The 113150-nt window shown below is 75.0% G+C and carries 106 protein-coding genes and 2 tRNA genes (1 of these 108 cut by a window edge); 50 read left to right on the top strand and 58 right to left on the bottom strand.

Features of this window, described 5'->3' with window-relative positions:
- Positions 1–53: 53 nt before the first annotated feature.
- Positions 54–126: transfer RNA gene (locus ASF47_RS07590), tRNA-Glu, on the bottom strand.
- Between the two features lie 122 nt (positions 127–248).
- Here ASF47_RS07590 and ASF47_RS07585 point away from each other — a divergent pair.
- From ASF47_RS07585 to ASF47_RS07565, 5 genes are all read left to right on the top strand, one after another.
- Positions 249–322 (top strand) — tRNA-Phe (locus ASF47_RS07585).
- A gap of 135 nt (positions 323–457) precedes the next feature.
- Positions 458–919 (top strand): RDD family protein, encoded by a 462-nt coding sequence (locus ASF47_RS07580; RefSeq protein WP_056863381.1) that lies wholly within the window; start codon positions 458–460, stop codon positions 917–919.
- A 61-nt stretch (positions 920–980) separates the two neighbouring features.
- The gene (locus ASF47_RS07575; protein ID WP_056863380.1) at positions 981–1928 is read left to right on the top strand and encodes a hypothetical protein; all 948 of its coding nucleotides are present in this window, start codon (positions 981–983) and stop codon (positions 1926–1928) included.
- A 92-nt stretch (positions 1929–2020) separates the two neighbouring features.
- Positions 2021–2224 carry a DUF2945 domain-containing protein gene (locus tag ASF47_RS07570; RefSeq protein ID WP_056863379.1) on the top strand — a complete coding sequence of 68 codons (204 nt, stop codon included), beginning with the start codon at positions 2021–2023 and terminating at the stop codon, positions 2222–2224.
- 53 nt (positions 2225–2277) lie between these two features.
- Complete coding sequence (locus tag ASF47_RS07565; RefSeq protein WP_056863378.1) at positions 2278–2595, top strand: hypothetical protein; 318 nt, start codon at positions 2278–2280, stop codon at positions 2593–2595.
- A gap of 27 nt (positions 2596–2622) precedes the next feature.
- On the opposite strand, the gene ASF47_RS07560 is transcribed toward ASF47_RS07565, so the two are convergent.
- Positions 2623–3276, bottom strand: a complete 654-nt coding sequence (locus ASF47_RS07560) for a TetR family transcriptional regulator (RefSeq protein WP_056863377.1) — start codon at positions 3274–3276, stop codon at positions 2623–2625.
- 125 nt (positions 3277–3401) lie between these two features.
- On the opposite strand from ASF47_RS07560, the gene ASF47_RS07555 reads away from it, so the two are divergent.
- A complete protein-coding gene (locus ASF47_RS07555) occupies positions 3402–4157 on the top strand; it encodes an SDR family NAD(P)-dependent oxidoreductase (RefSeq protein ID WP_056863376.1) in 756 nt (251 codons plus the stop codon).
- A 65-nt stretch (positions 4158–4222) separates the two neighbouring features.
- Here ASF47_RS07555 and ASF47_RS07550 read toward each other — a convergent pair whose 3' ends face one another.
- Complete coding sequence (locus ASF47_RS07550; protein ID WP_056863375.1) at positions 4223–4933, bottom strand: TetR/AcrR family transcriptional regulator; 711 nt, start codon at positions 4931–4933, stop codon at positions 4223–4225.
- A gap of 140 nt (positions 4934–5073) precedes the next feature.
- Here ASF47_RS07550 and ASF47_RS07545 point away from each other — a divergent pair, with 140 nt between their 5' ends.
- Positions 5074–5988, top strand: a complete 915-nt coding sequence (locus ASF47_RS07545) for an AurF N-oxygenase family protein (RefSeq protein WP_056863374.1) — start codon at positions 5074–5076, stop codon at positions 5986–5988.
- 3 nt (positions 5989–5991) lie between these two features.
- Positions 5992–7800 (top strand): 4Fe-4S binding protein, encoded by a 1809-nt coding sequence (locus tag ASF47_RS07540; protein WP_056863373.1) that lies wholly within the window; start codon positions 5992–5994, stop codon positions 7798–7800.
- 437 nt (positions 7801–8237) lie between these two features.
- Here ASF47_RS07540 and ASF47_RS21020 read toward each other — a convergent pair whose 3' ends face one another.
- The 3 genes from ASF47_RS21020 to ASF47_RS07530 are packed head-to-tail and all read right to left on the bottom strand — an operon-like array spanning position 8238 to position 10185.
- Positions 8238–8924, bottom strand: coding sequence for a sortase (locus tag ASF47_RS21020; protein ID WP_156697793.1), 687 nt, complete (start codon positions 8922–8924; stop codon positions 8238–8240).
- Positions 8921–9079 (bottom strand): hypothetical protein, encoded by a 159-nt coding sequence (locus ASF47_RS21015; protein WP_156697792.1) that lies wholly within the window; start codon positions 9077–9079, stop codon positions 8921–8923. Before ASF47_RS21015 ends, ASF47_RS21020 begins: the two co-directional genes overlap by 4 nt.
- Positions 9076–10185 (bottom strand): glycosyltransferase, encoded by a 1110-nt coding sequence (locus ASF47_RS07530; protein WP_056863372.1) that lies wholly within the window; start codon positions 10183–10185, stop codon positions 9076–9078. The genes ASF47_RS21015 and ASF47_RS07530 overlap by 4 nt, the downstream gene beginning before the upstream one ends.
- A 417-nt stretch (positions 10186–10602) precedes the next feature.
- Here ASF47_RS07530 and ASF47_RS07525 point away from each other — a divergent pair, with 417 nt between their 5' ends.
- The 5 genes from ASF47_RS07525 (at position 10603) to ASF47_RS07505 (ending at position 17195) form a co-directional block, all read left to right on the top strand.
- Positions 10603–11742 carry a glycoside hydrolase family 26 protein gene (locus ASF47_RS07525; protein WP_156697791.1) on the top strand — a complete coding sequence of 380 codons (1140 nt, stop codon included), beginning with the start codon at positions 10603–10605 and terminating at the stop codon, positions 11740–11742.
- Between the two features lie 124 nt (positions 11743–11866).
- A complete protein-coding gene (locus tag ASF47_RS07520; RefSeq protein WP_082500155.1) occupies positions 11867–14005 on the top strand; it encodes a carbon starvation CstA family protein in 2139 nt (712 codons plus the stop codon).
- Positions 14002–14223 carry a YbdD/YjiX family protein gene (locus tag ASF47_RS07515; protein WP_056863369.1) on the top strand — a complete coding sequence of 74 codons (222 nt, stop codon included), beginning with the start codon at positions 14002–14004 and terminating at the stop codon, positions 14221–14223. The genes ASF47_RS07520 and ASF47_RS07515 overlap by 4 nt, the downstream gene beginning before the upstream one ends.
- Before the next feature lie 159 nt (positions 14224–14382).
- Positions 14383–15516 (top strand): hypothetical protein, encoded by a 1134-nt coding sequence (locus ASF47_RS07510; protein ID WP_056863368.1) that lies wholly within the window; start codon positions 14383–14385, stop codon positions 15514–15516.
- A complete protein-coding gene (locus ASF47_RS07505; RefSeq protein WP_056863367.1) occupies positions 15513–17195 on the top strand; it encodes an ABC transporter transmembrane domain-containing protein in 1683 nt (560 codons plus the stop codon). Before ASF47_RS07510 ends, ASF47_RS07505 begins: the two co-directional genes overlap by 4 nt.
- Before the next feature lie 125 nt (positions 17196–17320).
- On the opposite strand, the gene ASF47_RS07500 is transcribed toward ASF47_RS07505, so the two are convergent.
- The 3 genes from ASF47_RS07500 to ASF47_RS07490 form a co-directional block, all read right to left on the bottom strand.
- A complete protein-coding gene (locus tag ASF47_RS07500) occupies positions 17321–17707 on the bottom strand; it encodes a hypothetical protein (RefSeq protein ID WP_056863366.1) in 387 nt (128 codons plus the stop codon).
- 10 nt (positions 17708–17717) lie between these two features.
- On the bottom strand, positions 17718–18488 hold the full coding sequence (locus ASF47_RS07495; protein ID WP_200918984.1) for a GTPase domain-containing protein: 771 nt from the start codon (positions 18486–18488) through the stop codon (positions 17718–17720).
- Positions 18489–18646: 158 nt separating this feature from the next.
- Positions 18647–19456 carry an SDR family oxidoreductase gene (locus ASF47_RS07490; protein ID WP_056863364.1) on the bottom strand — a complete coding sequence of 270 codons (810 nt, stop codon included), beginning with the start codon at positions 19454–19456 and terminating at the stop codon, positions 18647–18649.
- Between the two features lie 168 nt (positions 19457–19624).
- On the opposite strand from ASF47_RS07490, the gene ASF47_RS07485 reads away from it, so the two are divergent.
- Together ASF47_RS07485 and ASF47_RS21010 are read left to right on the top strand one after the other, a co-directional pair.
- Positions 19625–20707, top strand: a complete 1083-nt coding sequence (locus ASF47_RS07485; protein ID WP_056863363.1) for a hypothetical protein — start codon at positions 19625–19627, stop codon at positions 20705–20707.
- Positions 20708–20776: 69 nt separating this feature from the next.
- Positions 20777–23599, top strand: coding sequence for an SCO7613 C-terminal domain-containing membrane protein (locus tag ASF47_RS21010; RefSeq protein WP_056863362.1), 2823 nt, complete (start codon positions 20777–20779; stop codon positions 23597–23599).
- Positions 23600–23638: 39 nt separating this feature from the next.
- On the opposite strand, the gene ASF47_RS21450 is transcribed toward ASF47_RS21010, so the two are convergent.
- Entirely contained in the window at positions 23639–24445 is an 807-nt protein-coding gene (locus tag ASF47_RS21450; RefSeq protein ID WP_056863361.1) for an alpha/beta fold hydrolase, read from the bottom strand.
- A 132-nt stretch (positions 24446–24577) separates the two neighbouring features.
- Between ASF47_RS21450 and ASF47_RS07470 the strand changes: the two genes are divergently transcribed.
- Positions 24578–27460 (top strand): sensor histidine kinase, encoded by a 2883-nt coding sequence (locus ASF47_RS07470; protein ID WP_056863360.1) that lies wholly within the window; start codon positions 24578–24580, stop codon positions 27458–27460.
- Here ASF47_RS07470 and ASF47_RS07465 read toward each other — a convergent pair.
- Together ASF47_RS07465 and ASF47_RS07460 are read right to left on the bottom strand one after the other, a co-directional pair.
- Complete coding sequence (locus ASF47_RS07465; protein ID WP_056863359.1) at positions 27409–27789, bottom strand: response regulator transcription factor; 381 nt, start codon at positions 27787–27789, stop codon at positions 27409–27411. The genes ASF47_RS07470 and ASF47_RS07465 overlap by 52 nt on opposite strands.
- Positions 27780–28850: a winged helix family transcriptional regulator gene (locus ASF47_RS07460; RefSeq protein ID WP_082500098.1), complete on the bottom strand. Its 1071-nt coding sequence runs from the start codon at positions 28848–28850 to the stop codon at positions 27780–27782. The genes ASF47_RS07465 and ASF47_RS07460 overlap by 10 nt, the downstream gene beginning before the upstream one ends.
- Positions 28851–28997: 147 nt before the next feature.
- Here ASF47_RS07460 and ASF47_RS07455 point away from each other — a divergent pair, with 147 nt between their 5' ends.
- The 5 genes from ASF47_RS07455 (at position 28998) to ASF47_RS07435 (ending at position 34448) form a co-directional block, all read left to right on the top strand.
- On the top strand, positions 28998–30221 hold the full coding sequence (locus ASF47_RS07455; RefSeq protein WP_056863357.1) for a TerC family protein: 1224 nt from the start codon (positions 28998–29000) through the stop codon (positions 30219–30221).
- Positions 30222–30331: 110 nt separating this feature from the next.
- On the top strand, positions 30332–31306 hold the full coding sequence (locus tag ASF47_RS07450; RefSeq protein ID WP_056863356.1) for a lipid kinase: 975 nt from the start codon (positions 30332–30334) through the stop codon (positions 31304–31306).
- A gap of 65 nt (positions 31307–31371) precedes the next feature.
- Positions 31372–31719, top strand: coding sequence for a hypothetical protein (locus tag ASF47_RS07445; protein ID WP_056863355.1), 348 nt, complete (start codon positions 31372–31374; stop codon positions 31717–31719).
- 4 nt (positions 31720–31723) lie between these two features.
- Entirely contained in the window at positions 31724–33160 is a 1437-nt protein-coding gene (locus ASF47_RS07440; RefSeq protein WP_235558672.1) for a hypothetical protein, read from the top strand.
- A 118-nt stretch (positions 33161–33278) separates the two neighbouring features.
- On the top strand, positions 33279–34448 hold the full coding sequence (locus tag ASF47_RS07435; protein WP_082500097.1) for a Glu/Leu/Phe/Val family dehydrogenase: 1170 nt from the start codon (positions 33279–33281) through the stop codon (positions 34446–34448).
- Between the two features lie 79 nt (positions 34449–34527).
- Here the strand turns inward: ASF47_RS07435 and ASF47_RS07430 are convergent, their stop codons facing one another.
- From ASF47_RS07430 to purF, 3 genes are all read right to left on the bottom strand, one after another.
- Positions 34528–34716 (bottom strand): DUF3073 domain-containing protein, encoded by a 189-nt coding sequence (locus ASF47_RS07430; RefSeq protein ID WP_056863354.1) that lies wholly within the window; start codon positions 34714–34716, stop codon positions 34528–34530.
- Positions 34717–34972: 256 nt separating this feature from the next.
- Positions 34973–36052, bottom strand: coding sequence for a phosphoribosylformylglycinamidine cyclo-ligase (gene purM, locus ASF47_RS07425; protein ID WP_056863353.1), 1080 nt, complete (start codon positions 36050–36052; stop codon positions 34973–34975).
- Positions 36053–36073: 21 nt separating this feature from the next.
- The gene (gene purF, locus ASF47_RS07420) at positions 36074–37618 is read right to left on the bottom strand and encodes an amidophosphoribosyltransferase (protein ID WP_056863352.1); all 1545 of its coding nucleotides are present in this window, start codon (positions 37616–37618) and stop codon (positions 36074–36076) included.
- A gap of 267 nt (positions 37619–37885) precedes the next feature.
- On the opposite strand from purF, the gene ASF47_RS07415 reads away from it, so the two are divergent.
- The gene (locus tag ASF47_RS07415; RefSeq protein WP_056863351.1) at positions 37886–39736 is read left to right on the top strand and encodes a sensor histidine kinase; all 1851 of its coding nucleotides are present in this window, start codon (positions 37886–37888) and stop codon (positions 39734–39736) included.
- An 18-nt stretch (positions 39737–39754) separates the two neighbouring features.
- Here ASF47_RS07415 and ASF47_RS07410 read toward each other — a convergent pair whose 3' ends face one another.
- From ASF47_RS07410 to ASF47_RS07390, 5 genes are all read right to left on the bottom strand, one after another.
- Positions 39755–40225 (bottom strand): (2Fe-2S)-binding protein, encoded by a 471-nt coding sequence (locus ASF47_RS07410; protein ID WP_056863350.1) that lies wholly within the window; start codon positions 40223–40225, stop codon positions 39755–39757.
- Positions 40226–40238: 13 nt separating this feature from the next.
- The gene (locus tag ASF47_RS07405; protein ID WP_156697789.1) at positions 40239–42605 is read right to left on the bottom strand and encodes a molybdopterin cofactor-binding domain-containing protein; all 2367 of its coding nucleotides are present in this window, start codon (positions 42603–42605) and stop codon (positions 40239–40241) included.
- Positions 42606–42765: 160 nt separating this feature from the next.
- Positions 42766–43932 carry a PucR family transcriptional regulator gene (locus tag ASF47_RS07400; protein WP_056863349.1) on the bottom strand — a complete coding sequence of 389 codons (1167 nt, stop codon included), beginning with the start codon at positions 43930–43932 and terminating at the stop codon, positions 42766–42768.
- 171 nt (positions 43933–44103) lie between these two features.
- On the bottom strand, positions 44104–45468 hold the full coding sequence (locus ASF47_RS07395; RefSeq protein WP_056863348.1) for a dipeptidase: 1365 nt from the start codon (positions 45466–45468) through the stop codon (positions 44104–44106).
- 82 nt (positions 45469–45550) lie between these two features.
- Positions 45551–45925, bottom strand: coding sequence for a sterol carrier family protein (locus ASF47_RS07390; RefSeq protein ID WP_056863347.1), 375 nt, complete (start codon positions 45923–45925; stop codon positions 45551–45553).
- Between the two features lie 177 nt (positions 45926–46102).
- Here ASF47_RS07390 and ASF47_RS07385 point away from each other — a divergent pair, with 177 nt between their 5' ends.
- Both ASF47_RS07385 and ASF47_RS07380 read left to right on the top strand, forming a co-directional pair.
- Positions 46103–46951 (top strand): SCO6745 family protein, encoded by an 849-nt coding sequence (locus ASF47_RS07385; protein WP_056863346.1) that lies wholly within the window; start codon positions 46103–46105, stop codon positions 46949–46951.
- A gap of 80 nt (positions 46952–47031) precedes the next feature.
- A complete protein-coding gene (locus ASF47_RS07380; RefSeq protein WP_056863345.1) occupies positions 47032–47910 on the top strand; it encodes a DNA-formamidopyrimidine glycosylase family protein in 879 nt (292 codons plus the stop codon).
- 29 nt (positions 47911–47939) lie between these two features.
- On the opposite strand, the gene ASF47_RS07375 is transcribed toward ASF47_RS07380, so the two are convergent.
- The gene (locus ASF47_RS07375; protein WP_056863344.1) at positions 47940–49463 is read right to left on the bottom strand and encodes an MFS transporter; all 1524 of its coding nucleotides are present in this window, start codon (positions 49461–49463) and stop codon (positions 47940–47942) included.
- A gap of 53 nt (positions 49464–49516) precedes the next feature.
- On the opposite strand from ASF47_RS07375, the gene ASF47_RS07370 reads away from it, so the two are divergent.
- Positions 49517–50113, top strand: coding sequence for a TetR/AcrR family transcriptional regulator (locus tag ASF47_RS07370; RefSeq protein WP_056863343.1), 597 nt, complete (start codon positions 49517–49519; stop codon positions 50111–50113).
- Between the two features lie 57 nt (positions 50114–50170).
- On the opposite strand, the gene ASF47_RS07365 is transcribed toward ASF47_RS07370, so the two are convergent.
- From ASF47_RS07365 to purL, 4 genes are all read right to left on the bottom strand, one after another.
- Entirely contained in the window at positions 50171–51082 is a 912-nt protein-coding gene (locus ASF47_RS07365; RefSeq protein WP_235558671.1) for an alpha/beta hydrolase family protein, read from the bottom strand.
- Positions 51083–51129: 47 nt separating this feature from the next.
- The gene (gene arfB / locus ASF47_RS07360) at positions 51130–51552 is read right to left on the bottom strand and encodes an alternative ribosome rescue aminoacyl-tRNA hydrolase ArfB (RefSeq protein ID WP_056863342.1); all 423 of its coding nucleotides are present in this window, start codon (positions 51550–51552) and stop codon (positions 51130–51132) included.
- Between the two features lie 30 nt (positions 51553–51582).
- Positions 51583–52161, bottom strand: coding sequence for a dihydrofolate reductase family protein (locus ASF47_RS07355; protein WP_056863341.1), 579 nt, complete (start codon positions 52159–52161; stop codon positions 51583–51585).
- 139 nt (positions 52162–52300) lie between these two features.
- Positions 52301–54610, bottom strand: coding sequence for a phosphoribosylformylglycinamidine synthase subunit PurL (purL, locus tag ASF47_RS07350; protein ID WP_156697788.1), 2310 nt, complete (start codon positions 54608–54610; stop codon positions 52301–52303).
- A 228-nt stretch (positions 54611–54838) separates the two neighbouring features.
- Here purL and ASF47_RS07345 point away from each other — a divergent pair, with 228 nt between their 5' ends.
- Positions 54839–56392 (top strand): glycoside hydrolase domain-containing protein, encoded by a 1554-nt coding sequence (locus tag ASF47_RS07345; protein WP_056863339.1) that lies wholly within the window; start codon positions 54839–54841, stop codon positions 56390–56392.
- 207 nt (positions 56393–56599) lie between these two features.
- On the opposite strand, the gene ASF47_RS07340 is transcribed toward ASF47_RS07345, so the two are convergent.
- Genes ASF47_RS07340 through ASF47_RS07325 form a run of 4 tightly spaced genes read right to left on the bottom strand, consistent with a single transcriptional unit; the run spans position 56600 to position 58250 of the window.
- Entirely contained in the window at positions 56600–57043 is a 444-nt protein-coding gene (locus ASF47_RS07340) for a DUF3817 domain-containing protein (RefSeq protein ID WP_056863338.1), read from the bottom strand.
- Positions 57040–57717 (bottom strand): phosphoribosylformylglycinamidine synthase subunit PurQ, encoded by a 678-nt coding sequence (gene purQ / locus ASF47_RS07335; protein WP_056863337.1) that lies wholly within the window; start codon positions 57715–57717, stop codon positions 57040–57042. Before purQ ends, ASF47_RS07340 begins: the two co-directional genes overlap by 4 nt.
- Positions 57714–57968, bottom strand: coding sequence for a phosphoribosylformylglycinamidine synthase subunit PurS (purS, locus tag ASF47_RS07330; protein ID WP_056863336.1), 255 nt, complete (start codon positions 57966–57968; stop codon positions 57714–57716). Before purS ends, purQ begins: the two co-directional genes overlap by 4 nt.
- Before the next feature lie 9 nt (positions 57969–57977).
- Positions 57978–58250, bottom strand: a complete 273-nt coding sequence (locus ASF47_RS07325) for a hypothetical protein (protein WP_056863335.1) — start codon at positions 58248–58250, stop codon at positions 57978–57980.
- 134 nt (positions 58251–58384) lie between these two features.
- Here ASF47_RS07325 and ASF47_RS07320 point away from each other — a divergent pair, with 134 nt between their 5' ends.
- Complete coding sequence (locus ASF47_RS07320; RefSeq protein ID WP_200918983.1) at positions 58385–58900, top strand: general stress protein; 516 nt, start codon at positions 58385–58387, stop codon at positions 58898–58900.
- A gap of 32 nt (positions 58901–58932) precedes the next feature.
- On the opposite strand, the gene ASF47_RS21560 is transcribed toward ASF47_RS07320, so the two are convergent.
- The 7 genes from ASF47_RS21560 to ASF47_RS07290 all read right to left on the bottom strand — a co-directional run bounded on the left by ASF47_RS21560 (position 58933) and on the right by ASF47_RS07290 (position 65317).
- The gene (locus tag ASF47_RS21560) at positions 58933–59085 is read right to left on the bottom strand and encodes a hypothetical protein (RefSeq protein ID WP_165699030.1); all 153 of its coding nucleotides are present in this window, start codon (positions 59083–59085) and stop codon (positions 58933–58935) included.
- A 38-nt stretch (positions 59086–59123) separates the two neighbouring features.
- Complete coding sequence (locus ASF47_RS07315) at positions 59124–60680, bottom strand: long-chain-fatty-acid--CoA ligase (protein ID WP_056863334.1); 1557 nt, start codon at positions 60678–60680, stop codon at positions 59124–59126.
- Between the two features lie 47 nt (positions 60681–60727).
- Complete coding sequence (locus ASF47_RS07310) at positions 60728–61153, bottom strand: SRPBCC family protein (RefSeq protein WP_056863333.1); 426 nt, start codon at positions 61151–61153, stop codon at positions 60728–60730.
- A gap of 1 nt (position 61154) precedes the next feature.
- Positions 61155–62057, bottom strand: coding sequence for a phosphoribosylaminoimidazolesuccinocarboxamide synthase (locus tag ASF47_RS07305; protein ID WP_056863332.1), 903 nt, complete (start codon positions 62055–62057; stop codon positions 61155–61157).
- A gap of 42 nt (positions 62058–62099) precedes the next feature.
- On the bottom strand, positions 62100–62624 hold the full coding sequence (locus ASF47_RS07300; protein WP_056863331.1) for a hypothetical protein: 525 nt from the start codon (positions 62622–62624) through the stop codon (positions 62100–62102).
- Between the two features lie 58 nt (positions 62625–62682).
- Complete coding sequence (gene malQ, locus ASF47_RS07295; protein WP_056863330.1) at positions 62683–64614, bottom strand: 4-alpha-glucanotransferase; 1932 nt, start codon at positions 64612–64614, stop codon at positions 62683–62685.
- A 106-nt stretch (positions 64615–64720) separates the two neighbouring features.
- The gene (locus ASF47_RS07290) at positions 64721–65317 is read right to left on the bottom strand and encodes an antibiotic biosynthesis monooxygenase (RefSeq protein ID WP_056863329.1); all 597 of its coding nucleotides are present in this window, start codon (positions 65315–65317) and stop codon (positions 64721–64723) included.
- Positions 65318–65437: 120 nt separating this feature from the next.
- Here ASF47_RS07290 and ASF47_RS07285 point away from each other — a divergent pair, with 120 nt between their 5' ends.
- Positions 65438–66913 (top strand): MFS transporter, encoded by a 1476-nt coding sequence (locus ASF47_RS07285; RefSeq protein ID WP_235557526.1) that lies wholly within the window; start codon positions 65438–65440, stop codon positions 66911–66913.
- 72 nt (positions 66914–66985) lie between these two features.
- Here ASF47_RS07285 and purB read toward each other — a convergent pair whose 3' ends face one another.
- The 3 genes from purB to purD all read right to left on the bottom strand — a co-directional run bounded on the left by purB (position 66986) and on the right by purD (position 70871).
- A complete protein-coding gene (gene purB / locus ASF47_RS07280; RefSeq protein ID WP_156697787.1) occupies positions 66986–68413 on the bottom strand; it encodes an adenylosuccinate lyase in 1428 nt (475 codons plus the stop codon).
- A 61-nt stretch (positions 68414–68474) separates the two neighbouring features.
- Positions 68475–69137, bottom strand: a complete 663-nt coding sequence (locus tag ASF47_RS07275; RefSeq protein WP_156697786.1) for a hypothetical protein — start codon at positions 69135–69137, stop codon at positions 68475–68477.
- Between the two features lie 480 nt (positions 69138–69617).
- Positions 69618–70871: a phosphoribosylamine--glycine ligase gene (purD, locus tag ASF47_RS07270; protein ID WP_056863571.1), complete on the bottom strand. Its 1254-nt coding sequence runs from the start codon at positions 70869–70871 to the stop codon at positions 69618–69620.
- A 229-nt stretch (positions 70872–71100) separates the two neighbouring features.
- On the opposite strand from purD, the gene ASF47_RS07265 reads away from it, so the two are divergent.
- The gene (locus ASF47_RS07265; RefSeq protein WP_056863326.1) at positions 71101–73380 is read left to right on the top strand and encodes a serine/threonine-protein kinase; all 2280 of its coding nucleotides are present in this window, start codon (positions 71101–71103) and stop codon (positions 73378–73380) included.
- Positions 73377–75482, top strand: coding sequence for a serine/threonine-protein kinase (locus ASF47_RS07260; protein ID WP_056863325.1), 2106 nt, complete (start codon positions 73377–73379; stop codon positions 75480–75482). Before ASF47_RS07265 ends, ASF47_RS07260 begins: the two co-directional genes overlap by 4 nt.
- A gap of 52 nt (positions 75483–75534) precedes the next feature.
- Here the strand turns inward: ASF47_RS07260 and ASF47_RS07255 are convergent, their stop codons facing one another.
- Complete coding sequence (locus tag ASF47_RS07255) at positions 75535–76845, bottom strand: adenylosuccinate synthase (RefSeq protein ID WP_251535168.1); 1311 nt, start codon at positions 76843–76845, stop codon at positions 75535–75537.
- A gap of 155 nt (positions 76846–77000) precedes the next feature.
- On the opposite strand from ASF47_RS07255, the gene ASF47_RS07250 reads away from it, so the two are divergent.
- Entirely contained in the window at positions 77001–77918 is a 918-nt protein-coding gene (locus ASF47_RS07250) for a diacylglycerol/lipid kinase family protein (protein WP_056863324.1), read from the top strand.
- Between the two features lie 7 nt (positions 77919–77925).
- Here the strand turns inward: ASF47_RS07250 and ASF47_RS07245 are convergent, their stop codons facing one another.
- Positions 77926–78921, bottom strand: coding sequence for a helix-turn-helix transcriptional regulator (locus tag ASF47_RS07245; RefSeq protein ID WP_056863323.1), 996 nt, complete (start codon positions 78919–78921; stop codon positions 77926–77928).
- Between the two features lie 187 nt (positions 78922–79108).
- Here ASF47_RS07245 and lysS point away from each other — a divergent pair, with 187 nt between their 5' ends.
- The gene (gene lysS / locus ASF47_RS07240) at positions 79109–80866 is read left to right on the top strand and encodes a lysine--tRNA ligase (protein WP_056863322.1); all 1758 of its coding nucleotides are present in this window, start codon (positions 79109–79111) and stop codon (positions 80864–80866) included.
- Between the two features lie 22 nt (positions 80867–80888).
- Here lysS and ASF47_RS07235 read toward each other — a convergent pair whose 3' ends face one another.
- Positions 80889–81317 (bottom strand): DUF3151 domain-containing protein, encoded by a 429-nt coding sequence (locus ASF47_RS07235; protein ID WP_082500095.1) that lies wholly within the window; start codon positions 81315–81317, stop codon positions 80889–80891.
- 90 nt (positions 81318–81407) lie between these two features.
- Here ASF47_RS07235 and ASF47_RS07230 point away from each other — a divergent pair, with 90 nt between their 5' ends.
- The 4 genes from ASF47_RS07230 to ASF47_RS07215 all read left to right on the top strand — a co-directional run bounded on the left by ASF47_RS07230 (position 81408) and on the right by ASF47_RS07215 (position 83302).
- Positions 81408–81743: a hypothetical protein gene (locus ASF47_RS07230; protein WP_056863320.1), complete on the top strand. Its 336-nt coding sequence runs from the start codon at positions 81408–81410 to the stop codon at positions 81741–81743.
- Positions 81744–81915: 172 nt separating this feature from the next.
- Complete coding sequence (locus ASF47_RS07225) at positions 81916–82485, top strand: hypothetical protein (protein WP_056863319.1); 570 nt, start codon at positions 81916–81918, stop codon at positions 82483–82485.
- A gap of 54 nt (positions 82486–82539) precedes the next feature.
- Entirely contained in the window at positions 82540–82887 is a 348-nt protein-coding gene (locus ASF47_RS07220; protein ID WP_056863318.1) for a hypothetical protein, read from the top strand.
- 1 nt (position 82888) lies between these two features.
- Positions 82889–83302, top strand: coding sequence for a hypothetical protein (locus ASF47_RS07215; protein ID WP_056863317.1), 414 nt, complete (start codon positions 82889–82891; stop codon positions 83300–83302).
- Positions 83303–83420: 118 nt separating this feature from the next.
- On the opposite strand, the gene fbaA is transcribed toward ASF47_RS07215, so the two are convergent.
- Positions 83421–84452 (bottom strand): class II fructose-bisphosphate aldolase, encoded by a 1032-nt coding sequence (gene fbaA, locus ASF47_RS07210; protein ID WP_056863316.1) that lies wholly within the window; start codon positions 84450–84452, stop codon positions 83421–83423.
- A 77-nt stretch (positions 84453–84529) separates the two neighbouring features.
- Here fbaA and ASF47_RS07205 point away from each other — a divergent pair, with 77 nt between their 5' ends.
- Positions 84530–85045: a DUF2867 domain-containing protein gene (locus ASF47_RS07205; RefSeq protein ID WP_056863315.1), complete on the top strand. Its 516-nt coding sequence runs from the start codon at positions 84530–84532 to the stop codon at positions 85043–85045.
- Between the two features lie 38 nt (positions 85046–85083).
- Entirely contained in the window at positions 85084–85377 is a 294-nt protein-coding gene (locus tag ASF47_RS07200) for a hypothetical protein (protein WP_200918982.1), read from the top strand.
- On the opposite strand, the gene ASF47_RS07195 is transcribed toward ASF47_RS07200, so the two are convergent.
- On the bottom strand, positions 85374–86030 hold the full coding sequence (locus ASF47_RS07195) for a TrmH family RNA methyltransferase (RefSeq protein ID WP_056863568.1): 657 nt from the start codon (positions 86028–86030) through the stop codon (positions 85374–85376). The two genes, ASF47_RS07200 and ASF47_RS07195, sit on opposite strands and share 4 nt — an antisense overlap.
- Positions 86031–86200: 170 nt before the next feature.
- Here ASF47_RS07195 and ASF47_RS07190 point away from each other — a divergent pair, with 170 nt between their 5' ends.
- Complete coding sequence (locus tag ASF47_RS07190; protein ID WP_228943132.1) at positions 86201–86965, top strand: DedA family protein; 765 nt, start codon at positions 86201–86203, stop codon at positions 86963–86965.
- Here ASF47_RS07190 and ASF47_RS07185 read toward each other — a convergent pair.
- Together ASF47_RS07185 and pyrE are read right to left on the bottom strand one after the other, a co-directional pair.
- Entirely contained in the window at positions 86952–87623 is a 672-nt protein-coding gene (locus tag ASF47_RS07185) for a DedA family protein (RefSeq protein ID WP_082500094.1), read from the bottom strand. The two genes, ASF47_RS07190 and ASF47_RS07185, sit on opposite strands and share 14 nt — an antisense overlap.
- 71 nt (positions 87624–87694) lie before the next feature.
- Entirely contained in the window at positions 87695–88240 is a 546-nt protein-coding gene (gene pyrE / locus ASF47_RS07180; protein WP_235557524.1) for an orotate phosphoribosyltransferase, read from the bottom strand.
- A gap of 44 nt (positions 88241–88284) precedes the next feature.
- Between pyrE and ASF47_RS07175 the strand changes: the two genes are divergently transcribed.
- Positions 88285–89454 carry a pyridoxal phosphate-dependent aminotransferase gene (locus ASF47_RS07175; RefSeq protein WP_056863313.1) on the top strand — a complete coding sequence of 390 codons (1170 nt, stop codon included), beginning with the start codon at positions 88285–88287 and terminating at the stop codon, positions 89452–89454.
- 36 nt (positions 89455–89490) lie between these two features.
- On the opposite strand, the gene ASF47_RS07170 is transcribed toward ASF47_RS07175, so the two are convergent.
- The 3 genes from ASF47_RS07170 to clpB all read right to left on the bottom strand — a co-directional run bounded on the left by ASF47_RS07170 (position 89491) and on the right by clpB (position 94236).
- Positions 89491–90240, bottom strand: coding sequence for a hypothetical protein (locus tag ASF47_RS07170; protein WP_056863312.1), 750 nt, complete (start codon positions 90238–90240; stop codon positions 89491–89493).
- Positions 90241–90313: 73 nt separating this feature from the next.
- On the bottom strand, positions 90314–91546 hold the full coding sequence (locus ASF47_RS07165; RefSeq protein ID WP_056863311.1) for a hypothetical protein: 1233 nt from the start codon (positions 91544–91546) through the stop codon (positions 90314–90316).
- 77 nt (positions 91547–91623) lie between these two features.
- On the bottom strand, positions 91624–94236 hold the full coding sequence (gene clpB / locus ASF47_RS07160; RefSeq protein ID WP_056863310.1) for an ATP-dependent chaperone ClpB: 2613 nt from the start codon (positions 94234–94236) through the stop codon (positions 91624–91626).
- Positions 94237–94514: 278 nt separating this feature from the next.
- On the opposite strand from clpB, the gene ASF47_RS07155 reads away from it, so the two are divergent.
- The 3 genes from ASF47_RS07155 to ASF47_RS07145 are packed head-to-tail and all read left to right on the top strand — an operon-like array spanning position 94515 to position 97200.
- The gene (locus ASF47_RS07155) at positions 94515–95366 is read left to right on the top strand and encodes a hypothetical protein (RefSeq protein ID WP_056863309.1); all 852 of its coding nucleotides are present in this window, start codon (positions 94515–94517) and stop codon (positions 95364–95366) included.
- Entirely contained in the window at positions 95366–96031 is a 666-nt protein-coding gene (locus tag ASF47_RS07150) for a hypothetical protein (protein ID WP_056863308.1), read from the top strand. The genes ASF47_RS07155 and ASF47_RS07150 overlap by 1 nt, the downstream gene beginning before the upstream one ends.
- Complete coding sequence (locus tag ASF47_RS07145) at positions 96028–97200, top strand: ATP-binding response regulator (protein WP_056863307.1); 1173 nt, start codon at positions 96028–96030, stop codon at positions 97198–97200. The genes ASF47_RS07150 and ASF47_RS07145 overlap by 4 nt, the downstream gene beginning before the upstream one ends.
- On the opposite strand, the gene ASF47_RS21665 is transcribed toward ASF47_RS07145, so the two are convergent.
- The 7 genes from ASF47_RS21665 to ASF47_RS07110 all read right to left on the bottom strand — a co-directional run bounded on the left by ASF47_RS21665 (position 97184) and on the right by ASF47_RS07110 (position 104462).
- Entirely contained in the window at positions 97184–98215 is a 1032-nt protein-coding gene (locus ASF47_RS21665) for an Abi-alpha family protein (protein ID WP_235557523.1), read from the bottom strand. The two genes, ASF47_RS07145 and ASF47_RS21665, sit on opposite strands and share 17 nt — an antisense overlap.
- Before the next feature lie 4 nt (positions 98216–98219).
- Positions 98220–99530: a hypothetical protein gene (locus ASF47_RS07135; RefSeq protein ID WP_056863306.1), complete on the bottom strand. Its 1311-nt coding sequence runs from the start codon at positions 99528–99530 to the stop codon at positions 98220–98222.
- Between the two features lie 110 nt (positions 99531–99640).
- Entirely contained in the window at positions 99641–100087 is a 447-nt protein-coding gene (locus tag ASF47_RS07130) for a heat shock protein transcriptional repressor HspR (protein WP_056863305.1), read from the bottom strand.
- A gap of 4 nt (positions 100088–100091) precedes the next feature.
- Positions 100092–101285, bottom strand: coding sequence for a molecular chaperone DnaJ (gene dnaJ / locus ASF47_RS07125; RefSeq protein WP_056863304.1), 1194 nt, complete (start codon positions 101283–101285; stop codon positions 100092–100094).
- Positions 101286–101358: 73 nt separating this feature from the next.
- Positions 101359–102018 carry a nucleotide exchange factor GrpE gene (grpE, locus tag ASF47_RS07120; RefSeq protein WP_056863303.1) on the bottom strand — a complete coding sequence of 220 codons (660 nt, stop codon included), beginning with the start codon at positions 102016–102018 and terminating at the stop codon, positions 101359–101361.
- The gene (gene dnaK, locus ASF47_RS07115; RefSeq protein WP_056863302.1) at positions 102015–103877 is read right to left on the bottom strand and encodes a molecular chaperone DnaK; all 1863 of its coding nucleotides are present in this window, start codon (positions 103875–103877) and stop codon (positions 102015–102017) included. The genes grpE and dnaK overlap by 4 nt, the downstream gene beginning before the upstream one ends.
- Before the next feature lie 147 nt (positions 103878–104024).
- The gene (locus ASF47_RS07110; RefSeq protein WP_200918980.1) at positions 104025–104462 is read right to left on the bottom strand and encodes an NUDIX hydrolase; all 438 of its coding nucleotides are present in this window, start codon (positions 104460–104462) and stop codon (positions 104025–104027) included.
- 97 nt (positions 104463–104559) lie between these two features.
- Between ASF47_RS07110 and ASF47_RS07105 the strand changes: the two genes are divergently transcribed.
- Positions 104560–105405, top strand: coding sequence for an aldo/keto reductase (locus ASF47_RS07105; protein WP_056863300.1), 846 nt, complete (start codon positions 104560–104562; stop codon positions 105403–105405).
- A gap of 93 nt (positions 105406–105498) precedes the next feature.
- Here the strand turns inward: ASF47_RS07105 and ASF47_RS07100 are convergent, their stop codons facing one another.
- Positions 105499–106119: a hypothetical protein gene (locus ASF47_RS07100; protein ID WP_056863299.1), complete on the bottom strand. Its 621-nt coding sequence runs from the start codon at positions 106117–106119 to the stop codon at positions 105499–105501.
- Between the two features lie 4 nt (positions 106120–106123).
- Complete coding sequence (locus ASF47_RS07095) at positions 106124–107182, bottom strand: MBL fold metallo-hydrolase (RefSeq protein ID WP_056863298.1); 1059 nt, start codon at positions 107180–107182, stop codon at positions 106124–106126.
- 192 nt (positions 107183–107374) lie between these two features.
- Between ASF47_RS07095 and ASF47_RS07090 the strand changes: the two genes are divergently transcribed.
- The 6 genes from ASF47_RS07090 to icmF form a co-directional block, all read left to right on the top strand.
- A complete protein-coding gene (locus ASF47_RS07090; RefSeq protein WP_156697785.1) occupies positions 107375–108193 on the top strand; it encodes a putative protein N(5)-glutamine methyltransferase in 819 nt (272 codons plus the stop codon).
- Between the two features lie 213 nt (positions 108194–108406).
- Positions 108407–110617 (top strand): phage holin family protein, encoded by a 2211-nt coding sequence (locus ASF47_RS07085; RefSeq protein ID WP_056863297.1) that lies wholly within the window; start codon positions 108407–108409, stop codon positions 110615–110617.
- Complete coding sequence (locus tag ASF47_RS07080) at positions 110614–111453, top strand: MBL fold metallo-hydrolase (protein ID WP_235558670.1); 840 nt, start codon at positions 110614–110616, stop codon at positions 111451–111453. Before ASF47_RS07085 ends, ASF47_RS07080 begins: the two co-directional genes overlap by 4 nt.
- Before the next feature lie 10 nt (positions 111454–111463).
- Complete coding sequence (locus ASF47_RS07075) at positions 111464–112126, top strand: DedA family protein (RefSeq protein WP_056863296.1); 663 nt, start codon at positions 111464–111466, stop codon at positions 112124–112126.
- A 5-nt stretch (positions 112127–112131) separates the two neighbouring features.
- Complete coding sequence (locus ASF47_RS07070; RefSeq protein ID WP_235557520.1) at positions 112132–112626, top strand: MarR family winged helix-turn-helix transcriptional regulator; 495 nt, start codon at positions 112132–112134, stop codon at positions 112624–112626.
- Between the two features lie 164 nt (positions 112627–112790).
- On the top strand, positions 112791–113150 hold the start of the coding sequence (gene icmF, locus ASF47_RS07065; RefSeq protein WP_056863295.1) for a fused isobutyryl-CoA mutase/GTPase IcmF. It continues 2883 nt past the right edge of the window; the window shows 360 of its 3243 coding nt (coding positions 1–360); the start codon lies at positions 112791–112793; the stop codon falls past the right edge of the window.

Here is a 113150-nt window from a genome sequence, read left to right as displayed (position 1 = left end):
TCGCGGGAGCACCGAATCGGAGTGGATCGGGCCCCGCCGGAGCGGGACCGCAGCACCCCCAACGGGATTCGAACCCGTGCTACCGCCGTGAAAGGGCGACGTCCTAGGCCGCTAGACGATGGGGGCCAGGCGCGGAGCAGTCTAGGGGAACCCGCACGCGCCCGGCCCATCGGCGCCCGGCGCCCGTCCGGTGTCGGGCAGGGTCGATTCGTGGGGCCGCCCCCTCCCGTGTAACCTTCGTGTCGCTCGGGCAGGTAGCTCAGTTGGTACGAGCGTCCGCCTGAAAAGTGGAAGGTCGGCGGTTCGACCCCGCCCCTGCCCACGAGCACCGCAGGGCTCAGACCTGCGAGAAGGCCCCCGTCGGTATCCGACGGGGGCCTTCGCCGTTCCCCGCCCCTCACGGGCGTCCTCCCCGAACGCCTGCGGCCGTGGCGCCGCTCGCGATAGAACCACCCCCATGAGCCTCCCCCACGCCCAGACCTCCCTGCCCCCGACCGCTCGCACCGATGCGAGCGCGGGCCAGCGCGTCGGCGCCCTCCTGCTCGACACCCTGCTCGTCATGGCGCCGCTCTTCGTGGTCGCGGGGATCCTCTTCGGCGACAGCCAGGCCGGCGACGGCGGCGCGAGCGTCTCGCTGACCGGAGTGCCGTTCCTGCTCACGCTGCTCGTGGCGGCCGGGTACTTCCTCGTCCTCGAGCTGACGACGGGACAGACCCTCGGCAAGAAGATCGTCGGCATCCGCGTCGTCTCCGACAAGGGCGGCGACGTGACGGCCGTGCAGGCGCTCGTGCGCACCGCGCTCCGCGTGGTCGACGGTTTCGCCTTCTACCTCGTCGCCTTCGTGGCCGTGCTGGCCAGCCCGAGGAACCAGCGCCTCGGCGACATGGCCGCCTCCACCCGGGTCGTCCGCGCGAGGTGACGAGCGCCCGCCGGCACGCGGTGCGGGTCGGACCATCCGGGCACCGGGCAGACTCGCAGGCGTGACCCGCGCCCCGTGGAAGTGGCTGGCCGACCGGATCGAGTCCCTCGACCCGGAGACCGACAGCGACGAGATCATGCGACTGGTCGCCGAGCACCAGCTCAACGACCCGATCGTCAACCTCACGCTCCTGGTCACCACCGCGCAGACCGCCCTGCCCCCGACGGCGTCGGCCACGCTGGTGGGCACGGGCAAGATGCTGCACCGCGGGGAGGAGCGCTTCCACGACGGCAGCGGCTACCTGATGACGTGGTTCACCCAGGGCGCCCGCAGCGAGGCGACGCGAGCCTCGGTGGAGCGGCTCAACCGCTACCACCTGGGGTTGGCCCGACGCTTCCCCGGCGCCTTCGGCGACAACGACGAGTACGTCTACACCCTCTGCGCCGTCGGTGACTTCCTGCCACGCATGCGCGAGACCCTCGGCCTGCCGCCACAGAGCCCGACGCTCGACGTCGCCTGGCACCACTTCCTGCGCGACCTGGCCGAGCTCTTCCGCGGCGAGCACGGTGACGTGACCGGCTTCCCCGACGACATGGCCGGGGTGCGGGCCTTCGCGGCGCGCTTCGAGGCGCGCGACTGGCCCTCGACCCCCGAGGGCCACGAGCTGGCCGAGGGCATGGTGCGTCAGTACGCCGAGCGATTCTTCCCGCCGCCGATGCGGTGGTTCGCCCGCACCCAGGCGCTGCTGCTGATGCCGCCGCGCGTGCGCGAGGTGCACCGCACCGGTGAGCCCGGTCGGGTCGCGGGCGCCGTGGTGCGCCTGACCATGCGGTGGGTGATCCGGGCCCAGGAGTCGTGGTGGCCCGACCGGCGGCGCCGCTACTCCGAGACCCGCGCCGGGCGCCGCGGCCAGGCCCGCGCCCGTCGTCGTACGGCTCGGATGCAGCGGCGCTACGACCGCCGGGTCGCCCGCGGCGAGATCGCGCCGCCGCGACCCGAGCACGCCTAGGCCGTCGGGGCCAGGAGCCCCCGGGCGGACCATGACGCGAGCCCACCCCGGCGGGTGCGGTGGCCGTGCGAGCGCCTTCCTATCGTCGACCCATGGCGATCAGCAAGGGTGACGCGGTCACCTGGAACACCCCCCAGGGAAAGACGAAGGGCACGGCGAAGGAGAAGAGGACCTCGCCCTTCCAGCACGACAAGCAGACGTTCGACGCCAGCGACGACGAGCCCTACTGGATCGTGGAGTCGGAGAAGTCTGGCTCCACGGCGGCCCACAAGGAGTCGTCGCTGTCGAAGGCCTGACGGCAGGCCTCGACCGCGTCGTCGCGGTCCCCCACGCACAGGAGGAGCAGACCATGGCAGAGGGCAGGCACCAGCCGCCGAAGGGTGTGCAGGAGAACGGCGAGCGCGCGGTGCGCTGGATCGAGGAGGGCAAGGCCGGGCGCAACTTCACCGACGTGGGCGACCACCGCGCCCACCAGCTGGCCGCCGGTGAGAAGCTCACCGACGAGCAGGTCAAGAAGATGCAGGCCTACTTCAAGCGCCACAGCGTCGACAAGGACGCCGACGGCTTCACGCACGGCACCGACGGCTTCCCCTCCCCCGGTCGCGTGGCCTGGGACGCCTGGGGCGGCGACGAGGGCGAGCGCTGGGTGGGCGGCATCGAGCTCTAGCCCGGCCCGGTGCTGGGGCTGCCCGACTCAGTCCTCAGCCACCGCCTCCGGACCATCCACGTCCGGCGCGCTGACCGTCAACGGCCACCACGGCGGCAGCAGCCGCCGGTACACCTCGAGGAAGCGGCGTACGTCGAGCGACGGCTCGCGCAGCCACCCCTCGATCGCGCCGACCGTGCCGTCGGCGATGAAACGGGTGGCGACGTCAGCCACCACCGGGTCGGCGACCCCGGGCACACTCACGTCGACCCCGGCGCCCACCAGCCGCTGGAGCAGCCGGCTCGACTCCTGGAAGTGGGCGCTGAGCAGGCCGTGCAGGCTGGCGGCGCCGCTGTCGGGCCCGAGTCCGCGGCGGTAGAGCGCCGCGTGGCGGGCGACGTGCTCGAGCACCCCCTCGGTCACCTCCCCCACGACCCGGGCGACCACGTCGGTCGCGACGGGCGCCGGGCCGGCGTCGGCCAGGTCGTCGCGCAGCCGGGCGCGCAGCAGGTCGAGCTCGGCCAGCAGCGCCGCCTGCAGCAGGTCGACCGGTGAGGAGGCGTGCTCGTAGAAGGTCGAGCGGTGCACCCCGGCCTCCGCGGCCACCGCGGTCGCGGTGAGGTCGCCGACGGGCCGGTCGGCGGCGAGCGCGAGCACCGCGGCGTGGAGCCGGGCCCGGCTGCGCTGCTGGCGGGGGTCCACGGGGTCCTCCTGGGGCGGCGGCGGGAACGATTTCCGACGATCGTAGGTTAGCCAGGTAACCGACATATGTCGGATAGATCCGGCGCCGCCAGGAGCGACGCCCCGCACCCTGGAGGGACCCACCCATGGCCACCTACGACGTCTCCGACCGCTCCGCCATCGTCACCGGAGCCGGCTCCGGCATCGGCCGCGCCGTCGCCACGCTGCTCGCCGCCAACGGCGCCGCCGTCGTCGTCTCCGACCTCGACGCCACCGCCGCCGACGCGGTCACCGCCGAGATCACCGCCGCCGGCGGGCGCGCCACCGCCCTCGTGGGCGACGTGTCCGACCCCGAGGTCGTCGACCGACTCGTCGCCGCCGCGGAGGAGCTCGCCCCGCTGCGCATCGCGGTCAACAACGCCGGCATCGGCGGCCCCGCCGTGCCCGTCGGCGACTACCCGCTCGACGCCTGGCGCAGGGTCATCGAGGTCGACCTCAACGCCGTCTTCTACGCCCTGCGCGCCCAGGTGCCCGCGATGGCGGCCCACGGCGGCGGGGCGATCGTCACCATGGCCTCGGTGCTCGGCTCGGTCGGCATCGCCCACTCCTCGGCCTACGTCACCGCCAAGCACGCGCTGGTCGGGCTGACCAAGACCGCCGCCCTGGAGTACGGCGCGCAGGGCGTGCGCGTGAGCGCCGTCGGCCCCGGCTTCATCTCCACCCCGCTGCTCGAGGCCAACCTCGACGCCGCGACCCAGCAGGCGCTCGCTGACAAGCACGCGACCGGTCGCCTCGGCACCTCCGAGGAGGTCGCCGCCCTCGTCGCCTTCCTGGTCTCCGACGCCGCGACCTTCGTCACCGGCAGCTTCCACCTCGTGGACGGCGGCTACGCCGCCCAGTGACGGCCGCCTGACCAGCGCCTGACGAGCGCCTGAGGACAGGGGCCGCCCGGCAGGAGGGGCGGGCCTCAGGCCCCACCGAGCGAGACGAGCGGCTCGGTGGGGTCCACCTCGAGGCCCATGTCGCGCAGCACACCGTCGAGCACCGCCCAGATCCACCGGGCCAGCAGGTCGACCATGTCCTCCAGCGACACCCCGAGGGGGTCGTCGACCCAGCGACCGGCCGCGGCGTCGACGAAGCCGACCAGACCGAAGGACAGCGGCTGGGTGAGCCCGGGGTCGAGCCCGAGCAGCTCGACGTACTCGTCGAGCAGGCGGATCAGCAGGTCGGAGATGAGGCGCTTGACGTCGTTGACGACGTTCTCGCCGTCGGCGGTCGTGACGGAGTGGCGCACGAGGTAGCGGTAGAGCTCGTGATGGTCGGTCAGCCACCGCAGGTGGGTGGTCACGGCGGTGCGGATGATGCGGTCGGGGCTGTGCGAGGCGTCCCAGGCCGGGGCGAGGCCCTCGAGGATCATCTGCTCGGCGCGGGCCGCGATCGAGCGGTTGAGGTCCTGGGCGCCGGCGAAGTGACGGTAGAGACGCGTGCGCGCGACTCCCGCCCGCGCGGCGATCTGCTCGGTGGACACGTCGGCGCCGTGCTCCTCGATGGCAGCCAGCGCGGCCTCCACGAACTCCTCGCGGCGCCGCTCCTGCTGGCCGGTCCACCGGGTCGCGCGACCGTCGACCTGGTCCGCCCGCCCTTCCGCGTCGGCGGGCTCGTCGGCGGGGTCGGACACCGTCCCGAGGTTACCGGGCTCACACCCGAAGGGGGCTGGGCACGTGGGGGTACACGCTGTACCTTCTATCTAACCGTGACACCGCGTATCACTTAACCCACCCGCTGCGGCGTCACCCCACCCTTCTACGGAGGCCCGGCATGGACACGACCCTCGGCGCGACCCTGGACCCGGCTCGGCGCACCACCCACGACGCCTCGCAGCGTCTGCTCGACTCCTCGGCGGCGCTGTCCTACGACCCGATGACCGAGGTCGACTGGGACGCCCCCCTCGACCCGTCGCACTACGGGCTGAACCCCGAGTGGAGCACCCTCTACGGCACCCGCCTGTGGTCGGAGATGACCGAGCAGCAGCGCGTCACGCTGACCCGCCACGAGGTCGCGTCGATCATGAGCACCGGCATCTGGTTCGAGATGATCCTCCAGCAGATGGTGCTGCGCGACCAGTACTGCGCCGACTACTCCCGGCCCGACTTCCAGTTCGCCCTGACCGAGATCGCCGACGAGTGCCGGCACTCGATCATGTTCGCCCGGGCCTGCCAGAAGATGGGCATCTCGGCCTACTTCCCCACCCAGAGCAGCATCCAGCTCGGCCGCGGCTTCAAGTCGCTGGCCACCGCCGAGGTCGCCTACGGCGGCATCCTCGTCGCCGAGGAGGTGCTCGACGTGATGCAGCGCGACTGGATGCGCGGCGAGCAGGTGCTCCCGATCGTGCGCACCACCAGCAAGATCCACGTGGTCGAGGAGTCGCGCCACATGAAGTTCGCCCGCCAGGAGATGCGCGAGCGCATCGAGGGCGCCGGCCCCCGCCGCCGCCAGACCTCCGCGCTGGTCATCGCGGTGGCCGCCCACGTGATCGTCTCCAACATGGTCAACGAGAAGGTCTACGCCGCCGCCGGGCTCGACCCCGTGCGCGCCCTGGCCGAGGCGAAGGGCAACGAGCACCACAAGACGCTGATGCGCTCCAGCTGCGCCCACCTCATGGAGTTCCTCGACGAGCTCGGTCTGCTGACCCGCCCGGCGCTGGCCTTCTACAAGCGCGTGAGCATGGTCTGACCCATGGCCTTCGCGATCACGCAGTCGTGCTGCAGCGACGCCTCGTGCGTCTCGGTCTGCCCGGTCAACTGCATCCACCCGACGCCGGACGAGCCCGACTTCGGCACCACCGAGATGCTCTACGTCGACCCGCGCAGCTGCATCGACTGCGGGGCGTGCGCCGACGCCTGCCCCGTCGACGCGATCTTCCCGGTCGAGTCGCTCACCGGGCCGCTCGCGGCGTACGCCGAGATCAACCGGGCCCACTTCACCGGCCCGGGCACCGCTCCGGCCGGGCCCGGGGCGGAGCCCGACGAGGAGCGCGGCGAGGAGCCGGCCGCGGCGCGGGTCGCCTCGGCCGCGGAGCGGCCCGACCCGGGCTGGTCCGAGCCCCACTTCCCGGCGAGCCTGACCGCCCGCGCCGCCGGGCTGCGGGTGGCCGTGGTCGGCACCGGGCCGGCCGCCAGCTACACCGCCATGGCGCTGCTGACCACCAGCGCCGAGGTCACCATGCTCGACCGGCTCCCGACGCCCGGCGGCCTGATCCGCTACGGCGTGGCGCCCGACCACCAGAGCACCAAGGCCATCGCCGACCGGTTCGCGACCGTGCTGCGCAACCCCCGGCTCGACCTCGTGCTCAACGTGGAGGTCGGCACCCACCTCTCCCACGCCGACCTGATGGCCCACCACGACGCGGTCGTCTACGCCGTCGGCGCGACCTCCGACCGCACCCTCGGCGTGCCGGGCGAGGACCTGCCCGGCAGCCTCGCCGCCCGCACCTTCGTCGGCTGGTACAACGCCCAGCCCGAGGTGCCCGCCGACGTCGTCGACCTCGGACCCGCCAGCCGCGGCCGCGCCGTGGTGGTCGGCAACGGCAACGTCGCCCTCGACATGGCCCGCGTGCTGCTCGGCGACGCCCGCCGCGGCGGCGACCTCGCCCGCACCGACATCGCCGACCACGCGCTCGCCGCCCTGCGCGGGAGCCACGTCACCGAGGTCGTGCTGGTGGCCCGTCGCGGCCCCGCGGAGGCGGCGTACTCCCTCTCGGAGCTGCGGCCCCTGCTGCTGCGCGAGGACCTCGACGTGGTCGTCGACGCCGGACCCGAGATCGCCACCGCCATCGCCGAGGCCGCCCCCGGCAGCCACGCCGCCGCCCTCCAGGGCGTGCCGGTCGGCCCGGTCGACTACTCCGTGGCTCCTGCGTCCGGCCCCGGCGCCCGCCGCCGGCTCGTGCTGCGCTTCGGCAGCGTCGTCGAGCGCGTCGAGGGCGCCGACCGCGTGGAGCAGGTGCGCCTCGTGCCGACCCCGCTCCCCGGCACCGACCCGGGCTCCGCGGCCGACGCGAAGGAGCCGGGCGTGGCCGCGAGCACGGTGCCCACCGGGCTGCTGCTGCGCTCGGTGGGCTACCGCAGCGAGCCCGTCGCGGGCCTGCCCTTCGACGAGGTGGCCCACACGGTGCCCCACGACCGGGGCCGGGTCGTCGACCCGGTGACCGGCGCCGTGGTGCCCGCGACCTACGTCGTCGGGTGGATCAAGCGCGGCCCACGTGGCGGCATCGGCACCAACCGCGCCGACGCCGCCGAGACGGTCGCCGCGCTGGTCGAGGACGCCAACGCGGGGCGGCTCGACCACCGCGGCCCCGCCGGGGGCCGGGTCGGACGCGGCTCGCGGCGCTCCTTCCGCCGCCTGGTGCGCGCCCGGCGACCGGAGGCGATCGGACGTCGCGAGCACCTGGCCATCGACCGCGGCGAGCGCGAGCGCGGCGAGGCCCAGGGGCGGCCCCGGGTCAAGCTGGCCACCCTCGAGGACCTGCTGGCCACCGCGCGCCGCTGAGCCGCCACACGGGCCGCGCCGACCACGCAATCCGTCCGAGCGCGCCACGCGCGCCCACGCAATTGCGCCGCTTGCGCAGACGGGCCACCTCAGGAGCCGCACGGACCACGCAATCCGTCCGAGCGCGCCACCCGAGCCAACGCACTTGCGCTGCTTGCGCAGACGGGCCACCTCAGGAGCCGCACCGACCACGCAATCCGTCCGAGCGCGCCACCCGAGCCCACGCACTTGCGCTGCTTGCGCACACCGGCCACCCCAGGACCCGCACGGACCACGCAAACCGTCCGAGCGCGCCACCCGAGCCCACGCACTTGCGCCGCTTACGCAGACGGGCCACCCCAGGACCCGCACGAACCACGCAAACCATCCCGGCCAGCCACCCGAGCGCGCCTCCCGGGTCACCGCCAGGGTGTCAGTCCGGCGGCGCTCGGTGGCGCTCAGCCCACCGCGACCTCACGCCAGGCTCCCGCGGCCGGGGTCGCACCGGGGGCGCTCCGCTCGACGCGCTCGAGCGTGCCGCGCACCCACATCCGCTTGCTGGACCCGTAGCGGGGCCAGCAGGTGGTCAGCGTCAGCTGCCGCCCGGGGGTGGGGTCGAGCACCCAGGTGGCGTCGACGGGCACGACCTCGGGGTCGCGGGTGAGCCGGTAGGTCCACCGCACGCTCCCCTGGGTGATCACGACCTCGTCACCCCTCCGCAGGGTGTCGAAGTCCAGGAACGGGTCGCCGTGGCCCGCGCGGTGGCCCGCGAAGGCGCTGTTGCCGCGCGCACCGGGCAGCGGGGTGCCGGTGTAGTGGCCCGGCCCGGTGGCCAGCTGCGCGTCGTCGGTGCCCTCCACCGCGACCCAGGACCAGTCGGCCCCGAGCCGGGGCACGCGGATCTCGGCCAGCGCCCGACCCGTGGCGACCGGGCGGGCCACCGGCACCGGGCCGTGGTCGCCGTCGGCCACGACCCGCGGCCCCGCGGGCAGCTGGCCCGCGAGCCGCTGCTGGGCCGCGGCCGTCTCCCGCCCCGCCTCGACGTACGTCGTGCCCGCGGCCACCAGCACGGCACAGCCCGCGACCAGGAGCAGCCAGGCGAGGAGACGCCGGGGGTGGGGGCGACGGGGCCGGCGCGGGGTCACCGCTCGGCCCGCGGGACGGTGCGCAGCACGGCCAGGCCGAGCGCGAGCAGCGCGAACGCCGCGAGGAACATCCACAGCATGCCGGCGCCGAGGCCGGTCGCGGCCAGCACGCCGCCGCCGCTGATGACTGCAGGGTTGTTGTACATCTCCTTCACCACCTCCTCTCGCGACGCAGGGCCGACTGGGCCATCGCCTGGGCCTGCACGAGCTGCAGGAAGACGTCGTAGACCATCTCGACCACCAGCGGCGCAGCGAGCAGCTGCTGCCGCCAGCCGCGGGCGCGCACGGTGACCACGCGCTCGAGGGCGAAGACCAGCGAGGCGGCCAGCCAGAACGGGTGGAGCGTGATGCCGGCGACCACCCCCCACACCAGGGTGGCGAGGTAGAGCACCGTGGCCAGGACGCCGAGGGCGCTCATCGCCTGCCGGCCCCAGTAGGGCGCGGTGATGCGGGTCAGGCCGTAGTCGACGATGTTCTCCAGGGCGCCGCGCTTCCAGCGGGCCCGCTGCTGGGCCAGGGCGCGCCAGGTCGTCATCACCTCGGTCTCCAGCGTGCAGCCGGCCGGCGCGGCGATGCCGTAGCCCAGGTGCATCAGGGCCAGCGACAGCTCGTTGTCCTCGGTGAGCACGTGGGTGTCGTAGACGCCGCCCGCCCCCGAGCGGTCGGGCAGGACGCCGGCGAGCCGGGCCGCGCGGACCTCGCGCAGCACCCGCACCGGGAAGACCGAGGCCGTGCCGGTGAGCACGAGCGCCTTGCCCTGGAGGCGGCGCACGTCGCGGGCGTAGCGGGCGTACTCGTTGCGCTGGAAGAGGCCGACGAGCCCGCCGCCCGGCCCGCCCTGGAAGGTACCGCCGACGCCGCCGAGCTCCTTGCGGTGCCGGCGCGACAGGGGGCGCGAGCCGTCGAGGGTGGCTCGCGCCACCTCGAGGAAGCGGCTCTCCAGCAGCGAGTCGGCGTCCATGACCAGCACCAGGTCGGTGTCGTCGAGGGTCGGCAGGAGCAGGTCGAGGGCCTGGTTGAGCCCGCCGGCCTTCTTGTGGCGGTTGCCGACCGTGGTGAGCACCTCGGCGCCCAGCTCGCGGGCGACGTCCTCGGTGCGGTCGGTGCAGTTGTCGGCGATCACCACGACCCGGTCGGGCGGGCGGGTCTGCCCGGCCAGCGACCGCAGCGCCGGCGGCAGGCCGACCTCCTCGTCGTGGGCCGGCAGCAGCGCCACGAGGCGGCCGGTCGCGTGCGGGCGCGCCGGGCGCGGCGGCTGCATCTCGACACGGCGGCGACGGTGCCGGCCCCGCCGGCGGCGCTCCGCCTGCTGGTCGGACCGCTGCTCGGACCGTCGCTCGGGATGCTGGTCGGGCTGCTGGTCGGGCTGCTGGTGCCGCGGTGGAGCCTGTGGTGCGGGCGCAGCGTCAGGCCGCGCCACGACGGTGGTCGTCACGTGTGTTCCCCCCAGAACATCCGGCCGTCCCCCCGACGACCGGCACGCGCGGGCCCGAGCCCCGTGCGATCCCCAAAATAGCCGAGCCCCTCGTTCGACCCCAGACGATGACCCGAAGTGACTAGACCGGCTGTGGTCACCCCCGGCCCCCGGGAGCAGCCGGTCGGGCATTTCCGGCCCCCACCGGGGTGGAAGTGGCCCGCGAGGGGTGTGGGTGGGCGCGGTCCGGCCGATGGTCGCGGTGTGAGCGACCGTGACAGGTCCCCCCGGCTGTCGCGCTCACTCGGTCTGGCCCTGGTGTCGCTGGCGCTCCCCCTGGCGCTGACCCCGGCGGTCGCATCGGGTGTCGAGCACCCCGCCGGGACGACCGCCCTCCCCCCGACCCGCGCCACCGCCCCCGCCCCCGCAGCAGACCCCGCAGCAAGCCCCGCAGCAAGCCCCCCAGCAAGCACGGCAGCGAGCCCTGCCATCGGCACCGCGCGCGCGGCCCGGACCGCGCCGCTCGTCGAGCGGGTCGACTTCGGCGCCTTCGTGCCCGGCATGACCACCGACCCCGAGCGGCTCGCCGCCTGGGAGCGCAGCGCCGGCACCGACGCCGCGGTCGCCTCCTACTACTACGGCTACGGCGACGTCTTCCCCGCGGCCACCGAGGAGCGGCTCGCCGACGACGGCGCGCGCGACCTGCTGCTGTCGTGGGACATGGGCCCGACCCGCTTCGCGGAGTGGACCGCGGGCGAGCACGACGCCTACCTCGACCAGATCGCCGCGGCCGCCCGCGCCTACCCCCACGACGTCTACGTCCGGCCCTGGCCGGAGATGAACGGCGACTGGCAGGACTTCCAGCCCACCGCGGCCGGCGAGCGCCGCTTCGGCGGCACCTTCCGCGAGTTCCGGCTCGCCTGGCGCCACGTCGTGACCCACCTGCGCGAGGCCGGGGCCGACAACCTGCGCTGGGTCTTCAACCCGACCGCCGACACCTACGCCGAGACCACGCCCGTGCGGCGGATCTGGCCCGGGGCGGCGTACGTCGACGTGCTGGGGCTCGACGGCTTCAACTGGGGCCGCGACACCGGCTGGGGCCGGTGGCGCTCCTTCGGGCGGATCTTCCGCGCGCAGTACGACCACCTCGTGGCCCTCGCCCCGCGCCTGCCGGTGTGGATCTGCGAGGTGGCCTCCAAGGAGCCGCGCGTCGACGACGGGGCGCCCGTGGACCCCGAGCACAGCAAGGCCGCCTGGGTGCGCAGCATGCTGGCGCACCGCGGGATGCCGGCGCTGACCACCGTCGTGTGGTTCGACGAGCGCAAGGAGCGCGACTGGCGGCTGACCTCCTCGGCGGGCACGACCCGCGCGTGGCGTACCGCCGCACGCATCGCCGCACGCTGAGGGGCCCGGGACGCAGTACGGTGACGGCGCTCACCCCCCTCGGTCTCGGAGGTCCCCCATGTCCACGTCCACCACGTCCCGCCCGTCGGGCCCGGCCCCCCAGCCGAGCCGCGACACGGGCCGGATGACGCCACGCTCGATCGCCGTCTGGGTGGCCGTCGCCCTCGTCGGCGCCGTCTGCTGGACCGTGCTCGCGCTCAGCCGCGGCGAGTCGGTCTCGGCCCTGTGGATCCTCTTCGCGGCGCTGTCGTCCTACCTCATCGCCTACCGCTTCTACTCCCGCTTCATCGCCCGCCGCGTGCTGCGCCTCGACGACACGAGGGCCACGCCCGCGGAGCGGCTGGAGAACGGCAGCGACTTCGAGGTCACCGACCGCCGGGTGCTGTTCGGGCACCACTTCGCGGCCATCGCCGGCGCCGGGCCGCTGGTCGGCCCCGTGCTCGCCGCGCAGATGGGCTACCTGCCCGGCACGGTCTGGATCATCGTCGGCGTCATCTTCGCCGGCGCCGTGCAGGACATGGTGGTGCTCTTCCTGTCCATGCGCCGCGACGGCAAGAGCCTGGGCCAGATGGTGCGCGAGGAGATCGGCGTCGTCGGTGGCATCGCCGCGCTGATCGCGGTCTTCGCGATCATGATCATCATCCTCGCCGTGCTCGCGCTGGTCGTGGTCAACGCGCTGGCCGAGTCGCCGTGGGGCGTGTTCTCGATCGGGCTGACCATCCCGATCGCCCTCTTCATGGGCGTCTACCTGCGCTTCCTGCGCCCGGGCCGCGTGCTCGAGACCACCGCCATCGGCGTCGTGCTCCTGCTGCTGGCCATCGTGGGCGGCGGCTACGTCGAGACCTGGGGCCTGGGCGAGTCGCTGACGCTGTCGAAGGAGACGCTGACCGTCGCGCTGGTCGGCTACGGCTTCGTCGCCTCGATCCTGCCGGTGTGGATGCTGCTCACCCCGCGCGACTACCTGTCGACCTTCATGAAGATCGGCGTCATCCTGCTGCTGGCTGTCGGTCTCGTGCTGGCCCGCCCGGTGCTGCAGAACGACGCCGTCACCTCCTTCGCCACCGAGGGCGACGGGCCGGTCTTCGCCGGCCAGCTCTTCCCGTTCCTCTTCATCACCATCGCCTGCGGCGCCCTCTCGGGCTTCCACGCGCTCATCGCCTCGGGCACGACGCCGAAGATGGTCGCCAAGGAGAGCCAGGTCAGGATGATCGGCTACGGCGGCATGCTGATGGAGTCCTTCGTCGCCATCTCCGCCCTCATCGCCGCCTCGGTCATCGACCAGGGCCTCTACTTCGCCATCAACGCCCCCGCGGGCGTCACCGGCGGCACGATCGACGGCGCCGTGCAGTTCGTCAACGGGCTGGGCATGACCCTCACCCCCGAGCAGCTCCAGGCCGCGACCGACTCGGTCGAGGAGGAGCTGGTCTCGCGCACCGGCGGCGCGCCGACGCTGGCCTTCGGCATCTCGACGATCTTCAGCGACGCCTTCGGTGGCGGGCTGGCGGCCTTCTGGTACCACTTCGCGATCATGTTCGAGGCGCTCTTCATCCTCACCGCCGTCGACGCCGGCACCCGGGTGGGCCGCTTCATGCTCCAGGACACCGTGGGCAACGTGTGGCCGCGCTTCGGCGACACCTCGTGGAAGCCCGCGGCCTGGCTCTCCTCGGCCGCGGTCGTGGCCTGCTGGGGCTACATGCTCTACGTCGGCGTGACCGACCCCCTGGGCGGCATCAACCAGCTCTTCCCGCTCTTCGGCATCGCCAACCAGCTGCTGGCCGCGATCGCGCTCACGCTGTGCGTGACGCTCTTCCTCAAGCACGGCTGGACGAGGTGGGTGTGGGTGCCGGCCGTGCCGCTGGCCTGGGACCTGGTCACGACGATGACGGCGAGCTACCAGAAGGTGTTCTCCGACAACCCCGCCATCGGCTACTTCGCCCAGGCCGACCGCTACCGCACCGCGCGCGACGCCGGCGAGGTCCTGGCCCCGGCGGCCGACCCCTCGCAGATGGACACCGTGGTCTTCAACTCCACCGTCAACGGCGTGCTGCAGGCCAGCTTCGCGCTGCTGGTCATCGTCATCGTGGCCAACGCCGCCCTGATCTGGGTGCGGGCGCTGCGGGCCGGCTCGCTGCCGACCACCGAGGTGCCGGCCGTGCCCTCGCAGCTGGTCGCCCCCGCCGACTTCGTCGCCACCGCCGAGGAGAAGCGGGCCGTCGCGGAGTGGGAGGCCCGGCGCGCGGAGACGGTCGGGAGCGGGCGGTGAGCGCGACGGGCCGGCCGGCCGCCGACCAGCGCCCCGGCGCCGTACGTCGGGCGCTGGCGGGGGTGCGGTGGTACGCCCGCGAGCTCAGCGGCGAGGGCCGGTGGGACGCCTACCTCGCCCGCTGCGAGCGCGAGGGCACCGAGCCGATGAGCCGCCGTGCCTTCGAGCGGCACCGCGACGACCACCGCGAGAGCTCCACCCAGGGCCGCTGCTGCTGAGCGCTGCTGCTGAGCCGCCCGTGACGCCTCCCGAGGGGGCCCGACGCACCGCGTCGGGCCCCCTCGCCGCGTCCGGCGCGGGACCCCGCACGACCCCCATGAGAGGACGCTCATCGGCGTCACAAGAAAGCCTCATGCGGCGTTCCTAGCGTCCTCGTCATGACCACGAACCCCGTCCTCCCCGCCCCCGCCGACCTCACCCCCGCCGGCACTGCCGCCGGCACCGCCGCGACGACCAGCACCCTCGAGCCGCTGCCCGCCGAGCGCCTGGCCCGGGCCAAGAAGGCCTACACCACCCGCTTCCTCGCGGCCGCCCTCGCGGCCGACGGCTCGGGGCACCAGCTGCTCCACGGCCCCGAGGTCGCCCCGCGCAGCGGCGACGTCGTGCTCGCCCGGGTCGAGGAGATCGGCAAGCACACCAGGCTCGAGGGCCCGGGCAGCCGGCGCCAGACCCTCTTCGTCGGCGACGAGGTGCTGGTGGCCTACGGCAACCGCTACGCCCCCGACCAGTTCGAGGCCGTCGTGCCCGACGACCTGGGCCCCACCGACCTCGTCGCGGCCGGCGGCGTCGCCGGCCGGGTCGTGGCCCAGCACGCCGCGCTCGACGACGCCACGCGACTGCGCCCCCTCGGCCTGCTCGCCCGCGACGGCGAGCGGGTGACCCTGGCCGACCACGCGCCGGTCGCCGCCCGCCCCGTGCGCGAGCGCGGTGTGGGACCGCGGGTCGTGGCCGTGCTGGGCACGTCGATGAACTCCGGCAAGTCCACCGCCCTGGCCTGCCTCGTGCGCGGGCTCAGCGCCGACGGCCTCCACGTCAACGCGGGCAAGGTCACCGGCACCGGGGCCGGCGGCGACCCGCGGCTCTTCGCCGACGCGGGCGCCCGACGGGTCCTGGACTTCACCGACGTGGGCCACCCGTCGACGTACCTGCTCTCCCACGCCCGCGTGCGCACGCTGCTCTCCACCCTGGTCGAGGAGCTCGCCGCCGACTCCCCCGACGTCGTGGTGGTCGAGATCGCCGACGGCGTCTACCAGGAGGAGACCGCCCGCCTGCTCGCCGACCCGCTCTTCGCGACGCTGGTCGACGACGTCGTCTTCGCCGCGGGCGACGCGCTCGGAGCGGTGGCCGGGCGGCAGGCCCTCGCCGCCACCAGCGCCCGGGTGCGCGCGGTCAGCGGCGTGCTGACCGCCTCGCCGCTGGCGCACCGCGAGGCCGCCCGCGCCCTCGACCTGCCCGTCGTCGCGACCTACGACCTCTGCGACCCGGCCGTCGCCCGGGAGCTGCTCGCGTGACGCCCGCCCCCCACGCAACCGGCGAGGCCCCGGTGGTCGAGGAGCGAGCGCCGGCGAGCGTCCCGGGACCACCCGCCGACGACCGGCTCCCCCCGCTGCTCGCCGGCGCCCGCCGCACCACCCTGCTCCGCCTGCTCGGCACCGGGGCGGCCCAGGCGGCGCTCGCGGTGCAGACGGTGCTGGTCGTGCCGATGGTGCTCGACGCCCCCACCACGCTGGTGCGGGTGCTCGGGGTGCTGGCGCTGGTCGCCGGCGCGGCGGTGCTCGGCCTGGTGCGGGCCCGCGAGCGGGTCCTGGCCGAGCGGCTCGGCCAGGACTACGTGCAGGAGATCCGCACCGGCCTGGTGGCCTCGGCGCTGACCGGGTCGGGGCCGAGCCTGGGCGTCACCGTCGCCCGCACCACCAACGACCTCACCTCGGTGCGCACCTGGGTCGCCCTCGGCGTCGCGCCGCTCGCGGTCGCCGGTCCGGTCGTGCTCGGTGTGCTGACCGCCCTGGTCGTGGTGCACCCGCTCCTCGGCCTGGCCGTGGCCGTGCCCCTGGTCGGCTTCGCGCTCAGCGTCGTGGTGGTCGCTCCACGGGTGCTGGCGCGTGCCTCCGAGCTGCGCCGTCACCGCGGGGTGCTGGCCGCCCACGTCGCCGACACGGTCGCCGCGGCGCCGGGCATCGTCGCCGCCGGCGGCACCACCCGCGAGCTGCGCCACGTCGAGCGCCGCGGGGCGCGGGTGCGCGACGCCGCGATCGCCCGCGCCGAGGCCAGCGGCGTCCTGCGCGGCAGCGCCGCCGCCACCGGCGCACTGGCCACCGTGGCGGTGCTGGCCGTCGCCGGACCCGCCGGTCTCGGCGCCAGCGGGGTGGCCACCGCGCTGACGGTGGTCGGCATCCTCGTCGCGCCGGTCGCCGACCTCGGCCGCGTGGTGGAGTACCGCCAGTCCTTCCTGGCCGCCCGCCGCATCCTCGGTCCGGCCCTGGCCCCCGGTCGCGCCGCGCGGGCGGCCGAGCTCGCACGGCGTACGACGGGCCGCGCCGACGGGCCGACCGCGTCGGGGCCGCCGGGGGCGCCGGCCGGGCTGGCCGTGCAGGGACTGGTCCTCGACGGCCGGGCGGTGCCCGACCTCGTGGCCACGCCCGGGGAGCGGGTGGTGCTGAGCGGGTCGGACCCCGCGCTGCGACGTGCCGTGCTCGAGGTGCTCGCCGGGGTGCGGGCGCCCGAGCAGGGCACGGTCGTGGTGGGCGGTGAGGACCTCGCCGGACTCGACGCCCGCCGACGCCGTGAGCGCGTCGGCGCCGCGCTGGCCGGGTGGTCCCTCGAGCGGGGCACGGTGGCCCGCGCGGTGGGCTACCGGCTGCCGGACTCCGGGGTGCCCGTCGCCGACGCCCTCGCCGCGGCGGGTCTCGACCGCACCCTGGCGACGCTGCCCGACGGCGACCGCACCCGGCTGCGGCGGGGCGGCGCACCGCTCGACCGGGCCGACCGCGCGCGGGTGCTGCTCGCCCGCGCCGTGCACGGTCGGCCGGCGCTCGTCGTGCTCGACCACCTCGACGACGAGCTCGACGGCGCGGGCCGCGCCTCGCTGGCCGGATGCGTGCGCGAGCAGCCCGGCGTGGTCGTGCTGGCCAGCGAGGCGGCCTGGACGCTGGTGCCGCGGCACCGGGTCTGGGACCTCGACGCCGGCTGAGGTCCGGGTCCGCGGCCCCGGCGGCCACGGGGCCCGGGGCCCGGGACGCTCGCTGCCGCCTCGCTCCTCGACCACCGTGGTCACCACAGCCGGGTGGCCCTCCGACACCGGTCGCGGCGGGGCGGCTAGCGGGCCTCGCGCTCCCGCAGCACCGAGAGCCGGGGCACGCCGCCGAGGGCCCGACGGTGCCGCACGTGGGCGGCGTGGCGGGCCAGGGCGTCCCAGAGCGCGGCGTGGGCCGCCCAGGGCAGGGGCTCGTCGCCGGTGCGCCAGGTGTCGCCGAAGGAGACGAGCACCGGCACCCAGTCGGCCGCCAGGTCCCAGGCCCCGCGGCGCGCCTCGATCATGCGGCGCCGCAGCTGGAAGGCCGCGCGGGGGCCGTCGACGTAGACCGGGGCCGTGGCCACCGGCCACACCCACAGGTCGAGGGCGCCCAGGTCGAGCTCGAGCTCGCGCAGCACGGCCGGGTCGACCAGCACCGTGGCGACGTTCTCGTGGGGCTCGCGCAGCACGACGGCTCCCCTAGACGTGACCCGAGAGCTGGGCCATGCGCGCCTCGAGGGCCTGGAGGTAGCGGTCGCGCTGCTCGGTGGAGACCGCGCCGTCGAGGTCCTCGAGGTGGCTGCAGGCGGGCAGCACGTCGACCGACAGGTTGGCCGCGCCCGCCAGGGAGCGCAGGTCGTCGAGCCGGTCGCCGAAGGGGGTGCCGCTGCCCGGGGAGTAGGAGCGCACGACCTCCTCGACGTCGTCGGCGAAGAGGTCGACCTTGGTCACCACGACCACGAGCCAGGTCGGCCGCGAGCGCCGCACGGCCATGGCGGCGATGCGGTGGGCGGTGACCGTCCAGTCCTCAAGCTCCGCCGCGAGCTGCTGCTCGCGCGTCACCTGCGCGGCGCCGCTGGTGCCGGCCGGGCGGCGACCCGTGGCGTGGCCGTGGGCCACGACGTGCAGGACCCCGTCGACGGGGTCGTCGTGGAAGACCTCGTCGAGGGCTCCGAGGCGGGTGGCGGCGTTGTCGCCGGGCACGACGCGGAACCGGAAGCCGGTGAGCCGTCGCCCGCGGCGCACCCGCCGCTCGAGCACCGCGGAGCCGGCCTCCGGGGTGCCGTCGGCGGAGGGGCGTCCGCAGAGGTGGTCGACCAGCTCGGTCTTGCCGACGCCGGTCATGCCGGTGACCGCGACCGAGGGGAAGCGGTGGCCCAGCACGCCGGTGACGCGCTCGCGCCCACGGCCCAGCGCGCCGCCCAGGCCGCGCACTCCCCCGCGCACCTCACGCGTACGACGATCCAGCACGGGCCCTCCCGGGGGTCGGTGGTCGCGGCGGGCCGGGTGCCCGTCGTGACGTCCCGACCGTAACCGGCGCACGGGGGCGGCGGCGCGGGGAGGGCCCACGGGCGGGCCGGGGCGGTGGCGGCGCCGGCTCCGAGGCCGGGTCCGGCGTCGCGGGAGGCTCAGACGCCGGCGAAGCGCTTGTTGACCCGGCGGGTCAGCCAGGCCGGGGAGAAGCGCGCGCCGAGGGCCATGGCCTTGGTCTGGGTGCCGACCGGGAAGTGCACCTGGTGCACGACGCGTCGCGCCCGCGTGGGGTGCACGGCGTCCCAGATGGCGGTGGCGACGTCGTCGGCGCCCAGGTTGACGCCCAGGGAGTCGGTGGTGCCGGTGTGCACGCCCTGGGTCATGGCGGTCTGCACGAAGAGCGGCCACATCGCGACCACCCGCACCCCGTGGCGGCCCCACTCCAGGTCGAGGGCCTCGGTGATGCCGCGCAGGAAGAACTTGGTGGCGCTGTAGTTGGCCAGCTCGGCCTGGCCGTAGATGGCCGAGGCGGAGGCGAGGTTGACCACGTGGGCCGAGCCGTGGGCCGCGGCCGTCGCGCGCAGCGGCTCGAAGCCGGCGTGCAGGCCGTTGACGACGCCCTTGACGTTGACGTCGATCTCGCGGTGGTGCGCGGCGACGTCGATCTCGGCGAACTGCCCGGCCAGCAGGATGCCGGCGTTGTTGACGAGCACGTCGAGGCGGCCGGTCTCGGCCACGAGCTCGGCCGCGCGCGCGGCGTAGGCCTCGGCGTCGCGGACGTCGAGGGTGCCGCTGACGACCCGGGCCCCGGTGCGCAGGGCCTCGACCTCGCTGGCCAGGGTGGCCAGCCCGGCCTCGTCGATGTCGTAGGCGCCGACGGTCCATCCCTCCCGTGCGAAGCGGAGGGCGGTGGCGCGGCCGATGCCCGCAGCGGCGCCGGTGATCAGGACGGTCGGTGAGGTCATGACCCATGCCTACCAGTCGGTAACACGCCAGCGCGAGGGGCGATCGCGTCACACGGATCCCTCGGGAGGCCGGGGTCGGTCCCGGTGGTCCAGGTGGGTGATGGCCGCGGCCCCCGGGCGGTGGGACGATCTCCCCGCCGCGCACGGCGGCCACGACCTGGGGGGCCCATGGGCACGACGCTGGTGTTCCTCGCCGTGATCTGCGGGCGGTTCCTGCTGCCGCTGGCGATCCCGCGCTGGCCGCTGCCCGCCATCGTGGCCTGCCTCGTGCTCGACGGCGTCGACCAGACCATCTTCCAGCTCTTCGGCCACGACCCGCCGGGCTACCAGTCCTACGACAAGGCGATGGACGTCTACTACCTCGCCATCGCCTACCTCGCGACCCTGCGCAACTGGACCAGCCTGCCGGCCTTCCGGGTCGCGCGCTTCCTCTACTTCTACCGCCTCGTCGGCGTGGTGGCCTTCGAGCTCAGCCACGCCCGCGCGCTGCTGCTGGTCTTCCCCAACACCTTCGAGTACTTCTTCATCGCCTACGAGGCGGTCCGCGCGCGCTGGCGCCCCACCCGCTTCGGCCTGCGCTGGTGGATCACGGCTGCGGCGCTGATCTGGGTGCTGGTCAAGCTGCCCCAGGAGTGGTGGATCCACGTCGCCCGGCTCGATGTGACCGACATGGTGGGCGACCACCCCGTCGGCGGACTGGTGGTCGCCGCGGGCGCCGTCAGCGCCGCCTCGATCGGGTGGCGCCGCTACCACGCGCGGCTGCGCCCGCCCGACCACCCGTCGCGCTTCGCGGCCGACCCGCTGCCCGCCGAGGTCGACACCGCCGAGGAGCGGATGCAGTGGCACTGGGTGCACGGCGCCCTGCTGTCGTGGACGACGGTGGAGAAGGTCGTGCTCGTGGGTCTGCTGGCCGTCGTCTACGCCCAGACCCTCCCCGGGGTGCGGTCGACCCCGCTCCAGCTCTTCCTCGGCGTCGGCGTCGTCGTGGTGGTCAACGCCCTGCTGACCCTCGCCGCCGCCAGCCGGCGCCGGAGCATCGAGTCCTCGCTGATGGCCTTCCTGGCCCGGATGCTCGTCAACGTGGTGCTCGTGCTCGCCGCGGAGCTGCTGCTCGGCGTGACCGGCGGCGACCTCGACATCAGCGCCACGCTCTTCTACCTCGCCCTCATCAGCCTGGTCACGACCCTCCACGACGCCTGGCGACCGGTGCTGGCGCTGCGCCAGCGCGACGAGGCCGCCGCACCGGCCTAGGCCCTCCTACCCAGGAGCGGGAGTACGTCGGCCCTGCCGCGAGCCCCGCGGTCGCGCGAGGCTGCCCGCATGCTGCGCTACGCCGACCCCACCGTGTGCCCCGACTGCCGTGCCCCGCTGCCTCCCGCGCCGGCCGTCTGCCCCCGCTGCGACCTCCCGCTGCGCGGCCCCGTCGCCGCCGACCTGCTGAGCACGCTGACCCGCGCCGACCTGCTGCTCGAGCGCCTGCGCGCCGAGGCGCCCGTGCTCGTCGGCGCCACGGGAGCCAGCGCCGCGGGGGGCGCCGTCGACGGTGGCCGCGCCGGCAGCCCGGCCGGTCGTGCGGCCGGTGCAGCCGGTCGTGCTGGGCTGCTCGACGGCGTCGGACCGCTCCCGCGGGCCGACCGGGCCGACACGGTGCCCGGCGGACCCGACGGGCGGGCCACCGGGCGGACCACCGGGCGGGGGCTGCCCGCGTGGTCGGTGCCGCGGCTGCTGCTCGGCCTCGGTGCGCTGTGCCTGCTGGTGGCGGCCGTGGTGTTCCTCGCCGTGACCTGGTCGGCCCTCGGGGTGGGCGGCCGCACGCTCACCCTGCTCGGCCTCACCGTCGCCGCGGGCGTCACCGCCGACCGGCTGGCGCGACGCGGCCTGCGCGTGGGCGCGGAGTCCCTGACGGTCGTGGCCCTGGGTCTCGTGGTGCTCGACACCGTCGGCGCGCTCTCGGCCGGCTGGCTCGGCGACGTGGGGCCCGCAGGCGCCCTGCTCGCCTGCGGGGCCGCCCTGCTCGCCGGGGGCGCCGTCGTGCTGCTCGCCCGCACCGACCTGGTCGCGGCCCAGCTCGCCGTGCCGGTCGGCCTCGGCCTGGTCGGGGGCGCCCTGCTGGCCGACGGCGGCGACGCACGGCTCGTCGGGGCGCTGCTGGTGCTCGCCCACGCGGCCGTCCGCACCGCCCTCCGGCTGCTCCCGGGCGAGCCCGTGCCCGCCCGGGCGCTGCCCGGCGCGGCGCTGGTCGGCGCCACCGCGTGGTGGGCCCTGCTCCTGCTCGCCTCGCTCGGCGCGGCCGCCGACCACGCCTCCCTCCCCGGGCTGTGGACCACGACCCACGGCCCGGCGCTGCTGGTCACCGCCGCGCTCGCGCTGCTCCCCGTCGTCTGGTCCCCGGCCCGCACCACCGGGGCCTCCACCGGGGCCTCCACCGGGACGCCTCCCGGGTCCGTCGCCGCTCCCGACGTCCCCGCCGGTGGCGTCGCCCCTGACGCGGGCGACACCTCCCGCCGTGGCCACGCAGGCCGCGCCGCCCACCCGGACCACCCGGGCCGCGCGGACCGCGCGGACCACCCGGGCCGCCGACCGACGCGGCTGCACGCCTGCGTCGTGCTGGCGGGCGCCCTGGCCTCCCTGGCCCTCGTCCTGCCGGCCCTCGACGAAGGGCCCACCGGAGTCACCCTGGCCGCCGGCGCGGTCTGCGTCGCGTGGGCCCTGGCAGCGCGGGGCGTGCCGGCCCCGTGGCGGGTCGCGGTCACCGTGCCCGCCGTCGTCGCGGCCGCACCGGTCGCCGTCACCGCCGCGACCCTGGCCGCGGCCGCCGTGGTCAGGGTGCTGGCGGTCGGCGAGCCGCTGAGCCGATCCGCCGGTGTGCGGCTCTCGGGCGAGCTGCCCGCCCCGGCGTGGCTGGTGCTGCCCTCCGCGCTCGCCCTCGGTGTGCTCGCCGCGACGCTGACGCGCCCGGGCACTCGGCCGGACGTCGCCGCCACCCCGACCCGCGCCCTCCGCGACCCGGCCCTCCGGCGCGGTGCGGCCGCGGTCACGCTGATCGCCGCGGTGCTGGTCGCGCTCACGAGCGCCCCGCTGGCGGCCGTGGTGCTCCTCGTCTGCGTCGCCGGCGGCCTGCTCGCCCTCCCCGCCCCCGGAGCCGGCACAGGCACCGGAGCCGGCACCCACGAGACCCGTGGCACCCGCGACACCGACGTGGGTCTGGCGCTGCTCGTCGTGGCCGTCGTGGCGGCCCTCCCCAGCGCCGCCCTCGGCGCCGTGGCCGCCGTCGCGGCCCTCGGCGTCTCCTCGGTCGCGGCCCACCGGCGACCCGCCCCGCCGTCGCTCGTGGTGCTCACGGCCGCCTGCGGGTGGGCGGTGTGGTCGGGCGGTGACGCCGCAGGGCTGGGCGCCACCACGCTGGGCCCCGCCGTCGTGGTGGTCGTCGGGGCGCTCGCCCTGTGGCGGGCCCGGCCCGTGGTCGAGCTGACCGCGCTGGCGACCGCCGTCCTCGCCTCCGCCGCGGCCGTCGACGCCGCGGCCGACGCGGCCGGTCGCGACGGCGCGGGGTCGACGTACGACGCGGCGGCGGCGCTGGCCCTCCACCTCACGCTGGTCGGCGCCCTCGTCGTGGCCGCGGCGCTGCTGCGGGTCGAGCGACGACCGGCCGGGTGGCTGGGCGGCACGCTGCTCACGGCCGCCAGCTGGGTGCGGCTGGCCGACGCCGGGGTGACCCAGCCGGAGGCCTACGCGCTGCCGGCCGCGCTGGCCCTGCTCGTGCTGGGTGCACTCCGGCTGCGGAGCGACCCCGCCGCCTCGACCCGGTCGGCGCTCGGCAGCGGCCTGCTGCTCGCCACCGTGCCCAGCCTGCTGCGGGTAGTGGTCGACGACCCGGTCAGCCCCCGCGCCCTGCTGCTCGGGCTCGCCTGCCTGGGCCTCGTGCTGCTCGGGGCCCGGCTGCGCCTCGCCGCTCCCCTGGTGGTCGGGGTCGTCGTCGGCGGCGTGCTCGTGCTGGCCGAGGCGGCGCCGTGGGCGGCGCAGACCCCGCAGTGGGTGCTGCTCGGCCTCACCGGGACGCTGCTGACCGTGGTCGGCGTGACCTGGGAGCGCCGGCTCGCCCAGGTGCGCGCCGGGTCGGCCTACCTGGCCCGGCTGCGCTGACCCGCCCGCCGGTGGGCCCGGCCCTCCCAGCGTCCCCTCTCAGCCCCCGAGGAGCGCGGCCACCTCGGCGGGCCGCTCCAGCACGGTGAGGTGGCCGGTCGCGGGCAGCACGTGGAGCGACGTCGGGAGGTGGTCGGGCCGCAGCCGCGCCATCTGCGCGGCGCGCTCGGGCGGGGTCTCCCCGTCCTCCTCGCCGAAGAGCAGCACGACCTCGCGGGGGTGGCCGGCCACCACCGCGGACGTGTCGGACCGCCCGGCGACCGCCCTCGCGACCCAGGCGACGCCGTCGGGGTCGGCGCCCAGGATCAGCCCCCGCACCAGGTCGGCGAGCCCGGGCTGCTCGCGGCGGGCGGTCGGGCCGAGCCCTCCCTCGACCGAGTCGAGCAGCGAGGTGGTCGACCGGCTGGTCTCGACCTCCTCGGCCGTCGCCCGCCGCTCGGCGGGCACGTCGGGCTCGATGGGCCACGGGGTCGTGCTGGCGAGCACGAGGCGACCGACCCGCTCGGGTGCGAGGCCGGCCAGGCGCAGGGCGGCGTAGCCCCCGGTCGAGATGCCCAGCACGTCGGCCCGCTCGACCCCGGCGGCGTCGAGCACGGCCAGCAGGGCGGCGGCGACGTGATCCATCGACGCCTCCTCCGTCGGCACGGCGCTGCGTCCCAGCCCCGGCAGGTCGACCACCAGCACCCGCGCGTCCTGCGCGAGCAGGGGGGCCAGCCGCTCGAAGATCCGACCCGACAGCGGGAAGGCGTGCAGCAGCAGCCAGGTGCGCTCGCCCCCGCCCAGGTCGTCGTACGCCGGGAGCGCCCCGGTCGAGGTCGGGGCCGGGGGCGGCGTCGTCGTGTCCACCGCTCGATCATGGCGGGCGCCCGAAACCGGACGGCGCTCGCCAGCCCCGGGTGGGCGACGCCGCAGGCGTCTCGACGTGAAGGTTCTGTGTAGGAGCCTCACGTCGGACTCGGCGGGGCCGACGATGGTCGGGTGACCACGTCCGCTGCTCTCGGACGCCGCGGGCCGTCGGCGCGCGGCGGCAGCCCCGACACCCTGCTGACCCTGCTGGCCCTGGCCGCGACCTTCGCCCTCAGCGTCGCGTCGGTGACCCTGCGTCCCGAGGGCGCGCCGGTGGCGGCGTGGTGGCCCGCCGCCGGGGTCTCGGCCCTCGTGGTGGCCCTCTCGCCGGTGCGCCGGTGGGCGCTGCTGGCCGCGGCCCTCGTGGGCCTGTCCTTCGCGGCCAACCTGGTCGGCGACCGGCCACCGGGGCTGGCGTTGATGTTCGGCGTCACCAACACCGCCGAGTCCCTGGCCGTCGCGCTCCTGCTCGGGGCCCACCGCCGTCGCCCCGTCCTGGCCAGCTTCGAGGACCTGGGTCGACTGTTCCTCGCCGCGGCCGGGGGCGCGGCCGTGGCGGGTCTGCTGGCCGGTCTCGCGGTGGAGCTCTTCGGCACCGGCTCGCTGCTCGTGGTCGCGCGCACCGTGATGGCCACGCACGGCGCGTCGGTGCTGATCGTCGTGCCCCTCGGCCTCCTGATGGCCGGGAGGCTCACCGAGGGTGGGCCGGCGCGCGTCGCATCGTTCGAGGTGCTGGTGCAGTCGCTGGCCGCGGCCGCCACCTTCGGCGTCGTGTTCGGCGCCACCCACGAGTACCCGATCGCGTTCCTCCCGCTCCCGCTGCTGGCCTGGGCCGCCGCACGGTTCCCGGCGCGCGTCGCCTGTGGCCAGATGCTCGCGGCCGGTGTCGCGGTGACCGTGCTGAGCGACCTGGGCCGCGGTCCGTTCGGGGACCTCAGCGGCCCGGCCACCACGCTGGCGGCGCTCCAGCAGAGCTACCTCGTCATCCTCGTCCTGGTCACCCTCCCCCTGGCCATCGCCACCAGCCAGCGCGCCGCCGCCCTCCGGGTGGTCGTCGGCGAGCGCGAGCGCTACCGCCGCGGGATCCGGGAGTCGCTCATCGGCATGGTGCTGCTGCGCCACACCGACGGGGACCTCGTGGTCGTCGAGCTCAACGACGCGGCCGCCGACCTCCTCGGCTCCTCCGACGCCGAGCTGGTGGAGCGGCCCTGGACCCGGGGCCTGGCCGCCTCCCAGCGCGCACTCCTGCGCTCGGCGGTGGGGTCGCTGGAGGCCGGGCACTCCCCGACCTGGGAAAGCGAGCTGTGGCTGGACACCTCTCCGCCACGCTGCGTGCGGCTCGGCCTGTCGGTGGTGCCCGACGCCGCCGAGGGCCGGCTCGTGGTCGCGCAGCTGGTCGACCTCACCGCGGCCCGCACCTCCCAGGCCGAGCTCACCCACGAGCGCGACGTCACCCGCGCCGTGCTCGACAGCGTCGGCTCCCTCGTCGTCGTGCTCGACGCCGGCGGAGGTGTGCTCCAGGTCAACGCCGCCACCGAGTCCAGCACGGGGGCGCGCGCGACGAGCCTCGTCGGGGCGCCGGCGACGGCGGCGCTGGTGTGCCCCGACAGCGCGGCCGCCTTCGAGGCGGCACTCGCGGCGTGCCTGGCCGGGGAGACCGGCGCGGTGCACGAGCTGCTGTGGCGCGGGCGGTCGGCTCGCCGCGAGGTGCTGACCACGCTGGCGCTGCTCCGGCACGACACCGGCGCCCCGCTCGTGGTGATGACCGGGCTCGACGTGACCGACCAGCGCCACACCGCGCACCAGCTGCAGACCGTGCTCGACGCCACCTCGGGCGCGATCATCGTCGGCACCGACGCCGCCGGCCTCATCACCTTCTTCAACCGGGGCGCCCAGGAGAGCCTGGGGTGGAGCGCGGAGGAGGTCGTCGGGCGCATGACCAAGCTGGCGCTCCACGACCCCGAGGAGGTGGCCGGTCACGCCCGCCGTCTCGGCGTCGCTCCCACGTTCGAGGTCTTCACCGCGCTCGCCCAGCAGCCCGACCCGCCCGAGCTGGACTGGACGCTCATCCGCAAGGACGGCGGTCGCCTCACCGTCAGCCTCACCGTCAACCTCCTGCGCGACGCCTCCGGCGCGGTGACCGGCGTGGTCGGCGTGGCCCAGGACGTCACCGAGCGCCGTCGCAGCGAGCAGGCGCTCGAGATCGCCCTCGAGCACGAGCGGCAGGCGGTGAGCCGGCTCTCGGAGCTCGACCGCATCAAGACCGACTTCGTGGCCTCCATCAGCCACGAGCTGCGCACGCCGATGACCAGCGTGCTCGGCTTCACCCAGGTCCTCGACTCCGAGGCGGCCGGGCCCCTCTCCGAGGAGCAGCACGCCCTGCTGGGGCGCGTCGACCGCAACGGTCGCCGCCTGCTGCGCCTGATCGAGAACCTCCTCGACCTCTCCCGCATCGAGTCGGGCGCCATCTCCATGGCCCGCGAGCGCCTCGACGTGCACCGCGTCGTGATCTCGGCGATGGAGGCCTGCTCCGAGCTCGTCCGGGCCCGGTCGATCGAGCTGGTGCACGACCTGGACACCCCGCCCGCCGAGGTCGTCGGCGACTTCGACCAGCTGGAGCGCGCCGTGATGAACCTCGTCGGCAACGCCGTGAAGTTCACCCCCGACGGCGGCCACGTCACGCTCACCGTGACCACCGTCGGGTCAGAGGCCGTCATCGAGGTCAGCGACGACGGCATCGGGATCGACCAGGCCGACCTGCCTCGGGTGTGGGACCGGTTCTACCGCTCGGCCAGCGCCTCCGACGCCGCCATCGAGGGCACCGGGCTGGGCCTGAGCATCGTCCGCTCCATCGTGGAGGCCCACGGCGGGCGCGTCGACCTCGACTCCGCGCCGCGCGCGGGCACGACCGTGCGCCTCGTCCTGCCGCTCGCCTGCTCCCCGAGCGAGCACGGTGCGACGCCTCAGGCCGGTCGACCGTCGGCGACGAGCCGGCCGACCCTCTCCACGAAGTAGCCCACGTCGAAGGGCTTGGCGATGTAGTCGTCGGCGCCGCTGTCGATGCCGGCCCTGACGTCGTCGGCGCGCGCCCGGGCCGTCAGCAGCAGCACCGGCAGGTCGGCGGTGGCCGGGTCGGCGCGCAGCGCCCGGGTCACCGCCAGGCCGTCGAGGTCCCCGGGCATCGCGATGTCGAGCACGGCGACCGCCGGGCGCCGCTCGCGGCAGGCCACGAGGGCGGCGTCGCCCTGGCCCACGCCGACCACCTCGTGCCCGGCCTGGCCGAGGATGAGCGTGACCAGCTCCCGCAGGTCGGGGTCGTCCTCGGCCACCACGATCACCGCCACGACGACCCACCTGCCTCCCCGACCGGCAGGGCGGGCGCGAGCACCCCGGGGTCGCGGACGCAGCGCCCCTCCAGCTCCACCGCATGGGTCGCGACACGGGCCAACAGCTGCTCGAGCCGGTCGAGCAGGTCACCGGGCGCCTGGGCGGCGCCGGCCGGGGCGACCACCGCGCCGCGCAGCAGGTAGACCGTCACCCGCACCGAGCTCAGCAGCGTGCTGAGCTCGTGGACGAGCTCGCGTGCCCCCAGCCGACCGGGTCCGGCCTGCTCGAAGGCCCGGGTGTCGGCGGTGGCGCTCGGCACGGCGATCCAGCGGTAGCCCGTGCCGCTCTCGGTCCGGATGAAGGTCGGCGCGGACGCGTCGTCGCCGAGCTTGGCCCGCAGCGAGCGGATGTGGGCGCGCAGGGCGTCGCGCGTCTCGTCGCCGTGGCTCTCGTCCCAGGCCGAGCGCAGCAGCCCGCGATGGGTGAGCAGGACCCCCGGGCGGGTGGCCAGCGGCTCGAGCAGCCGCCACTCGGTCGGGGTCAGCCGCACCTCGCGACCGTCGCGGCGCACGCTGCGCTCGTGCAGGTCCACGACCAGCGGACCGAAGCGCAGCAGCGGTCCGGTCAGTGCCGCGTCGGGGTCGGGCTCGGCCCCGCACCGCCGCTCCAGGGCCCGCAGCGCCGCCGCGAGCAGCGCGTCGCCGCACCCGAGGTCGCGGACGTCGTCGGCGCCCGCGTCGAGCAGCCGCGCCGCGAGGAGCTCACCGGGCGCCGCGCCGTCGTCGTCACCGTCGGGGTCACCGTCGAGACCACGGTCGAGGTCGGAGTCGCGGTCGAGGTCGGCCAGCACCAGCACGGGCAGCGAGGACCACGCCCGCAGCTCGGCGAGCAGGGGTGTGACCCACCCGCCGTCGGTGCCGTCGGCGACCACCACCACGCACCGCGGACCCGTCGTGGCCACCGCCTCCAGCGCCGAGCCGCGGTCCGCCGTCGCGGCCCGTCGCTCGGCGGACTCGATGCGGGCCGCCACGGCATCGGCGCGGTCCTGCCCACCGGCGACGACGAGGATGTGGGGCATCGAGCCAGGCTAGTGCCCCGCCGGGCGCGGCGGGGGGCTTCGGGCCTGCTCCACACGCCCAACCGGGGGAGCGCAGCCGCCGCCCGCCGACCCTAGGCTGTCCGCGCCGGCACACCGCCGACCCACCGAGCAGATGGAGCGTTGACGATGGAAGTCCCCACCTGGGTCTGGACCCTCACCGTGGTCGGCATCGTCGGCATGCTGCTCTTCGACTTCGTCTTCCATGTGCGCAAGGCCCACGTGCCGACGCTGAGGGAGGCCTCGGTCTGGTCGGCGCTCTACGTCGGCATCGCCGTGCTGTTCGGCCTCGGAGTGCTGTGGTTCGGCGGCGGCACGATGGGCGGGGAGTACTTCGCGGGCTACATCACCGAGAAGGCGCTCAGCGTCGACAACCTGTTCGTCTTCCTCATCATCATGACCAGCTTCCGGGTACCGCGCGAGGACCAGCAGAAGGTGCTGCTCTTCGGCATCGTCTTCGCCCTGATCGCCCGCACCGGCTTCATCTTCCTGGGCGCGGCCCTGATCAACCAGTTCGCCTGGGTCTTCTACTTCTTCGGCCTCATCCTCATCCTGACCGCCGGCAACATGCTCAAGGGCGAGGCCCAGGGCGGCCACGACGAGGACGAGCAGAACTTCGTGGTGAAGCTGGCGCGCCGCTTCATCCGGACCTCCGAGGAGTTCGACGGCGACAAGCTGACCACCGTGGTCGACGGCAAGAAGATGCTCACCCCGATGCTGCTGGTCATGGTGGCCATCGGCGGCACCGACATCCTCTTCGCCCTCGACTCCATCCCGGCGATCTTCGGCCTCACCCAGAACACCTTCATCGTCTTCACCGCCACGGCCTTCTCGCTGCTGGGGCTGCGCCAGCTGTTCTTCCTCATTGAGGGCCTGCTCGAGCGCCTGATCTACCTGTCCTACGGCCTCGCGGCGATCCTGGCCTTCATCGGCGTGAAGCTCATCCTCCACGCGCTGCACGAGAACAACCTCGGCTTCATCAACGGCGGCGAGCACGTCGACGTCACCGAGATCAGCACCGGGGTCTCCCTCAGCGTGATCCTCGGCATCCTCGTCGTCACCGTGGTCGCCTCCCTGGTCAGCAAGAAGGGTCGGGCCAAGACCGCGATCGGCAACGCCCAGCGCCACGTCGACGCCTACCTCGACCTCGACTACACCGCCGACACCGCCGAGCGCGAGCGCATCTTCGGCAAGCTGATCCAGGAGGGCGAGCAGATCAAGGCCCTCGGCCCGAAGTACCGCCGCATGGTGCGCGACGAGCCGGGTCTCATGGCCAAGATCGAGAAGGCCCGCCAGCAGCACGAGGAGACCGTCACCGACGGTCGCCAGCGCAACCCCCTCACCGAGGTCTGAGCGCGGGCCCGCCGGGCCGGAGCGGACCGGCGGGCGGCGCGGAGCGGCGGCACAGCGCGGGCACAGCGGCGTCTCATCGGGTCCTCATCGAGGCGACCTACCCTCGTGCCATGGCACCCGAGCCCACCCCCGGTCCCGCGGCCCCGCGTCGCCGTACGACGGTCGTGCTCAACACCGGCTCCCGCAGCGGCGCCGCGGCGCGCGACCGGCTGCCCGCCCTGCTGGCGCGCCACGACCTCGCCGACGCGCGGGTGCTGAGCGTCACCACCGGCTCCGAGCTCGCCGCCACCCTCGAGCGGGCCCTCGCCGAGGGTCCCGACCTGCTGGTGGTGGGCGGCGGAGACGGCAGCGTCTCGTGCGCCGCCGACCGCGTGGCCGGGTCCGACGTCGTGCTCGGCGTGCTGCCGCTGGGCACCGCCAACGACTTCGCCCGCACCCTGGAGATCCCGTCGGCGCTGGAGCAGGCCGTGGAGCACCTCGCGACGGGCAAGGTCGTCGACGTCGACCTCGGCCGCTGCGACGGGCGCGGCTTCCTCAACGTCGCCTCCCTCGGGCTCTCGGTCGGGGTCACCCAGCGCCTGCGCCCCGGCCTGAAGAAGCGCCTCGGCCCGCTGGCCTACCCCGTGGCGACGCTCGGGGCCTACCGCGGCCACGAGCCCTTCACCGCCCGGCTGGAGTTCCCCGACGGCGACCACGACACCCTCGCGCTGCACGACCTGATGCAGGTCGCGGTCGGCAACGGCCGCCACTACGGCGGCGGCAACGCCGTGGCGCCCAACGCCTCGGTCGACGACCACCTGCTCGACGTCTACGCCATCGAGCGCGGCCGGCTGCGCGACCACGTCTCGATCGCCCGCTTCCTCAAGGACGGGTCGTTCGTGGAGCACGAGAAGGTCCACCACCTCACCACCCGTCGGGTCCGCGTGGTCACCGACGAGCCGCTCCCGGTCAACCTCGACGGCGAGATCGCCGCGACCACGCCCGCGACCTTCGAGGTCCAGCGCAACGCCCTGCGCGTGGTCGTGCCGCAGACCAGCCGCGCCGCCGAGCTCGACGGGCCCCGCGCCGCCGCCGACCAGGGCTGACCGCTGCGACCACGGCTGAGCGCTGCGACCCGGGCCGGGAGCGGGGCCCGTAGGCTGGAGGGGCCATGAGCACACCGACCCCGCCGGCCCCGCGCCGCGCCCGCCACCTCATCGACCCGGCCAACCCGCCGGCACCGCCGTCGAGCCGGTCGCTGACCAACGTGCAGCAGTGGGTCATGTCGGTGCTGGCCGTCACCACGATCATGCACCTGTCGGTGGGGCTGGTGATCTCGGCCTTCTTCCTCGACGACTCCGAGGTCTCCGCCCGGGTCGGCCTCAACGTCATCGGCGCCGCCTTCGGCGTGGTCGCGGTGGCCGCCGGGCTGGCCATCCACCGTCGCTCCCCGCTCAGCCCGTGGCTGCTGCTCGGCACCCTGCCCGGCGTCGTCGGGCTCGTGCTCGTGCTCGCCTGACCCCGTGGGCGGCGCGACGGGCCTGCCCCGCTTCGAGGTGGCGGCCCGGCTGCGACCGGTCGACCTCGTCTCCCCCGGGTCGGTGCTGGTCGACGACGCTGCACCGGGCCCCGCCTCGGCCCACCCCACCCCCCACCCGGCGCCCTACGCCGCCGCGGAGGTCGAGCTGCCCGCGGCGGGGACGGCGCCCGGCCGGGACGCCCCGGTGCGCCTCGCCCTCGCCTCCGGCGACGACGAGCTGGGAGCGCTGTGGGACCCCGCCACCGGGGAGGTCTCCCTCGAGCTGCGCGTCGGCTCCACCACGTCACGTCACCTCAGCCGGCGCCACGGCCGGCCCGAGCAGCGCCCCGTGCGGCTCGGCCTGACCCTCACCGGGGTCCACCTCGCCGTCCACACCCACGACGGGCGGGCCTGGACCACCCGCGCCCGCGTCGACCTCGGCGCCGAGCGCGCCGCCGACCGCGGCGGGGCGGGCCGGGTCGACACGCGCGACGAGCGGTGGCTCGCGGCTCTCGTCACCACCCACTGCGGCCCCGTCGCGCGGGTGCGCGCCGGCGGCTTCGGCCAGCTCGGCCTGCGCGACCTGCGACTGGTCGGCCACGCCGACGGCTCGGCGTACCGACCCGGGGGCGACCTGCTGCTCACCGCCACCAGCGCCGGGCCCGGCTTCTTCGACACCGCCCACACCTCGGTGTGGTCCCTCGACCCCGTCACCCTGGCACTCGCCCACCGCTCCGACCTGTTCTTCCGACGGCCCGACCGGCCCGGGGCCTTCGGCGACCACGCCACCCACCTCGTGCGCGACGGCGAGCGCTGGCTGGTGGCCACGAGCACGTGGGGCGACTTCGACCGGCGCCGCGACGACGCGAGCGTCGCCGTCACCCTCGCCCGCCCGGACGGCGACGTCGACCTGCTCTCGGGCCGCCACCTGCTCGACACCGAGCCGCTGGCCCTCCCGGTCGACGGCCTGCGCGCGGCCGGGGTCCGCTCGGTCGGGGTGTGGAACCCCCACCTCGTGCGCGACGGCGACGACTGGCTGGTGGGCTTCGTCTCGGCCCGGCGCTTCTTCGACTTCCACCCCGCCCTCGCCACCGGGCCCGCCCTCGACGCCCTCACCCTGCGCGCGGTCTCCGCGCGGCGCCGCGCCACCGAGGGCACCACGCTGCTGCGCGTCGACGGCGCGTGGCGGGTGCTGGTCAGCGACGGGCGCGACGGGCGCCGGGGCCAGCGCCAGCAGCACGCCGTGCTCGACCTCGACCTCGCCGAGGTCGGCGTGCTCGACGCGCCCTACCCCACCAACATCCCCTGGCCCACGCTCGTCGACCTGGGCGAGGAGGGCTGGCTGATGGTCGCCTTCGACGGCACGCCGTACGCCGGGCCGCTGCCGGGCTACGGCACCCACGGGCGGGTCGTGGTGGCCCGGTCGGTCGCCCGGACCTGAGCCGCGGGGGCCGCTAGCCTGGGACGTGACCCGCGCCACCCCTGCGGGTCGTCCGTCAGCGCCACACCACCTCGTGGCCCGAGCAGAGAGCGGCCCCACCATGCCGACCAGTCCCACCATGACGACCAGCCCCACCACGACCGGCAGCCCCACCACGACCGGCAGCCCCACCACGACGACGCAGCCCGGCCCGGCGCAGCCGGCGTCGGTGCCCCTCGACGTCTTCGAGGCCGGCGCCGAGCACGAGCAGGTCGTCTTCGCCTCCGACCCCGCCACCGGCCTGCGCGCCGTCGTCGCGATCCACTCCACCGCCCTGGGTCCCGCCCTCGGCGGCACCCGGTTCCACCCCTACGCCTCGACCGCCGACGCCGTCCGCGACGTGCTCGCCCTCTCCCGCGGGATGTCCTACAAGGCGGCGCTGGCCGGGCTCGACCTGGGCGGCGGCAAGGCCGTCATCATCGGCGACCCCGCCACCCTGAAGTCCGAGGCCCTGCTGCGGGCCTACGGCCGCTTCGTGCAGACCCTCGGCGGTCGCTACAACACCGCCTGCGACGTCGGCACCTTCTCCGAGGACATGGACCACGTGGCCCGCGAGTGCGACTTCGTCACCGGCCGCACCCAGGCCCACGGCGGGGCCGGCGACAGCTCGGTGCTGACCGCCTACGGCGTCTTCCGGGGCATGCTCGCCTGTGCCGAGCATGTGTGGGGGTCGGCCACCCTGGCCGGACGCACCGTGGGCGTCGCCGGCGTCGGCAAGGTCGGACGCCACCTCGTGGAGCTGCTCGTGGAGGACGGCGCCGACGTCGTGGTCACCGACGTGCACGGCCCGGCCGTCGACGCAGTGCTGGCCGCGCACCCCGGGGTCCGCGCCGCCGCCTCGACCGCCGAGCTCGTCGCGCTGCCGCTCGACGTCTACGCACCCTGCGCGCTCGGTGGCGCGATCGACGACGACGTGCTCGCCGTGCTGCGCGCGAGCGTGGTGTGCGGCGCCGCCAACAACCAGCTCGCGCACCCCGGGGTCGACAAGGCGATGCTCGACCGAGGAATCGTCTACGCGCCCGACTACTGCGTCAACGCCGGCGGCCTCGTGCAGGTCGCCGACGAGCTCGACCCGCGTGGCTTCTCCTTCGAGCGCGCCCGCGCGCGGGCCCACCTGATCGGCGACACCACCCGCCGGGTGCTGGGACTCGCCGACACCGGCGGGGTCTCCCCCGCCGTCGCCGCCGACCGGCTCGCCGAGGCCCGCATGCGCGACGTGGGTCGCCTGCGAGGCATCTGGGTCGGCTGAGGCCGAGAGCGACACCGGGCACACGCAGACGGCCGCCGGGCAGGGCCCGGCGGTCGTCTGGTGCGTGCGTCAGACGGAGTCAGTCACGACGCGGGTCGGCGTAGTCCGACCACTTCTCGAGCTCTTCGGGCTCGAGCTCGTCGGTGCTGTCCTGGTGGTTCTCGCCATGCAGCTCGTTGGCCAGCGCCCCGAAGTCCGTCTCGTGAGTGCGGTACTTCAGGTCGCGGGCGACCTTCGTCTGCTTGGCCTTAGCTCGGCCGCGCCCCATAGGGTCAGCCCCCTCGCACGCTCGGCCGGGGCCCATGGCTCCCGGGCTGTCTCTCGAATACTCGTGGCGCCAACGCTACCTGCTGCCCGGTCGTTCCCGCACACCAGTCCGGTGTTTCGGACCACCGATCTCGTCGGTCCGCCCCGCCGCGGGGCCGCCGACGGTGGATCGTGTCGCCGAAATCACCGTGGCCGGGCGAGTCGGTCCGTGCCGGTCCGGGCCGGTCCGAGCCCCGGTCCGACCCCGCCCGGAGGCCTCACCAGCCCGGGTGCTGGCCCGTCAGCAGGACGCGTCCGCCGTCGGTGTCGCTGCTGCTCACGTGGCCCGCGACCCAGGCCCGCACGCCGTGGCCGGCGAGCACGCCCACGGCCCGGTCGACCTCGGCGGCCGGCAGCATCGCCACCATGCCGACGCCGCAGTTGAGGGTGGCCTCGAGGTCGGGCTGCGAGACGTCGCCGACGCGCCGCACCAGGTCGAAGATCGGCTGCGGGGTCCAGGTCGCACGGTCGAGCACGGCCACGAGCTCCTCGGGCATGACCCGCTCGAGGTTGGCCGCCAGGCCACCGCCGGTGACGTGCGACATCGCGTGCACCTCGACGCTGTCGGCGAGGTCGAGGCAGGCCTTGGCGTAGATCCGGGTGGGGGTGAGCAGCTCCTCGCCCAGGGTGCGGCCGAGCTCGGGCACGTCGCGGTCCAGCGCCCAGCCGGCGCCGCCGTCGGCGGGGGCGCCGAGCAGCACGTGGCGCACCAGGGAGTAGCCGTTGGAGTGCAGGCCGCTGGCCTCCATGGCCAGCACCACGTCGCCGGGGCGCACCCGGCCCGGGCCGAGGAGGCGGTCGGCCTCGACCACGCCGGTGGTCGCGCCGGCCACGTCGTACTCGTCGGGGGCCAGCAGGCCGGGGTGCTCCGCGGTCTCGCCGCCGATGAGGGCGCAGCCGGCCTCCAGGCAGGCCTCGGCGATGCCCTTGACGATCGCGGCGATGCGCTCGGGCACGACCCGGCCGGTGGCGATGTAGTCGGTCATGAAGAGCGGCTCGGCGCCGCAGACCACGAGGTCGTCGACGACCATGCCGACCAGGTCGAAGCCGATGGTGTCGTGGACGTCCATCGCCTGGGCGATCGCCACCTTGGTGCCGACGCCGTCGGTGGAGGTGGCCAGCAGGGGCCGCTCGTAGCGGGTGAGGGCGGAGGCGTCGAAGAGGCCGGCGAAGCCGCCCAGCCCGCCGATCATCTCCGGGCGCCGGGCCTTGTCGACCCACACCTTCATCAGCTCGATGGCCTTGTCGGCCGCCTCGATGTTGACGCCCGCCTCGGCGTACGCGTTGGACTCGCTCACGGGTGACCTTCCGGGGTGGTGTCAGGGGTTGTTGAGCACGGGCAGCGCCTTGCCCAGGGTCGGCGAGGAGAGGGTGGTCTCCAGCAGGTGCTTGCCCAGCAGGTTCTCGTCGGGCAGCGGCACGGGGTACTCCCCGGTGAAGCAGGCCTGGCAGAGCCGCTCGGCGGGCTGCTTGGTGGACTGGATCATCCCGTCGAGGGAGATGTAGCCCAGGGTGTCGGCGCCGACGCTGGCGGCGATCTCCTCGGGGCTGAGGCCGTTGGCGATCAGCTCGGCGCGGGTGGCGAAGTCGATGCCGTAGAAGCAGGGCCACTTCACCGGCGGTGAGGAGATCCGCACGTGCACCTCGCGGGCGCCGGCCTCGCGCAGCATCCTGACCTGGGCCCGCTGGGTGTTGCCGCGCACGATCGAGTCGTCGACCACGACGATCCGCTTGCCGCGGATCATGTGCTCCAGCGCGTTGAGCTTGAGCCGGATGCCGAGCTGGCGCAGCGTCTGGCTGGGCTGGATGAAGGTGCGCCCGACGTAGGCGTTCTTGACGAAGCCCTGACCGAAGGGGATGCCGCTCTCCTCGGCGTAGCCGGCAGCGGCCGGGGTGCCCGACTCGGGCACCGGGATGACCAGGTCGGCCTCGACGGGGTACTCGCGCGCCAGCTGGCGGCCCATCTCCACGCGCGACTCGTGCACGCTGCGCCCGGAGATGGTGGCGTCGGGGCGGGCGAGGTAGACGTACTCGAAGACGCAGCCCTTGCGGTCGGGCTCGGCGAAGCGGTGCGAGCGCAGGCCGTTCTCGTCGATGACGATCATCTCGCCCGGCTCGACCTCGCGCACGACGGAGGCGCCGATCGTGGCCAGGGCGGCGTCCTCGGAGGCCACGACCCAGCCGCGGTCGAGGCGGCCCAGCACGAGCGGGCGGATGCCCTGGGGGTCACGGGCGGCGTAGAGGGTGTTCTCGTTCATCCACACGAAGCAGAAGGCGCCGCGCAGCAGCGGGAGCACCTCGAGGGCACGCTGCTCCAGGGTGGAGTCGGGGTGGTGGGCCAGCAGCGCCGTCACCAGGCCGGTGTCGTTGGTGGAGTGCTCCACCGGGCGCTGGTGCAGGTCGAGCTCGTCGTCGGGGCCGGGCAGCGCCTCGACCATCTCGCGCAGCTCGTGGGAGTTGATGAGGTTGCCGTTGTGGCCCAGGGCGATGGACCCGTCGACGGTGGGCCGGAAGGTGGGCTGAGCGTTCTGCCACGTGCTGGCCCCGGTGGTGGAGTAGCGGGAGTGGCCGATCGCGAGGTGGCCCTTGAGCGAGTCGAGGGTGGTCTCGTCGAAGACCTGGGAGACCAGGCCCATGTCCTTGTAGACCAGGATCTGGCGGCCGTTGGAGACCGCGATGCCGGCCGACTCCTGCCCGCGGTGCTGGAGGGCGTAGAGACCGAAGTAGGTCAGCTTGGCGACGTCCTCCCCCGGGGCCCAGACGCCGAAGACGCCACACGCGTCCTGCGGTCCTTGGTCCTGCGGGTCGAGGGCCGTCGTGAGCCGGCCGTCCCCACCCCTGCGCGCGCTGCTGATGAAGGGCACGGCCCCCAGTCTAGGGCCCTCCCGGGGCGGCCGCCGATCATCGCCCAGCCCGCGGCGGCCGCGGCGCACGACACCCGGCGCGGCTCGCGCCGAGCCCCCTCCCCAGGTCGGGTGCCGCCCGGACTAGGCCGATCGACCCACCCGGCCCCGGACCGAACGGACAGGAACCGGGCCTGGCCTGGGCCGATCCCGGGTCAGCGCAGCCCCCTCACCCCTACTCTCGGGAGGAGCGCCCCACCGCCGGCGGGCGCTCGGAAGGGGTGCAGGGTGACGACGTGGCGCGCAGCGCTCGACGAGCCGACGCACGCTGCCCGCACGCTCGCGACCCGCCCCGCCGACGCACCCCGCCCCACGCCCAGCCCGGCCGGCGACGGGCTCCAGGTCGTCGCCGAGGGCGTCACCCGCATCGCCGGCTTCGGCGTGGCCGCCCTGTCGCTGGTGCGCGACGTCGACCAGCTCGAGGTGGTGGCGGTGGCCGGCGACGAGGACGCCGCGGGCGCGCTCCTCGGCACCCGCACCACGGTCGCCTCCCTCGAGGCGGAGATGGAGATCGCCGACGCGTGGGGGGCACTGCGCTTCGTGCCCCAGGAGCGCCTCGACCACCTCGACCCCGACCTGACCGTCGACGGCTGGGTGCCCGAGCTCGTGCCGCTCGAGGGCCCCGACGCCTGGCACCCCCTCGACCTGCTGTGCGCCCCGCTGCTCGCCCCCGACGGCCGGCTCATCGGCCTGCTCTCGATGGACCTCCCCCGCGACGGTCGCCGCCCCGGGCCCGCGGCGCGCCGGGTGCTGGAGGAGTACGCCCGTCAGGCCGCCCACGCGGCGCTGCTCACGCTCCAGCGCGAGGAGCTGGCCGAGCAGGTGCGCCTCGCCGGCACCGCCCGCGAGATCGTCCGCAACGCCAGCAGCCACCACGGGCTCGCCCAGATCCTCGAGGAGACCGGCTCGGCGCTGGTGGAGGGCTTCGGCGCCGCCGGCATGTGGATCCAGGTCTTCGACGCCGACGACCGCGGCGCCAGCGTGCTGCTCGCCGTCGACGGCAGCGAGGTGGTGCTGCCCGCGCGCCTGGTGCGCGTCGCCGAGGTCGCCGCCCGCGAGTGCTGGTCGCGCCAGCGGGTCGAGGTCATCGACACCGGTCGGGAGCGCCACGCCGAGCTGCCGGCGGGTGACCACGCCGCCGTCGTGGCCTTCCTCGACTCGATCGGGGTCGGCTCCATCATGTTCGTGCCCATCGGCGCCGGCCCGGAGTGCCTGGGCAACCTCGTGCTCACCCGCGCCGCCACCTGCCCGGAGTGGACCGACGTGCAGGTCGAGGCCGTGCTCGACATCGGCCACGACCTGGGCCGGGTCGTGCTCAACGCCCGCGGCTTCGAGCGCGAGCACCGGCTGGTCAAGGAGCTCCAGGCCCTCGACGTCTACAAGACCCGCCTCATCGCCACCGTCTCCCACGAGCTGAAGAACCCCCTCACCTCCGTGGTCGGCCACCTCGAGCTGCTCACGGTGCTCGACGAGCTGCCTGCCCGGGCCACCGCCTCGCTCGCCGCGATCGGTCGCGGCACGACCAAGCTGGCCCGCGTGGTCGACGACCTGCTGCTGCTCTCGCGCGTCGGCGACCCCGAGCGCCTCGTCGAGGCCGAGCGCGTGGACCTGCTCGGCGTGGTCGCCGAGGCCCACGACCTGGTGCGGGTGGAGGCCCAGCGCCGCGAGGTCGCCCTCGCGCCGCCCCGGGCCGACGGCGCACCGGCGCGGCTGGTGGTCGAGGGCGACGCCGACGAGCTCGAGCGGGCGGTCACCAACCTGCTGGGCAACGCGGTCAAGTACAGCCCCCCGGGCAGCGAGGTGCAGGTGGTCGTGCGCTCGCGGCGTACGGCGGGATCGGCGGAGGTCGTGGTCGACGTCGTCGACCAGGGCATCGGCATCTCGGCCGAGGACCGCGGTCGGCTGTTCGAGGAGTTCTTCCGCTCGACCAACCCCGAGGCGCTCAGCCGCCCGGGCACGGGCCTGGGGCTGGCCATCGTGGCCCGCATCGCCGCCGGGCACGGCGGACGCGTCGAGGTCGCCTCCGAGCTGGGCCGCGGGAGCACGTTCTCGCTGTGCCTGCCCGCGGCCGCGCCCTGAGGCGACCCCGACTGCTGCTCACATGTCGCGGGCGCCCTGCAGGATCGCCTCGCGGATGCGGGTGTAGGTGCCGCACCGGCAGATGTTGCGGATGGTGTCGAGGTCGCGCTCGGTGATGCTGCGACCCTCGCGACGCACCTTGCGCACCAGCGCCACCGCGGCCATGATCTGGCCGGGCTGGCAGTAGCCGCACTGCGCGACGTCGCGGTCGATCCAGGCCTGCTGCATCGGGTGGAGCTTGCCGCCGTCGGCCAGCCCCTCGATGGTGGTGACGCGGTCCTTGGGCTTGAGGTCGCCCACCCGCACCGAGCAGGGGTTGAAGGCGCGGCCGTTGATGTGCGACGTGCACGCCTTGCACACGTTGATGCCGCAGCCGTACTTGGGGCCGGTGACCCCGAGCAGGTCGCGCAGCACCCAGAGCACGCGCACGTCGTCGTTCACGTTCACCGTGACCGGCTTGCCGTTGAGGATGAAGGTCTGCTTCGCCATGTCGGGCTCCTGGTCAGTAGGTGAGCTTGAGCCCGTTGGTGGGCGAGGGGGGCACGGGCGGCACGAACGACTTCGGCTTGAAGGCGATCGGGTCGTCGTGGTTGATCGGGAACCGCTTGGGCAGCGTGCCGGTGGCGCGTGCGTAGGCACAGGCCACCGCGGCCGCCGTCGAGCCCACCGCGGCCTCGCCGACCCCGCCCGGGGTGTCGGAGTCGGTCTCGATGATGTGCACCTCGACCTCGGGCGGCACGTTCCACTGGCGGGTGTAGAAGTAGTTGTCCCAGCTGGCCTCCAGGAAGCGCCCGTTCTTGAAGTGGCAGGAGCTGGTGAGGGTCAGCGCGATGCCGTCCATCACCCCGCCCTGCATCTGGGCCTCGACGCCGCGGGGGTTGATCACCAGGCCGCAGTCGACGGCCACGACGACCTTGGTCACGCGCGGGCCGGTCACGGTCTCGGGACCGAGGTCGCGGTTGACCGTGGAGGGACGGGTGTCGATCTCGACCAGGATGGCCGTGGCGCCCTTGTACTCCTTGTGGATGGCCACGCCCTGGGCCACGCCGGCGGGCAGCGAGCGACCCCAGTTGCCCTCCTTCCCGACCTTGTCGAGGACGGCCTTGACCCGGTCGTTCTTGAGGAACTTCATGCGGAACGCCAGCGGGTCCATCCCCACCTTCTTCGCCAGCTGGTCGATGGTCAGCTCGGCGGCCACGGCGACGTCGGGAGAGTAGATGTTGCGCATGGAGCCGGTCCGGAAGCGCTGGTCGGTCTCGTTGAGCAGCTGCGTCACGACACCGAAGTCGTAGGGCAGCTCCTGGGTCAGGGTGAAGATCGACTGCGAGAAGGTCAGGCCGCCGAGGTAGCGACCGACCTCGGTGGGCAGCTCGTCGGCGGTGGCGGTGAGGATCTCGCCGAGCCCGTGGCTGAAGTCGGTGACGACGCTGGTGTGGCGCTGCTCGAAGCTCAGCACCTGGTCCTCGCCGGTCAGCCCGCCCTTGAGCACCGTGGCGCGCACCCGGGAGGTGGCCATCGGGTGCAGGCGACCCTGGCGCGGCTCGTCGGCGCGGTGCCACATCAGCTTCACGGGCACGCCCATCGCCTTGCTGATCTCGGCCGCCTCCAGGGCGTGGTCGCCGAAGAGCTTGTGACCGAAGGAGCCGCCGCCGGTGATGACGTTGACCTTGACCGCGTCGACCGGCAGGCCGAGCATGATCGCGATGTTCTCCTGGGCCAGGATCGGCACCTTGAGACCGGCCCAGATCTCGGCGCCGTCCTCACGCACGTCGGCGATGGCGGCGTAGGGCTCGAGGGCCGCGCTGCTGCGGAACATGAACTCGAACTCGGTCTCCACCGACTCCGCCAGCACCGGAACGTCGGGCACCACGAGGGGCAGCTCGGCGCGCTTGATGCCGGCCAGGACGGTCTCGTCGGACTCGCCGCTGGCGGTGCCGGGGTTCCAGTCGACCTGCATCTCGCGGATGGCGTCGATGCAGTGGCCGAAGGTCTTGGCCCGCACGGCGATGCCGCTGCTGATCTGCGCGACGTGGGTCACCCCGGGCATCCTCTTGATGGCGGCGAGGTTCTTGAGGCCGTTCTCCTTCGGGGTGCCCTGGTGCTCGGGGGCGCGGCACACCATGGTCGGCAGCGCGCCGGGCACGTCGAGGTCGGTGGTGAAGTCCTTCTTGCCCGTGACCGCCGCGCGGGCGTCGAGCCGGTTCTTCGGGGTGCCGATGACCCGGAAGTCGGACGGGGGCCGCAGCACGACCTCGACGGCCTCCACGACCTGGCTCGCGGCGTCACCGGCGATGTCGCCGTAGGTGACGTTGTTGCCGGCCAGGTCGCTGATCACGCCGCCGGTGGTCGTGAGGCGGTCGGCGGTGGTGCCGAACAGGATGGCCGCCGCCTCGAGCAGCTTCTGCCGGGCCAGCGCTCCCGCGACGCGCACGGGCGTGTAGGTCGAGAAGGTGGTGTTGGAGCCGCCGGTGAGCTGGTTGAAGACCAGCTCGGGACGAGCCGGGGCGAGGGTCACCTTGACCTTGCTCATCGGCAGGTCGAGCTCCTCGGCGAGGATCATCGTGGTCGAGGTGAGGATGCCCTGGCCGACCTCGGTGCGGGGCAGCTCGAACGACGCAGTGCCGTCCTCGTTGATGGTGACGGTGATCAGCTGCGAGGTCGGCAGCGCCGAGTCGGTCTGCAGGTCCTCGAGGTCGTAGAGCTCGGGCAGCTGCGGGCCCGACGGGATCGCGGCCGAGGCACGGTTGCTGCCCGTGGCGAGGTCGGCGCCGACGACGAGGGTCGTGCCGGCGAGGACGTAGCCGATGAAGCTGCGGCGGCCCAGGGCGGCCGGCGGGGCGGCTGACTGGCGGTCGTGGAGCTCGGTCATGCGTGGCCTCCAGGTGGGTGCCGGGCGCTCCCCCATGAAGCGTCCCGAGGATGACAAGACTGACAGGGAGTGCTGTCAGTCACCATGCCCACCGCGCCCACGATGTGACCACTGCCACTGTGCACCCTGCACAGCGGCGCCAGGTCGGGGCCGCGCCGGCTCAGCCGCCCGTGCGCAGCGCGCGCAGCGCGAGGTCCAGCTCGACCGGGGGTGCGCCGGCGAGCACGTCGCGCCCGGTGAGCTCGGCGACGCGGCGCAGCCGGTTGAGCACGGTGTTGCGGTGGCAGTGCACGCGCTCCGCGGTGGAGGTGGCCGAGCCGCCGGTCGCCACCCAGGCCTCGAGGGTGTCCACCAGCGGCACGAGCTCGGCCCGGGGCAGCGCGAGGAGCGGGCCCAGCCACACCGACACCAGCCGGGCCGCGACGTCGGGGGCGCTCATCAGCAGCGCCTCGGGCAGCCGGCTGTCGAAGGTGGCGAGCCCGCCGTCGCGGCCCAGGGTGCGCAGCGCCAGCGAGGCCTGCCGGAAGCCGGCGTCGACCCCGGCGAGGCCGTGGACGACGGCGGAGACGCCGAGCCCGCCCGCCGCGGCCGCGACACGCGCGAGGCGCTGCAGCGCCTCGCGCGGTGAGTCCTCGCGCAGCGCGACCAGGCCCACGACGCCGCCCGTGCGGCGCACCCAGGCCGAGGCGTGGGGCGCCACCACCGACCCGGCCTGGAGCGGGTCGACGCGGCCGCCGATCACGACCAGCACGTCGCCGGAGACCGGCAGGTCGAGGATGCGCGCCGCCTCGAAGGCGAAGGACGCCTCCTGGGCCCGCCCGCTCAGCAGGCCCTCCCACAGCTCCGCGCGCTGCTGCTCGTCGGCGCGCACGACCGCGCGCTCGTGGGCGTGGTAGGCCGCCGCGACCTGGGCGGAGGTCTCGTCGACGACCTCCCACAGCCGGCCGCCGACCTCGCGCAGCTCCACCGAGGTGAGCGCCGACTCGGCGTGGTCGACCAGGTCGTCCCAGATCAGCCGACCCCCCATCCGGAAGGAGCGCAGCACGTCGTCGAGGGGCAGCCCCTGCTCGGCGCGACGGCGGCCGGTCTCGCGCGCCGCGTCGTACGCCGGGTCGTGGGCGGGGCTGCCGGTCGGCTCCTGGCCGAGCAGCTCGAGCACGCGGTCGATGTTGTCGTGGCAGGAGCGGCGCAGGTCCTCGCTCGGCACGACTCGCCGCAGCTGGTAGCCCGGGTTGCTGGCCTCGATCGTCGCGACGAGCCGGTCGGTCAGGGGGGCCAGTCGCTGCGCGCGGTGGTCGCCGAGGAAGGCGAGGGTCTCCGCGTCCATCCGCCCACCGTAGCCCGGCCCTCCCCAGGGGGCCGGCCGTCGGCACGTGCCCCCGCGTCGGCCCGGGTCGGCCCCGTCCCGGCCCGGCGTCGGACCCCGTGTCGGGCCCTGTGTCGGGCATCGCGTCGGGCCCCGTGTCAGGCCCTGCGTCAGGCCCGGCTCACCGCTGGCTCACCGCTGGGCGAGACGCGCCAGCAGCAGCGCCTCGGCCAGCACGACGCGCTCGAACTCCGCGAGGTGGAGGCCCTCGTTGGCGCCGTGGGCGCGGGTGTCGGGGTCCTCCACGCCGGTCACCAGCACGCTGGCCTCGGGGAAGGCCTCCAGGAACTCGGCGATGAAGGGGATCGACCCGCCCACGCCCATGTCGATCGGCTCGGTGCCGTCCCAGGCCTCGGCGAAGGCGGCGCGGGCGGCGTCGTAGGCCGGCCCCGTCGCGTCGATGCGGGTGGGCTCGCCGGTGTCGACGACGGTGAGGGTCAGCTCGGCACCCCAGGGGGTGTGGGCCTCGAGGTGGGCGCGCAGGCAGGCCAGGGCGTTGTCGGCGGTGTCGCCGGGGGCCACCCGCAGGCTGATCTTGGCGCGGGCCGCGGGCACCAGGGTGTTGCTCGCGCCGTCGACCTTGGGCGCGTCGAGGCCGGTGATGCTCAGCGACGGCTTGGTCCACAGCCGCTCGACGGCGGAGCCGGTGCCCATCCAGGTGATGCCGGGCACGGCGCCCGACTCCGCGCGCAGGCGCTCCTCGGGGTAGGTGACGTCGGCGGCGGGCGACGACACCAGCCCGGCGATCGCGACGTCGCCGGCGTCGTCGTGGAGGCTGGCGATGACGCGGCTCAGGGCGATGAGCGCGTCGGGCACGAGCCCGCCCCACATGCCCGAGTGCACCGCGTGGGTCAGGGTGCGCACCTCCACGTCGGCGCGCACGAGGCCGCGCAGGCTGGTGGTGAGCGCGGGCTCGCCGATGTCCCAGTTGCCGGAGTCGGCGATGACGATGACGTCGGCGCGCAGCGCCTCGGCGTGCTCGGCCAGCAGTGCGGGGAGGGTGTCGGAGCCGACCTCCTCCTCGCCCTCGATGAACATCGTGACGCTCACCGGGAGGTCGTCGCCGAAGACGCGCAGCGCGCCGAGGTGGGCGGCGATGCCGGCCTTGTCGTCGGCCGCGCCGCGGGCGTAGAGCCGGCCGTCGCGCTCGGTGGGCTCGAAGGGCGGGGAGTCCCAGTCGGCGTGGTCGTTCTCCGGCTGGACGTCGTGGTGGGCGTAGAGCAGCACCGTGGGCGCACCCTCGGGACCCGCCTTGTGGGCGATCACCGCGGGCGCCCCGCCCTCGGCGCTCACCACGTCGACGGAGTCGAAGCGCTCGGCGCGGAAGAGCTCCGCGACGGCCTCGGCGCTGCGGCGCACCTCGCCGGCGCGCGCCGGGTCGGCGCTGACCGACTCGATGCGCACGAGGTCCTCGAGGTCGCGACGGATGCCCGGCAGGAGCTCGTCGACGCGGGCACGGATGGCGGCGGAGTCGGTCAGGAGGTCGGGCTGGCTCATGCCGGCCAACCTATCGCCGTCGCCCGGCGCCGGGTCGCGCGCGGGTGGCTGCGGTCGCGCGGGGGCGGGGGGCAGGTCAGGATCAGGTCAGGGGCAGGTGGGGCGCGAGGTCGGCGCGCTGCCCGCTGGCGCTCACCCGGCCCGCGGCGTCGGCCTCGCCCCAGGTGAGCGCGCCGGAGGCCAGGGCGATCCACGTCAGGGCGTCGGTCTCCACGACGGCGGGCGGGGTGCCGCGGGTGTGGCGCACCCCCGGGATGACCTGCACGGCGGCGTACGGCGGGACCCGCACCTCGACCGAGTGGCCCGGCGCGCGCTGCTCGAGCACGGCGAGGAAGTGCTTGACCAGCAGCCGGAGGTCGGCGCGGTCGGGCGCCGACCCGGCGGCCCCGGCGACCTCGACGCGGGCGAGGGCGGCGGCCACGTCGGCGGCGGGGGCGACCCGGAGCCGGGCGGGCATCAGCGGCGCCCGCGGGGTCGGCCGGGGCGCGGGCGCGGTCGGTGGATCACCCGGTCAGCCTAGGCGGCCCCGGAACCGGCGCGGCCCGGGCGCGGACCACGGGCGAGCACCACCGGGGAGCCCCGGGGAGTCCCAGGGAGCACAGCGGCTCGCCCCTCCGCCGTGTAGACAGACCCCATGGACCCGAAGACCTCCGGGCGCGTCGCCCGCTCCCTCGAGACCCTGCACGCCCTCTGCTACTTCGCCCCGGAGGTGTCCGACGAGATCACCGCGCTCGGCGTGCGCCCGGGCCGCGCCGCCTACTTCGCCGGGCGCTCGGCGCCGATGGGGCGCGTGGGTGCGGGGCCGGTGGCGGCGACGTTCTACGTCTTCAACCCCGACCTCGTGGCCCACTTCGTGCCGACCTGCTGGGAGGCGGCCGCCCCCGAGGACGTCACCGCCGCGCGCTACCGCGGTGTCGACGCGGCCTACCGCCGCCTGCTGGGCGAGGAGGTCCTGGCCTCCGCCGAGGTGGCCGAGGCCGCCGAGCTGGCCCGCACCGCGGCCGCCGGCTGCTCGGTGGCCGGACGCCCCCTGCACGCCGCCCACGCCGACCTGGCCTGGCCCTCCGAGCCCCACCTCGTGCTCTTCCACGCCCTCACGCTGCTGCGCGAGCACCGCGGCGACGGACACGTCGCCGCCCTGCTCGCCGCGGGCCTGACCGGTGTCGAGGCGCTGGTCAGCCACACCGCGACCGGCCGTGGCTTCACCGTGCCGGCCGCCCAGGCCACCCGCGGCTGGACCCCGGAGCAGTGGCAGGAGACCGTCGAGGCGCTGGCCGCCCGCGGGCTGACGGGCCCCGACGGCGGTCTCACCGAGGAGGGCGCCGCACTGCGCTCGCGCGTCGAGGCCGCCACCGCCGAGATGGCCGCCGCGCCCTGGGACCACCTCGGCGAGACCGGCGCCCTCCGCCTGGCCGAGCTGGGCCAGCCGCTGGTGCGCCGCGCCCTCGACCACGGCGCCTTCCCCGACGGGGTCTTCGCCTGAGCGGCCCGGGGCCCGGGGCGTCCCGGGTCCCCGCCGGACGGGTGTGGTCGCACGCGCGCGCAGCGCGTTGACTCTGACCCGTGCCGGAGGGTGACAGCGTCCACAAGCTCGCACGTCGGCTGGAGCCGACGCTGCTGGGCCGCACGATCGCGCGCAGCGACCTGCGGGTGCCGCGGCTGGCGACCCGTGACCTCGCCGGGCGCGAGGTGCGGGAGCTGGCCACCCACGGCAAGCACCTGCTGACCCGGCTGGGGCCGGGTCGTGACGGCTCCGACGACGGCGTCACGCTCCACTCCCACCTGCTGATGGACGGCGAGTGGGCCACCACCGGGCCCGGCAAGCAGCTGCCGCGGCGGATGATGCCCGAGGTCAGGGTGGTGCTCGAGACCGACCGCGGCACCACGGCCTGGGGCCTGCGCCTGCACCAGCTCGACCTCGTCGCCACCCGCGACGAGCACCGCCTCGTCGGTCACCTCGGCCCCGACCCGCTGCGCGCCGACTTCGACCACGACGAGGCCGTGCGCCGGCTGCGCGCGGAGCCGGCGGTGCCGCTGGTGAGCGGGCTGCTCGACCAGACCAAGCTCGCGGGCCTGGGCAACCTGTGGGCCAACGAGCTGGCCTTCATCACCGGCACCAGCCCCTGGACGCCGGTGGGCGACCTCGACGTCGACCGGCTGGTCACCAACGCCCGGCGCGCGCTTCGCCACTCCGCCCTCGTGCCCGGGGCCTACCAGGTCACCACCGGCAGCAGCCGCCGCGGCGAGGACCACTGGGTCTCGGGCCGCGCCCGCAAGCCCTGCCTGCGCTGCGGCACGACCGTCCTCGTGGTCGCCGACCTGCCCGACGACCCGGCCAACCGCCGCACCTGGTGGTGCCCCCACTGCCAGCCCGGCCCCGGCCCCGAGGCGCGGGTGCCGACCCCGCGCTCGGTCCGGTACGGCGGGGGCGCCAGCGCCTGACGCGGCGCGGGACCCCGACCGGGCCGGCGTCAGGCGCTGGCGTCGCGCAGGGCGCGGCGGGTCACCACGATGGCCAGCGCCATCAGCACGACGCCGCCGGCGGCGGTGAGGCTGCTGCCGTCGACGAAGGCGGCCTGGGCCGAGGCCGTCAGCGCGGCGCCGGTGTCGGCCGGCAGGGTGGGGGCGAGGGCGAGCGCGCCGGCGAGGGTCTCGCGGGCGGCGTCGGCCTGGGCACCGTCGAGACCCGCCGGCACCTCGAGGTGGGAGCGGTAGGTCGCGGCGAGCAGCCCGCCGAGCACGCTCGTGCCGAGCACGGCACCGACCTCGTAGGCGGTCTCGGAGACCGCCGAGGCCGCGCCGGCCTCGGCGGGCGGCACCGCGGCGATGATCAGGTCGTTGGACAGCGTCTCCGCGATGCCCACGCCGGCGGCCAGGGCGGCGAAGGCCACGACGAGCAGGACGACCCCGCCGGAGCCGCCGGCCACCGCGACGCCCGCGTAGGCCGCGGCGGCCAGGCCCAGCCCCGCCGTCATCAGGGTGGCCGGGCGCCAGCGGCGTACGAGGCGCACGACGAGGAGGCTGGCCAGCACCATCGCCACCGTGCCGGGCACGAGCACGAGGGCGGCGTCGAGCGGGCTGAGACCCACGACGAGCTGGAGGTGCTGGGAGAGGAAGTAGAGCAGCCCGACCAGCGCCATCACGCTGAGCAGGTTGACCAGCACCGACCCGGCGAAGGCCGGCACGGTGAAGAGCCGCACGTCGAGCATCGGCCGGGGCCGCGCCAGCATCCGGTGCACGAGGGCGACCCCGGCGGTGACGCCGAGCGCCGCGCAGCCCAGGGCGAGCAGGTCGGGCCCGGCGACGGCGACGTGCTTGATCGCGAAGACGGCCGGCGCGAGCGTGGCCATCGAGAGCACCATGCCGACGGGGTCGAGCGGCCCGGGCGCGGGGTCGCGCGACTCGGTGACCAGCACGGGCGCCAGCACGAGCAGCGGCAGCAGCATCGGCACCGCGATCAGGAACACCGCACCCCAGTCGGCCACCTCGAGCAGGACGCCGCCGACGACCGGCCCGATCGCCGCCCCGGCCGCGAAGCCGGTGGCCCAGACCGCGATGGCCAGGCGGCGCTGGGCGCGGTCCTCGAACATGCCGCGCAGCAGCGAGAGCGTGCACGGCATGAGCGCCGCGCCGAAGACGCCGAGCAGGAGTCGGGCCAGCAAGAGGGCCTCGGCCGAGGTCGCGAAGGCCGCGAGCACCGAGGTGGCCGCGAAGCCGGTGGCACCGACGAGCAGCAGCCGCCGGCGGCCCACCCGGTCGCCGAGGCTGCCCATGGTGACCAGCAGCCCGGCCAGGACGAGGGGGTAGACGTCGACGATCCACAGCTGCACGGCGGCGCTGGGGCGCAGGTCGAGCGCGATCGCGGGCAGGGCGAAGCTCAGCACCGTGTTGTCGATGGAGACCAGGAGCACGGGCAGCATCAGCACGGCGAGGCCGGCCCACTCCCGGCGCCCGGCCCGCCGGGGCGCCGCGGTCACGGGGTGGAGGGTCGTCATGACAGCTACTGTACCGACTGGTCGGTACAGTAGCCAGTCGTAGGCTCCTCCCCATGACCTCTCCCCGGTCCTCCGCCCGCGAGCGGATCCTCGACGCCTACCAGGCCTGCCTCAACGACCTGGGCGAGCGCGCGGCCACCCTCGACGCCGTCGCCGCCGCCGCCGGAGTCTCCAAGGGCGGGCTGATCTACCACTTCGCCTCCAAGGAGGCCCTGGCCGCCGGACTCGTCGAGCGCCTCGAGCGGCTGGGCCGCGACGACGTCGAGGCCATGGGCTCCACCGCCGAGAGCGCCGTGGGCCACTTCATCCGCAGCGCCGCCCACGCCCAGTCGCCCTTCGGCCTGACCGCCCAGGCCGTGCAGACGCTGGCCCGCAGCGGCCACGTCGGCGCCGTGCGCACGATGCACGCCCTCGAGCAGGAGTGGTACGACGTGCTCCTGCGCGCCACCGGCGACCGGGTCGTGGCCCGCATGGCCCAGCTCGTGGGCGACGGCATCTACTACAACGCCGCCCTCGCCGTCACCGAGCCCGCCACGGTCGACCCCGACGAGACCGGGGAGCCCGGGGAGGCCGAGGCGCACCCCGCCCTGCCCTCGCCCGCCGAGCAGGAGGACCTCGTCCGCGCCCTGCTGCGGATGATCGACGACTGAGGGGCGACGACCCTCCCGGGGCGTTCCCGGGGCACGGCCGGACGGCGGCCGGGCGGGTCAGGCGATCGCGTCGAGCACGGCGAGGGTGGCGGTCCAGGCCTCGGAGTCGGGGTCGATGACGACGAAGTGGTCGCCCTCGACGCGCACCAGCTCGGCGCGGGCCCCGGCCGCGACGGCGGCGTCGACGTAGGTCTCGGACTGGCTGACCGGCACGATGGTGTCCTCGGAGCCGTGCACGCACCACACCGGCACGTCGAGCGGCACCTGCGCGAGCGGGTCGACGGGGGCGTCGTCGGGGCCGTAGTCGTGACCGAGGAAGGCCTGCACCGCACCGCCACCGAGGTCCTGCCGCGCGGCGCCGCCGAGGTCGACGACGCCCGCCTGCGAGACGACGTGGGTGACCTCGACGCCGCCGGCCCATGGCTCGAAGCGGCCGCGGGAGGCCGCCCAGGTCGCGAGGTGGCCGCCGGCGGAGTGGCCCAGCGCGACCACCGTGGTGAGGTCGAGGCCGAGGTCGCGCAGCGCGTCGATGCCGGCGGCGACGTCGTCGAGGGTCTCCGGCACGCCCCCGCCCCCGGCCGCCCCGGTGCCGACGCGGCGGTACTCCAGGTTCCAGGCCGCCCAGCCCTGCTCGGCCAGGCTCTCCGCGAGCGGCTGGCCGAGGTCGAGGCCGTACTCCGCGCGCCAGAAGCCGCCGTGGAGCACCACGACGACCCCGCGGGGCTCGCCCTCGGGCAGGTAGAGGTCGCCGAACTGGCTCGGCCCCTCGCCGTACGCCGTCCGGCCCTGGGCCGGCCTGCTCGCCTGCGGGTCCACGGGGTCCAAGCCGTCCTCCTGGTCGGCGCACGCGGTCGCGGCCAGCCCGAGCGCGCCGAGCGCGGGCAGCGACAGGAGCGTACGCCGCCGCAGCGGGCCGCCCCGGCCGGCCGGGGTGGGTGCGGAGGGGTGGCGCGGGGAGCGGGAGGGCACGGGGGGTGTTCGGAGCCGCGCCGCGGGCGGCTCGGGCGGAGGGCTGGTCAGTCCCAGCCGCCGCCGCGCCCCCGCTTGACGTCGCCGCGGCGCTTCTTGGCCGAGAGCCGGCGCTCCTTGGAGCCGCGGGTGGGGCGCGTGGCCCGGCGCGGCGGCGGGGGTGGCGCGGCGGCCCGGCGCACGAGGTCGGCGAGCCGCTCGCGCGCCGCGCGCCGGTTGGCCAGCTGGGTGCGGTGCTCGCTGGCGGCCACGGTAAGCACGCCGTCGACGAGCCGGCCGGCCAGCGCCTCCAGCACCCGGGCCCGGGTGCTGGCCGGCAGCGAGGAGGCGGCGACGTCGTAGCTGAGCTCGACGCGGCTGTCGGCGGTGTTGACGCCCTGCCCGCCGGGCCCCGAGGAGCGCGAGAAGCGCTCGGCCAGCTCGGAGCCCGGGATCACCAGGGTCCTCGTCAGCGGCAGGTCGTCGGGCACGACCCCATCATCGCCGACCCGGGCGCGGGCTCAGCTCCCGGCGGGGGACGGGGCGGGGGCGGGGGCGGGGGCGTAGCGCAGGTGGAGCACGCCGGAGTCGAGCACGGTGGAGCCGATCAGCTCCAGCGGCACCTGGCCGGTGTCCTCGAAGAGCCGCTGCCCGGTGCCGACGGCGAGGGGGTGCACGAGGAGCTCGAGCTCGTCGAGCAGGCCGTGGGCCAGCAGCCAGCGCACGGTGGTGGCGCAGCCCGACATGCCGATGTCGCCCTCGGTCTCCTCCTTGATCCGGGCGACCTGGGCCGCGACCTCGGCGTCGTCGCCGGTGACGAGGTGGCTGTTCTCCCAGTCGGTGTCGAGCGGGTGGGAGGAGAGGACGTACTTGCGGAGGGGGGTGATGAAGGGCCCGAACTCGTCGTCGTCGGGGTGGGCGGTCCAGTGCGCGGCCCACTCGTCGTAGAGCCGCCGGCCCATGAGGTAGGCCCCGCGCGTCTGCATCCCGGCGCCGATCACCTCGCCCATCTGCTCGGTGAAGTAGGGGAAGTGCCACTGGTCGGGGCGCTCGACGACGCCGTCGAGGGAGATGAAGAAGGTGGCGACGATGCGGGCCACGGGGGCCTCCTGGGTCTGGTTCGGGGGTGCGTACGGACGGGCTGACCCGCCCGGTGGCCCGGACTCATCGGCCGCGGGCGGGTCCGCTCGACGTCGGTGCTGGACGTGCTGACGTGCTGGCGTGCTGGCGTGCTGGGGCCTAGGCGAGCGAGGCCTCGGTGACCGGGCCGGCCATGGCGGCGGGCAGGGTGGCCATCCAGGCGCTGCGCAGCTCGAGCAGCGGGGCCTCGAGGTGGCCCTCGACGACGAGGGTGTCGCCGCCGGTCGTGCCGAGGTCGGTCAGCGGCACGCCGTGGCGCTCGGCCAGGGCGCTCAGCCGCTCCAGGTCGCCCTCGGCGACCGTGACCAGCGCGCGCCCGGCGGACTCGGCGAAGAGGGCGACGAAGGCGTCGCCGCCCGCCACGCCGGCGAGGTCGACGCGGGCGCCGACCATGTGGCGCAGCCCGGCCTCGACGAGGGCCTGGGCGAGACCGCCGTCGGAGAGGTCGTGGGCGGAGGTGAGCAGCCCGGCGCGCTGGCCGGAGGCCTCGTGGAGCAGCTCGGCCAGCGCCTTCTCGGCCGCGAGGTCGACCCGCGGCGGCAGCCCGCCGAGGTGTCCGTGCACGACGTGGGCCCACTCCGAGCCCGACAGCTCCTCGCGGGTCTCGCCGAGCAGCACGACGCGCTCGCCGGCGCCGGCGAAGCCGCTGGGGGTGCGGGCGGTGACGTCCTCGACCACGCCGAGCACCGCGACGACCGGCGTGGGCAGGATCGCGGTCTCGCCGGTCTGGTTGTAGAGGCTGACGTTGCCGCCGGTGACGGGGATGCCCAGCTCGAGGCAGCCGTCCTTGAGGCCGCGGCAGGCCTCCGCGAACTGCCACATCACGTCGGGGTCCTCGGGAGAGCCGAAGTTCAGGCAGTCGGAGATGGCCAGCGGCACCGCGCCGCCGGTGGCGACGTTGCGGTAGGACTCCGCCAGCGCCAGCCGGGCGCCGGTGTAGGGGTCGAGCTTGGCGAAGCGGCCGTTGCAGTCGGTGGAGACCGCGACGCCGAGGTTGGTCGACTCGTCGACGCGGATCATGCCGGAGTCCGACGGCTGAGCCAGCACGGTGTTGCCGCGCACGTAGCGGTCGTACTGGTCGGTGACCCACGACTTGTCGCAGAGGTTGGGGCTGGCCACGAGACGCAGCAGCGTGTCGTGCAGCTCGGCGCCGCTCGAGGGGCGCGGGAGGGACTCGGCGCCGTCGGCCTGGAGGGCGTCCTGCCACGCCGGTCGGGCGAAGGGGCGCTGGTAGGTCGGACCGTCGTGGGCCACCGAGCGCGGCGGCACGTCGACGACGCGCTGGCCGTGCCAGTCGATCTGGAGCCGGCCGGTGTCGGTGACCTCGCCCACGACGACGGCCTCGACGTCCCACTTCGCGCACACGGCCAGGAAGGCGGCGACGTCGTCGGGCTCGACGACGGCCATCATGCGCTCCTGGCTCTCGCTCATGAGGATCTCCTCGGGAGCCAGGGTCGAGTCGCGCAGCGGCACCCGGTCGAGCTCGACGTGCATGCCGCCGTCGCCGGCCGAGGCCAGCTCGGAGGTCGCGCAGGAGAGCCCGGCACCGCCGAGGTCCTGGATGCCGGCGACCAGGCCCGCGGCGAAGATCTCCAGGGTGCACTCGATGAGCAGCTTCTCCATGAAGGGGTCGCCGACCTGCACGCTGGGCCGCTTGGCGGGCCCGTCGGCGTCGAAGGTCTCGCTGGCGAGCACCGAGACGCCGCCGATCCCGTCGCCGCCGGTGCGCGCGCCGTAGAGGATCACCTGGTTGCCGACGCCGCTGGCCTTGGCCAGGTGGAGGTCCTCGTGGCGCAGCACGCCGACGGAGAGGGCGTTGACGAGCGGGTTGCCGAGGTAGCTCTCGTCGAAGACGACCTCGCCGCCGATGTTGGGCAGCCCCAGGCAGTTGCCGTAGCCGCCGACGCCGGCCACGATCCCGGGCAGCACGCGCTGGGTGTCGGCGGCGTCGAGGGGGCCGAAGCGCAGCGGGTCCATCACCGCGACCGGGCGGGCGCCCATGGCGAGGATGTCGCGCACGATGCCGCCGACGCCGGTGGCCGCGCCCTGGTAGGGCTCGACGTAGGACGGGTGGTTGTGCGACTCGACCTTGAAGGTCACGGCGTAGCCCTGGCCGATGTCGATGACGCCGGCGTTCTCGCCGATCCCGGCGAGCATCGCGCCCACCGGGGTCTCCTGCGGGATCTCGGAGAACTGCTTGAGGTGCACCTTGGAGGACTTGTAGGAGCAGTGCTCGCTCCACATCACGCTGTACATCGCCAGCTCGCTGGAGGTCGGCCGGCGCCCGAGGATCTCGCGGATCCGGGCGTACTCGTCGGCCTTGAGGCCGAGGTCGGACCACGGTTGCTCGCGGGAGGGGTCCCCGCTGGCGACGGCGACGGTGTCGAGGCTGCTGTGGGTCTCTGGCACGGGCGTCAATCTACCGGCGCCCGGACGGGCCCGGGTCGCCGAGGGCGGGGCCGAGACCCGGAGTCCCGCGCGGGGCCGCGGCGGGGCCGGGACCGGGGGCCGGGGCGCACCCCGCGGGCGGTGCGCGCGGGGCGACGTACAGGCCTGTGACCTGCGGAAACGTCGACCCGAACTACAGCGCTGTAGTTCACGCGAACCGCTGTTACGGGTGTGACTCGTGTGGTTAAGGTGACCCGGATCCAGCCCGCTGGGTCGTACGACGAGCTGTCCTTCCCCCAGCCCTGGAGCACCGCCATGACCCGCCCCGCCCCGCTGTCACCCGCCTCGACCACCGCTGCCGGCCGACCCGCGCGCCGGCGCCGCACCCTGGTCTCGAGCGCCCTCACCGGCGTGCTCGCCCTGGGTGCCCTGGCCGCCGTCACCGGGGTCGCCGGGAGCGCCGGCCCGGGCGCCGAGCGCGCCGACGCCGCGAGCCTGACCTCCTCGACCACGGCCGCCGCGGCCCGCCGCGAGGGCGAGGTCGTCGTGCCCGGCGACTTCACCGGCTACGGCTTCGACCAGTGCCTGGCGCCGACGCAGGAGACCATGAACACCTGGTGGCGCACCTCGCCGTTCTCGGCGGTCGGCATCTACATCTCCGGCGACTCCCGCGCCTGCCGCAGCCAGCCGAACCTGACGCCGGCCTGGATCTCCACCCAGGTGCGCAAGGGCTGGCGGCTGCTGCCCATCACGCTCGGGCCGCAGGCCTCGTGCCAACCGCGCTTCCCGCGCTACTCCGACGACCGGACGATCAACCCCTCCCCCGGCACCCAGGGCACCTACGTGCCCGCGCTCAAGATGGGCCGGCAGGAGGCCACCTCCAGCGTCGCCGACGCCGCCGCGCTCGGCATCGGCGCCGGCTCCACGCTCTGGTACGACCTCGAGGGCTACAACTCCGCCGACACCCACTGCCGCGAGTCGGCGCTGTCCTTCCTCTCGGGGTGGACCCAGCGCCTGCACGCCCTCGGCTACGTCTCGGGTGTCTACTCCTCGGCCGGCTCCGGCATCGCCGACCTCGACAAGGCCCGGATCAACCGTCCCGACCGCTTCACGCTGCCCGACCGGATCTGGATCGCCCGCTGGGACGGGGTGGCCGACACCTCCACCAGCTACATCCGCGAGGACGGCTGGCGCCCCGGCGGGAGGGTCAAGCAGTACCGCGGCGGCCACGACGAGGTCTGGGGCGGCGCCCGGATCAACATCGACAGCAACTGGCTCGACCTCGGCAAGGGCTCGACCGCCGCGCCCGAGGAGCACTGCGGCGGCGCGCGGGTGAACTGGCCCGACTACGTGCCGCTCCAGGCCCCGGTCACCAAGAACGGTCGGACCACCACCTCCCCCGCCACCCAGGTCACCGCCCTGCAGTGCCTGCTCAAGGAGGCCGGCGTCTACTCCGGCAAGCTCAACGGCGTCTACAACGACAAGCTCACCGCCGCGGTGCGCACCTGGCAGGGCCGCACCGGCGCCAAGGTCACCGGCAGCTGGTACCGCGACAGCTGGATGACGCTGCACGCCGCCGGCTCGCGCCCGGTGCTCAAGACCGGCTCCGCCGGCCCCGCCGTACGACGGGTGCAGCGAGCCCTCAACGCCGCCAGCCCCGACACCCGCGTCGTCGTCACCGGCGTCTTCGCCGCCCCCACCGAGCGGGCCGTCAAGGCCTGGCAGCAGCGCACCGGTCAGCAGGCCTCCGGCGTCGTCAACGTCGCCACCTGGCGCAAGCTGGCCGCGGGGGCGCGCGGCTGAGGCTGCGGGTTTCACCAGCCGGCTGGCGACACCCGCACCTGTCGGCCCACGCGTCGGCCGACAGGTGCGGGTCCGGGCCGACCGGTGTGACGGCTGGGGCGGGTGGGGCCGACAGGTCCCGGGCTCCGGGCGGGGTACGCCGCTGGCGGGTTTCGCCAGCCGACCGGCGAAACCCGCGCGGTCAGCCGACCGGCGAAACTCGAGCGGTCAGCCGACCGGCGGGCCGGCGACGAGGGCGACGCCGGTGAGGACGACGACGGCCGCGAGGCCGGCGACGAGCCCGCGCAGCGGGTTGCGCAGCAGCCACGCGACGGGGCGCTCGTGGCCGGCCGGGGTCGCGGAGACCAGGCGCCAGGAGGCGCCGAGCTCGCCGCGGCGCTCGGCGGAGCGGTCGAACCACACCGTGAAGAACGGCGGGATCGAGGCCAGCAGGCCCAGCAGCAGCCGCTTGGTGGTCCAGCGCTGGTCGACGCCGACGACCACCGCGGTCAGGCAGTAGGCGATGAACACGATGCCGTGGAGCATGCCGCCGATGCGCACGCCGAGCTCGGTGGTCTCGGTGACGTACTTGAGGAACATGCCGCTGAGCAGCAGCGCCCAGGTGATCGCCTCGGCGACGGCGACGGTGCGGAAGAGGCGCAGCGGGCTCACGCGAAGGTCGCCCCCGCGAGCGCGGCCAGGGAGGTGAAGAAGCCCAGGCCGTCGGTGCCGGTGCCGGTGAGGGCCTCCACCGAGTGCTCGGGGTGGGGCATGAGGCCGACGACGTTGCCGCGCTCGTTGGTGACCCCGGCGATGTCGCGCATCGAGCCGTTGGGGTTGTGCTCGAGGTAGCGCGCGACCACGAGGCCCTCGCCCTCGAGGCGGTCGAGCGTGGCGGCGTCGGCGACGTAGCCGCCCTCGCCGTTCTTCAGCGCGATGGTGATCTCGGCGCCCTCGTCGTAGGCCGACGTCCAGGCGGTGGAGGCGTTCTCGACGCGCAGCCGCTGGTCGCGGCACACGAACGTGCGGTGGTCGTTGCGGATGAGCGCGCCGGGCAGCAGGTGCGACTCGCAGAGGATCTGGAAGCCGTTGCAGATGCCGAGCACCGGCATGCCGCGCTCTGCGGCCGCGATCACCTCGGTCATCACCGGCGAGAAGCGCGAGATCGCACCGCAGCGCAGGTAGTCGCCGTAGGAGAAGCCGCCGGGGAGCACGACGGCGTCCACGCCGCGCAGGTCGTGGTCGCCGTGCCACAGCGCGAAGGCCTCGTGGCCGCCGATGCGCACCGCGCGCTGCGCGTCGACGTCGTCGAGGGAGCCCGGGAAGGTGACGACGCCGACCCTCATGCGGGCTGGCCGTCCTCGACGCGCACGGTGAAGCTCTCGATCACCGGGTTGGACAGCAGCGTCTCGGCCATGCGGTGCACGTCGGCGAGCACGGCGTCGCTCACCTCGGCCACCTCCAGCTCGAAGCGCTTGCCCTGGCGGACGTCGAGGACGCCGCTGAAGCCGAGCCGGGGCAGCGCGCCCTGGACGGCCTTGCCCTGCGGGTCGAGGATCTCGGGCTTGGGCATGACGTCGACGACGACTCGAGGCATGGGTCGATCCTACGGGCGCGGGTCGGCGTCCGGCTCGTCGGTGGGCGTGACGTCCACGACCCGGGCATCACCCCAGGGGCTGCCGACCACCTGCGCCCCGTCGGCGGAGGCCGGGCCCGCGAGCGCCAGGTTGACCGCGATGACGGTGGCCGAGGCGGTCAGCGACGCCGTCGCGAGCACCGTACGCCGCCGCCGCGGCCGCACCGGGGGCCGCGGCCCGGTGGCCCCGGAGTCGAGGGGCCGGTCGTGGGTCGGGTCGTCGGCGGGGTGAGGTGGCTCCATGTCCTCCGAGGATCCCGGCCGGTCCCGGCCGGGGCCTGACACCGGGCTGTGGATCGGCTGAGAACTGGACCCAGGAGGCAGCTCTCACCCCTCCGGCCCTGTGCTCGGCGGCCCCGGGGGCACATGATCGACCCATGAGCATGAACTCCCCCGCCGGCCGCCGCGTCGACCCCACGTCCCCGCTCCGCCTGGAGTTCCCGCAGTCGCTGGCCGTCTACGACGACTACGCCGCCGCGCAGCGCACCGTCGACTACCTGTCGGACCAGAAGTTCCCCGTCGAGCAGGTGCTGATCGTCGGCACCGACCTCAAGCGCATCGAGCGCGTCACCGGGCGTCTCACCACCGGCCGGGTCGCGGCGGGCGGCGTGCTGTCGGGGCTGTGGCTCGGCGTCTTCGTCGGGCTGCTCTTCAGCATCTTCTCTGAGGAGCCGCTGCTGACCACCCTGCTCTCCACCGCGCTGGTCGGGGCGCTCTTCGGCGTGATCTGGGCCCTGGTCGGCTACGCCGCCACCCGGGGTCGCCGCGACTTCTCCTCGGTCACCCAGGTGGTCGCCACCCGCTACGAGGTGCTGGTGGAGCACCGGGTGGCCGCCCAGGCCCGTGAGCTGCTGGCCGGGCTGCCCGGGAGCCTGCCCGACCCGTTCGCCTGAGGCCCGCCCCTCCCGGGGTCGGTCGCCCGGGGTCAGTGGCGCTTCTGGAGCACCACGATGGCCAGGGCGACCCCGAAGCCGGCGAGGATCGGGCCCACGATCGCCCAGGTGTCCTCCCCCGACATGGCGCTGCCGCCGAGGTGGCCCAGACCCTGGAGGGTCCAGACCGCCCCGGCGGCGACCATGAGCACCGCGAGCGCGAGCCCGAGGGCCTTGCGAGCGGTCAGGACAGCTCCCGCTTGAGGATCTTGCCGGTCGCGGTCATCGGCAGGTCGCCGACGATCTCGACCTGGCGGGGGTACTTGTAGCCCGCCATCTGCTCCTTGCCCCAGGCCACCAGCTCCTCGGAGGTGGTGGTGGCGCCGTCGTTGAGGATGACGTAGGCCTTGATCTCCTCGCCGTGGCTCTCGTGGGGCACGCCGATGACCGCCGCCAGCGAGACGTCCTCGTGGGTCATCAGCACCTCCTCGATCTCGCGGGGGTACACGTTGAAGCCACCGCGGATGATCATGTCCTTGGAGCGGTCGACGATGTAGTACCAGCCGTCCTCGTCGCGCCGGCCCAGGTCGCCGGAGCGGAACCAGTCGTCCTGGAGCACCTCGTCGGTGGCGTCGGGGCGGTTGTAGTAGCCCTTCATGATGTTGTGGCCCTTGATGGCGATCTCGCCGACGGCCTCGGGGTCGTCGTCGATCTCCTCCCAGCTCTCGGGCTTGAGCAGCTTCATCTCCACACCGGGGATGGGCAGTCCGATGGACCCGACGCGCACCGGCTCGCCGTACTTGCTGAAGGACGCGACCGGCGAGGTCTCGGAGAGGCCGTAGCCCTCGAGGATCGTGACGCCGAACTTCTTCTCGAACTTCTTGTGCACCTCCACCGGCAGCGCGGAGCCGCCGGCTGCGGCGACGCGGAGGTTCTGGGCGATCGAGGAGATGTCGACGCCCTCCTCGACGGCGCCCAGCAGGCCCCAGTACATCGTCGGCACGCCGGCGAAGAAGGTGACCTCCTCCTTGAGCATCAGGTCGAGCGCGGCCTTGGCCTCGAAGCGCGGGAGCATCACGACCGTGCCACCGAAGGCGAAGGCGCCGTTCTGGATCACGGTCTGGCCGAAGGAGTGGAAGAGCGGCAGCACGCACAGGTAGGTGTCGGGCTTGTCGGCGTCGGCACCGAAGAGGTCGACGCCGGCGAGGGCGTTGTCGCGCATGTTGCGGTGGCGCAGCTCCGCACCCTTGGGCTGACCGGTGGTGCCCGAGGTGTAGAGGATGACCGCGGTGTCGTTCTCGTCGGTGGCCACCGACTCGAAGGTCGGCGGCTGCTGCGACATCGCGCGGCCCATGGTCTCGGTGCCCTCGATCGGCGACTCGGCCGCCGGGTCGGCGGTGATCATGAAGAACTGCTCACCGCCCTCGGCCTGCTCGAAGCCCGCGTGGCCCTCCTTGCCGATGGCCAGCTCGGGGGTGCCCTGGAAGCAGAAGTAGGCCTTGGCCTCGGAGTCGCCGAGGTGGTAGGCCACCTCGCGCGCCTTGAGCAGCACGTTGAGCGGCACGACGGTGCCGCCGGCCTTGAGGATGCCGTAGTAGACGATCGTGAAGTAGGGCAGGTTCGGGCAGCTCAGGGCGACCTTGTCGCCGGGCTGGATGCCGCGGGAGACCAGCAGGTTCGCCACCTGGTTGGCCGCGCCGTCGACCTGGGCGTAGGTGAGCCGGGTGTCGCCGAAGATGATCGCGTCGCGATCGCCGTACTTCTCGGCGCTGGTCTCGAGCAGGCTGGACAGGTTGAACACGTATGGCCTCCGTCACGTCGTGTGGTGGGGGCCAACCTACTGGTGGGTCACGAACGCCGCGACAGGATGTCCGCGGCTCGGCGCAGGTCGGCCCCGACGGCGGGCACGGAGGCCAGCGTGGCGGCCAGCCCGAGGGGGCCGAGGGCGTGGATGCGGAAGCGGTACGCGACCACGCAGGTCTGCGGCGTCGGGGCGGTGAGCTCGAGGGTGAGGTCGGCGCGCACGAAGCGCCACGTGCCCGACTCGCTCCACCGCTCGGGCCGCGCCAGCTCCGTGGTGCGCATCGCGGGCCGCAGGCCCGGCACCGTGACGTCGGTCCAGGTCTGGCCGACGCGGGGCTCGCCGTCGACGCCGTCGACGCGGCGCAGGCTCGACTGCCACTCCGCGCGGTGGTGGGGGTCGACGAGGTAGTCGAAGACGACCTCGCGGGGGGCGGCGACGTCGACGGTGCCGCCGAAGGTCCTCGCGGTCATCTCAGAACCTCTCGCCCGTGAGCAGCTCGTAGGCCTCGACGTAGCGCGCCCGCGTGCGCTCGACGACCTCGGCGGGCAGCGGCGGCGGCGCCTCGCCGGAGGCGCGGTCCCAGCCCGACTCCGGCGAGAGGGCCCAGTTGCGCACGATCTGCTTGTCGTACGACGGCTGGGTGCGGCCGGGCCGCCAGGCGTCGGCGGGCCAGAAGCGGGAGGAGTCGGGGGTGAGCACCTCGTCGCCCAGCACGGTCGTGCCGTCGGCGCGGGCGCCGAACTCCAGCTTGGTGTCGGCCAGCACGATGCCCCGCTCACGGGCCAGCGCCTCGGCGCGGGCGTAGACGGCCAGGGTGAGGTCGCGCAGCTCCTCGGCGGCCGTGTCGCCGATGGTGGCCGCGACGGCGGCGTAGGAGACGTTCTCGTCGTGCTCGCCCAGCTCGGCCTTGGTGGCCGGGGTGAAGACCGGCTCCGGGAGCCGGCTGCCGTCGACCAGGCCGGCCGGGAGCGCGACCCCGCAGACCTCGCCGGTGGCGGTGTAGTCGACCAGGCCGGAGCCGGTGAGGTAGCCCCGCGCGACGCACTCGACCGGCCACATCGCCAGCCGCTCGCAGACCACCGCGCGCCCCGCGACGGCGGCCGGCACGTCGGTGGACAGCACGTGGTGGGGCACGAGGTCGGCGAGCTGGTCGAACCACCACAGCGACATCCGGGTGAGGATCTCGCCCTTGTCGGGGATGGTCGAGTCGAGCACGAAGTCGAAGATCGAGATCCGGTCGCTGGCCACCATGAGCAGCTGCCCGGCGTGCTCGCCCTCCTCGATCTCGTAGAGGTCGCGCACCTTGCCCGAGTGCAGCGGGCGCGCACCCGCGATCGGGGGTGCGGTGGGGATGTTGAGGTCGGCGGCGCTCACGGGCTCAGCCTAGAGGGCGGCGCCCCGCCCGGCGGTGGGCGCTCAGCAGCCGCAGGTGTAGTAGGTGACGTCCCAGTGGTTGCCCTCGTCGGCGTACTCGTTGCCCGAGGCGGCGCGGTAGAGCGCGGCGCCGTCGCTGCGCTGGCCGACGTAGGTGTAGGTGCGCTGCACCCACGAGGTGAGGCAGGAGGTGCGGGAGAAGTCGAGCTTGTAGCCCGCGCTGTGGCTGTAGGTGCCGCCGGCGTGACCGGTCTCGGTGCCACCGGTGATGGTCAGCGCGCAGCCGCTGGCCCGCTTCAAGGTGATCGCACCGTCGACGCTGGTCTGGCGCAGGCCGTCGAAGGAGGTGCAGGTCGACACGGTGCGGTCGGTGCAGCCGCCCGAGGAGGTCCAGGTGATGCCGGCGGCGCGGAACTGCGTCTCCGCGCTCGCCTGGGTCACCGCCGAGGCGGGCGCGGCCAGGGCGAGCGACCCGACGAGGCCGGCCAGCGCGGCCGCCGCGGCGGTCGCGGCGCGGCGCGGCGTACGACGGGGGCGTGCGGGGAGGGCGGTGGTCGAGGAGGTCATGCCCCGAGCCTGCGCGAGGTCGTGCCGCGGGGACAACGCCCCCGGCGCAGGTCAAGGGTTATCCCCGACCGGCTCCCCCGTCGGCCGCACGCCCGGCCCCGCGCCCGGCCCCATGCTCGGCCACCCGGCCGGCCATCCGCTGGGCGAGGTGGTCGGCGGGGCCGGCCACGAGGTCCTCGACGGCCAGGGGCAGCGGGAGGCACCAGTTGGGTCGCTCGGTGGTGCCCGGCACGTTGGGCCGGCGCTCCTCGCCCAGGGCGTCCTCCAGCGAGAGCGACAGCATGAGGCAGGGCGCCTGGGCGAGCCTCTCGTAGGCCGCGGCGACGGCCCGGTCGGGCCCGTCGTCGGGCGCGAGCGCGTCGTGGCGCAGCAGCCGCTCGCGCAGCTCCTCGCGGCCCGCGCGCACGGCGGCGGGGTCCATGTCGCTGCTGGCCAGCTGGTCCTCGACGTCGCTGCCGGTCCACAGCCCGGCCACGGTGGGCAGGTCGTGGGTGGTGACGGTGGCGAGGGCGCTGGTGGGCCAGGTCGCCGGCTCCTCGTCCTCGAACCACAGCACGCGGTACGTGAGCACGTCGCGCTCGGCCAGCGCCTCGCGGACCCCCGGCTCGACGGTGCCGAGGTCCTCGCCGACCACGACGGCGCGGGCGCGGTGGGACTCCAGCGCCACGATGTCGAGCAGGTCGTCGCTGGGGTAGCGCACGTAGGCGCCCTGCGTGGGCTCGGCGCCCTCGGGGATCCACCACAGCCGGAAGAGGCCCATCACGTGGTCGACGCGCAGCCCGCCGGCGCCGGCGAGGGTGGCGCGCACGGCCTCGACGAAGGGCTCGTAGTCGGCCTCCTGCAGGCGCCAGGGCACCAGCGGCGGGGAGCCCCAGTCCTGGCCGCTGGAGTTGAGCGCGTCGGGCGGAGCGCCGACGGTGACGCCGTCGGCGAGCACGCCCTGCCACGACCAGGCGTCGGACCCCCCGCCGGAGACGCCGATCGGCAGGTCCTGCACGACGGTGAGGTCGCCGGAGGCGGCGCGCAGCTGGGCGTCGAGCAGCCACTGCAGCCAGGCGTGGAAGGTGACGTCGTCGGCGCGCTCGCGCGCCAAGTCGGCGACGGCCGGGCCGTCGGGATCGCGCAGGGCCTCGGGCCAGGTGTGCCAGTCGGCGCCGTGGTCACCGGCGACCACGCTCCACAGCGCGAAGCGCTCGAGCCCCTCGCCCTCCGCGCGGCGCCACGCGGCGAAGTCGTCCCCGGCACCCTCGGGTCGCTCCCCCGGGCCGCTGCGGTCGAGCACGGCGCGCAGGGCGCGGGCCTTGAGCGGCCACACGCGGTCCCGGTCGACCAGGTCGGTGGCGCGGGCCGCGGCGAGGTCCTCGACCAGGTCGAGCTCGGCCAGCAGCGCGTCGTCCCAGCCCGGCACGTCCTCGACGCGGAGGTAGAGCGGGTTGCGGAAGCGGCGGGTGGCCGGCAGGTAGGGGCTGGCCTCCTGCGGCACCGACGGGCCCACGGCGTGCAGCGGGTTGACCACGAGCAGCCCGCCGCCCAGGCGCTCGGTCCAGCGGCGCAGCGCGGCGAGGTCGCCCAGGTCGCCGATGCCCCAGCCGGCGCGCGAGCGCGCGGCGTAGAGCTGCACCGCCCAGCCCCAGGTGGGCTGCTCGGGGGTCCAGCAGCGACCGGGCGAGACCACCAGCCGCCGCTCGACGCCCTCGGCGGTGGTGAGGCGGTGGTAGCCCAGCGGGAAGTCGGCGGGCAGCGGGCCGTCGACCTCGTGCCGGCTCCCGTCCTCGCAGACGACCCGCACGGCGCCCAGGCCGAGGTCGCGCCCGGGCCGGGAGACCAGCGGCCCGCGGGCGGCCAGGTCGTCGGGCGGGGTGCCGATGACCTCGCGCAGCGCGGCGACCGTGGCCTCCGGCGCCTCCTGGGGCTCGTCGTCGGCGTCGAGCCAGGTCAGCTGGAGGCCGCGGTCGTCGACGCGCGGCTCGAAGGGGGTCGCGTCGGGCACGCCCCCGACCCTAGGAGCCGCGCGGTCGCCGCGGACCACCCCTCGTGGGGTGCCGTCCTGGCCCGCGGTCAGCACCTGCCGGGCGTGACGGCGGGCGCGCTGCCGCTCACCGGCGCTGGAGCGTCGTGCTGCGCCAGGGCGCGGGGCGGCCGTGGAGCCACCACTCCATCCGCCGGGTCATCCAGGGCAGGGCGAGGTAGGTCATGATCGGCGTCATCACCAGCACGGTGGCCAGCACGCGCAGCGGGAGCACGAGGTCGGCCACGACGTGGCCCGCGACCCAGTTGGCCAGCACGCTGAGCGGGTAGAACACCATGAAGATCACCGAGGCCTGCTTCCACCGCGGCGGCGCCGGCGGGGTCACCCGCAGGTCGCGCACGTCGCGGCTGGTGGGGTCGTCGAACCACCCCTCGATGCCCGTACGCCGCTCGACGCGGGACTCGGTCACCCCGAGCCCGGCCGAGGAGTCGCGCCACCACTGCCGCTCGTGGGAGGTCTCCCAGTGGGCCAGCGCCTCGGCGTCGGCAAAGCGGTAGAGCATGTGCCAGGTCTCCGAGTCGCGCTCGGGGCGCACCCACCCGGCGCCCAGGAAGCCCGGGAAGCGCTGGGCCAGCGCGGTGCCCGCCTGCAGCCAGCTGGCCATCTCGGCCTCGCGCCCGGGGTCGACGTGGCGGGTGATGGAGACGGTCACCGGTGAGCCCATGGCACAAGCGTCGAGCCGCCCGGGCCCCACCGCAAATCTGCTGGCGCCGCCGCACGCCGCCGCACGCCGCCGGGGCGGCCCACCCCTCCGGGTCTTGGGCGGTCGGGGAGGCTGGCGGGTGTGAGCGAGCGCGTGGTCCCGAGGTCGTCGACCGGCGAGGACCACCCCTCCCACCACGACGACGAGGAGCAGTGGGAGCCCGACCCGCGCCGCTGGCGCATCCTCGGGGTGTCGCTGGTGGTCGGCTTCATGTCGCTGCTCGACGTCTCCATCGTCAACGTCGCCGTGCCCTCGATGCAGGCCGGCCTCGACACCTCGGCCGGCACCATCCAGTGGGTCGTGTCCGGCTACGCGCTCACCTTCGGCCTCGTGCTGGTGGCCGGCGGCCGCCTCGGCGACGCCTACGGCCGTCGCCGGCTGATGCTGATCGGGCTCACCGGCTTCGTGCTCTCCAGCGCCGCGGTGGGGCTCGCGCCGACGGCGGAGACGGTGGTCGCGGCGCGGCTCCTCCAGGGCGCCACCGCCGGCCTGCTCACCCCGCAGAACTCCGGTCTGATCCAGCAGCTCTTCCGCGGTCCCGAGCGCGGCCGTGCCTTCGGGCTCTTCGGGTTCACCGTCTCCTCGGCCTCCGCGGCCGGCCCGGTCATCGGCGGGGCGATCATCGCCCTCGCCGGTGAGGAGGACGGCTGGCGCTGGCTCTTCCTCATCAACGTGCCGATCGGCGTCGTCGCGGCGATCGCGGTGGTGCGGATGGTGCCCAAGCGCGTCCGCCGCGAGGACGACGACGACCCACGCATCGACGTGCCCGGCGCGCTGCTGCTCGGCGCCACGGTGCTGTGCCTGCTCTACCCCGTCGTGAGCGTCGAGAGCGGCGCGCGCCTGCCGCTGCTGCTCCTGCTCGGCGTGCCCCTCTTCGCGTGGGGCTTCGTGCGCTGGGAGCGCCGCACCGTGGGCCGCGGGCACCCGCCGCTGCTCGACGTCGCGCTGCTGCGCCGCCTGCCGGGCTACGCCAGCGGCCTCAGCGTCGGCACGCTGTACTTCACCGGCTTCACCGGGCTCCTGCTCGTGCTCTCGGTGCACCTCCAGGAGGGCCTGGGCTGGACCCCGCTGATGGCCGGCCTGCTGCTGGTGCCCTTCGCGCTCGGCTCGGCCACCAGCGCCCCGCTGGTGGGCCGCTGGATCTCGACGGTCGGCCGACGGATCACCGTGGCCGCCCTGGTCACCACCATGGTCGGCGTCGTCGCCGTGGCCCTCGTGGCGCCGGGCCGCGAGGGCACCACGCTGGTCCTGCTCGCGGCGCCCGCCCTGCTGCTGGCCGGCCTCGGCGGCGGCGCGGTCGTCTCCCCCAACATCACCCTCACCCTCGCCGACGTGCCGCCCCGCATGGGTGGCGCGGCCGGTGGGGCACTGCAGACCGGCCAGCGCATCGGCGCCTCGATCGGCGCGGCGCTGCTGATGACCGTCTACCAGGTGGTCGCGGGGTCCTTCTCCCCCGGCGCGGGCCTGCGCGCGGCGCTGCTCACCGGCGTGCTGCTGCTGGGCGTCGCGCTGCTGCTCGCCGTACGCGCGCTGCGCCTGGAGCGGGCCCGCGCCTGAGGCCGGCACCGGCACGGCAGGGGCCCTGCCGTGCCCTGCCCACGGTCGGGTCCGGGGCGAGGCGGGCCTCGGTCAGAGGATGGCGCCGGGCGCGTACGCCGCCGCCGCCGGGTGCCGCTCGACCAGCGCGGCCACCTGCCGGCAGACCTGCTCGACCTGCTCGACCGCGGCGCCGGTGAAGGTGATCGGGTCGGCCACGAGCGCGTCGAGCTGCTCGGTGGTCAGGCCGAGCCGCTCGTCGGCGGCGAGGCGGGCGAAGACGTCGTTGTCGGCCTGGCCGCGGCGCATGTCGAGGGCCACCCCGACCGCGGCCTCCTTGATCGCCTCGTGGGCGCTCTCGCGGCCCACGCCGTTGCGCACGGCGCTCATCAGGACCTTCGTGGTGGCCAGGAAGGGCAGGTAGCGGTCGAGCTCGCGCTGGATCACCGCGGGGAACGCACCGAACTCGTCGAGCACGGTGAGGAAGGTCTGGAAGAGCCCGTCGGCGGCGAAGAAGGCGTCGGGCAGGGCCACCCGGCGCACCACCGAGCAGGAGACGTCGCCCTCGTTCCACTGGTCGCCGGCGAGCTCGCCGACCATCGAGAGGTAGCCGCGGGTGACCACCGCGAGGCCGTTGACCCGCTCGCAGGAGCGGGTGTTCATCTTGTGGGGCATGGCCGAGGAGCCGACCTGGCCCTCCCTGAAGCCCTCGGTGACGATCTCGTTGCCGGCCATCAGCCGGATCGTCGTGGCGAGGTTGGACGGTCCGGCGACCAGCTGCACCACGGCGGAGAGCACGTCGAAGTCGAGCGAGCGGGGGTAGACCTGGCCGACGCTGGTCAGCACCCGGTCGAAGCCGAGGTGGGCGGCCACGCGCTGCTCCAGGGCGGCCAGCTTGGTGGCGTCGCCGTCGAGCAGGTCGAGCATGTCCTGCGCGGTGCCCATCGGGCCCTTGATGCCGCGCAGGGGGTAGCGCGCGAGCAGCTCCTCGACGCGCTCGACGCCGATGAGCATCTCGTCGGCGACGGTCGCGAAGCGCTTGCCCAGCGTGGTGGCCTGGGCGGCGACGTTGTGCGAGCGGCCAGCCATCACGGTGCTCTGGTGCTCGGCGGCCAGGCGGGCCAGACGGGCGACGGTGGCCACGGCCCGGTCGCGCAGCAGCTCCAGCGACTGCTTGAGCTGCAGCTGCTCGACGTTCTCGGTCAGGTCGCGCGAGGTCATGCCCTTGTGCACCTGCTCGTGGCCGGCCAGCGCGCAGAACTCCTCGATGCGCGCCTTCACGTCGTGGCGGGTGACCCGCTCGCGGGCGGCGATCGAGGCCAGGTCGACCTGCTCCACGACCGCCTCGTAGTCCTCGACCACGCCGTCGGGCACCGCGATCCCGAGGTCGCGCTGGGCGCGGAGGACAGCGATCCACAGCCGCCGCTCGAGGACGATCTTGTGCTCGGGCGACCAGATCTCGGCGAGGTCGGCGGCGGCGTAGCGGGTGGCGAGGACGTTGGGCACGGTCACGTACCTCATCCTCCCACGGTCGCGCCGCCCGTTCGCTCCCCGACGGCGGGGCCGGACCTCCTCGCGCCCCTCACCCGGCGCGGGGCGCCCGGACCAGCCGGTTGGCCGACCACCCGGTGCCGAGGAAGACCCAGGAGGGGCCGGGGCCCGCGGGGAGGCGGGTCTCGAGCAGGTCGCTCGCCCACCGCCCGGGCGGCTCGAGCCGGAAGTCGCTGGTGCGGCTCCCGATCCGCACGACGGCGCGGATCTCGGCCGCGACGGCCACGAAGCCGCCGGTGGTGCCGACCAGGGGGAGGAAGCCCTGGCGCCCCACGCGCTCCTTGAGCATCACCGCGCTGAAGGGCGACATGGCCCACTCCCGGCTCAGCCCCGCGGCCTGGTCGTCCCAGGACGCGTCGGCCGGCACGACGCGGCGGGCCAGGAAGAGCCCGAGCGGGTACGCCGCTGCCAGCTCCTCGTCGGTGGGCACGCGCCGCCGCGCGAGGGCGAGCACTCGGTGGGCGTCGAAGAGGTGCGCCGAGCCGGCGCGGTCGGGGCGCCCCGCGAGCCCCGAGGCGAGCACCACCCGGGCCTGGCGCTCGGGCAGCCCGGCCCGGCGCAGGGCCGCCGTGGCCTCCCGCCCGGTCATGAGCGGGCAGGCCCGCCGCTCGGACGCAGCCGGTGAGTCGCCCTCGGTGCCTCCCGCGGGGCCTCCGGGGGCGTCCCCGGGGGAGCCGCCGTCGGAGTGGGACACGGCAGGACGCTACGACGGCGGCGACCCCCGCCGCACGCCGCGCTGCGCGGCCTGTGGACGACGGGGCGAGGGCGCGGTAGGTCACAGGGTCACGGGGACGACCGGAGGGACCCGAGCAGGAAGGAGTCCCTGAGAGGTGGTGCCGGCGTGCTAGGGGGAGGGGCACGGTCGTGCCCCTCCCCCTAGCACGCGGACGAGGCCTCTCGGGGCGCTTGCGACCCGGGCGCCCTCCGCCCGCCTGCCGCAGACCCGCGCACCCCGGGACCTGCAGGTGGCTCGGGGACCCGGGGGCAGCCGGACCCGAGGCAGCCGGGAACCGCGTCAGGGGCCAGACGCCCGGCACGCAGCAGGCGTGCGGCGCCGCGGCGGCCTCGGCGGCGAGGCGGCGAGGGCTCTCACGCCCCGATCGCCGCGAGCCGCCTCGGTCGCAGGCCGGGCGCCACCCCAGGCGCTACCTCAGGCGCTACCCCAGGCGCTACCTCAGGCGCCGCCTCCCGCCGCGGCACCTGCGGCGATGTCGGTGCGGTGCTGCGCGCCGGGGAAGTCGACGGAGGCGACCCCGTCGTAGGCCGCCCGGCGGGCGGCGGCCAGGTCGGCCCCGGTGGCGACGACCGCGAGCACCCGACCGCCGGCGGTCACGAGGTCGCCGTCGCGCAGGGCCGTGCCGGCCTGGACGACGTGCACGTCGGGCAGGGCCTCGGCCGCGTCGATCCCGACGATCACGTCGCCCGACGACGAGGTCTCCGGGTAGCCGCGACTGGCCATCACGACCCCGACGGCCGCGCCCGGGCGCCACGCCGGCGGGGCGACGTCGGCCAAGGTGCCGGTGGCCGCGCCGACCAGCAGCGGCGAGAGCGGCGAGTCGAGCAGCGCCATCAGCGGCTGGGTCTCCGGGTCGCCGAAGCGGGCGTTGAACTCGACCACGCGGGTGCCGCGCGAGGTGAGGGCGAGCCCGGCGTACAGCAGTCCGGCGAAGGGGGTGCCGCGGCGGGCCATCTCGTCGACGGTGGGCTGGAGCACCGTGGCCAGCACCTCCTCGACGAGGTCGTCGGGGGCCCACGGCAGCGGGGTGTAGGCCCCCATGCCGCCGGTGTTGGGCCCGACGTCGCCGTCGCCGATGCGCTTGAAGTCCTGGGCCGGCTGGAGCGGGTAGACCGTCGCGCCGTCGGTGATCGCGAAGAGCGAGACCTCCGGGCCGTCGAGGAACTCCTCGATCACCACGCGTCCGCAGCGTGCGGCGTGCTCGACGGCCTCGTCGCGGTCGAGGGTCACCACGACCCCCTTGCCGGCGGCCAGGCCGTCGTCCTTGACGACGTAGGGCGGGCCGTAGGCGTCGAGGGCGGCCTGCACCTCGACCGCGGAGGTGCACACCCGGGCGGCCGCGGTGGGCACCCCGGCCGCGGCCATGACGTCCTTGGCGAAGGCCTTCGACCCCTCGAGCTCGGCGGCGGCCCGGGTCGGGCCGAAGACCGCGATGCCACGGGCGCGGACGGCGTCGGCGACCCCGGCCACCAGCGGCGCCTCGGGCCCGACGACGACCAGGTCGGCGCCCAGCGACACCGCGAGGTCGGCGACGGCCTCGCCGTCGAGCGCGTCCACGTCGTGCAGCGTGGCGACGGCGGCGATGCCGGGGTTGCCCGGGGCGGCGTGCACCGCGGCGACGCCCGCGTCGTGGGCCAGGGCCCGGGCCAGCGCGTGCTCGCGACCACCGGGGCCCACGACCAGGCAGGTCAGCGGACCGGTCGGCACGGTGCCGGTCACGTGGGGTGCGGGACCGGTCCCGCCGTCGGCGACGTCGCGAGACGCGGCCTGGGGCGGAGCGTGGGTCGGGTCCTGGGGCGAGGGGTCGGTCACGGTGCACCAGGGTAGTGGCCGCCGCCGGCGCCCCGCGCCGCAGCGACCCCGGTGAGCCGGGTGCTCCCGGCGGGGTTCAGGTCGCCTGCGAGGGGGAAGGACGCCCACCATGGCCTCACTCCCCCGCGTCGGTGACCAGTTCGACCGCTACCGCATCGACCACGAGATCGGCCGGGGCGGCATGGGCGTCGTCCTCGGCGCCACCGACCTGTCGCTGCACCGCCAGGTGGCCCTCAAGGTCGTCTCGGCCGAGCTGGGCGACTCCGAGGAGTTCCTGCGCCGCTTCGACCGCGAGGCCACCCTCCTGGCCCGGCTCGACTCCCCCCACGTCATCGAGATCTACGACCACGGCGAGCACGAGGGCTGCCCCTACATCGCGACGCAGTACGTCGCCGGCGGCGACCTCGGCGGCCAGCTGCGCGCCCGCGGCCCCATGCCCCCGCAGCTGGCCGCGACCCTGTGCGCCCAGGTCGCCGACGCCCTCGCCGACGCCCACCGGGCCGGCGTGGTCCACCGCGACATCAAGCCCAGCAACGTGCTGCTGCGCGACGCCACCGCCGCCGACCTCCACGTCTACCTGTGCGACTTCGGCATCGCCCGCGCCGGCGACGAGGCCGACCACCTGACGGCCCCCGGCGCGGTGGCCGGCACCTGGAGCTACCTCTCGCCCGAGTGCGGCGAGGGCCGCGAGGCCACCCCGGCCTCCGACCTCTACTCCCTGGGCTGCCTCTTCTGGGCGGCACTCACCGGCACGGCCCCCTACGTCGGCTCCGACGTCGAGATCGCCATCGCCCACCAGACCTCCCCGGTGCGCCAGCTCACCGGCAGCGACGACTTCACCCGGTGGGCCAACGCCATCCTGGCGCGCAGCATGGCCAAGGACCCCGCCGACCGCTACCCCGACGCCGAGGCCATGCGCCAGGACCTCCTGGCCGCCGCGGCGACCCCGCTCGCTCCCGGCAGCGGCATCACCCCCGTGCCCGTGCCCGCTCCCGCCACGCCCACGGGGGCGTCGGGCCCCTCCGGCTCCGCCGGCTCGGGCTCCAGCGCCGCCGCTGCCGCCGCGGCCGCCGCCGCCGCCACCCCGGGCCGGCGCCGCGCGACGGGGCGGGGCGCCTCGTCGGGCGGGGCCGGCCGGGGCCGGCGTCCGCTCGTGCTGGCCGGCGTCGCCGCCCTCGCCGTGCTCGTCGCCGGCGGCACCGCCCTCGCGGTCACCACGCCGTGGTCCGACGACGGGTCGACCTCCTCCGCCACCGGCGCCGACGGCGACAGCGGCGACAGCGGCGACGGGGCGAGCGGGGCCGAGGCGACCGACCAGGCCAGCGCCGCCCCGGAGCCCCCGGAGGGTCCGATCGCCGGCGACATCGACGCCGACGGCCTGGGCGACGCCGTGTCGATCTACCCCGTCCAGCAGGGCGACATCTACAGCTTCTTCTCCACCAGCCTGCTCTCCGACGGTGAGCAGCTCGAGGCCCAGCCGGAGCGCGACTACGCCGTGGGCGCCCGCACCCTGCGCACCATCACGCTGGCCGACGTCGACGGCAACGGCCTCAGCGAGGTCGTCTCGGTCTACGTGCCGGCCGGGCGGGACCGGCGCATCTACGTCGCCGCCGGGCTCACCGACGGCGGCGAGTTCGGCTTCAACATCGACCGCCCCAGCGACGCCCGCAACGTCACCCCCTGGGCCGGCGACGTGGACGGCGACGGCCTCGACGACCTGCTCCTGCTGGCCTGGGAGCCCGACCGGCCCTACGAGTTCTTCGTCGCCCACGGCCAGGGCGAGGACGGCTTCGGCGAGGCCGAGCCGCTCATGGAGGTCGACGGACCGGGCGAGGACCTCACCCCCACCGTGGAGGCCGGCGACTACGACGGCGACGGCCTGCTCGACGTGGTGGTCTCGACCAGCCCCGACCCGCTGGCCGACGACCCCGAGCAGGTCACCACCCTCTACCTCGGCACCGGCGACGGCTTCGACGAGGGCACGAGCAGCACCGGCGAGGACGGCTTCGACATCGCCACGCTCGCGGGTGACGTCGACGCCGACGGCGACGACGAGCTGGTGAGCGTGTCCGGCACCGGCGAGGACTACTTCGAGGTCTCCGTGCGCGGCCTCGGCGAGGAGGGTCTCGGCGAGCCGGTCGGCGCCGGGGTCATCGACTCCGTCACCGGCGACGGCGGCGACCTCCAGGCCCGCTTCACCCTCAGCGACGTCGACGGCGACGGCCGCGTCGACCTGCTCGCCGTGGGCCCGCAGGACGACCGCACCGCCAAGGTGCTGGTCGTGCGCTCCGACGGCGAGCGCTTCGGCGACACCGAGGAGTGGGCCAGCTGGAGCGCCGACCTCACCTACCGCCTCGAGCAGAGCGTGATGGGACAGACCGTCCCGTGACCGGGCCCGCGGGCGGCGCCGGACCCCTGCGCGTCGGCAGCACCCTGGGCAGCTACCACATCGACGCCGTCGTCGGCGTGGGCGGCATGGGCCAGGTCTTCGCCGCCACCGACACCTCCCTGGGGCGACGCGTCGCGATCAAGGTCGTGCGCGGCGCCCTCGCCGACTCCCCCGCCTTCGCCGCCCGCTTCCAGCGCGAGGCGGCGGTGCTGGCGCGGCTCGACTCCCCGCACGTCATCGCCATCTACGAGCACGGCGAGCACGCCGGGTCGCCGTACCTCGTGACGCGGCTGGCCACCGGCGGCGACCTGGGCCGGCTGCTGGCCGTGCACGGCCCGCTGCGCCCCGAGCTGGCCGCCACCGTCGTCGCGCAGGTCTGCGACGCCCTCGTCGCGGCCCACGCGGTGGGCGTGGTGCACCGCGACGTGAAACCCGCCAACGTGCTCCTGCGCGACGACCGGCTCGACCGGCCCCACGTCTACCTGTGCGACTTCGGTGTCGCGCTCACCGAGTCGAGCGGCCTCACCTCCCCCGGCGCGGTCGCCGGCACCTGGAGCTACCTCGCCCCCGAGCTGACCCGGGGCGCCCCCGCCACCCCCGCCAGCGACGTCTACGCCGTGGGCTGCCTGCTCGTGGAGGCGCTGACCGGACGTCCGCCCTACGCCGGCAGCGACGTGCAGGTCGCGATGGCGCACGTCTCGGCCCCCGTGCCCCAGCTGCCGGAGGGCCACCCGGCCAAGGCCGCCTTCGACCCCGTGCTCGCCCGGGCCCTGGCCAAGGACCCCGCCGACCGCCACCCCGGGGCCGCCGCGCTGCGCGAGGACCTGCGCCGCCTCGGCGGGCACGAGCGCTCGACCGGGTCGGGCGCCTCCCTGCGGCCCCCGCCGCCCGCGGGGCGGTCGCGGCGGGGTCGCCTGGCCGCCGCCGGGCTCGGCCTCGCCGTCGCGTCGGGGGCGGTCGCCGCCGGCCTGCTGCTGTGGCCCGACGACGCGCCGCGCGACACGGCGTCCGGCCCGGCGACCGGTCCCGCCGCAGCCGCGGGCCTGCCGCTCCCCGCGGACCCCGCCCCGGCCCGCGAGGACCCCGCCGCGCGCGGTGACGTCGACGGCGACGGCCTCGGCGACCTGCTGCTGCTCGACCTCGACGGCGGGCAGCTGCAGCGCTCCGACGGCGCGGCCGTCGACGACGCGGAGCGGGTCGCGGAGGTCAACCCCCGCACGGTGCTGGGCGACGTCGACGGCGACGGCGTCCTCGACCGGGTCACCGTCGACGGCGACGGCTCGAGCCTGCGCGTCGCGGTGGCGCCCGGCCCGCTCGACGCGGGTGATCCCGCGCCGCGCCGCAGCTCGCTGATGGTCGTGCCACCCGCCGAGGAGGTCGGCACGTTCGACTACGGCACCGGCACCGCCGCGCTCGGGGACTTCGACGGCGACGGGCGCGACGACCTCGCCGTCGGCACCGCACTCGACGACACCGCCACCGTCACGGTGATGCTCAGCACCGCCGAGGAGGACTGGCAGCGCGAGGCGACCTGGGCCGAGGTCGAGCGGTCACCGGGCGCGAGCACGACCTGGACCGTCGGCGACCTCGACGGCGACGGTCGCGACGACCTCGTGGAGGTCGACACCCTCGGCCGCACCACCGTGCTGCGCGGCCTGGTGTCGCGCGGCGACTCCTTCGAGCAGGTCGGCGAGACGCTGGTGCTCGACGAGCCCGGCTACGGCACCGGCGTCTTCCGGCAGGCCGACCTCGACGGCGACGGCACCGACACCCTCGTGCACGTCGGCACCGACCTCGCGGTGAGCGCCTGGTCGTGGGAGGACGGGCTCGGCGGGGCGAGCGCGCTCGCACCGGCCGACGACGACGCCGGCTACTCCCCGCACGCCGTGGTCTCCGACGTCGACGGCGACGGCGCCGACGAGCTGGTGGCCCTCGTCGGCGTCGAGCGCCCGCGCGCCGTCGTGCTCGACGGCTCCCCCAGCGAGTCCTCCAGCGGGTCCTCCGACGAGTCGTCCCTCACCGCCACGCGGTGGCCCCTGGTCGACCCCGGCGTCGTCCTGGCCGTGGCGGACCGCGTCACCGAGACCGAGCGGCAGTACTAGGCCGCACCGGGCACCGGCACGGGACGGTCGCACCGGGCTCGTCCGGGACCGGTCAGACCAGCGGGTGCACCACGACGGTCGCCTCGCGCGAGGGACCGACGCCGACGACCGAGATGCGCGCGCCCGACATCTTCTCCACCGCGCGCACGTAGGCCTGGGCGTTGGCGGGCAGGTCCTCGAAGGTGCGGCAGGCGCTGAGGTCCTCCCACCAGCCGGGGAGGTACTCGTAGATCGGCACGGCGTGGTGGAAGTCGGTCTGGTTGACCGGCATCTCGTCGTGGCGGACCCCGCCGACGTCGTAGGCCACGCAGACCGGCACCTGCTCCAGACCGGTCAGCACGTCGAGCTTGGTGAGCACGAAGTCGGTGACGCCGTTGACGCGGGCGGCGTAGCGGGCGATGACGGCGTCGTACCAGCCGCAGCGCCGCGGGCGACCGGTCGTGGTGCCGTACTCGGCGCCGACCTTGCGCAGGTGCTCGCCGGCGTCGTCGAAGAGCTCGGTCGGGAAGGGGCCCTCGCCGACGCGCGTGGTGTAGGCCTTCACGATGCCGATCACCTGGTCCATCCGCATCGGCGGGATGCCCGAGCCGGTGCAGGCGCCGCCGGCGGTCGCCGACGACGACGTGACGAAGGGGTAGGTGCCGTGGTCGACGTCGAGCAGGGTGGCCTGGCCGGCCTCGAGCAGCACGGTCTCGCCGCGGTCGAGGGCCTGGTTGAGCAGCAGGCCGGTGTCGCGGACCATCGGGCGCAGCCGGTCGGCGTACTGCAGCAGCTCCTCGAGGGTCTCGTCGACCGAGGGGGCGCGACGGTTGTAGATCTTCGTCAGCACCTGGCCCTTGAGCTCCAGGGCGCCCTCGATCTTCTGGCGCAGGATCTTCTCGTCGAAGATGTCCTGCACCCGGATGCCGATGCGGTTCATCTTGTCGGCGTAGGTCGGGCCGATGCCGCGCCCGGTCGTGCCGAGGCGACGCGAGCCGAGGAAGCGCTCGGTGACCTTGTCGACGGTGCGGTTGTAGTCGGCGATGACGTGCGCGCTGGCGCTGACCACCAGGCCGCTGGTGTCGACGCCGCGGGCCTCGAGGCCCTCGATCTCCTCGAAGAGCACCTTGAGGTCGACGACGACGCCGTTGCCGATCACCGGCGTGCAGCCGGGGGTCAGGATGCCGCTGGGCAGCAGGTGGAGGGCGTACTTCTCCTCGCTGCCGTCGGGCTGGCCGATGACGACGGTGTGGCCGGCGTTGTTGCCGCCGTTGAACTTCACGACGTAGTCGACGCTGGAGCCGAGCAGGTCGGTGGCCTTGCCCTTCCCCTCGTCACCCCACTGGGCACCGATGATGGCGATCGCGGGCATCTGCTCGCTCACTTCCGGTTCTAGGCGTGCTGGACTCCTCCGACCCGGCGCACCTGACGCGCTCGGAGCGGAAACGCGAGAGCCCCGGGCACAAGTGCACCGGAGCTCTTGCGGCCACACGCTACCGCAGGTCGGCGCCCGACCGCCCGCTCCACTACTGTCGCGGTGTGGAGCCCCTTCTCGTCATCACCAACAGCGGCGCCGGCACGTCGGACGAGGAGACCCTCGAGCGGGCCCTCGACATCCTGCGCGCCGAGACCTCCGTCGAGGTGGCCGCCACCTCCGACCCCGGTGAGCTCAACGGCGTCCTGCACCGCGCCGGGTCGCGTCGCATCGTCGTGGCCGGCGGCGACGGCAGCATGCACGCCGTCGTGGCCGCGCTCCACCGCCGCCACGAGCTGGCCGACGCCGTGCTCGGCCTGCTGCCGCTGGGCACCGGCAACGACTTCGCCCGCGGCAACGACATCCCCCTCGACATCGAGGAGGCCGCCCGCGTCCTGCTCACCGGCGAGGTGCGCCGCGTCGACCTCATCGTCGACGAGGTCGGCGAGATCGTCGTCAACAACGTCCACGCCGGCGCCGGCGCGCAGGCCAGCCGCCGCGCCACGCGGTGGAAGGACCGGCTCGGCTCGATCGGCGTCGGCAAGGTCAACCTGGGCAAGCTCGGCTACCCGATCGGTGCGGCGCTCGCGGCGTACAAGCCGCCCTTCGTGCGGCTGCGCGTCGAGGTCGACGGCGAGTGCGTGGTCGACCTCGACCAGCCCGTGCTCATGGTGGCCGTCGGCAACGGCTCCGACGTCGGCGGCGGCACCTCGCTCAACCCCGAGGCCGAGACCACCGACGGGCGCCTCGACGTGATGGTCTCGCGCTCGATCGGCCCCCTGGCGCGCTTCGGGTACGCCGCGGGCCTGCTGCTCGGGCGCCACGAGGAGCGCGACGACGTGATCTCCCTGACCGGTCGCACCGTCTCCATCGCCGGGGAGCCCTTCTACTGCTCCGCCGACGGCGAGATCTACGGTCCCGAGCGCCAGCGCACCTGGCACCTCGAGCCCGGCGCCTACTCGATGGTGCTGCCGCACCGCTGAGGCACCGTCAGAGCCACCCGCGCCGGGCCGCCTCGACCCCGGCCTGGAAGCGCGACTCGGCGCCGAGCTCGATCATGAGGTCGGCGACCCGGCGACGCACGGTGCGCAGGCTGACCCCGAGCCGGCGGGCGATCTGCTCGTCCTGGGAGCCGCTGGCCAGCTGCTGCACCAGGAAGCGCTGCATGTCGCTGCGCGGCTCGGCCTCCCCGGTCAGCGCGCTCACCGGCGCCGCGCGGTCCCACAGCGCCTCGAACCAGTAGGTCAGCGCCTTCACCAGGCCCGGCTGGCGGATCAGGGAGCGCGGCTCGTCGACCTGGCCCAGCGGCTCGGGGAGCACGGCGTGGGTCGTGCCGATGATGAACATGCGGGTCGGGATCGTCGGCAGCACCCGGATCACCTCGCCCTTCTCGACGCGGTGGTTGAGCGTCGCGCGGGCCTCGGTCAGCGCGCGCACGGGATAGATCGCCCGTGAGCTGCGACCCCCGCTCACCAGGCCGCCGATGAAGTCGCCCATCGCGTCCTCCGAGGGGTGGCGCCACTGGTCGGGGCGCAGCCAGAGCAGGTCGCCGCGGCTCTGCACCATGAGCGCGGTGAGCAGCGGGATCGGGTTGCCGCCGCTGCTGATCTCGCCGTCGAGCGGCTGCACGTCGTGCACCTCGCCCTCGGCGGGCCGGGCCCCGCTGCCGGTGAGGAACGGCAGGGCCGCCGCGACGCTCTCGAGCTCGGCCTGCACGACCGCCGCGCTCGCCGCCTGCGCGGCGAGGATGCGGGCGACCACCTCGGGGGCGCTGGCCACGAAGACCCGCGACTCCTCCACCCGCACCACGCCGGCGTCGCACAGCGGCTCGAGGGCGCTCATCAGCTCCTCGGGCGTCTGGAGCAGCGCGGCCGCGACCGAGACGAGCTCGCGCCCGGAATGGCCCAGCAGCTGCTGGTGGAGGCGGTCCACGTGCTTGGGGAAGCCGAGGGCGGCCATCAGCGTGGCGGGGGTCCGGGTGGGCATCCGTGGCATGTTAGTGCCGCTCGTCCCCCACCGCCATGGTTCCTCGTGGCCGGGGCGGGCCAGTGGCGCGGCTCCGGTAGCGTTGGGGCGTCCCACCGCGGGCCCGCGAGACGTCCCGACCGGTCCCACCACGCCGTCCGACGCGCCCCTGCGGGCCGTCACGGACGAGAGCAGGAGCAGCACCCCGATGGCACGAGGCACAGCACGAGACGGGGCCCCCCAGGCTCCCGTCGACTGGGTCACCCGCGCGGCCGACGACGCCGTGCGCCACGCCGAGCAGGGAGGCTGGACCCCGGAGTCGGGGCGGCCGATCACCTGCGCCTCGGGGGCGAGCCCGTCGGGGCCGGTGCACCTGGGCAACCTGCGCGAGTTCCTCACCGTGCACTTCGTCGCCGACGAGCTCGCACGCCGCGGGCTGCCCGTGCGCCACCTGCACAGCTGGGACGACTACGACCGCTTCCGCAAGGTCCCCGCCGGGGTGGACCCGTCGTGGGCCGACCACATCGGGCGCCCGCTCTCGGGCGTGCCCGACCCGTGGGAGTGCCACGACTCGTGGGCCGATCACTTCAAGGAGCCGCTCGTGGCCTCGCTGCGCGCCCTCGGCGTGGAGATGGAGGAGGTCTCCCAGACCGAGCGCTACCGCGCGGGGGCCTACCGCGAGCAGATCCTGCACGCCGTGGCCCAGCGCGACCGCATCGAGACCGTGATGGCGCGCTACCGCACCAAGGCCGCCCCGCTCAGCGAGGCCGCCGAGTCGGCCGAGGAGGCCGCGGCGCTCGCCGACTCGGTCGCCAACGACGGCGACGACGGCAACCCCTCGGGCCTCGGCGCCACCAACGACCTCGCGCGCTTCCCCTACAAGCCCTACTGCCGCGACTGCGGGCGCGACACCACGATCATCACGTCCTACGACGACGACTCCGCCGACCTGGCCTACACCTGCACCTCGTGCCCCTTCGAGGGCGTCACCAACCTGCGCACCCAGGACGAGGGCAAGCTGGTCTGGAAGGTCGACTGGCCGATGCGCTGGGCCGTCGAGGGCGTCGACTTCGAGCCCGGCGGCGTCGACCACGCCAGCCCGGGGTCGTCCTACACCGTGGGCAAGGAGCTGGTGAAGCTCTACGACGGCCGCGCCCCGTCGTTCGTCGGCTACTCCTTCGTCGGCGCCGGCGGGCAGGTCAAGATGTCCTCCTCGCGCGGTGGCGTGCCGACCGCGGCCGACGCCCTGCAGATCCTCGAGGCGCCGGTGCTGCGCTGGCTCTACGTGCGCCGCCAGCCCAAGCAGGCCTTCAACGTCGACTTCGGCCCGGAGGTGGTGCGCCTCTACGACGAGTGGGACGCACTGGGCCGCAAGGCCGCCGACCCCGCCAAGCGCGACGCGCAGGTGCTGGCCTTCGAGCGCGCCAGCGAGACCGCGACGGCCGGCCGCCTGCCGGTGCCCGCGGTCGTGGTGCCCTTCCGCCTGCTCTCGTCGGTGGCCGACGTGACCGCGGGCAGCGCCGACCTCATCAGCCGCATCGTGCGCGAGGTCGGCCACGACCACGACTCCGTCGAGGACCTCGAGCCGCGGCTGGGCCGCGCCATGACCTGGACCGGCGAGTACGTACCCGAGTCGGAGCGCACCACCGTGCGCACCGAGCCCGACGCCGCCCGGCTGGCCCGGCTCGGCGACGACGAGGAGCTGTGGCTGCGCCACCTCCTCGACCGGCTGCCCGACCGTCTCGACCTCGACGAGACCACCACGCTGGTCTACGGCGTGCCGAAGCTGGGTCGGGGCCTGGGTCTCGACGACGCCCCGACCGACCAGGTCAAGGCCGACCAGAAGGCGTTCTTCAAGCTGCTCTACAACCTGCTCGTCGACGCCGACCGCGGCCCGCGCCTGCCCACGCTCTTCCTGGCCCTGGGCTCCGACACCGTCCGGCGGCTGCTCACCCCGCCGACGTAGGGCGGGGTGGGCGCCGCCCGCGTCAGTCGCCGAGGAGCGCGGCGTAGCCGGTGGGGCTGGAGTCGCGCAGGAAGTCGCGGCAGCGCTCCCACTCGTCGGTCTCGCCGATGGCGCGGGCCGACTTGGCCAGCAGCGACAGGCAGACCAGGAAGCCGCGGTTGGGCTCGTGCTCCCACGGCACGGGCCCGTGGCCCTTCCAGCCGTTGCGACGCAGCAGGTCGAGGCTGCGGTGGTAGCCGACCCGGGAGTAGGCGTAGACGACCACGGCGTCGGCGTCGGCCGCGGCGGCCTCGGTGGCGAGCGCCGCCCACGCCGACGGGGACGCCGGGTGGTGGCGTACGACGTCGGTCGGCGACTCGCCCGCGGCGAGCGCGGTCGTGGCGGGGTCGGCGGGCAGGTGGGTGGGCGGCGGACCGGCCATCAGGTCCATGCCGGGGGTCACGGGGCTCATGGGTGCATTGTGTCCCCCGGGCGCGACGCGCGTCCCCGGCGGGGTCTGCGCCCCCCCACGAGGACAGGGTCGCCGGGCACACTGTGGCCCATGGCACGCCCTCCCCTCGATCCCGACCAGATCCCCGACGACGCGAGCGGGCGCGATCTCGCCGGCTACGTCGGCGAGGACGTCGGTCGCCAGCTGGCCCTCCGGGTCGCCGCCTTCGTGGCACTGCTCTGCGCCCTCGGCGGTGCGACCACCGACGCCGACGACACCGTCCGCGCGGGCGGCCTCGTGGCCGGCACGCTCGGCGCCCTCGCGCTCCTGGTGGCCGGGCTGGGCCGCTGGCGCCGCGCCCGGCAGTGGCTGCTGATCGCCGTGGTGCTCCTCGTGTGCGGCGGCCTGCTGGCGGTCATGCTCGGCCAGCACCGCGCCGCGGCCTGAGCGGCCCCACCGGTCCAGACCACGCGACCGCTCCGGCGGCCGGGGCGACGGGCGCGCCGTACGACGCGTTTGCCGTGCCTCGCGCGCGGGCACCGTCGTGCCACCCTCGACCCCCCAGGAGCCAGCCGTGGTGAGAGCCCCCGAGACCACAGGATCGGCCGGAGAGCTGAGAGTGGACCTGCCCGACCTGCGCGGCTATGCCCAGCTCGTCGACGAGATCCGCTTCGACCTCAGCACGATCCACACCCAGGTGGAGACCTACTGCACCGACGCCGACTTCGGCAAGATCGTCGAGGACCTCACCGACGACTACGCCACCCTCCTCCCCCAGCTCAAGGAGCTGCTCGCGGAGAACGCCACGCTGATGGGCAGCTACGCCGTGGCGCTCGACCAGCAGGCGCTCGACTTCGGCCGCACCGACGGAGCGGTGGCCGGCTCCTTCGGCGGAGGCGGTGGCGTCAGCGGCGGCAGCGGCACCAACACGGCCGCCTTCGCGAAGGTCTCACCCCTCAGCTACCTGGAGAACCCCTACCCGAGCGAGAGCGAGCTGCCGGAGGTCTCCTTCGGGTTCATGCTCGACGAGCTGTGCTGGGCGCTCGAGAAGTTCTGCGGGTGGGACCTCAGGGCCGAGGTCACCGACTGGATCGCCGGCGACGTCGTGGGCCTGTCGACCCAGGCCCGCTGCTGGGAGATCGTCTCCGGGCGCCTCGACAGCTGCGAGCAGAACGTCACGGCCGGCTAGATCCGGGTCTTCGAGACCTGGAGCGGACAGGCCGCCAACTCCCACGCCGCCGGCATGTACGGCTGGACGCCCGCCCTGCAGGACCAGAGCACCGGCCTGGCCACGCTCGGGGAGCACCTGAAGGAGGTGGCGGCCCAGGCGGTCAGCACGGCCCAGTTCGTGGTGGACTGCGTCCGACTCGCCGTCGACCTGATCACGAGCGCGTGGGCGCTGCAGTACATCCCCGTCTACGGCCAGGCGAAGTTCATCCAGAAGGCCTGGGACGCCTACAAGACGGCCAGCAAGGCGACGGCCTACCTGCGGATGCTGTTCTCGCTCATCCGGACGGTGAAGAGCTTCATCGAGATGCTCGTCAGCGACCTCACCGTCTCCTCGCTGCCGCCCAAGCCGTTGGCGGTGTGACGTGGACCGCGAGCGCTACGCCGCGATCACCGAGGACCTGCGCCGGGCCTCCGCCGAGCTGACCGAGGCGCTGGCCGCAGGGCGTGCCGAGCTCGACGAGCTGCGCCGTGGGCCCCTCGTCGACGCCGACGACCGGCGGGCGCTGCAGGAGGCCGCCGAGCGAGGCGCGATGGGCCGCGAGATGCAGGACTTCGCCGACGAGGTCCGTCGGGGGCGGGCCGACTGGGAGCAGATGCTGCGCGGTCAGGGCGAGCACGGCTCGCTGCGCGACGCGATGGTCCAGCGCGCCCAGGACGAGCGCGGCGAGGAGCTCGCGCAGGCCTTCGCCGACTCGCCCGCCCCCCGTGACGTCGACGATCCCCGTGGTCCCGACCGGCGGCCGCCGCGACCCGCCGCAGGACCCGACGGGTCCTGAGCCCGGCGCGGCCGGTCGCCGCGAGCGGAGCACGACGCCCCGGCCGGTCGGCCGGGGCGTCGTCGGGCGCCGAACGCGTCAGCGCAGGTCAGCGCAGGTCAGCGCAGGTCAGCGCAGGTCAGGAGACGGCCTTGCCGGAGGAGCGCAGGTGCTCGCAGGCCTCGACGATGCGGGCGGCCATGCCCGCCTCGGCGGCCTTGCCCCATGCACGGGGGTCGTAGGCCTTCTTGTTGCCGACCTCGCCGTCGACCTTGAGCACGCCGTCGTAGTTGCTGAACATGTGGGCGGCGACGGGGCGGGTGAAGGCGTACTGGGTGTCGGTGTCGACGTTCATCTTCACCACGCCGTAGTCGACGGCCGCGCCGATCTCCTCGGCCGAGGAACCGGAGCCGCCGTGGAAGACCAGGTCGAAGGGCTTGGCGTCGGCGGCGAGGCCCAGCTTCTGCGCGACGGCCTCCTGCGCGGCCTTGAGGATCTCGGGGCGCAGCTTGACGTTGCCCGGCTTGTAGACGCCGTGGACGTTGCCGAAGGTCAGGGCGGTCATGTAGCGACCCTTCTCGCCGGCGCCGAGGGCCTCGATCGTGGCGAGGGCGTCCTCGGGCGTGGTGTAGAGCTGCTCGTTGATCTCGTTGGCGACGCCGTCCTCCTCGCCGCCGACGACACCGATCTCGACTTCGAGGATGATGTGGGCCGCGGCGGCCTTGGCGAGCAGCTCCTCGGCGATGACGAGGTTCTCCTCCAGCGGCACGGCGCTGCCGTCCCACATGTGCGACTGGAACAGCGGCAGCTGGCCGCCCTTGACCCGCTCGGCGGAGAGGTCGAGCAGCGGGCGCACGAAGCCGTCGAGCTTGTCCTTCGGGCAGTGGTCGGTGTGCAGCGCGATGTTGACGGGGTAGGCCTTGGCGACCTCGGCGGCGTAGGCCGCGAAGGCGACCGAGCCGGTCACCATGTTCTTCACCGAGGGGCCCGAGAGGTACTCCGCACCGCCGGTCGAGACCTGGATGATGCCGTCGGACCCGGCGTCGGCGAAGCCCTTGAGCGCGGCGTTGAGCGTCTGCGACGACGACACGTTGATCGCCGGGAAGGCGAAGCCCCGCTCCTTGGCGGTGTCGAGCATCTGGGCGTAGATCTCGGGGGTGGCGATGGGCACGGCGGGTCTCCTCGGGCGGGGTCTGGCTGCGACGCCGCCCACCCTAGACCGTGCGGGTCACCCGTAGCCTCGGTCCCATGCACCGACGGAGCACCCTGCGCACCACCACCCGGGCCAGCGACCTGCCGGTCAGCGCCGAGCACGCCTGGCGCGCGGTCACCGCGGCCGGCGCCGCCGAGCGGTGGTACGTCGACGCCGCTCCCTTCGCCGTCCGCGGGGCGATCGACCGGCTCACCCTGGGCCGGGGCCGCCGCTGGCCGGTGCCCGAGCACCCGCAGCTGCGCGCGGGCGACACGGCCGGCTTCTGGCGCGTGGTCGCCGCCGGCCCGCACGGCTCGGGCGGGACCACCGGCCACCGGCTGGTGCTCGACGCCGCGGTGCGCGCACCGGGTCTGGTCACCTGGCGCACCACCGTCACCCCGCTGACGGGCCCCGACGGGTCGGTGTGCCGGGTGGAGAACGCGGTGACCTTCACCCCCGGCTCGTTCCTCGGCGGGCTCCCCGGCCGCGCCTACCTGCTGACCGACCTCCCGGCCCGCGAGCTGCTCACCGAGCTGGTGCACCACCGCGTCGTCCGCGACGTCACCGCCTGAGCGCTCCTCCTCGACCACGGGGCGCCTAGGCTGAGGCGGTGACCACCACCACCCGCGCGCCCGAGGACGACCCGGTGCGCGAGCTCTTCGCCAGCGGCTCGGTGGCCGAGCACGTCGTGCGCGGCGTGGTCGGGCTGGTGCTGGCCGTCGCCGGGCTGGGCCTCGCGGGCCAGAGCGCGTGGTGGCTGCTGCTCCTGCCGCTGGCCGTGGTGTCGTGGCGCGGGTGCCCGACCTGCTGGACGCTGGGCCTGGCGCAGACGCTGTCGCGCGGACGCGCCGAGCGCGTGTGCGACGACTCGGGCTGCCGGCCCGTGCGGTCCTCGACGCGCTAGCCGCGCCAGGCGTCCTCGGCGGCGAGGTCGGCGTGGGTGCGCACCCACGCGTGCATGGCGATCGCGGCGGCGGCCGAGGCGTTGATGGAGCGGGTGGAGCCGAACTGCGCGATCGAGAACGTGCCGTCGCAGGCCGCCCGCGCACCCTCGGAGAGGCCCGGACCCTCCTGGCCGAAGAGGAAGCAGGCCCGACGCGGCACGGCCGTCGTCTCGAGGTGCTGCGAGCCGGGCAGGTTGTCGATGCCCAGCAGTGGCACCGGACCGCCGGGCAGGCCGGCCAGGTGGGCCGCGAGGTCCTCCGCGGTCGGGTGGTGGCGCAGGTGCTGGTAGCGGTCGGTCACCATCGCGCCGCGGCGGTTCCACCGCCGCTGGCCCACGATGTGCACCTCGGCGGCCAGGAACGCGTTGGCGGTGCGCACGACCGCGCCGATGTTGACGTCGTGCTGCCAGTTCTCGATGGCGACGTGGAAGTCGTGGCGGCGGGTGTCGAGGTCGGCGACGATCGCGGCCACCGACCAGTACCGATAGCGGTCGACGACGTTGCGCCGGTCGCCGGCGGCCAGCAGCTCGGCGTCGTAGACCTCCGACCCGGGGCCCTCGGGCCAGGGCCCCTCCCAGGGGCCGACCCCGACCTCGGCCGGTCCGTGGGGCATGGGGTCGTACGGCGCCCGCCGGTCGGCCTCGTCGGCCCGGTCGGCCCGCTCCCCCGGCTGCTGCTCCACGCGGCGCAGCCTAGGCCCCGCCGCCACCGACCCCGACGCCGCGCCTGAGAGCCCTCCTCACCCGCCGGTCCCACCGGCAGTCCGGCGAGTACGCTCGTCGGGTGACCACCGCCGTGTCGCCGCTGCTCTCGTCGATGCTCTCGTCGGCGCCGTCGCCGCTGCTGTCGGCGCAGTTCCTGGGCATCGACCTCATGGACCCCCAGTGGCTGCTCGCGGAGTTCGGGAGCGCGCTGTTCTGGCTGAGCCTGCTGATCGTCTTCGTCGAGTGCGGGCTGTTCTTCCCGTTCCTGCCCGGCGACAGCCTGCTCTTCGCCACCGGCATCTTCATCGCCACCGGGCAGCTCGACCTCTTCCCCTTCTCCCCGCCCGTGGAGCTGGCGATCGCGCTGGCCCTGCTCACCGCGGCGGCCTGGCTGGGCAACGTCGTGGGCTACGAGATCGGGCGCCGCCTCGGGCCGCCCCTGCGCGAGCACGACGGACGGATCCTCAAGAAGAAGCACCTCGACCACACCGAGATGTTCTTCCACCGCCACGGCAAGAAGGCGCTGGTCGCGGGGCGCTTCGTCGCCTTCGTGCGCACCTACGTCACGGTCGTCGCCGGCATCACGCTGATGTCTCGGGCGACGTTCTACCTGTGGAGCCTCGTCGGCGGTGTCGCGTGGGTGCTCTCGATCACCGTGCTCGGCTACGTCCTCGGCGAGCGGGTGCCGTGGCTGGAGGACAACATCGACCTGGCGATCTTCGCCATCCTGCTCTTCACCGCCGTGCCGATCGCCCTGGAGTGGTGGCGCTCGCGCCGCCACTCGCGCGCCGAGGCCGCCCACGACGCCGGGACGGGGGCCGGGCGCGGGCTCAGCCCGCGCTGACCCGGCGCCCGCGCACCTTGCGGATGACGAACCACGCCACGAGGAGCGCGACCGCCGCGATCACGGCGTACTGCAGGTAGGCCACGACCGGCTCGACCTCCTGCCACTGCTCGCCGAGCTGGAAGCCGGCGACCACGAAGACGGAGTTCCAGATCAGCGACCCGAGCGTGGTCAGCGCCAGGAACTGCCACAGCGGCATCCGCTCGACGCCGGCGGGGATGGAGATGAGGCTGCGGAAGATCGGCACCATGCGCCCGAAGAAGACGGCCTTGCGGCCGTGGCGGCCGAACCACGCCTCGGTGCGCAGGAAGTCGTTCTCGTCGACCAGCGGCAGCATCTTCCACAGCCGGAAGACGCGGTCGCGGCCGAAGACGGCACCCAGGCCGTAGAGCACCAGCGCCCCGAGCACCGAGCCGACGGTGGTCCACACGATCGCCTCGACCAGCCCGAAGTCGCCCCGGCTGGCGGTGAAGCCGGCCAGCGGCAGCACGATCTCGCTCGGCAGCGGCGGGAAGAGGTTCTCCAGCGCGATCAGCGCGCCCGCGCCGACCACCCCCAGCCTCTCCATCACGTCGACGGCCCAGCCGGCGAACCCGGTCAGGTCGGCGCCGGTGGCGTCGGAGGCCGAGAGCACGGCGGTCAGCGGGGTGAGCGGCATGCTCGCAGGGTAGAGGGCGCCCCCGAGGGTCGCCTGTGGGAGGGCCGCGGTCAGCCCGGTGTCAGCCCGGGTCAGCCCCGGGCGGCGTCGAGCTGGGCCTTGGTGAGCACGGGGCGCACCTCGAGGCCGACGTCGGCGAGCGGGTTCTCCCCCGCCGGGCTGCGGTCGATGGCGCACACGACGACCTCGACGACCGCGCCGGCCTCGCGCAGCGCCCGTGTGGCGTCGCGCACGGCGCCCCCGGTGGTGATGACGTCCTCGACCAGCGTCACCCGGCGCCCGGCGACGTCGGGGCCCTCGGCGAGCTTGCAGGTGCCGTACTCCTTTGCCTGCTTGCGCACGAAGAGCGCGCGGTGGCCGGTGAGGCCGGAGAGCGTCGTCGCGATCGGCACGCCGCCGAGCTCGAGTCCGCCGAGCAGCTCGGTGTCGTCGGGCAGCAGGCCGACCATCTGCCGGGCCACGCGGGCCAGCAGCGCGGGGTCGGACTCGAAGAGGTACTTGTCGAAGTACTCCGAGGCCGTCTGGCCCGAGCGCAGCGTGAAGGTGCCGCTGAGGCGGCAGCAGGCGTCGATGTCGGCGGCGAGGGTCGCGTCGGTCTCGTGCGGGGTCTGGCTCACGGGGCCCATTCAACCGTGCCGGGGCCGCGGCTAGCGTGGCGGCCATGGCCCGCACCCGTCTCGCCCGCCGCCTCCACGGGATCGCCCCGACGATCTTCTCCGAGATGTCGGCCCTCGCCGCACGCACGGGATCGGTCAACCTCGGCCAGGGCTTCCCCGACGTCGACGGCCCGCCCGAGGTGATCGCGCGGGCGGTGGAGGCGCTGGGCGCGGGCGCCAACCAGTACGCCCCGGGCCCCGGCGTGCCGGCGCTGCGGCAGGCGGTGGCCCGCCACCAGGCGCGCCACTACGGCATCGAGCTCGACCCCGACACCGAGGTCGTCGTCACCACGGGCGCCACCGAGGGCGTCGCGGCCGCGCTGCTGGGCCTGCTCGACCCGGGCGACGAGGTGGTGCTCCTCGAGCCGTCCTACGACTCCTACGACGCCATGGTGCAGATGGCCGGCGGGGTGCGCCGGGGCGTCACCCTGCGCGCCCCCGACTACCGCCTCGACGCCGACGCGCTGCGGGCCGCGGTCACGCCGCGCACGCGCCTGCTGCTGCTGAACTCCCCGCACAACCCCACCGGCACCGTGCTGACCCGCGCCGAGCTCCAGGTCGTCGCCGACGCGGCGCTCGCGCACGACCTCGTCGTGGTCACCGACGAGGTCTACGAGCACCTCGTCTTCGACGACCACGAGCACGTGCCGCTCGCGACGCTGCCCGGCATGGCCGAGCGGACCCTCACGCTCTCCAGCGCGGGCAAGTCGTGGTCGTTCACCGGGTGGAAGGTCGGTTGGGCCACCGGGCCGGCCGACCTGGTCGGCGCCGTGCTGGCCGCCAAGCAGTGGCTGACCTTCACCTCGGGAGCGCCGCTGCAGCCCGCCGTGGCCCACGCCCTCGACCACGAGCCCGACTTCCCGCGTCGCCTGGCCGCCGATCTCCAGCAGCGCCGCGACCTGCTGTGCGCGGGTCTGCGCGGCCTCGGGCTCGACCCGCGGGTGCCGGAGGGCACCTACTTCGCCCTCACCGACACCGCCCACCTCGGCTGGCGCGACGGCCTCGAGCTCTGCCTGGCGCTGCCCGAGCGGGCCGGGGTCGTCGCGGTGCCCCTCCAGGGCTTCTACGACGACCCCGAGGCCGGGCGGCACCTCGTGCGGTGGGCCTTCTGCAAGACCACCGACGTGGTCACCGAGGGCCTCGCCCGGCTCGGCACCGCCGACCTGACCCGCTGACCCGGGCCGCCGCCGGCGCCGGCGCCGGCGCGGGACTCAGTACTGCGCGGGAGTGGCGCCGCGGCGGGCGAACCAGTCGTTGGCTCCGCCGGTGAAGACCATGACCACGACCGCGATCGAGGCCGCCAGCGTCACCACCGAGACCAGGGAGCCGATCGCGAGCAGGCTGACGACCGCGGTGAGGACCGAGGAGATCACCAGCAGGATCCGGCCGGCCTTGGAGCGGCGCAGCGTCATCACCGCGAACACGATGCCGAGCACCGCCCACACGGCCACGACCAGCGACACGACGAGCACCGCCGTGGCCAGCGCGTCGGGCGAGAGGTCGGCCGCGCCGGGCTGGTTGCGCAGCTCGCGCTCGAGCTCGTCGACGATCTGGTCGCGGGCGGCGGCCACGGCGACGGTCACGAAGCCGAAGACCAGCGCGACGAGCGCCGAGAGCACGAGAGCGATCACGGCGGCGATGGTGACGCGGCCGGGCCGCTTGTCGGGGTCGGTGGTCGAGCCGTAGGGGCCGGCGCCGTAGGGCTGGGTGCCGTAGGGCGTGCTGCCGTAGGCGTCGGGCTGCTGGCCGTAGCCGGGCTGCCCGTAGGGGTTCTGACCCTGCTGGGGCTGCCCGTAGGGGTTCTGGCCCTGCTGGGGCTGCCCGTACGGGTTCTCCGGCGGCTGCGGCTGGCCGTAGGGGCTCTGACCCTGCTGCGGCTGGCCGTAGGGGTTCGGCTGCTGCTGGCCGTAGGGGTCCTGACCGGAGGGGGTGGGTCCGGAGGGCGGGTACTGGTCGCTCATGGCGGCATGCTCCCACGCCGCGCGCCCCGCCGGGCTCACCCGCGAGCGCACCCCGCCGGACCCGCCCGCAGGCTCAGGGCCGGGCACGACCGGCGGTGCGCCGCTCGGCGTACCACCGGCGCACCTCGGGGCGCGACAGCAGGACCACGGTGGCCACGCAGGCCGCCAGCGGCAGCGCCATCACCAGGCTGGTGACCGCGGTGACCAGGAAGAGGCCGGCGGCCAGGGCCGAGGAGACGACCAGCCCGAGGCGTCCGCCGTTGCTGCCGCGGAAGGCGAGCACGGCCACGACGGTCGCGACCACCGCCCACACCACGACGACCCCGGCCATGGCGTAGACCGCCGTGGTGAGGTCGGAGCGGCTGAGGTCGGCGTCGGCGAGGGCGGGGTTCTGCCGGTAGACCTCATCGAAGAGCATGTCGGGCGCGGCCGCGATGACCGCGGCGGTCAGCACCATGCCCAGCGCGACCAGGCCGCTGAAGGCCCAGGTCAGCGAGCACGCCCACACCACCGCCGAGGGCCGTCGCGACGGGCGTCCGGGCGCGGGGTGCCCGACGTAGGGCGTGACCCGCTGGTCGGGCCGGGCCGGCTGGTCGGGGCGCGAGGCCGTCACCGAGCCGAAGCCGGTCCACGGCGCCGGCTGGCCCTGCTCCCCCTCGACCTGCGGCCCGCTCCGGGGGGCGGGCGCGTCCGCCCCCGGACCCGGGGTCCGGCCCGAGGACCGGTCCTGCGGGTCCTGCGGCGAGCCGACGGGCGGGTACGCCGGCGGCCACCCACCGGGCGCGGGCCCGTCGGCTCCGCCCGGCGGCGTCGTGCGACCCGCGGCCCGGTCGGCGGCCCGGTCGGCCGCCGCGCGCTCGTCGTCGCGCTGGCGCGGGGTGACCCCGTCGAACCAGTCGCGCGCCGGCTGGAGCCACAGCAGCAGCGCGGCCACCGCGACCAGGGAGGAGGTGAAGCCCCCGCTGACCAGCCCGCCGAGGAAGAGCGGCACCGCGAGCACGGCCAGCGCGAGGCGCGCTGGCTTGGAGCGCTGGAGCACCGACCAGCCGAGCACCGCGGCGGCCGCCGCGCAGGCTCCGGTGACCATGCCCGTGACGCGCAGCAGCGTGACGACGTCGGTGGTCTCCAGACCCAGCCCGTCGGCGGGAGGCTCGCCGAGGAAGGTCTCGATCGTCTCCCGGGTCTCCAGCGACGTCAGGCGGGTGATCTGGTCGTAGACCGCCAGCACGACGACGACGGAGCCGACGATGATGAGCCAGCCGGCGATCGTCACCTGCCGGGGGCGGGTGGGGGTGGCCTCGCTCATGGCTCCATCCTCCCAGACCGCGCCCAGCGGCCCCGGGCCGGACGGGCCCGGGGCCGGGGACGACCGGGCCGCCCGGCCTAGCCGGTGACCAGCGCCAGCCCGTCGCCGCCGACCTCGACCCGCACCCGGCCGCCGTCGGAGACCTCGCCGCCGATGAGCAGCCGGGCCAGCGGGTCGCCGATCGCGGTCTGGATCAGCCGCCGCAGCGGCCGGGCGCCGTAGGCCGGGTCGTAGCCGGCCTCGGCCAGCCACGTGCGGGCCTCGTCGCTGACCTCGATCGCGATCCTGCGCACGGCCAGACGCTTCTCCAGCAGCACCAGCTGCAGGTCGACGATGTGGGTCAGCTCGTCCTTGGTGAGGGCGTCGAAGAGCACGATCTCGTCGAGCCGGTTGAGGAACTCGGGCTTGAAGGAGGCCCGCACCACCGCGAGCACCGACTCGCGTCGCTTCTCGGGGTCGAGCAGCGGGTCGACCAGGTGCTGCGAGCCCAGGTTGCTGGTGAGGATCAGCAGCGTGTTGCGGAAGTCGACGGTGCGGCCCTGGCCGTCGGTGAGCCGGCCGTCGTCGAGCACCTGGAGCAGGATGTCGAAGACCTCGGGGTGGGCCTTCTCGACCTCGTCGAGCAGCACGACGGAGTAGGGCCGGCGGCGCACCGCCTCGGTGAGCTGGCCGCCCTCGTCGTAGCCGACGTAGCCCGGAGGCGCACCGACCAGCCGCGAGACCGCGTGCTTCTCGGAGTACTCGCTCATGTCGATGCGCACGATCGCGCGCTCGTCGTCGAAGAGGAAGTCGGCCAGCGCCTTGGCGAGCTCGGTCTTGCCGGTGCCGGTGGGGCCGAGGAAGAGGAAGCTGCCGGTGGGCCGGTGGGGGTCGGCGATGCCGGCGCGGGAGCGGCGTACGGCGTCGCTGACCGCGCCGACCGCCTCGCGCTGGCCGATGAGGCGCTCGCCGATGACCGCCTCCATCTCGAGCAGCTTGGCCGTCTCGCCCTGGAGCATGCGGCCGGTGGGGATGCCGGTCCAGGCCTCCACGACGTCGGCGATCTGCTCGGCGCCGACCTCCTCGCCGACCAGGGGCTCCAGCTGCGGGCCCTCGCTGCCGTCGGCGCTGCGCTGGGCGGTGGCGGCCGCCTGGGCCAGCGACTTCTCCAGCGCGGGGATCTGGCCGTAGAGGATCTCGCTGGCCTCGTCGAGACGGCCCTCGCGCATCAGCTTGTCGGCGTGCACCCGCACCGCGTCGAGGCGCCGGCGCAGCTCGCCCTCGTCCTCCAGCGTCGCCTTCTCCTGCTCCCAGCGCGCCTCGAGGCCGCGCAGCTCCTCCTCGTGGTCGGCGAGGTCGGCGCGCAGCCGGGCCAGCCGCTCGACCGAGGCCTCGTCGCTCTCCTTGGCCAGCGCGAACTCCTCCATCTTGAGCCGCTCCACGCGCCGGCGCAGCCGGTCGATCTCCTCCGGGCTGGACTCGATCTCCATGCGCAGCCGCGAGGCGGCCTCGTCGATGAGGTCGATGGCCTTGTCGGGCAGCTGGCGCCCGGTGATGTAGCGGTCGGACAGGGTGGCCGCGGCGACCAGCGCGGCGTCGGTGATGCGCACGCCGTGGTGGGCCTCGTACTTCTCCTGGATGCCGCGCAGGATCTGGATGGTGTCCTCGACGCTGGGCTCGCCCACCAGCACCTGCTGGAAGCGGCGCTCGAGGGCGGGGTCCTTCTCGATCCGCTCGCGGTACTCGTCGAGGGTGGTGGCGCCGATCATGTGCAGCTCGCCGCGCGCCAGCATCGGCTTGAGCATGTTGCCGGCGTCCATGGCCGAGTCGCCGCCGGCGCCCGCGCCGACCACCGTGTGCAGCTCGTCGATGAAGGTGATGACCTGCCCGCCGGCGTCCTTGATCTCCTCGAGCACGGCCTTGAGCCGCTCCTCGAACTCGCCACGGTACTTCGCACCGGCCACCATCGCGGCCAGGTCGAGGCTGAGCACCCGGCGGCCCTTGAGCGAGTCGGGCACGTCGCCCGCGACCACGCGCTGGGCCAGGCCCTCGACCACGGCGGTCTTGCCCACGCCGGGCTCGCCGATGAGCACGGGGTTGTTCTTGGTGCGCCGGCTCAGCACCTGCACGACGCGGCGGATCTCCGCGTCGCGCCCGATGACGGGGTCGAGCCCGCCCTCCTCGGCCAGCGCGGTGAGGTCGACGGAGTACTTCTCCAGCGCCTCGTACGTCGACTCCGCGTCCTGGCTGGTGACCCGGCGGCTGCCGCGCACCGCGCCGAGGCCCTCGCGCAGCCCGGCCTCGCTGAGGCCGGCGTCGAGGAGCACCTTCTGCGCCGGGCTCTCGGTGCCGGCCAGCGCCACCAGCAGGTGCTCGGTGGCGACGTAGTCGTCCTTCATGCCCGCGGCCAGGTCGAGCGCACCGGCCAGCACCCGGGTGAGCGCGGCGGAGGCGGCCGGCTGCTGGACCGTGGCCCCGCTCGCCTTCGGCAGCGCGGCCATCACGCCCTCGGCGGTCGAGGTCAGCGCCGCGGCGTCGACCCCGGCCTTGGTGACCAGGCTGCGGGTCACGCCGTCGCCCTGGCGCAGCAGCGCCACGAGGAGGTGGACCGGCTCGGTGACGCTGTTGCCGGCCGTGGTGGCGGAGAGCTGCGCGGCCTCGATGGCCTCGCGGCTGCGGGTGGTGAACTTGTCGGCGCCGAACTGGCTCATGGGTGTCTCCTGCGGGTGCTGGCGTGGGGTGCGCCTCGCCGACCCCGCGCGGTGCGGGGACGAGGACGTCGACCGACGGCTCCGAGTGTGCCCGTCTCCGGGGTCAACGCACCAGGAGTTTAGTCTGTTCCGCTCAACTTTGTTGATCTGACCGCTGCACGCCCGCGCCGCGTCAGCAGGCAAAGAAACCCGGCCGGCCCTGCCGCCGGGGCCGTCGGCGGGCTTAGCCTCCGAGACGAGAGCGACCAGGCGGGGGACCCGGGCGCGGGAGGAACGCCATGGTGCTGCCACCGGAGGTGGGGTCCGCCTGGCTGCTCCACGCCGCCCACGTCACGCTGCTGCTCGCCGGACTGGCCGGGGTGGCGGCGCTGCTGCTGCCTCGCCGCAGGTCCTCCCCCGGCGCCCCGCGCCCCGCCCACGAGCCCGGCGCTCCGACCGGCGCCGGCCAGCGCGCAGCCCACCGGTCAGCCCCCGGGACCGGCCACGGACGGGGCCACGTCCGGGAGCCCCACAGCGGGCACGACGCCCGGGTCGCGGCCCTGCGCTCCGGCCTGGGGCTGCTCGACCGGGCCGTGCCGACGACCGCTCCCCCGGTCCGGTCGCCCCGGCACAGCCAGCACAGCCAGCAGGGCCAGCACGGCCAGCGCACCCGGCGACTGCTCCTGCCGCTGGCGGTGGTCGCCACGACCACGGCGGCCGGGGTGCACGCCGCCATGGGGCCCGCCCACCTGCGCGAGTCCCTCCTCTTCTGCGCCTTCTTCGCCCTCACCTCCCTGGCCCAGGTCGCATGGTCGGCGCTGGCCCTCACCCGTCCGAGCGCCGCCCTGCTGCGCGTCGGCGCCGCGCTCGGCGCCCTGTGCCTCGCGCTGTGGGCCCTGACCCGGCTGCACGGTCTGCCCTGGGGGCTGATGCCGCGCCCCGAGGCGGTGGGCGCGTGGGACCTCGTGGCGGTGGCCGCGGAGCTGGTCGCGCTGGCCTGCGTCGTGCTGGCGCTGCGCGCCGACGAGCCCCTGGTCGCGCCGCCCGCCTGGTCGGTCTGGCACGTCGTGGCGCAGGCCGGCTGCGTCGCCTGCGTGGCCGTCCTCGCCGCCGTGGCGCTCCTCCCGCTGCTGGCCCCGGCGGGGTCCTGATGGGCTCGTGGACGGGCTGGCGCCCGGAGTCGTGGGTGGTGGGCCTGGCCGCCAACACCGTCATCGCCGTGGCCTACCTGCTCATCGTGCTCGCCATCGTCGTGCCGCTGGCCCGCAGCCGCCAGCTGCGCGCCAACCGGCTGGCGGCGGCGACCGCGGCCATCTTCCTCACCTGCGCCGTCCACCACGGCTCCCACGCCCTGCACATGGCGCTGCCCTCCCTCGGCGTGGACGACCCCAGCGGCCTGGCCATGCGGCAGGCCTGGGACTGGACGCTCTCGGGCTGGGACGTCGTGGGCGCCGTCGTGGCCGTCCACTACTGGTCGCTGCGACGCGGCTTCGGCTCGCTCATGCGCGGCGCCCAGCTCTTCGAGGACCTCCGGGCCCGCGAGCAGCAGGCCCTCGAGCTCAACGACACCGTGCTGCAGCGCATGGTCGTCGCGCAGATGGCCCTCGAGCTCGGCGAGACCGAGCGGGCCCGCGCCGCCGTCGACTCCTCGGTGGCGGCGGCGGGGCGGATCATCACCGACCTGCTCGGCAGCAGCCCGCACCGCCTCGACCTGGTGCGCTCCGCGGCCGCCGGTGACCCCGGTGGCGGCAGCACCGGCAGCGGCACGGTCACCGGCAGCGGCACCGTCGGCGAGGACGAGAAGCGGCGCCCGTGAGCGCCGCGCGCCCTGCGCGCACGGTGATCGTCGACGACACCGCCGACCTGCGCGACATGCTGCGGCTGTGCCTGACCCACCACGGCCACGTCGTCGTCGGCGAGGCCGGCGACGGGAGGTCGGGCATCGCCGTCGTGGAGCAGCAGCAGCCCGACCTCGTGCTCCTCGACCTGTCGATGCCGGTGATGGACGGCCTCGAGGCGCTGCCCCACCTGCGCCGTGGCAGCCCGGCCAGCACGATCGTCGTGCTGTCCGGCTTCGGCGCCGAGCAGGTGGCCGACCGGGCGCTGCGGGCCGGCGCCCACGGCTACGTGCAGAAGGGCACGCCCCTGGTCACGATCCTCTCCCGCATCGACGCGCTGCTGGCGGACGCCGACCCCGGCCCGCCGCGCACCACGCCCGTGCCGCCCGACCCGGCCCCGACCGGCGAGGACCCCGGCGAGGACCCCGGTGAGCACGTCAGGGCGGACCCCGGGGAGGAGGCCGCCCTGCTGCGCCGCGCGATCGCGACCGCGGCCCACGAGATCCGGGGGCCGGTCACCGTGCTGCGCGGCATGGCGGAGGCCTCCGCCGACCCCCGGATCGGCGACGAGCAGCGGCGCCGGATGATGGCCGCCATGGCCCGGCAGGCCTGGCTGCTCGACGCCATCACCGCCGACCTGCTCGCCTGCGCGCAGTCGCGCCGCGGCACCCTCGACCCGATGCTGCAGCACCTCGACCCGGAGCCGCTGCTGCGGGCGCTGGCCGAGGACCAGCAGCACCAGGTCGAGGTGCGGGTGCACGACCCGCGACCGGTGCTCGCCGACCCGCTGCACCTGCAGCAGATGGTGGGCAACCTGCTGCGCAACGCCGCCAAGTACGCCGCCCCGCCGTACGCCGTGGTCGTGCGCCCCTCGCCCCTGCCCGGGCGGGTCTGCGTCGACGTCACCGACCGCGGTCCGGGCGTGCCCGAGGCGTTCCGCCCGCGGCTGTTCGACGAGTTCAGCCGCGCCGGCGGCAGCGCCTCCAGCGGCACCGGACTGGGCCTCGCCGTCGTCCGTGCGCTCGCGCAGGCCCACGGCGGCAGCGTGGAGCACCTCCCCCGGGTCGGCGGCGGGTCGGTCTTCGCCCTCACGCTGTCGGCGGCCGCGGGCCCGGCCACCGACCCCGGGCTCAGCCCTCGGGGGTGACCGCGCGGGGCGTGTCGCCGGCCTCCGACTCCGGCGGCGTGGCGTGGGCGGGGAACTCCACCGCGGCCGACTCCTCGTCGACCAGGCAGGTGCGGCAGAAGTCCTCGCCGAAGGGCGTGAGGTGGATGCTGCGCCGCACGACCTTGGCGAAGCGCACCGAGTGCACCGCCTCGAGCACGTCGGGCTGGGCCTCCAGCACCTGGTAGTCCATCGGGTCGCGCAGGGCCTCCCGGCTGAACCACACCAGCCCGAGGCGGAAGAGGTTGTTGAGGTAGGCCGGCACCTGGTCGAGGTAGCGGCACCCCGCCCGCCCGCCGATCATGGTCAGCCCCGGCGCGATGAGCTGGCTGTTGACCATGCCGATCGGCCCGCCGGTGCGCACGTCGACGCTGGGCTGCGGCCCCCCGCGCAGGAGCAGCAGCAGGATGCGCGCCTCGTCGGGGGCCACCTCGCCGAGGATCCGCCCGTAGGCCGGGTGCGAGGACTCGGTCTCCCACACGTCGCGGGAGCGCTCGAGCAGCCGGGCGCCCTGCTCGCGCAGGCTCAGGGGCGCCGGCGCCTCGTCGCGGCGCGTGGCGTGGCCGCCGTAGGAGACGACCTGGCCGGTGACCACCGGCTCGCTCTCGACGATCTCGCCGAAGGCCTCGGCCGCGTGCGCCAGCGCCTTGCCGATCGGGGTGCCCGACGACACCGAGCGGGTCAGGTCGCTGACCACGGTGGCGGCCTGCGTGGCGTCCTTGGCCAGCGCCGCGGCCTCGTCGGGGTCGCGCACCGCGCGCAGGAAGCGTCGACTCGTGCGCGCCGAGGTGCGCACCCCCCAGCCGGTCGTGTGCCAGGCGGCCGAGGCGGCCACCCGGCCCAGCCCGGGCAGCGCCTCGACGGCCGGCGCCAGGCGACCGGTGAGGCCCTGACCGTCGCGGGCGGCCGGGCCCGGGGCGACGTACGGCGGCAGCGCGGGCGGCTCGCCCGCTGCCCCGCGCCTGTCGCCTGCTCGCCTGTCGGCGGTGTCGCTCACACCCTCACCCCACTCCGAAGATCCACAGGTGCAGGAAGCCGCCTGCCAGCCCCATGATGGCGCCGTGGGCGTAGAGCATCCACTCGTCCTCCTTGATGGCCGCCCGCATCATCTCGACGAAGTCGCGCGGCGGCAGCTCCTTGGTGCGGCGCGCCACCAGCACCCGGATCTTCTCGGCCTGGCGCGCGCTGAAGTCCTTGTCGCGGAAGGGCGTGAGCGTGCGGCCCACGAGGTCCTGGGCCACCGAGTCGCGGATCGTGTCGAAGCGGTCGCTGCCCACCGCGACCCGCACCGCGCCGCGGGCCGGCCCGACCGCGAGGTCGATGGCCGGGCGCAGGGCGGTGGCCAGCATCGCCCGCGTGCGGTCGCCGCGGGGGCCGTCGAGCAGGAAGTCGCCGATGCGCTCGAGGGTGATCACGTCGTCGGCGATGATGCGGGCGTAGACCTCCGCGGCCTCCGGCTGGCGGCGCGGGAAGAGCCCGTGGACCCTGACGCCCAGGATGCGACGCGGCTCCGGGGGCTCGAAGATCAGCCACATGCCCAGCGCGTTGGTGATCCAGCCGACCACGACGCCGAGCACCGGCAGCAGCCACCACAGGCCGAAGATCGAGTCGACCACCGCCACGGGGATGCCGAGCAAGAAGCCGAAGACGAAGCCGAAGGTGACCATGAGGTTGAGCTCGCGCTGGCCGAAGTCGCGGAAGATCCGCACCACCAGCGAGGGGTTGTCGCGGAAGTGGTCGATCACCATGATCTTGGGGTCGAGCAGCTGGTCGATGTGGGTGCCGATCTCGGTGGTCACCCGCCCCACCACGGTCGGCAGCTGGGCGTCGACCCGCTCGACCACCGCACGCCGCACCGGCCCGGGCAGGTCGCGCCACAGGCGCGGGTGCTCGCGGCGCATCACCCCGTCGACGAGCTCGGGCAGCTCGGGGCGAAAGACGGTGACGATGTGCTCGGCGATCTGGTCGGGCTCCAGCTGCTGGTAGAACTCCGCCGGGGTGCCGAGCTTGGCGATGGCCTTGTCGACGGCGATGCTGCCCATCTTGGCCGCACGCGCCGGGATGATCCCCTGCCAGCCCAGGCCGCCCTGGAGCAGCCCCGGCACCTCCTGCACCTTGCGCGGCAGCACCGAGACCAGCTCGCGCATGCCCGGCACGCGCACGCCGTGGAAGCGCACGGGGCTGAAGAGCATCCACAGCCCCGACCAGTTGATGAGCCAGCCGATGACGCCGGTGAAGACCGGGATCGTGAGGAAGTGGACCCACTTGACGTCGTCGGCCCACGCGGCCAGCACGTCGAGCAACCACTGCACCCTGAGCACCCCTTCGTGCCCGGCCGTCCGGCCGGGTGGTGGCCGAAGACTAGCGCCCCGCTCCTGTCGGTGGACGGGTGTTCCGCGTCACGCTCCCGCCTGCGAGCGGCTCAGCCGCGACCGCGGCGCCACACCACGAGCGACTGACCCGGGTCGGGTCGCCGCAGCACCGGCAGCTTGTTGGGCAGCGCGGGGGGCGAGGCGTCGGCCCGCCGCGCGGTGAGCGCCTGCTGGAGCGCGGCCCGGGTGCGGTCGAGCTCATCGGCCAGCTCGGCGTTGCGCGCGGTCAGCGCGGCCACGTGGTTCTCCAGGTCGAGGATCCGGCGCACGCCCTCGATCCCGATGCCGGCCGAGGTGAGCTCGGAGATCACCCGCAGCAGCTCGATGTCGCGGTGGGAGTAACGACGTCCCCCGCCGCCGGTGCGACCCGGCGTGATCAGGCCCAGGCGCTCGTAGGTGCGCAGGGTCTGCGGGTGCAGGCCCGTCAGCTCCGCGGCGACGGAGATGACGTAGACGGCCGCGTCGTAGGACGGCTCGAAGGGGTCGCGCTGGGCCATGGGGTCACCCGGCCTGCTCGAAGAGGTTGGCCCGCAGCGGCCTGCCGGCCGTGGCGGCGCGGTAGGCCTCCACCGCCTCGCGCGCGGTGGCGTCGAGCACGGCCGGCACCTGCACCTCGACGGTGGCCAGCAGGTCGCCCGACGTGCCGTCGCTCTTGCGCGCGCCCTTGCCGCGCACGCGGAAGGTGCGCCCGTTGGGGGTGCCGGCCGGCACCTTGAGGGTGACCGGCGTGCCCGCCAGCGTCGGGATCCGCACGTCGGCGCCGAGGGCGAGCTCGTCGAAGGAGACCGGCACGTCGAGGGTGAGGTTGTCGCCCTTGCGGCCGAAGAGGCGGTGCCCGGAGACCTTGACGGTGACGTAGAGGTCCCCGGCCGGGCCGCCGTGCTCCCCCGCGCCGCCCTTGCCGCGCAGGCGGATGCGCTGGCCGTCCTTGACCCCCGCGGGGATCCGGGCCTGGATGGTGCGCGAGGACTGGCCGCGACCACTGCCGTGGCAGGTCGGGCACGGGTCGTCGTAGAGCAGCTGGCGGCCGTGGCAGGCCGGGCAGGTCTCGTTCATCGAGAAGGCCCCGCCCACCGAGGCCACCACGAAGCCGGCGCCCTCGCACTCGGGGCACACGTGGGGCTTGGTGCCGGACTTGCCGCCCGTGCCGGAGCAGGTCGCGCAGGGCGCGTCGGAGCTGAGCCGCAGCGAGATCGTCACGCCGTCGAGGGCGTCGGTGAAGCTGATGGTGGCGGTGGTCTCGACGTCGCCGCCCTTGGTGGCGCGCACCCGCTGCCGGGTGCGGCCGCCACCGGCGCCGCCGCCGCGGAAGAGGTCGCCGAACATGTCGCCGAGCCCGCCCTGGCCCGGGGCGCCGGCGCGGTCGCGCAGCAGGTCGTCGAGGTTGAAGCCGCCGGCACCGCCGGAGGTGCCTCCCCCACCGAAGCCGCCGCCGAAGCCGCCGCTGCCGTAGAGGGAGCGCATCTCGTCGTACTTCGCCCGCTTCTCGGGGTCGCCGACGACGTCGTAGGCCTCGGCCACCTGCTTGAAGCGGTCGTGCTTGGCGGTGTCACCGGGGTTGGAGTCGGGGTGGTTCTCCCGCGCCAGGCGCCGGTAGGCCTTCTTGATCTGGTCGGCCCCGGCGTCCTTGGTCACGCCGAGCGTGGCGTAGAAGTCCTTCTGCGCCCAGTCGGCGCGGAAGCCGTTGTCACTCACGGGAGAACCTCCCCTCTCTGGTCTCGGTGGTGCTGGTCGTGCCGGTGCTGGTCGTGCCGGTGCTGACCGGGTCTCAGCCGGCCGGGTCGGCCACGAGCACCTGGGCGGCGCGCACGACCCGGTCGCCGATGCGGTAGCCGGCCTTGGCGATCACCTTGCAGGTGGTCACCTCGACCTCGGGGTCCTCGCCGATGTGGGAGAGGGCCTCGTGCAGGCTCGGGTCGAAGGCGTCGCCGGGCTGGCCGAAGCGGATCAGGCCGAGGTTGGCCACGGTCCGCTCGAGCTGCTCGGCCACCGACTTGAAGCCGCCCTCGAGCGGCTCGTGCTCGCGGGCCCGGTCGATGGTGTCGAGCACCTCGGTGATCGGGGCGAGCGCGGCGTAGGTCGCGTTCTCCTTGATCAGCTCGCGGTCGCGCTCGACGCGGCGCTTGTAGTTGAGGAACTCCGCCTGCAGCCGCTGCAGGTCGGAGAGCCGCTCGGCCGACTCCATGCGGGCCAGGGCCAGCTCGTCGTCGGCCGGGTCGCCGCCCACCGCGCCGGTCGGCTCGGTGGGGTCCTGCGAGCTGTCGCCGCTCACGGGCTCCTCCTCGACCTCGGTCTCGTTGGCCATCTCGGCCGCCTCCGCCGGGAACGCCCCCTCGGGGGAGGGAGCCGCAGGCTGCTGCGGCTCCCCCGCCCCGGAGGTGCCCTCGGGGTGCTCGCCGGACGGCTGCTCGCCGGGGGCTGAGGTCACTTGGACTCACCCTCGGTGGAGCCGGTGGTGTCCTCGTCCACGACCTCGGCGTCGACGATGTCGTCGTCGGCCTCGCCCGTGGCGCCGGTCGCCCCGCCGGCGGCGGCGGAGTCGGCCTCGGCCGCGGCGTACATGGCCGCACCCATCTTCTGGCTCGACTCGTTGAGCTTCGTGACGCCGGCGGTGATCTCCTCGCCCGAGGCCTCGGAGTTCTCCAGCGTGGCCTTCAGCGCGTCGACGTCGGCCTGCACCTCGGTCTTGACGTCGTCGGGGATCTTGTCGCCGTTGTCGCCGAGGAACTTCTCGGTGGTGTAGACGAGCTGGTCGGCCTGGTTGCGGACCTCGATGGCCTCGCGACGCTTGGCGTCCTCCTCGGCGTACTGCTCGGCCTCGCGGACCATGCGGTCGATGTCGTCCTTGCCGAGCGCGGAGCCGCCGGAGATCGTCATCGACTGCTCGCGGCCCGAGGCCTGGTCCTTGGCCGAGACGTGCACGATGCCGTTGGCGTCGATGTCGAAGGTGACCTCGATCTTCGGGATGCCGCGCGGCGCCGGCGGGAGACCGGTCAGCTCGAAGTTGCCGAGGGGCTGGTTCTGCGCCCACATCTGGCGCTCGCCCTGGGCGACCTTGATCTCCACCGACGGCTGGTTGTCGTCGGCGGTGGTGAAGATCTCCGAGCGCTTGGTCGGGATGGTGGTGTTGCGCTCGATGAGGTTGGTCATCACGCCGCCCTTGGTCTCGATGCCCAGCGACAGCGGGGTCACGTCGAGGAGCAGGACGTCCTTGACCTCGCCCTTGAGCACGCCGGCCTGGAGCGCGGCGCCGATGGCGACGACCTCGTCGGGGTTGACGCCCTTGTTGGGCTCCTTGCCGCCGAGCAGCTCCTTGACGACGTCGGAGACCGCCGGCATGCGGGTCGAGCCGCCGACGAGCACCACGTGGTCGATCTTGTCGACGGCGACGCCACCGTCCTTGAGCACGTTCTGGAACGGCGTCTTGGTGCGCTCGAGCAGGTCGGCGGTGAGCTTCTGGAACTCCGAGCGCGTCAGGCGCTCCTCGAAGTGCAGCGGGCCCGACTCGCCGTGGGTGATGTAGGGCAGGTGGATCGTGGTCTCGCTGGAGGAGGAGAGCTCGATCTTCGCCTTCTCCGCGGCCTCCTGCAGGCGCTGCTTGGCGATCTTGTCGGCGGCGAGGTCGACGCCGTTGCCGTCCTTGAACTTCTTGACCATCCAGTCGACGACGCGGGCGTCCCAGTCGTCACCACCGAGGTGGTTGTCACCGGAGGTCGCCTTGACCTCGACCACGCCCTCGCCGATCTCGAGCAGCGACACGTCGAAGGTGCCGCCACCGAGGTCGAAGACGAGGATCGTCTGGTCGTCGCCCTTGTCGAGGCCGTAGGCCAGCGCGGCCGCGGTGGGCTCGTTGACGATGCGGCTGACGTTGAGGCCCGCGATCTCGCCGGCCTCCTTGGTGGCCTGACGCTGGGCGTCGGAGAAGTACGCCGGGACCGTGATCACCGCGTCGGTGACGGTCTCACCGAGGTAGGCCTCGGCGTCGCGCTTGAGCTTCTGCAGCACGAAGGCGCTGATCTGCTGCGGCGTGAAGTCCTTGTCGTCGATCTTCTGCTTCCAGTCGGTGCCCATGTGGCGCTTGACCGAGCGGATGGTGCGGTCGACGTTCGTGACGGCCTGGCGCTTGGCGACCTCGCCGACGAGCACCTCGCCGCTCTTGGCGAACGCGACGACCGACGGGGTCGTGCGGGCGCCCTCGGCGTTCGCGATGACGGTGGGCTCGCCGCCCTCCAGGACCGACACGACGCTGTTGGTCGTGCCGAGGTCGATGCCAACGGCTCGTGCCATGGGTGGTACCTCCATCTAGGGATGCTGCGGGTGAGTGGGGCCGTCCGCGCCCCGAGGGGCTGCGTCCGGCGATGACACCATGATGCGTCGCCCGCGCCGCCCAGACAAGTTAGTTGAGTCTCATCGACTCAACTTGGCTCAGCCGTCTCAGCGCAGACCAGCCATCCGCAGCCCGATGTCCACGACCGAGACCCGGTCGAGCCCGCCCACCTCGTGCACCGAGATCCAGCGCGCCTCGTCGGTGCTGCCGTCGCGCTCGTGGGTCAGCTCGCCGCCGACGACGCGGGCGGCGAAGAGAGCGCGCACGGCCTTCATCGGGCGTCCCGAGCCGTTGAGGCGGCGCTCGGGGCCGATGACGTAGGTGTCGACGCCCAGCAGGTCGCCGAGCTCGACGTCGTAGCCGCTCTCCTCCTTGACCTCGCGCACCACGCCCTGCTCGACGCTCTCGTGCAGCTCGACCCCGCCGCCGGGCAGCGTCCACTGGCGACGGCTGCCCTCGTTCCAGAGCGCGAGCAGCACGTGCCCGGCGTCGTCGGTGATCACGGCGTAGGCGGCCAGACGGGTGTCGTAGTCGGTGTAGTGCACGGCTCCCATCCTTCCGGCCGGGTCAACCGCGCACGGTCGGGACGCCCGATCGGGTGAGACCAGGAATGATCCGCGGCGCTCGCTCGCTAGGACCCCCATGACCGTTTCCACGATCGCCCTGAACAACCAGACGACGATCCCGCAGCTCGGCTTCGGCACCTACCAGGTGCCGCCGGAGCAGACGGCCGACACCGTCTCCACCGCGCTCGAGGTGGGCTACCGCCACATCGACACCGCGCAGATGTACCAGAACGAGCAGGAGGTCGGCGAGGCGCTCAAGGCCTCCAGCATCCCGCGCAGCGAGCTCTACGTCACCTCCAAGCTCAACAACGGCTACCACCGGCCCGCCGACGCCGAGCGCGCCTTCGAGGAGACCCTCGACAAGCTCGGCCTCGAGCAGATCGACCTCTTCCTCATCCACTGGCCGCTGCCGACGCTCTACGACGGCGACTACGTCTCGACCTGGAAGACCCTCGCCTCCTTCGTGGCCGACGGCCGGGCCCGCTCCGTCGGCGTCTCGAACTTCCAGCCGGCCCACCTCGACCGCATCGTGGCCGAGACCGGCGTGGTGCCCGCGGTGAACCAGATCGAGGTCCACCCCTACTTCACCAACGAGGACGCCCGCGCCGCGTCGATCCGCCACGGCGTCGAGGTCGAGGCCTGGTCGCCGATCGCGCAGGGCGCGGTGCTCGACGACCCGACCATCGGCGAGATCGCGGCGAAGTACGGCAAGACCGCCTCGCAGGTCACCCTGCGCTGGCACGTCGAGCGCGGCGACATCGTCTTCCCCAAGTCGATGAAGCGCGAGCGCATGGAGGAGAACTTCGCGATCTTCGACTTCGCCCTCACCCCCGACGAGGTCAGCACCATCGCCGGGCTCGACAAGGGCGAGGACGGGCGCACCGGCCCGAACCCGGACACGTTCGACTACGTGCCCGCCTGAGGCACCACCCGCACGCAGCAGCACCCCGGACGCCGAGCGTCCGGGGTGCTGCTGCGTCCGGGGCGCTGCGCGTCGGGAAGCGTCGGGGAGGCGTCAGCCGACGGTGACGCGGACCTCGTTGGAGGCCTTGCCGCTGTCGGGGTCGAGCACCCGGAAGCGGTTGACCCCGGGCGTGCTCGTCTGCACGTAGGTGGCGAAGGTCTGGTTGCTGACCACCGCGGTGACGGGGAAGTCCTCCCACCCGCCGCCGGCGAAGCGCTGCACCTGCAGCACCGCCCCCTCCCCGGTGGGGAAGACGCCGGTGAGGTCGATCTGGCCCATCGGGGCGACGGAGGTCTGCCCGGCGTTGAGGGTGAGGTCGCCGTCGGGCTTCTCGCTCCTCGTCGGCGACGGGCTCTGCGAGGGGGTGGCCGACGCGGTGGCCGAGCCGCCGAGGGTGATCTCGGGGCCGCCGGGGGCGCCGGTGTCCTCGAAGCGCGGGATGTAGAGGGAGCCGGTGTCGCTGGCGCTGCTGGTGGCGCCGGAGTCGCCGACGCCGGCGACGCGGGTCACGGCGAGCGCGACGCCGCCCAGCACGAGGCCGACCGCCAGCCCGACGCCCAGCAGCGCGGCCAGGCCGGTGGCCACCGCGCGACGCACCTCGTGCGACTCCTCCTGGGCCGGCGTCCGGGCGCTGCTGCCGCCGGTGCCGTCGTGGTCGTCGTGCTCGGCCACCGAATCACTCCCCGTCGTCGGCGGGGCCCGTGCCGGCGCCCGCGGGGCCATTCTCGCCGCCGCCGGTCGGCGAGCCAAGCCGGGCGGCGTAGGAGACCACCCCGGCGGGGTCGGGGGTGGCGTCGACCTGCTCGCGCGCGACGAGGAGGTCGAGGTGGGCCTTGGTCTCCATCGCGGCCATGCCCTGGTTGAAGACGTCGAGGCTCGCCCAGGCGTGGTCGTGCCGGGTCCAGGGCAGCACGGCGGCGACGTCGGCGGCGCTGACGGACCCGCCGCGCAGCGCCTCGAGGCACAGCGCGAGCCGGTGCTCGTGGTGGGCCAGCAGGGCGTCGACCCGGGCGTGGGAGGAGGGGGCGACGGGGCCGTGGGCGGGCAGGACCTGCAGGTCGGGCAGCTCGCGCACCCGTGCCAGGGAGGCCATGAAGTCGCCCAGCGGCGAGGCCACGACCGGCACGGTGAAGCCGATCGACGGGGTGATCGTGGGCAGCACGTGGTCGCCCGAGAGCAGCAGGCCGGCGGCCCGGTCGGCGAAGACGTAGTGGCCCGGCGTGTGGCCGGGGGTGTGCACGGCCTCGAGCGTGCGGGTGCCGACCTCGAGACGGTGGTCGCCCTCGAGCCAGGCGTCGGGGTAGGACCAGTGGCCCAGGTCGAACTCCTCCTGGCTGCGGGCGTGCTCCTCCCACCGCTCGGCGACCCCGTGGGCGCCGGCCGTGCGCAGCACGTCGGGGAACGGGCTGCGCCCGGGCCAGGCGTCGCTGTGGAAGAGGTCGAGCGCCGGCTTGTCGCCGATGCCGAGGGACACGTGGGCGCCGGTCTCGCCGGCCAGCTGCGAGGCGAGCGTGTAGTGGTCGCGGTGCACGTGGGTCACCAGGAAGCGGCGCACGTCGCCGACGCCCGCGCCGATCCGGGCCAGCGAGCGCTCGAGCACCGCGCGGGCCGCCGGGAGGGCCCAGCCGCCGTCGACGAGGGTCAACCCGTCGTCGGTCTCGAGGGCGTAGACGTTGACCGCCCGCAGCCCGTCGTTCGGCAGCGGGAGCGGGATCCGGTGGAGCCCGTCGGCCACCGGCCAGGCGCCCTCGGCCGACCAGTGCTCGCCGGAGTCGGGTGAGACCGCGTGGGCCGTCGACGTGCCCGGCCCCGCGGTCCGGCCTGTGGTCCGGCCTGTGGTCCGGCCTGGGGTCTCACCTGGGGTCGGGGCGGGTGTGGGGGGCACGAGGCGGACCCTACGCCGGGACCGCTCGGGCAGGATGGGAGTGTGGACGACCCGCTGGTGCCGCGGCTGCGTGCCGCCGGCTGCGTCTACGCCGAGGAGGAGGCGAGCCTCCTGCGCGCCGCGGCCGAGGGATCCCCCGACCCGGGGACGCTGGAGCGGATGGTCGCCGAGCGGGTGGCGGGCCGGCCGCTGGAGGTCGTGGTCGGCTGGGCCGAGCTCGCCGGCACCCGTGTGGTGGTGACCCCCGGGGTCTTCGTGCCGCGGCGGCGCTCGGCCGCGCTGGTGCGCGCCGCGGAGGCCCGCCTGCGACCGGGGGCCACGGTGGTCGACCTGTGCTGCGGCACCGGCGCCGTCGGCGCCGCGCTCCTCGCGCGCCGCCCCGACCTGGTGGTGCACGCCGCCGACCTCGACCCGGTCGCCGTCGCCTGCGCCCGGCTCAACCTGCCCGCCGGCCCCGAGGGCCCGCGGGTCCACCAGGGCGACCTCTGGGCCGCGGTGCCCGAGCGGCTGCGCGGCGCGGTGGACGTGGCGGTCGCCAACGCGCCCTACGTGCCGACCGCCGCCCTGGCCACCCTCCCGCCCGAGGCCCGGCTCCACGAGCCGCGCGCCGCCCTCGACGGTGGCGACGACGGCCTGGTGCTGCACCGGCGCCTGCTCGCCGAGGCCCACCGGTGGCTGCGCCCGGGCGGCGCCCTCGTGGTCGAGGTGGGCGCGGGCCAGGTCGGGACGGCGCTGGCCCTCGCACGGGGGGCCGGGCTGCGGGCCACTGTGGTGCGCGACGACGACGTCGACGGGATCGCCGTGGTGGCGACCCTCCCGCGCCCCGCCACCGGTCTGGACCAGTCCGGGCCGCAGGTGTAGGTGACGCGTCACCGGGCATGGCCCTGACATCGGCGGCCCTCGATCCGGGGGGCGCGCGCAGGCCCGGTGGGAGGCGCCTGCGAGCGGAGGGCCGTCGATGCCGCACCCCGCCGCACCCCGCGGCACCCCCGTGCCGGACGAGCCCGGTGCCCGACGGGCCCCGGGTCGGGCGCCGTGTGACCGGACGCTCGCCGGGCTGGCTACGGTGACGCGGTGACGACCTCCCCGCCGGCGCCGGCCCTCCGGTCGCGCCAGTGGCTGCTGGTGCGACGCCAGCTGGCGGCGTTCCGCCCCTCGTGGCGCTGGCTGCGCGGGTCGCTGCGGTCCTTCGCCACCTCCTTCCTGGCCCTCACCGCGAGCCTGTGGCTGCTGCCCGGCACCCAGGTGACCCGCGGCGCGGAGTCGGTGGCGGCGCTGGCCGTCGGCGTGCTCGCCGTCGGGGCGCTCGTGCGTCCGCTGATCACCCGCCTCACCGTGCTGACCGGCGTGGTGGGCCTGCTGCTCGCCGGCTTCCTGGCCCAGGCCGTGGTGCTCGGCATCGCCCTGGCCCTGGTGCCGACCGTGGAGCCCTTCAGCGCCGGCCAGGTCGTGCTCGCCGCCTGGGCGGCGGCGGTCGCGGCCGCGGCGGTCAACTGGCTCTTCGACGCCAGCTCCGACGAGGCGTTCCTGGGCCAGCTCCTGGGCCGCGCCGTGCGTCGTACGCGCCGCGCCGGGAGCGAGGGACCGGGCCTGCTCGTGGTGCAGCTCGACGGGGTCAGCGAGCCGCTGCTGCGCCAGGCGATCACCGCGGGGGCGCTGCCCACGGTGTCGCGCTGGCTGCGCTCGGGCAGCCACCGCATGCGCGGCTGGCACACCGGCGTGCCGGCGACCACCCCCGCCGGCCAGGCCGTGCTGCTGCACGGCGACGTGACCGCGGTGCCGGGCTTCCGCTGGTGGGACAAGGGCCGCGGGCGGCTGCTCACGGCCAGCCGCCCCGTCGACGCCGCCGAGGTGGAGGCGGCGATGTCCGACGGCCGCGGCCTGCTCGCCGACGACGGCGCGAGCGTGTCCAACCTCTTCTCCGGCGACGCACCCACCTCGGTGCTGACCATCAGCGACGGCCGCCTGCCCGGCTCCGACCGCGGCGCCGCCTCCTACATGGCGCTGCGCAGCGGCTTCCTGCGCTCGCTGACCCTGCTCGGCGGGCAGGTGGTGACCGAGTGGCACCAGGCCCGCCGCCAGCGCACGCGCGACGTGCGGCCCCGGGTCGGGCGCGGCGGCGCCTTCCTGCTGCTGCGCGGGCTGACCACCGTGGTGCTGCGCGACCTCAACCTCGCCGTCGTCACCGAGCAGCTCACCCGCGGGACCCCGGTGGTGTTCGTCGACTTCGTCGACTACGACGAGGTCGCCCACCACGCCGGGCCCACCCGGCCGGAGTCGATGCGCACCCTGGAGAACCTCGACCGCGTGCTGCAGTTCCTCGACCAGGTCTGCGGCGAGGTCGGCCGGCGCTACGAGCTGGCCGTCGTCTCCGACCACGGGCAGGCCCAGGGCACGACCTTCCTCCAGCTCACCGGCCGGACCCTGGAGGACGTCGTGCTCGAGCTCGCCGACGCGCACGCCGGACAGGGCGCGGCCGCCCCCGACCCCCGCAGCCCCGCCGACCGGGCCACGTGGTCGGAGGAGACGTGGGTGCCGGCGAGCATGCTGCTGGCCGGCGCGACGGGCTCCGGGCGCGCCCTGACCCGGGCGACCCGGTCGGTGGCCGAGCGGCCCCGACGCCGCGCCGGCGGCACCCCCGACGGTGGCGCGGGCGGTGGCGCGGGCGGTGGCGCGGGCGGTGACGCACCTGCCGCCCGCCTGCTGGTCGCCGTCTCCGGTGGCCTCGCCCACGTCTACCGCACCGACCGCCCCGGGCGGCTGACCCACGACGACCTCGCCGCCCTCCACCCGCACCTGGTGACGGGCCTGGCCGCCCACCCGGGCGTCGGTGGCGTCGTGACCCGGCTCTCCGCCCCCGGGCGCCGCGACGGCGACCTGCGCGTCGACGGGCCCGGCGGCTGGTGCGTCCTGCGGCCGGGCCACGGAGTGGTCGACGGCGAGGGCACCGACCCGCTCGCCACCTACGGGCCGCGGGCCGCGGCCGACCTGCTCGACCTCGAGCGCCGCGACCACGTCGGCGACCTCGTCGTGCTCGGCGCCCACGACCCCGCCCTCGGCGAGGTCGTGGCCTTCGAGGAGCTCGTCGGCTCCCACGGCGGGCTCGGCGGCTGGCAAACCGAGGCGCTGCTCCTGCACCCCGCCGACTGGGAGGTGCCCACCACCCCGCTCACCGGTCTCGACGTGCACCGCACGCTGGTCGCGCGCCTCGAGCGGCTCGGGCTGCGCGCCGACTCCCCCACCCGCTCGGCGGGGCCGGCCGGGCCCGTCGGGGGGACCGCATGAGCGCCCCCGCCCCGGGTCCGGTGCGCCTGGGCGTCACCTGGTGGGGCCACGCGTCGACCACGGTCGAGCTGGGCGGGGTCCGCGTGGCGCTCGACCCGCTGCTGGCCGGGCGGCTGGTGCACCTGCGCCGTCGTACGCCGCTCCCGCCCGCCGACGCCGCGCTCGCCGACGTCGTGCTCATCTCCCACCTGCACCTCGACCACTGCCACCTGCCCTCGCTGCGACGCTTCGCCGCCGACGTGCCGGTCGTCGTGCCGCGCGGCGGGGAGCAGCTGCTGGCCGACCTCGGCGACCGGCTGCTGGGCGTCGCCCCCGGCGAGACCCACCGGGTGGGCGGGGTCGACGTCGAGGTGCTGGCGGCCAGCCACGACGGCCGGCGCCACCCGTGGGCGCGGGAGCGGCCGCCGGCGCTGGGCTTCCGCGTGACCGCGCCCGCCACCGGGCCCGCCACCGGGGCCACCTCCGGGACCACCGCCGGGGCCACCGCCCCCGCACCGGCGTCGTTCTGGTTCCCCGGCGACACCGGGCTGCGCGAGGACATGCGCGAGGTGGCGCCGGTCGACCTGGCGCTGCCGCCGGTCGGCGGGTGGGGGCCGAGCCTCGGCGAGGAGCACATGGACCCCGACGAGGCGGCCGAGGCCGTGCGCCGCGTCGGCGCCCGCTGGGCGGTGCCGGTGCACTGGGGCACCTTCTGGCCGGTCGGGCTCGAGCGCGTCGACCGCGCCACCCACCACCGCCTCTTCGTCACCCCGGGCCGGCGCTTCGCCGACGCCCTGGCCCGCGCCGGCAGCGCCCGGCCCGTCCTCGCCTCCCCCGCCGAGCGGATCGTCCTGTGAGGGCGGTCCGGTGAGCGCCGACCACTTCGGCCTGGTGGCGCTGCTGGTGCTCTTCGGCGTGGTCGCCGTCGGCGCGGTCGTGCCCGTGCTCCCCACCGGGGCCGCCGTCAGCGCCACCGCGGTGCTGGCGGCCGACTCGCACCTGTGGGAGGTGCCGCTGGTCGTCGCCGTGGGCGGCGCGGCCGCCTGGGTGGGCGACGTGACGACCTACGCCGTGCTGCGCCGCGCCGGTGAGCCCCTCGCGCGGCGGGTCGGGTGGCTGCGCCCCGACGACCCCGAGACCCGGCTCCACCGGCTGCGCGAGTCGATCGAGGAGCACGAGCTGCGCACCCTGCTGGTCTCGCGGCTGGTGCCCGGCGGGCGGGTGCCCGTGCTGCTGGTGGCCTCGCTGACCGGCTACCCCGCGCGGCGCTTCGCCAGCGCCGCGGTCGGTGCGGCCACCCTGTGGGCGGTCGTCTACGCCGCCATCGGCCTGGCCGGCGGCTCGCTGCTCGCCGACACCACCACGGCCGTCGTCGTCGCCGTGCTCGCCGCGCTGCTGCTCTCGCTCGGCTCGTCGCTGGCCCCGGCGCTGAGGAGGCGGCTGGGATCGTCCGGGGCGCCGTCGCCGGGCTCCGGGCCGGGATCAGCGATGGGATCGGCGCGGCGGCGCCGGCCGCGTGCGGGAGACTGAGCCGCGTGACGACCGACCCGATCCGCGAGGCGCACCGCCAGTGGGTCGCCCACGGGTGGGACGACGCCGCCGACGGCATGGCCCTGGTGACGTCGCTGGTGCGGGTGCAGCAGCTGCTCATGGAGCGCATCGACGCCGTGCTGCGTCCGCTCGACCTCACCTTCGCGCGCTACGAGGTGCTCCAGCTGCTGTCGTTCACCTCCGCGGGACGGCTGCCGATGACCAAGCTGGGCTCGCTGCTCCAGGTGCACCCCACGTCGGTCACCAGCGCGGTCGACCGCCTCGAGCGGCAGGGCTACGTCGAGCGCTCGCGCGGCGAGGGCGACCGCCGCATCGTGCTCGCCACCCTCACCGACGCCGGCCGCGTGATCGCCGCCACCGCCACCGCGGGGCTCAACCGCGACGTCTTCGAGTCCCTCGGGCTGCCGCCCTCCCAGGTCGGTGCGCTCTCGCGCCTGCTGGCCGCCCTGCGCGCCCGCAGCGGCGACCGCGTCGACTGAGCGCACGACCCGGCGCACGCCCTGGTCCGACCGGGGCCGACGCACCCTCGACCGACGGGGTCCGGGCGGCTATCGTGGGCAATTAGTAGGACGTCCAACTATCTTCGGGCGCCGGCCCCGGCCCACGCCGCCCGGTCGCCCCGTGACACCCCGAGGTGACCTCCGTGCCCGAGCTCCACGTCCCGTCCCACCCGGTCCGGCTGGTCACGGCCTCCAGCCTCTTCGACGGCCACGACGCCTCGATCAACATCATGCGGCGCATCTTCCAGAGCCAGGGCTGCGAGGTGATCCACCTCGGCCACAACCGCTCGGTGCAGGAGGTGGTCGACGCCGCGCTCGAGGAGGACGTGCAGGGCGTCGCGGTGTCGTCCTACCAGGGCGGCCACGTGGAGTACTTCGAGTACCTCGTGGAGTCGCTGCGCGCCCAGGGCGCCGGTCACGTCAAGGTCGTGGGCGGCGGCGGGGGCGTCATCGTCCACGACGAGATCCAGCGCCTGCGCGACAGCGGCGTCACGATCTTCTCC

The sequence above is a fragment of the Nocardioides sp. Leaf285 genome, from assembly GCF_001422955.1.
Taxonomy (GTDB): domain Bacteria; phylum Actinomycetota; class Actinomycetes; order Propionibacteriales; family Nocardioidaceae; genus Nocardioides; species Nocardioides kribbensis.
Note: the sequence above shows the minus strand (reverse complement) of the source record. Positions and strands in the feature narration are given on the sequence as shown.

Coding starts and splice junctions, on each gene's coding strand:
- ASF47_RS07580 (WP_056863381.1), top strand. CDS start 458: ATGAGCCTCCCCCACGCCCAGACCTCCCTGCCCCCGACCGCTCGCACC.
- ASF47_RS07570 (WP_056863379.1), top strand. CDS start 2,021: ATGGCGATCAGCAAGGGTGACGCGGTCACCTGGAACACCCCCCAGGGA.
- ASF47_RS07565 (WP_056863378.1), top strand. CDS start 2,278: ATGGCAGAGGGCAGGCACCAGCCGCCGAAGGGTGTGCAGGAGAACGGC.
- ASF47_RS07555 (WP_056863376.1), top strand. CDS start 3,402: ATGGCCACCTACGACGTCTCCGACCGCTCCGCCATCGTCACCGGAGCC.
- ASF47_RS07545 (WP_056863374.1), top strand. CDS start 5,074: ATGGACACGACCCTCGGCGCGACCCTGGACCCGGCTCGGCGCACCACC.
- ASF47_RS07540 (WP_056863373.1), top strand. CDS start 5,992: ATGGCCTTCGCGATCACGCAGTCGTGCTGCAGCGACGCCTCGTGCGTC.
- ASF47_RS07530 (WP_056863372.1), bottom strand. CDS start 10,185: ATGCAGCCGCCGCGCCCGGCGCGCCCGCACGCGACCGGCCGCCTCGTG.
- ASF47_RS07520 (WP_082500155.1), top strand. CDS start 11,867: ATGACGCCACGCTCGATCGCCGTCTGGGTGGCCGTCGCCCTCGTCGGC.
- ASF47_RS07510 (WP_056863368.1), top strand. CDS start 14,383: ATGACCACGAACCCCGTCCTCCCCGCCCCCGCCGACCTCACCCCCGCC.
- ASF47_RS07490 (WP_056863364.1), bottom strand. CDS start 19,456: ATGACCTCACCGACCGTCCTGATCACCGGCGCCGCTGCGGGCATCGGC.
- ASF47_RS07485 (WP_056863363.1), top strand. CDS start 19,625: ATGGGCACGACGCTGGTGTTCCTCGCCGTGATCTGCGGGCGGTTCCTG.
- ASF47_RS21010 (WP_056863362.1), top strand. CDS start 20,777: ATGCTGCGCTACGCCGACCCCACCGTGTGCCCCGACTGCCGTGCCCCG.
- ASF47_RS07460 (WP_082500098.1), bottom strand. CDS start 28,850: ATGCCCCACATCCTCGTCGTCGCCGGTGGGCAGGACCGCGCCGATGCC.
- ASF47_RS07455 (WP_056863357.1), top strand. CDS start 28,998: ATGGAAGTCCCCACCTGGGTCTGGACCCTCACCGTGGTCGGCATCGTC.
- ASF47_RS07450 (WP_056863356.1), top strand. CDS start 30,332: ATGGCACCCGAGCCCACCCCCGGTCCCGCGGCCCCGCGTCGCCGTACG.
- ASF47_RS07445 (WP_056863355.1), top strand. CDS start 31,372: ATGAGCACACCGACCCCGCCGGCCCCGCGCCGCGCCCGCCACCTCATC.
- ASF47_RS07435 (WP_082500097.1), top strand. CDS start 33,279: ATGACGACCAGCCCCACCACGACCGGCAGCCCCACCACGACCGGCAGC.
- ASF47_RS07430 (WP_056863354.1), bottom strand. CDS start 34,716: ATGGGGCGCGGCCGAGCTAAGGCCAAGCAGACGAAGGTCGCCCGCGAC.
- ASF47_RS07410 (WP_056863350.1), bottom strand. CDS start 40,225: ATGGCGAAGCAGACCTTCATCCTCAACGGCAAGCCGGTCACGGTGAAC.
- ASF47_RS07405 (WP_156697789.1), bottom strand. CDS start 42,605: ATGACCGAGCTCCACGACCGCCAGTCAGCCGCCCCGCCGGCCGCCCTG.
- ASF47_RS07400 (WP_056863349.1), bottom strand. CDS start 43,932: ATGGACGCGGAGACCCTCGCCTTCCTCGGCGACCACCGCGCGCAGCGA.
- ASF47_RS07395 (WP_056863348.1), bottom strand. CDS start 45,468: ATGAGCCAGCCCGACCTCCTGACCGACTCCGCCGCCATCCGTGCCCGC.
- ASF47_RS07390 (WP_056863347.1), bottom strand. CDS start 45,925: ATGCCCGCCCGGCTCCGGGTCGCCCCCGCCGCCGACGTGGCCGCCGCC.
- ASF47_RS07385 (WP_056863346.1), top strand. CDS start 46,103: ATGGACCCGAAGACCTCCGGGCGCGTCGCCCGCTCCCTCGAGACCCTG.
- ASF47_RS07375 (WP_056863344.1), bottom strand. CDS start 49,463: ATGACGACCCTCCACCCCGTGACCGCGGCGCCCCGGCGGGCCGGGCGC.
- ASF47_RS07370 (WP_056863343.1), top strand. CDS start 49,517: ATGACCTCTCCCCGGTCCTCCGCCCGCGAGCGGATCCTCGACGCCTAC.
- purQ (WP_056863337.1), bottom strand. CDS start 57,717: ATGAGGGTCGGCGTCGTCACCTTCCCGGGCTCCCTCGACGACGTCGAC.
- purS (WP_056863336.1), bottom strand. CDS start 57,968: ATGCCTCGAGTCGTCGTCGACGTCATGCCCAAGCCCGAGATCCTCGAC.
- ASF47_RS07325 (WP_056863335.1), bottom strand. CDS start 58,250: ATGGAGCCACCTCACCCCGCCGACGACCCGACCCACGACCGGCCCCTC.
- ASF47_RS07320 (WP_200918983.1), top strand. CDS start 58,385: ATGAGCATGAACTCCCCCGCCGGCCGCCGCGTCGACCCCACGTCCCCG.
- ASF47_RS21560 (WP_165699030.1), bottom strand. CDS start 59,085: ATGGTCGCCGCCGGGGCGGTCTGGACCCTCCAGGGTCTGGGCCACCTC.
- ASF47_RS07310 (WP_056863333.1), bottom strand. CDS start 61,153: ATGACCGCGAGGACCTTCGGCGGCACCGTCGACGTCGCCGCCCCCCGC.
- ASF47_RS07300 (WP_056863331.1), bottom strand. CDS start 62,624: ATGACCTCCTCGACCACCGCCCTCCCCGCACGCCCCCGTCGTACGCCG.
- ASF47_RS07290 (WP_056863329.1), bottom strand. CDS start 65,317: ATGGGCTCACCGGTGACCGTCTCCATCACCCGCCACGTCGACCCCGGG.
- purB (WP_156697787.1), bottom strand. CDS start 68,413: ATGAGGTACGTGACCGTGCCCAACGTCCTCGCCACCCGCTACGCCGCC.
- ASF47_RS07265 (WP_056863326.1), top strand. CDS start 71,101: ATGGCCTCACTCCCCCGCGTCGGTGACCAGTTCGACCGCTACCGCATC.
- ASF47_RS07245 (WP_056863323.1), bottom strand. CDS start 78,921: ATGCCCACCCGGACCCCCGCCACGCTGATGGCCGCCCTCGGCTTCCCC.
- lysS (WP_056863322.1), top strand. CDS start 79,109: ATGGCACGAGGCACAGCACGAGACGGGGCCCCCCAGGCTCCCGTCGAC.
- ASF47_RS07235 (WP_082500095.1), bottom strand. CDS start 81,317: ATGAGCCCCGTGACCCCCGGCATGGACCTGATGGCCGGTCCGCCGCCC.
- ASF47_RS07230 (WP_056863320.1), top strand. CDS start 81,408: ATGGCACGCCCTCCCCTCGATCCCGACCAGATCCCCGACGACGCGAGC.
- ASF47_RS07220 (WP_056863318.1), top strand. CDS start 82,540: ATGTACGGCTGGACGCCCGCCCTGCAGGACCAGAGCACCGGCCTGGCC.
- ASF47_RS07205 (WP_056863315.1), top strand. CDS start 84,530: ATGCACCGACGGAGCACCCTGCGCACCACCACCCGGGCCAGCGACCTG.
- ASF47_RS07195 (WP_056863568.1), bottom strand. CDS start 86,030: ATGCCCCACGGACCGGCCGAGGTCGGGGTCGGCCCCTGGGAGGGGCCC.
- ASF47_RS07185 (WP_082500094.1), bottom strand. CDS start 87,623: ATGCCGCTCACCCCGCTGACCGCCGTGCTCTCGGCCTCCGACGCCACC.
- ASF47_RS07175 (WP_056863313.1), top strand. CDS start 88,285: ATGGCCCGCACCCGTCTCGCCCGCCGCCTCCACGGGATCGCCCCGACG.
- ASF47_RS07170 (WP_056863312.1), bottom strand. CDS start 90,240: ATGAGCGACCAGTACCCGCCCTCCGGACCCACCCCCTCCGGTCAGGAC.
- ASF47_RS07165 (WP_056863311.1), bottom strand. CDS start 91,546: ATGAGCGAGGCCACCCCCACCCGCCCCCGGCAGGTGACGATCGCCGGC.
- clpB (WP_056863310.1), bottom strand. CDS start 94,236: ATGAGCCAGTTCGGCGCCGACAAGTTCACCACCCGCAGCCGCGAGGCC.
- ASF47_RS07155 (WP_056863309.1), top strand. CDS start 94,515: ATGGTGCTGCCACCGGAGGTGGGGTCCGCCTGGCTGCTCCACGCCGCC.
- ASF47_RS07150 (WP_056863308.1), top strand. CDS start 95,366: ATGGGCTCGTGGACGGGCTGGCGCCCGGAGTCGTGGGTGGTGGGCCTG.
- ASF47_RS07130 (WP_056863305.1), bottom strand. CDS start 100,087: ATGGCCCAGCGCGACCCCTTCGAGCCGTCCTACGACGCGGCCGTCTAC.
- dnaK (WP_056863302.1), bottom strand. CDS start 103,877: ATGGCACGAGCCGTTGGCATCGACCTCGGCACGACCAACAGCGTCGTG.
- ASF47_RS07105 (WP_056863300.1), top strand. CDS start 104,560: ATGACCGTTTCCACGATCGCCCTGAACAACCAGACGACGATCCCGCAG.
- ASF47_RS07080 (WP_235558670.1), top strand. CDS start 110,614: ATGAGCGCCCCCGCCCCGGGTCCGGTGCGCCTGGGCGTCACCTGGTGG.